This window comes from Ferrigenium straubiae, from assembly GCF_051257895.1.
In the GTDB taxonomy this organism is placed as follows: Bacteria; Pseudomonadota; Gammaproteobacteria; order Burkholderiales; family Gallionellaceae; genus Gallionella; species Gallionella straubiae.
In genome coordinates, this window is the sequence record NZ_CP194331.1 from 1148006 (window position 1) to 1257366 (window position 109361).

118 protein-coding genes, 1 tRNA gene and 2 riboswitches (2 of these 121 running past the window's edge) are annotated in these 109361 nt (G+C 61.9%); of the genes, 74 read left to right on the top strand and 45 right to left on the bottom strand.

Features of this window, described 5'->3' with window-relative positions:
- From ACRRNM_RS05295 to ACRRNM_RS05330, 8 genes are all read left to right on the top strand, one after another.
- Positions 1-622, top strand: the 3' portion of a protein-coding gene (locus ACRRNM_RS05295) for a GNAT family N-acetyltransferase (protein ID WP_435627195.1). Its footprint begins 179 nt before the window's first position; only the last 622 of its 801 coding nucleotides appear in the window; the start codon falls outside the window, past its left edge; it ends in the stop codon at positions 620-622.
- Positions 623-656: 34 nt separating this feature from the next.
- Positions 657-1244 carry a bacteriohemerythrin gene (locus tag ACRRNM_RS05300; protein ID WP_435627196.1) on the top strand — a complete coding sequence of 196 codons (588 nt, stop codon included), beginning with the start codon at positions 657-659 and terminating at the stop codon, positions 1242-1244.
- 134 nt (positions 1245-1378) lie between these two features.
- On the top strand, positions 1379-2062 hold the full coding sequence (gene phoB, locus ACRRNM_RS05305; protein ID WP_435627197.1) for a phosphate regulon transcriptional regulator PhoB: 684 nt from the start codon (positions 1379-1381) through the stop codon (positions 2060-2062).
- 181 nt (positions 2063-2243) lie between these two features.
- Positions 2244-3398, top strand: a complete 1155-nt coding sequence (locus tag ACRRNM_RS05310; protein WP_435627198.1) for a porin — start codon at positions 2244-2246, stop codon at positions 3396-3398.
- 51 nt (positions 3399-3449) lie between these two features.
- Positions 3450-4502, top strand: a complete 1053-nt coding sequence (gene pstS / locus ACRRNM_RS05315; RefSeq protein WP_435627199.1) for a phosphate ABC transporter substrate-binding protein PstS — start codon at positions 3450-3452, stop codon at positions 4500-4502.
- A 160-nt stretch (positions 4503-4662) separates the two neighbouring features.
- Positions 4663-5928, top strand: coding sequence for a hypothetical protein (locus ACRRNM_RS05320; protein ID WP_435627200.1), 1266 nt, complete (start codon positions 4663-4665; stop codon positions 5926-5928).
- A 15-nt stretch (positions 5929-5943) separates the two neighbouring features.
- Entirely contained in the window at positions 5944-6843 is a 900-nt protein-coding gene (locus ACRRNM_RS05325; RefSeq protein ID WP_435627201.1) for a cation diffusion facilitator family transporter, read from the top strand.
- 360 nt (positions 6844-7203) lie between these two features.
- Positions 7204-7761 (top strand): hypothetical protein, encoded by a 558-nt coding sequence (locus tag ACRRNM_RS05330; RefSeq protein ID WP_435627202.1) that lies wholly within the window; start codon positions 7204-7206, stop codon positions 7759-7761.
- Between the two features lie 106 nt (positions 7762-7867).
- Here the strand turns inward: ACRRNM_RS05330 and ACRRNM_RS05335 are convergent, their stop codons facing one another.
- From ACRRNM_RS05335 to ACRRNM_RS05375, 9 genes are read right to left on the bottom strand one after another with little or no spacing between them, the layout of a single operon-like run.
- On the bottom strand, positions 7868-8713 hold the full coding sequence (locus ACRRNM_RS05335; RefSeq protein WP_435627203.1) for a F0F1 ATP synthase subunit gamma: 846 nt from the start codon (positions 8711-8713) through the stop codon (positions 7868-7870).
- On the bottom strand, positions 8697-10205 hold the full coding sequence (locus ACRRNM_RS05340; protein ID WP_435627204.1) for a F0F1 ATP synthase subunit alpha: 1509 nt from the start codon (positions 10203-10205) through the stop codon (positions 8697-8699). The genes ACRRNM_RS05335 and ACRRNM_RS05340 overlap by 17 nt, the downstream gene beginning before the upstream one ends.
- On the bottom strand, positions 10195-10944 hold the full coding sequence (locus tag ACRRNM_RS05345; protein WP_435627205.1) for a F0F1 ATP synthase subunit delta: 750 nt from the start codon (positions 10942-10944) through the stop codon (positions 10195-10197). Before ACRRNM_RS05345 ends, ACRRNM_RS05340 begins: the two co-directional genes overlap by 11 nt.
- A gap of 15 nt (positions 10945-10959) precedes the next feature.
- The gene (locus ACRRNM_RS05350; protein WP_435627206.1) at positions 10960-11226 is read right to left on the bottom strand and encodes a F0F1 ATP synthase subunit C; all 267 of its coding nucleotides are present in this window, start codon (positions 11224-11226) and stop codon (positions 10960-10962) included.
- Positions 11219-11908 (bottom strand): F0F1 ATP synthase subunit A, encoded by a 690-nt coding sequence (locus tag ACRRNM_RS05355; RefSeq protein WP_435627207.1) that lies wholly within the window; start codon positions 11906-11908, stop codon positions 11219-11221. The genes ACRRNM_RS05350 and ACRRNM_RS05355 overlap by 8 nt, the downstream gene beginning before the upstream one ends.
- A complete protein-coding gene (locus ACRRNM_RS05360; RefSeq protein WP_435627208.1) occupies positions 11908-12180 on the bottom strand; it encodes an AtpZ/AtpI family protein in 273 nt (90 codons plus the stop codon). The genes ACRRNM_RS05355 and ACRRNM_RS05360 overlap by 1 nt, the downstream gene beginning before the upstream one ends.
- Positions 12177-12584, bottom strand: a complete 408-nt coding sequence (locus ACRRNM_RS05365; RefSeq protein ID WP_435627209.1) for a F0F1 ATP synthase subunit epsilon — start codon at positions 12582-12584, stop codon at positions 12177-12179. The genes ACRRNM_RS05360 and ACRRNM_RS05365 overlap by 4 nt, the downstream gene beginning before the upstream one ends.
- Positions 12581-13957, bottom strand: coding sequence for a F0F1 ATP synthase subunit beta (gene atpD, locus ACRRNM_RS05370; RefSeq protein ID WP_435628641.1), 1377 nt, complete (start codon positions 13955-13957; stop codon positions 12581-12583). The genes ACRRNM_RS05365 and atpD overlap by 4 nt, the downstream gene beginning before the upstream one ends.
- A gap of 47 nt (positions 13958-14004) precedes the next feature.
- Entirely contained in the window at positions 14005-15531 is a 1527-nt protein-coding gene (locus tag ACRRNM_RS05375) for a CHAD domain-containing protein (RefSeq protein WP_435627210.1), read from the bottom strand.
- 118 nt (positions 15532-15649) lie between these two features.
- Here ACRRNM_RS05375 and ACRRNM_RS05380 point away from each other — a divergent pair, with 118 nt between their 5' ends.
- From ACRRNM_RS05380 to ACRRNM_RS05395, 4 genes are read left to right on the top strand one after another with little or no spacing between them, the layout of a single operon-like run.
- Complete coding sequence (locus ACRRNM_RS05380) at positions 15650-16168, top strand: O-acetyl-ADP-ribose deacetylase (protein ID WP_435627211.1); 519 nt, start codon at positions 15650-15652, stop codon at positions 16166-16168.
- Positions 16152-16937, top strand: a complete 786-nt coding sequence (locus ACRRNM_RS05385; RefSeq protein WP_435627212.1) for an alkaline phytoceramidase — start codon at positions 16152-16154, stop codon at positions 16935-16937. The genes ACRRNM_RS05380 and ACRRNM_RS05385 overlap by 17 nt, the downstream gene beginning before the upstream one ends.
- A gap of 37 nt (positions 16938-16974) precedes the next feature.
- A complete protein-coding gene (locus ACRRNM_RS05390; protein ID WP_435627213.1) occupies positions 16975-17298 on the top strand; it encodes a type II toxin-antitoxin system RelE/ParE family toxin in 324 nt (107 codons plus the stop codon).
- Complete coding sequence (locus ACRRNM_RS05395) at positions 17295-17594, top strand: helix-turn-helix domain-containing protein (protein ID WP_435627214.1); 300 nt, start codon at positions 17295-17297, stop codon at positions 17592-17594. The genes ACRRNM_RS05390 and ACRRNM_RS05395 overlap by 4 nt, the downstream gene beginning before the upstream one ends.
- A 252-nt stretch (positions 17595-17846) precedes the next feature.
- Here the strand turns inward: ACRRNM_RS05395 and ACRRNM_RS05400 are convergent, their stop codons facing one another.
- Positions 17847-19073, bottom strand: coding sequence for an IS256 family transposase (locus tag ACRRNM_RS05400; RefSeq protein WP_435627215.1), 1227 nt, complete (start codon positions 19071-19073; stop codon positions 17847-17849).
- A gap of 345 nt (positions 19074-19418) precedes the next feature.
- Here ACRRNM_RS05400 and ACRRNM_RS05405 point away from each other — a divergent pair, with 345 nt between their 5' ends.
- The 9 genes from ACRRNM_RS05405 (at position 19419) to ACRRNM_RS05445 (ending at position 29173) form a co-directional block, all read left to right on the top strand.
- A complete protein-coding gene (locus ACRRNM_RS05405) occupies positions 19419-21842 on the top strand; it encodes a Lon protease family protein (RefSeq protein ID WP_435627216.1) in 2424 nt (807 codons plus the stop codon).
- 195 nt (positions 21843-22037) lie between these two features.
- Positions 22038-22484, top strand: coding sequence for an REP-associated tyrosine transposase (locus tag ACRRNM_RS05410; RefSeq protein ID WP_435627217.1), 447 nt, complete (start codon positions 22038-22040; stop codon positions 22482-22484).
- A 151-nt stretch (positions 22485-22635) separates the two neighbouring features.
- Complete coding sequence (locus ACRRNM_RS05415) at positions 22636-23085, top strand: universal stress protein (RefSeq protein WP_435627218.1); 450 nt, start codon at positions 22636-22638, stop codon at positions 23083-23085.
- A 52-nt stretch (positions 23086-23137) separates the two neighbouring features.
- Positions 23138-23413: a hypothetical protein gene (locus ACRRNM_RS05420; protein ID WP_435627219.1), complete on the top strand. Its 276-nt coding sequence runs from the start codon at positions 23138-23140 to the stop codon at positions 23411-23413.
- Between the two features lie 64 nt (positions 23414-23477).
- A complete protein-coding gene (locus ACRRNM_RS05425) occupies positions 23478-23609 on the top strand; it encodes a hypothetical protein (protein ID WP_435627220.1) in 132 nt (43 codons plus the stop codon).
- Entirely contained in the window at positions 23597-25069 is a 1473-nt protein-coding gene (locus ACRRNM_RS05430; protein WP_435627221.1) for a RimK family protein, read from the top strand. The genes ACRRNM_RS05425 and ACRRNM_RS05430 overlap by 13 nt, the downstream gene beginning before the upstream one ends.
- Positions 25070-25175: 106 nt before the next feature.
- Positions 25176-27527 (top strand): Tex family protein, encoded by a 2352-nt coding sequence (locus tag ACRRNM_RS05435; RefSeq protein WP_435627222.1) that lies wholly within the window; start codon positions 25176-25178, stop codon positions 27525-27527.
- A 119-nt stretch (positions 27528-27646) separates the two neighbouring features.
- Positions 27647-28531 carry a flagellar brake protein gene (locus ACRRNM_RS05440; protein ID WP_435627223.1) on the top strand — a complete coding sequence of 295 codons (885 nt, stop codon included), beginning with the start codon at positions 27647-27649 and terminating at the stop codon, positions 28529-28531.
- A 141-nt stretch (positions 28532-28672) separates the two neighbouring features.
- Positions 28673-29173 (top strand): hypothetical protein, encoded by a 501-nt coding sequence (locus ACRRNM_RS05445; RefSeq protein WP_435627224.1) that lies wholly within the window; start codon positions 28673-28675, stop codon positions 29171-29173.
- 15 nt (positions 29174-29188) lie between these two features.
- On the opposite strand, the gene ACRRNM_RS05450 is transcribed toward ACRRNM_RS05445, so the two are convergent.
- Together ACRRNM_RS05450 and ACRRNM_RS05455 are read right to left on the bottom strand one after the other, a co-directional pair.
- Complete coding sequence (locus ACRRNM_RS05450) at positions 29189-29401, bottom strand: DUF3820 family protein (RefSeq protein ID WP_435627225.1); 213 nt, start codon at positions 29399-29401, stop codon at positions 29189-29191.
- 28 nt (positions 29402-29429) lie between these two features.
- The gene (locus tag ACRRNM_RS05455) at positions 29430-30335 is read right to left on the bottom strand and encodes a YihY/virulence factor BrkB family protein (RefSeq protein WP_435627226.1); all 906 of its coding nucleotides are present in this window, start codon (positions 30333-30335) and stop codon (positions 29430-29432) included.
- Positions 30336-30653: 318 nt separating this feature from the next.
- On the opposite strand from ACRRNM_RS05455, the gene ACRRNM_RS05460 reads away from it, so the two are divergent.
- On the top strand, positions 30654-31229 hold the full coding sequence (locus ACRRNM_RS05460; protein ID WP_435627227.1) for a Yip1 family protein: 576 nt from the start codon (positions 30654-30656) through the stop codon (positions 31227-31229).
- 103 nt (positions 31230-31332) lie between these two features.
- Here the strand turns inward: ACRRNM_RS05460 and ald are convergent, their stop codons facing one another.
- Positions 31333-32448, bottom strand: coding sequence for an alanine dehydrogenase (ald, locus tag ACRRNM_RS05465; protein ID WP_435627228.1), 1116 nt, complete (start codon positions 32446-32448; stop codon positions 31333-31335).
- Positions 32449-32552: 104 nt separating this feature from the next.
- Positions 32553-32723, bottom strand: coding sequence for a hypothetical protein (locus tag ACRRNM_RS05470; RefSeq protein WP_435627229.1), 171 nt, complete (start codon positions 32721-32723; stop codon positions 32553-32555).
- Between the two features lie 104 nt (positions 32724-32827).
- Between ACRRNM_RS05470 and ACRRNM_RS05475 the strand changes: the two genes are divergently transcribed.
- Positions 32828-34411, top strand: coding sequence for an AAA family ATPase (locus tag ACRRNM_RS05475; RefSeq protein WP_435627230.1), 1584 nt, complete (start codon positions 32828-32830; stop codon positions 34409-34411).
- Positions 34412-34444: 33 nt separating this feature from the next.
- Here ACRRNM_RS05475 and ACRRNM_RS05480 read toward each other — a convergent pair whose 3' ends face one another.
- The 9 genes from ACRRNM_RS05480 to ACRRNM_RS05520 all read right to left on the bottom strand — a co-directional run bounded on the left by ACRRNM_RS05480 (position 34445) and on the right by ACRRNM_RS05520 (position 42690).
- On the bottom strand, positions 34445-35197 hold the full coding sequence (locus ACRRNM_RS05480; RefSeq protein WP_435627231.1) for a cytochrome c1: 753 nt from the start codon (positions 35195-35197) through the stop codon (positions 34445-34447).
- A gap of 17 nt (positions 35198-35214) precedes the next feature.
- The gene (locus ACRRNM_RS05485; protein ID WP_435627232.1) at positions 35215-36453 is read right to left on the bottom strand and encodes a cytochrome b; all 1239 of its coding nucleotides are present in this window, start codon (positions 36451-36453) and stop codon (positions 35215-35217) included.
- Positions 36450-37043: a ubiquinol-cytochrome c reductase iron-sulfur subunit gene (gene petA, locus ACRRNM_RS05490; protein ID WP_435627233.1), complete on the bottom strand. Its 594-nt coding sequence runs from the start codon at positions 37041-37043 to the stop codon at positions 36450-36452. The genes ACRRNM_RS05485 and petA overlap by 4 nt, the downstream gene beginning before the upstream one ends.
- A gap of 210 nt (positions 37044-37253) precedes the next feature.
- Positions 37254-37913, bottom strand: a complete 660-nt coding sequence (locus ACRRNM_RS05495) for a c-type cytochrome domain-containing protein (RefSeq protein WP_435627234.1) — start codon at positions 37911-37913, stop codon at positions 37254-37256.
- Between the two features lie 586 nt (positions 37914-38499).
- Positions 38500-38925 carry a hypothetical protein gene (locus tag ACRRNM_RS05500; protein WP_435627235.1) on the bottom strand — a complete coding sequence of 142 codons (426 nt, stop codon included), beginning with the start codon at positions 38923-38925 and terminating at the stop codon, positions 38500-38502.
- Positions 38926-39180: 255 nt separating this feature from the next.
- Positions 39181-39681 carry a TPM domain-containing protein gene (locus ACRRNM_RS05505; RefSeq protein ID WP_435627236.1) on the bottom strand — a complete coding sequence of 167 codons (501 nt, stop codon included), beginning with the start codon at positions 39679-39681 and terminating at the stop codon, positions 39181-39183.
- A 133-nt stretch (positions 39682-39814) separates the two neighbouring features.
- Positions 39815-40636, bottom strand: coding sequence for a TPM domain-containing protein (locus ACRRNM_RS05510; RefSeq protein ID WP_435627237.1), 822 nt, complete (start codon positions 40634-40636; stop codon positions 39815-39817).
- 230 nt (positions 40637-40866) lie between these two features.
- Positions 40867-41469: a LemA family protein gene (locus tag ACRRNM_RS05515; protein ID WP_435627238.1), complete on the bottom strand. Its 603-nt coding sequence runs from the start codon at positions 41467-41469 to the stop codon at positions 40867-40869.
- Between the two features lie 48 nt (positions 41470-41517).
- On the bottom strand, positions 41518-42690 hold the full coding sequence (locus ACRRNM_RS05520; protein ID WP_435627239.1) for an NAD(P)/FAD-dependent oxidoreductase: 1173 nt from the start codon (positions 42688-42690) through the stop codon (positions 41518-41520).
- Between the two features lie 259 nt (positions 42691-42949).
- Between ACRRNM_RS05520 and ACRRNM_RS05525 the strand changes: the two genes are divergently transcribed.
- Complete coding sequence (locus tag ACRRNM_RS05525) at positions 42950-43633, top strand: DUF1566 domain-containing protein (protein WP_435627240.1); 684 nt, start codon at positions 42950-42952, stop codon at positions 43631-43633.
- Positions 43634-43672: 39 nt separating this feature from the next.
- Here the strand turns inward: ACRRNM_RS05525 and ACRRNM_RS05530 are convergent, their stop codons facing one another.
- Positions 43673-44002: a c-type cytochrome gene (locus ACRRNM_RS05530; RefSeq protein ID WP_435627241.1), complete on the bottom strand. Its 330-nt coding sequence runs from the start codon at positions 44000-44002 to the stop codon at positions 43673-43675.
- A 120-nt stretch (positions 44003-44122) separates the two neighbouring features.
- Between ACRRNM_RS05530 and ACRRNM_RS05535 the strand changes: the two genes are divergently transcribed.
- From ACRRNM_RS05535 to greA, 4 genes are all read left to right on the top strand, one after another.
- A complete protein-coding gene (locus ACRRNM_RS05535; RefSeq protein ID WP_435627242.1) occupies positions 44123-44908 on the top strand; it encodes a zinc-dependent peptidase in 786 nt (261 codons plus the stop codon).
- A gap of 97 nt (positions 44909-45005) precedes the next feature.
- Positions 45006-46133 (top strand): glutamine-hydrolyzing carbamoyl-phosphate synthase small subunit, encoded by a 1128-nt coding sequence (carA, locus tag ACRRNM_RS05540; RefSeq protein ID WP_435627243.1) that lies wholly within the window; start codon positions 45006-45008, stop codon positions 46131-46133.
- Positions 46134-46214: 81 nt separating this feature from the next.
- On the top strand, positions 46215-49433 hold the full coding sequence (gene carB, locus ACRRNM_RS05545; RefSeq protein WP_435627244.1) for a carbamoyl-phosphate synthase large subunit: 3219 nt from the start codon (positions 46215-46217) through the stop codon (positions 49431-49433).
- A gap of 22 nt (positions 49434-49455) precedes the next feature.
- The gene (greA, locus tag ACRRNM_RS05550) at positions 49456-49932 is read left to right on the top strand and encodes a transcription elongation factor GreA (RefSeq protein ID WP_435627245.1); all 477 of its coding nucleotides are present in this window, start codon (positions 49456-49458) and stop codon (positions 49930-49932) included.
- 78 nt (positions 49933-50010) lie between these two features.
- Here greA and ACRRNM_RS05555 read toward each other — a convergent pair whose 3' ends face one another.
- Positions 50011-50364 (bottom strand): YhbY family RNA-binding protein, encoded by a 354-nt coding sequence (locus tag ACRRNM_RS05555; protein ID WP_435627246.1) that lies wholly within the window; start codon positions 50362-50364, stop codon positions 50011-50013.
- A 36-nt stretch (positions 50365-50400) separates the two neighbouring features.
- On the opposite strand from ACRRNM_RS05555, the gene rlmE reads away from it, so the two are divergent.
- The 4 genes from rlmE to glmM all read left to right on the top strand — a co-directional run bounded on the left by rlmE (position 50401) and on the right by glmM (position 55336).
- Positions 50401-51021 carry a 23S rRNA (uridine(2552)-2'-O)-methyltransferase RlmE gene (rlmE, locus tag ACRRNM_RS05560; protein ID WP_435627247.1) on the top strand — a complete coding sequence of 207 codons (621 nt, stop codon included), beginning with the start codon at positions 50401-50403 and terminating at the stop codon, positions 51019-51021.
- A 61-nt stretch (positions 51022-51082) separates the two neighbouring features.
- The gene (ftsH, locus tag ACRRNM_RS05565) at positions 51083-52987 is read left to right on the top strand and encodes an ATP-dependent zinc metalloprotease FtsH (RefSeq protein ID WP_435627248.1); all 1905 of its coding nucleotides are present in this window, start codon (positions 51083-51085) and stop codon (positions 52985-52987) included.
- Positions 52988-53084: 97 nt separating this feature from the next.
- Positions 53085-53903, top strand: coding sequence for a dihydropteroate synthase (gene folP / locus ACRRNM_RS05570; RefSeq protein WP_435627249.1), 819 nt, complete (start codon positions 53085-53087; stop codon positions 53901-53903).
- An 80-nt stretch (positions 53904-53983) separates the two neighbouring features.
- Positions 53984-55336 (top strand): phosphoglucosamine mutase, encoded by a 1353-nt coding sequence (gene glmM, locus ACRRNM_RS05575; RefSeq protein ID WP_435627250.1) that lies wholly within the window; start codon positions 53984-53986, stop codon positions 55334-55336.
- Between the two features lie 633 nt (positions 55337-55969).
- On the opposite strand, the gene gluQRS is transcribed toward glmM, so the two are convergent.
- The 3 genes from gluQRS to clpS are packed head-to-tail and all read right to left on the bottom strand — an operon-like array spanning position 55970 to position 59496.
- The gene (gene gluQRS / locus ACRRNM_RS05580; protein ID WP_435627251.1) at positions 55970-56947 is read right to left on the bottom strand and encodes a tRNA glutamyl-Q(34) synthetase GluQRS; all 978 of its coding nucleotides are present in this window, start codon (positions 56945-56947) and stop codon (positions 55970-55972) included.
- Positions 56934-59186: an ATP-dependent Clp protease ATP-binding subunit ClpA gene (gene clpA / locus ACRRNM_RS05585; protein ID WP_435627252.1), complete on the bottom strand. Its 2253-nt coding sequence runs from the start codon at positions 59184-59186 to the stop codon at positions 56934-56936. The genes gluQRS and clpA overlap by 14 nt, the downstream gene beginning before the upstream one ends.
- A 1-nt stretch (position 59187) precedes the next feature.
- The gene (clpS, locus tag ACRRNM_RS05590; RefSeq protein ID WP_435627253.1) at positions 59188-59496 is read right to left on the bottom strand and encodes an ATP-dependent Clp protease adapter ClpS; all 309 of its coding nucleotides are present in this window, start codon (positions 59494-59496) and stop codon (positions 59188-59190) included.
- A 241-nt stretch (positions 59497-59737) separates the two neighbouring features.
- Here clpS and ACRRNM_RS05595 point away from each other — a divergent pair, with 241 nt between their 5' ends.
- Positions 59738-59941, top strand: coding sequence for a cold-shock protein (locus ACRRNM_RS05595; protein WP_212786456.1), 204 nt, complete (start codon positions 59738-59740; stop codon positions 59939-59941).
- A gap of 134 nt (positions 59942-60075) precedes the next feature.
- Here ACRRNM_RS05595 and ACRRNM_RS05600 read toward each other — a convergent pair whose 3' ends face one another.
- From ACRRNM_RS05600 to ACRRNM_RS05620, 5 genes are all read right to left on the bottom strand, one after another.
- Positions 60076-61002, bottom strand: coding sequence for a hypothetical protein (locus ACRRNM_RS05600; protein WP_435627254.1), 927 nt, complete (start codon positions 61000-61002; stop codon positions 60076-60078).
- 148 nt (positions 61003-61150) lie between these two features.
- Positions 61151-62011, bottom strand: coding sequence for an alpha/beta hydrolase (locus tag ACRRNM_RS05605; RefSeq protein WP_435627255.1), 861 nt, complete (start codon positions 62009-62011; stop codon positions 61151-61153).
- On the bottom strand, positions 62008-62706 hold the full coding sequence (gene dnaQ, locus ACRRNM_RS05610; protein ID WP_435627256.1) for a DNA polymerase III subunit epsilon: 699 nt from the start codon (positions 62704-62706) through the stop codon (positions 62008-62010). The genes ACRRNM_RS05605 and dnaQ overlap by 4 nt, the downstream gene beginning before the upstream one ends.
- Positions 62699-63154: a ribonuclease HI gene (rnhA, locus tag ACRRNM_RS05615; protein ID WP_435627257.1), complete on the bottom strand. Its 456-nt coding sequence runs from the start codon at positions 63152-63154 to the stop codon at positions 62699-62701. Before rnhA ends, dnaQ begins: the two co-directional genes overlap by 8 nt.
- On the bottom strand, positions 63151-63873 hold the full coding sequence (locus ACRRNM_RS05620) for a class I SAM-dependent methyltransferase (protein ID WP_435627258.1): 723 nt from the start codon (positions 63871-63873) through the stop codon (positions 63151-63153). Before ACRRNM_RS05620 ends, rnhA begins: the two co-directional genes overlap by 4 nt.
- Before the next feature lie 52 nt (positions 63874-63925).
- On the opposite strand from ACRRNM_RS05620, the gene gloB reads away from it, so the two are divergent.
- Both gloB and ACRRNM_RS05630 read left to right on the top strand, forming a co-directional pair.
- The gene (gloB, locus tag ACRRNM_RS05625) at positions 63926-64687 is read left to right on the top strand and encodes a hydroxyacylglutathione hydrolase (protein ID WP_435627259.1); all 762 of its coding nucleotides are present in this window, start codon (positions 63926-63928) and stop codon (positions 64685-64687) included.
- A 42-nt stretch (positions 64688-64729) separates the two neighbouring features.
- Positions 64730-64820 (top strand) — tRNA-Ser (locus tag ACRRNM_RS05630).
- Between the two features lie 227 nt (positions 64821-65047).
- Here the strand turns inward: ACRRNM_RS05630 and ACRRNM_RS05635 are convergent.
- The 5 genes from ACRRNM_RS05635 to ACRRNM_RS05655 all read right to left on the bottom strand — a co-directional run bounded on the left by ACRRNM_RS05635 (position 65048) and on the right by ACRRNM_RS05655 (position 68854).
- Positions 65048-65401: a hypothetical protein gene (locus ACRRNM_RS05635; protein ID WP_435627260.1), complete on the bottom strand. Its 354-nt coding sequence runs from the start codon at positions 65399-65401 to the stop codon at positions 65048-65050.
- A 168-nt stretch (positions 65402-65569) separates the two neighbouring features.
- Positions 65570-65968 (bottom strand): bacteriohemerythrin, encoded by a 399-nt coding sequence (locus ACRRNM_RS05640; protein WP_435627261.1) that lies wholly within the window; start codon positions 65966-65968, stop codon positions 65570-65572.
- Between the two features lie 69 nt (positions 65969-66037).
- A complete protein-coding gene (locus tag ACRRNM_RS05645) occupies positions 66038-66445 on the bottom strand; it encodes a response regulator (RefSeq protein ID WP_435627262.1) in 408 nt (135 codons plus the stop codon).
- Positions 66446-66638: 193 nt separating this feature from the next.
- A complete protein-coding gene (locus ACRRNM_RS05650; protein ID WP_435627263.1) occupies positions 66639-67271 on the bottom strand; it encodes a response regulator in 633 nt (210 codons plus the stop codon).
- The gene (locus ACRRNM_RS05655) at positions 67268-68854 is read right to left on the bottom strand and encodes a sensor histidine kinase (protein WP_435627264.1); all 1587 of its coding nucleotides are present in this window, start codon (positions 68852-68854) and stop codon (positions 67268-67270) included. Before ACRRNM_RS05655 ends, ACRRNM_RS05650 begins: the two co-directional genes overlap by 4 nt.
- A gap of 134 nt (positions 68855-68988) precedes the next feature.
- Here ACRRNM_RS05655 and ACRRNM_RS05660 point away from each other — a divergent pair, with 134 nt between their 5' ends.
- The 16 genes from ACRRNM_RS05660 to ACRRNM_RS05735 all read left to right on the top strand — a co-directional run bounded on the left by ACRRNM_RS05660 (position 68989) and on the right by ACRRNM_RS05735 (position 82924).
- Positions 68989-69345, top strand: a complete 357-nt coding sequence (locus tag ACRRNM_RS05660; protein ID WP_435627265.1) for a nucleotide pyrophosphohydrolase — start codon at positions 68989-68991, stop codon at positions 69343-69345.
- Positions 69346-69507: 162 nt separating this feature from the next.
- The gene (rpsT, locus tag ACRRNM_RS05665) at positions 69508-69771 is read left to right on the top strand and encodes a 30S ribosomal protein S20 (protein ID WP_435627266.1); all 264 of its coding nucleotides are present in this window, start codon (positions 69508-69510) and stop codon (positions 69769-69771) included.
- Between the two features lie 140 nt (positions 69772-69911).
- Positions 69912-71084 (top strand): aspartate aminotransferase family protein, encoded by a 1173-nt coding sequence (locus ACRRNM_RS05670; RefSeq protein ID WP_435627267.1) that lies wholly within the window; start codon positions 69912-69914, stop codon positions 71082-71084.
- A gap of 13 nt (positions 71085-71097) precedes the next feature.
- A complete protein-coding gene (gene argF, locus ACRRNM_RS05675; protein WP_435627268.1) occupies positions 71098-72033 on the top strand; it encodes an ornithine carbamoyltransferase in 936 nt (311 codons plus the stop codon).
- Between the two features lie 96 nt (positions 72034-72129).
- A complete protein-coding gene (locus ACRRNM_RS05680; protein WP_435627269.1) occupies positions 72130-73356 on the top strand; it encodes an argininosuccinate synthase in 1227 nt (408 codons plus the stop codon).
- Positions 73357-73367: 11 nt separating this feature from the next.
- Positions 73368-73688 (top strand): pyrimidine/purine nucleoside phosphorylase, encoded by a 321-nt coding sequence (locus ACRRNM_RS05685; protein ID WP_435627270.1) that lies wholly within the window; start codon positions 73368-73370, stop codon positions 73686-73688.
- A gap of 94 nt (positions 73689-73782) precedes the next feature.
- Entirely contained in the window at positions 73783-74271 is a 489-nt protein-coding gene (locus ACRRNM_RS05690; RefSeq protein WP_435627271.1) for a YajQ family cyclic di-GMP-binding protein, read from the top strand.
- Positions 74272-74330: 59 nt separating this feature from the next.
- A complete protein-coding gene (locus tag ACRRNM_RS05695) occupies positions 74331-74873 on the top strand; it encodes a DJ-1 family glyoxalase III (RefSeq protein ID WP_435627272.1) in 543 nt (180 codons plus the stop codon).
- 9 nt (positions 74874-74882) lie between these two features.
- Positions 74883-75680 (top strand): class I SAM-dependent methyltransferase, encoded by a 798-nt coding sequence (locus ACRRNM_RS05700; RefSeq protein WP_435627273.1) that lies wholly within the window; start codon positions 74883-74885, stop codon positions 75678-75680.
- A 119-nt stretch (positions 75681-75799) separates the two neighbouring features.
- Complete coding sequence (locus ACRRNM_RS05705) at positions 75800-76090, top strand: type II toxin-antitoxin system RelE/ParE family toxin (RefSeq protein ID WP_435627274.1); 291 nt, start codon at positions 75800-75802, stop codon at positions 76088-76090.
- A 6-nt stretch (positions 76091-76096) separates the two neighbouring features.
- Positions 76097-76399, top strand: coding sequence for an addiction module antidote protein (locus tag ACRRNM_RS05710; protein WP_435627275.1), 303 nt, complete (start codon positions 76097-76099; stop codon positions 76397-76399).
- Between the two features lie 181 nt (positions 76400-76580).
- Positions 76581-76937 carry a hypothetical protein gene (locus ACRRNM_RS05715; protein WP_435627276.1) on the top strand — a complete coding sequence of 119 codons (357 nt, stop codon included), beginning with the start codon at positions 76581-76583 and terminating at the stop codon, positions 76935-76937.
- Positions 76938-77078: 141 nt separating this feature from the next.
- Positions 77079-77396 (top strand): hypothetical protein, encoded by a 318-nt coding sequence (locus tag ACRRNM_RS05720; RefSeq protein ID WP_435627277.1) that lies wholly within the window; start codon positions 77079-77081, stop codon positions 77394-77396.
- A 4-nt stretch (positions 77397-77400) separates the two neighbouring features.
- Positions 77401-78477, top strand: a complete 1077-nt coding sequence (locus ACRRNM_RS05725; RefSeq protein WP_435627278.1) for a hypothetical protein — start codon at positions 77401-77403, stop codon at positions 78475-78477.
- 329 nt (positions 78478-78806) lie between these two features.
- Positions 78807-80105 carry an MFS transporter gene (locus ACRRNM_RS05730; protein ID WP_435627279.1) on the top strand — a complete coding sequence of 433 codons (1299 nt, stop codon included), beginning with the start codon at positions 78807-78809 and terminating at the stop codon, positions 80103-80105.
- Positions 80102-82924 carry an AMP-binding protein gene (locus tag ACRRNM_RS05735; protein WP_435627280.1) on the top strand — a complete coding sequence of 941 codons (2823 nt, stop codon included), beginning with the start codon at positions 80102-80104 and terminating at the stop codon, positions 82922-82924. The genes ACRRNM_RS05730 and ACRRNM_RS05735 overlap by 4 nt, the downstream gene beginning before the upstream one ends.
- 21 nt (positions 82925-82945) lie before the next feature.
- On the opposite strand, the gene ACRRNM_RS05740 is transcribed toward ACRRNM_RS05735, so the two are convergent.
- From ACRRNM_RS05740 to ACRRNM_RS05755, 4 genes are all read right to left on the bottom strand, one after another.
- Entirely contained in the window at positions 82946-83365 is a 420-nt protein-coding gene (locus ACRRNM_RS05740) for a bacteriohemerythrin (protein WP_435627281.1), read from the bottom strand.
- Between the two features lie 273 nt (positions 83366-83638).
- A riboswitch (cyclic di-GMP riboswitch) is annotated at positions 83639-83723 on the bottom strand.
- A gap of 77 nt (positions 83724-83800) precedes the next feature.
- Entirely contained in the window at positions 83801-84463 is a 663-nt protein-coding gene (locus ACRRNM_RS05745) for an HAD family hydrolase (protein ID WP_435627282.1), read from the bottom strand.
- Between the two features lie 5 nt (positions 84464-84468).
- Positions 84469-85137 carry a DnaA regulatory inactivator Hda gene (gene hda, locus ACRRNM_RS05750; RefSeq protein ID WP_435627283.1) on the bottom strand — a complete coding sequence of 223 codons (669 nt, stop codon included), beginning with the start codon at positions 85135-85137 and terminating at the stop codon, positions 84469-84471.
- On the bottom strand, positions 85134-86192 hold the full coding sequence (locus tag ACRRNM_RS05755; RefSeq protein ID WP_435627284.1) for an AI-2E family transporter: 1059 nt from the start codon (positions 86190-86192) through the stop codon (positions 85134-85136). Before ACRRNM_RS05755 ends, hda begins: the two co-directional genes overlap by 4 nt.
- 60 nt (positions 86193-86252) lie before the next feature.
- Between ACRRNM_RS05755 and purM the strand changes: the two genes are divergently transcribed.
- The 6 genes from purM (at position 86253) to ACRRNM_RS05785 (ending at position 91324) form a co-directional block, all read left to right on the top strand.
- Positions 86253-87293 carry a phosphoribosylformylglycinamidine cyclo-ligase gene (gene purM, locus ACRRNM_RS05760; protein WP_435627285.1) on the top strand — a complete coding sequence of 347 codons (1041 nt, stop codon included), beginning with the start codon at positions 86253-86255 and terminating at the stop codon, positions 87291-87293.
- Between the two features lie 157 nt (positions 87294-87450).
- Positions 87451-88089 (top strand): phosphoribosylglycinamide formyltransferase, encoded by a 639-nt coding sequence (gene purN, locus ACRRNM_RS05765; RefSeq protein WP_435627286.1) that lies wholly within the window; start codon positions 87451-87453, stop codon positions 88087-88089.
- A 2-nt stretch (positions 88090-88091) separates the two neighbouring features.
- Positions 88092-88796: a DUF3108 domain-containing protein gene (locus ACRRNM_RS05770; RefSeq protein WP_435627287.1), complete on the top strand. Its 705-nt coding sequence runs from the start codon at positions 88092-88094 to the stop codon at positions 88794-88796.
- Positions 88793-89785, top strand: coding sequence for a DUF3108 domain-containing protein (locus tag ACRRNM_RS05775; RefSeq protein ID WP_435627288.1), 993 nt, complete (start codon positions 88793-88795; stop codon positions 89783-89785). Before ACRRNM_RS05770 ends, ACRRNM_RS05775 begins: the two co-directional genes overlap by 4 nt.
- A 249-nt stretch (positions 89786-90034) precedes the next feature.
- A complete protein-coding gene (locus tag ACRRNM_RS05780; RefSeq protein ID WP_435627289.1) occupies positions 90035-90712 on the top strand; it encodes an alpha/beta hydrolase in 678 nt (225 codons plus the stop codon).
- A gap of 30 nt (positions 90713-90742) precedes the next feature.
- Positions 90743-91324: a hypothetical protein gene (locus tag ACRRNM_RS05785; protein WP_435627290.1), complete on the top strand. Its 582-nt coding sequence runs from the start codon at positions 90743-90745 to the stop codon at positions 91322-91324.
- Here ACRRNM_RS05785 and ACRRNM_RS05790 read toward each other — a convergent pair.
- Entirely contained in the window at positions 91321-92844 is a 1524-nt protein-coding gene (locus ACRRNM_RS05790) for a hypothetical protein (RefSeq protein ID WP_435627291.1), read from the bottom strand. The two genes, ACRRNM_RS05785 and ACRRNM_RS05790, sit on opposite strands and share 4 nt — an antisense overlap.
- Before the next feature lie 87 nt (positions 92845-92931).
- Between ACRRNM_RS05790 and aat the strand changes: the two genes are divergently transcribed.
- The 13 genes from aat (at position 92932) to ACRRNM_RS05855 (ending at position 103927) form a co-directional block, all read left to right on the top strand.
- Positions 92932-93627 (top strand): leucyl/phenylalanyl-tRNA--protein transferase, encoded by a 696-nt coding sequence (gene aat / locus ACRRNM_RS05795; protein WP_435627292.1) that lies wholly within the window; start codon positions 92932-92934, stop codon positions 93625-93627.
- Positions 93624-94382, top strand: coding sequence for an arginyltransferase (locus ACRRNM_RS05800; protein ID WP_435627293.1), 759 nt, complete (start codon positions 93624-93626; stop codon positions 94380-94382). The genes aat and ACRRNM_RS05800 overlap by 4 nt, the downstream gene beginning before the upstream one ends.
- The gene (locus tag ACRRNM_RS05805) at positions 94379-95260 is read left to right on the top strand and encodes a hypothetical protein (RefSeq protein ID WP_435627294.1); all 882 of its coding nucleotides are present in this window, start codon (positions 94379-94381) and stop codon (positions 95258-95260) included. Before ACRRNM_RS05800 ends, ACRRNM_RS05805 begins: the two co-directional genes overlap by 4 nt.
- A 3-nt stretch (positions 95261-95263) precedes the next feature.
- Complete coding sequence (locus tag ACRRNM_RS05810; RefSeq protein WP_435627295.1) at positions 95264-96280, top strand: quinone-dependent dihydroorotate dehydrogenase; 1017 nt, start codon at positions 95264-95266, stop codon at positions 96278-96280.
- Positions 96281-96373: 93 nt separating this feature from the next.
- Positions 96374-96460: riboswitch (cyclic di-GMP riboswitch) on the top strand.
- 19 nt (positions 96461-96479) lie between these two features.
- Positions 96480-97400, top strand: a complete 921-nt coding sequence (locus ACRRNM_RS05815) for a response regulator (RefSeq protein ID WP_435627296.1) — start codon at positions 96480-96482, stop codon at positions 97398-97400.
- A 126-nt stretch (positions 97401-97526) separates the two neighbouring features.
- Positions 97527-98102: an electron transport complex subunit RsxA gene (rsxA, locus tag ACRRNM_RS05820; protein ID WP_435627297.1), complete on the top strand. Its 576-nt coding sequence runs from the start codon at positions 97527-97529 to the stop codon at positions 98100-98102.
- Between the two features lie 10 nt (positions 98103-98112).
- The gene (gene rsxB, locus ACRRNM_RS05825; RefSeq protein WP_435627298.1) at positions 98113-98658 is read left to right on the top strand and encodes an electron transport complex subunit RsxB; all 546 of its coding nucleotides are present in this window, start codon (positions 98113-98115) and stop codon (positions 98656-98658) included.
- On the top strand, positions 98655-100322 hold the full coding sequence (rsxC, locus tag ACRRNM_RS05830; RefSeq protein WP_435627299.1) for an electron transport complex subunit RsxC: 1668 nt from the start codon (positions 98655-98657) through the stop codon (positions 100320-100322). The genes rsxB and rsxC overlap by 4 nt, the downstream gene beginning before the upstream one ends.
- Positions 100319-101368 carry an RnfABCDGE type electron transport complex subunit D gene (locus tag ACRRNM_RS05835; protein ID WP_435627300.1) on the top strand — a complete coding sequence of 350 codons (1050 nt, stop codon included), beginning with the start codon at positions 100319-100321 and terminating at the stop codon, positions 101366-101368. Before rsxC ends, ACRRNM_RS05835 begins: the two co-directional genes overlap by 4 nt.
- Entirely contained in the window at positions 101365-102012 is a 648-nt protein-coding gene (gene rsxG, locus ACRRNM_RS05840) for an electron transport complex subunit RsxG (protein ID WP_435627301.1), read from the top strand. Before ACRRNM_RS05835 ends, rsxG begins: the two co-directional genes overlap by 4 nt.
- Positions 102009-102719 (top strand): electron transport complex subunit E, encoded by a 711-nt coding sequence (locus tag ACRRNM_RS05845; RefSeq protein ID WP_435627302.1) that lies wholly within the window; start codon positions 102009-102011, stop codon positions 102717-102719. Before rsxG ends, ACRRNM_RS05845 begins: the two co-directional genes overlap by 4 nt.
- Positions 102716-103348, top strand: a complete 633-nt coding sequence (gene nth, locus ACRRNM_RS05850; RefSeq protein ID WP_435627303.1) for an endonuclease III — start codon at positions 102716-102718, stop codon at positions 103346-103348. The genes ACRRNM_RS05845 and nth overlap by 4 nt, the downstream gene beginning before the upstream one ends.
- A gap of 153 nt (positions 103349-103501) precedes the next feature.
- Entirely contained in the window at positions 103502-103927 is a 426-nt protein-coding gene (locus tag ACRRNM_RS05855) for a DUF1841 family protein (RefSeq protein WP_435627304.1), read from the top strand.
- Positions 103928-103975: 48 nt separating this feature from the next.
- On the opposite strand, the gene ACRRNM_RS05860 is transcribed toward ACRRNM_RS05855, so the two are convergent.
- The gene (locus ACRRNM_RS05860; protein WP_435627305.1) at positions 103976-104386 is read right to left on the bottom strand and encodes a DUF2934 domain-containing protein; all 411 of its coding nucleotides are present in this window, start codon (positions 104384-104386) and stop codon (positions 103976-103978) included.
- Positions 104387-104557: 171 nt separating this feature from the next.
- On the opposite strand from ACRRNM_RS05860, the gene ACRRNM_RS05865 reads away from it, so the two are divergent.
- Both ACRRNM_RS05865 and ACRRNM_RS05870 read left to right on the top strand, forming a co-directional pair.
- Complete coding sequence (locus ACRRNM_RS05865) at positions 104558-105634, top strand: calcium:proton antiporter (RefSeq protein ID WP_435627306.1); 1077 nt, start codon at positions 104558-104560, stop codon at positions 105632-105634.
- A 150-nt stretch (positions 105635-105784) separates the two neighbouring features.
- On the top strand, positions 105785-106426 hold the full coding sequence (locus tag ACRRNM_RS05870) for a DUF6448 family protein (RefSeq protein ID WP_435627307.1): 642 nt from the start codon (positions 105785-105787) through the stop codon (positions 106424-106426).
- Positions 106427-106542: 116 nt separating this feature from the next.
- On the opposite strand, the gene ACRRNM_RS05875 is transcribed toward ACRRNM_RS05870, so the two are convergent.
- The gene (locus tag ACRRNM_RS05875; protein WP_435627308.1) at positions 106543-107427 is read right to left on the bottom strand and encodes a hypothetical protein; all 885 of its coding nucleotides are present in this window, start codon (positions 107425-107427) and stop codon (positions 106543-106545) included.
- A gap of 135 nt (positions 107428-107562) precedes the next feature.
- On the opposite strand from ACRRNM_RS05875, the gene ACRRNM_RS05880 reads away from it, so the two are divergent.
- Together ACRRNM_RS05880 and ACRRNM_RS05885 are read left to right on the top strand one after the other, a co-directional pair.
- Positions 107563-108834, top strand: coding sequence for a 2Fe-2S iron-sulfur cluster-binding protein (locus ACRRNM_RS05880; RefSeq protein WP_435627309.1), 1272 nt, complete (start codon positions 107563-107565; stop codon positions 108832-108834).
- Positions 108835-109361 carry the 5' portion of a hypothetical protein gene (locus ACRRNM_RS05885; protein WP_435627310.1) on the top strand. It continues 52 nt past the right edge of the window, so the window shows 527 of its 579 coding nt (coding positions 1-527); it begins with the start codon at positions 108835-108837; its stop codon lies beyond the right edge, outside the window.

The window sequence follows — 109361 nt, forward strand, 5'->3', positions numbered from 1 at the left end:
ATACTGCGACCATCTGCTGGTGCGCGAAAGCGAAAGCAACCGGGTGGTGGGCACCTACCGCATCCTTCCGCCCGACCGGGCACAGAAGATCGGTGGTTACTATTCACAGACCGAGTTCGACCTGATCCGCCTGCTGCATCTCAGCGACCGTATGATCGAAGTGGGGCGCTCCTGTGTGCACCGGGATTATCGCGACGGTGCGACCATCACCCACCTGTGGAGCGGGCTGGCCCAGTACATATCGAGGAACGGCTACGAGTACCTGATTGGCTGCGCCAGCATCGGCATGGCGGATGGCGGCCATGTCGCGGCCAGCGTCTACCGCAAGCTGCACCGCGCCTATGCCGCTCCCATCGAATACAGCGTGTTCCCGCGCAACCCCTTGCCGCTGCATGCACTGAACCAGTATCTCGACGCGCCGATCCCACCGCTGATCAAGGGCTATCTGCAACTCGGCGCCTATATCTGCGGGGAGCCAACCTGGGATGCGGAATTCAATACCGCCGACCTGCTCATCCTGCTGCCGATGTCACGCCTGAGCAGCCGCTATGCGAAACACTTTCTCAAAACATCGGAGCTCTTTCTCAAAATGCAACCCGGCAAACCATACCTGCATGGATAGTATTTTTTCAATCGGATACCCGAAAGGAATGCAGATGCAATTGATCTGGACGAGAAAATTGAGCGTCGGAAATGCAGTCATCGACTCCGAGCACAGGAACCTGATCCGCATGGCCAGGGACGTGATACGTGAGATCAGAAATGGCGATGCCGCGTCCCTGCTGCAGGCGGTTGATCCGCTCGAAAGCTGGCTGCGTATCCATTTCGCAAACGAAGAAAAAATCGCCCGGGCAGTCGGATTTAATTTCGACCGGCACGGCGTAGGGCAACAATACCTGCTGAAGGAATTCCAGCGGATACGGAACGAGTTAGCCGCCAAGAACGTCCTTTGGTCCGGCGGCGCAATAAAGTATTTCTCACGCCATCTGAAAAACTGGTTGATCGACGAGCATATCATCAGGCTGGACATGCGGATGAAGCTGGCCTTGCAACCCTTCGGCTACGGCTTCCTGCCCGGCGGCGAAGATAGCGCAGCCCGCCAGACGCAAAAGAAGGAGGCAGATAAACCGCTTCACGAATTCCACGCCAATTTACCTTCAATGCCGCCCCAAAAAGCGGTTGCGATCCGGAATGCTTTTTTGCTCACGCCACCGGCCATCCCCTTTTGCCTGCCGGAAAAATAGCTTCACTTTCTGCACCTCCTGGAATTGATCGATACAAAATTTTTGTGCACGCCATTCCGGAGGTCCCGGATTCATCTTCCTGTCACAAATTACGCATATATTGGCCATTCCTTTGATGAGAACGGAGGTCGAAAATGAGCGCAACTATTCTGGTGATCGAAGACGAGCCTGGAATCCAGGAGCTTCTGGCATTCAATCTTACCCAGGCCGGGTTCCGCGCATTGCGCGCGGTAGATGCGGAAAGCGCCTGGGAGCAAATTCGCCAAAGCCCGCCAGACTTGATTCTGCTCGACTGGATGCTGCCCAACACCAGCGGCCCGCTGCTCGCCAGGCAATTCCGCAGCGAAGCGGCAACCCGCGACACCCCCATCATCATGCTGACCGCCAAGGGAGAAGAGCACGACAAGATACTCGGGTTCGAATCGGGTGCCGACGATTACATCACCAAGCCGTTCTCGCCGCGCGAGCTCATTGCGCGAATACGCGCCATGTTGCGGCGCCATAATCTGGCGATGACGGACGAATCCATCGCCATAGGCGGACTGGAGCTTTCACCCGTATCGCATCGGGTCAGGGCGGGCGACGCCAGCATCGAACTGGGGCCGACCGAATTCCGTCTGCTGCAATTTTTCATGAACCATGCCGAAAGGGTGTTCAGCCGCTCCCAATTGCTCAACCATGTGTGGGGCACGCAAGCCTATGTCGATGAGCGCACCGTGGATGTGTATATCCGCCGGCTCAGGAAGGCGCTGGAAGTTGCCGGCAAGGACAGCCTGATCCAGACCGTGCGCGGCAGCGGCTACCGCTTTTCGGCGTAAGGCGGAATCATAATTCCCAGTCAGTTCCCCCCCCCGTTCACACCGCCATCAATTCGTAATTGAACAATCCCCAGTAACAAAACATTCACCGATCTTTAACCGGTTTTTCACACCCCCCCTCTAATCTGCCCGTGTCGCATCAAGGCGGCTTTTCTTTTCAAAACTACGGGAGATTTGAGCAATGCAAAAAGCACTTACACAACAGAAGAAACTCATCGTCATCGCACTGGCCGCCGCAACCTTCTCGGCGCCCGCATTGGCCGAAACCGCCAATGTGAGCTTCTACGGCGTGGCCGACCTGTCGTACGACTTCATCAGGAACGGCACTTCCGCAGCCGGCGTCGCCGGGGCAAACAAGACCAATGTGTCGAGCAACGTCTCGCGCGTGGGCCTCAAGGGGGCCGAGGGGCTGGACGGCGGCCTGTCGGTGATCTGGCAGATCGAGCAGCAGATCAACATCGACAACACCACCGAAGCGGGAGGCACCGGCACCTTTGCCACGCGCAACAGCTTCATCGGCCTGAAGAGCGACGGCGCAGGCACCGTGCTGCTGGGCCGCCACGATACGCCCTACAAGCTCGCCACACGCAAGCTGGACCCGTTCGCCGACAGCGTCGCGGACAACCGCGCGCTGATGGGCGGCGTGACCAGCCCCACCACGGTCGATTCCGCCAACACTGCCTTCGACGGCCGCCCGACCAATACCATCCACTACACCACGCCCAAATTGAGCGGCTTCACCGGCATGATCGCCTATGCCAATTTGAGGGAGACCAACACCACGGCCGCGCAACTGAAAGAGAGCCTCACGAGCCTGGCCGCCACGTATGACGCCGCCCCATTCTATGGCTCCCTCGCCTACGAAGACCACAAGCTCGACGTGACCCGCGTCGGAGGCAAGGAATCGGCCTGGAAGGTCGGCTTGGGCTACACGATGATGGATGCGTTCACCCTGGGCTTCGCCTACGAGAAGACCAGCGACAACCTGTGCACCGCCGTGGTGGCCGGCGGCTGCGCCGCGGTCGGTGCGGATCGCTTCGGTCACAACGCCTACTACCTGTCCGGCAATTACAAGATGGGCATGAACGCCGTCAAGTTCGCCTATGGCCGGGCAGGCAAGCTGGCCTCGGCCGCCAACACCGGCGCCAGCCAGTTCAGCCTGGGCTACGACCACGGCCTGAGCAAGCGCACCAAGCTGTACGCGATCTACTCGCGCATCAGCAACAAGACCGGCAGCGACTACGGCTTCAGCCAGACCACCTCGGCGGCAAGCACCGTCAACGGCATCGGGGCTTCCCCGTCCGTGGTTTCGCTCGGCATCAAGCACAGCTTCTAAATACGGCTTACCGGTTTGAAGCATCGGATCGACAAACATTATGGAGAGCATATGAACAGCAGACTCAGGCAACTCATCACCGGCATCGCCACTGCCGCCACTCTCGCCTATGCGGGCGCGAGCCAGGCGGCCGCAACCATCACCGGCGCGGGCGCGACCTTCCCCTTTCCGATTTACTCCAAGTGGGCGGAAGCCTACAAGGCGCAGACCGGCGTCAGCATGAACTACCAATCCATCGGCTCCGGCGGCGGCATCAAGCAGATCACCGCCAAGACCGTGGATTTCGGCGCGTCCGACATGCCGCTGACGCTGGAAAAGCTGGAGAAGGACGGCCTGATGCAGTTCCCGACCGTGATCGGCGGCGTGGTTCCCGTTATCAATGTGGCCGGCGTCAGCTCCGGCGCACTGAAGCTGGATGGCGAGACGCTGGCGAACATCTATCTGGGCAAGATCACCAAGTGGAACGATCCCGCCATCGCCGCGCTGAACAAGGACGTCAAGCTGCCCGATGAGAACATCACCGTCGTGCACCGTTCCGACGGCTCGGGTACCACCTTCATCTTCACCAACTACCTGTCCAAGGCCAGCCCCGAGTGGAAGTCTGCGGTAGGCGAAGGCACGGCGGTCTCCTGGAAGGCCGGCACCGGCGGCAAGGGCAATGAGGGCGTGGCGTCCTACGTGCAGCGCATCAAGGGTTCCATCGGCTACGTGGAATACGCCTACGCGCTGCAAAACAGGATGGCCTCGGTGCAGATGAAAAACCGCGACGGCCAGTTCGTCGCGCCCGGCGAGATTTCCTTCAAGGCTGCCGCCGCAAACGCAAAATGGGAAGCTGCGCCGGGCTTCTACGAAATCCTCACCGACGAGCCCGGCAAGGAAAGCTGGCCGATCAGCGGCGCGACCTTCATCCTGATGCACAAGATGCAGGAAAACCCCGATACCGCGAAGGAAGTCCTGAAATTCTTCGACTGGGCCTACGCCAACGGCGGCAAGCTGGCCGCCGAGCTGGACTATGTGCCGCTGCCGGAAAATGTGCAGAACCTGATCCGCAAGGCATGGAAAAACCAGGTCCGCGACACATCGGGCTCGTCGCTGACGAAATAAACAAGCCGGTTAAGCAATCGAGCAAAGGCAACCTCTCCTGCTCAAGCTGCTTGAGTGTATCCATCTTCCCTGTTGCGGCATCCATCCGGATGCCGTTTTTTTCATCTGAAATTTATTTGCCCGCGGGTATCATGCCGATAAATATCACGGGAAACTTGCGATGATCGGCAAACTCCTGTTTTTCGCGGCCTGCCTGCTCACGCTGCTGCCCGGCGCAGGCCGGGCCGACGACGCATGGATTAAAACCGGCGCCGACGGCCAACCCGAGGTACAGCTTTACTTCTTCTGGTCGCTCACCTGCCCGCACTGCACCGAGGCGCGCCCCTACATCGAGGCGCTCCCCGAGGCGCGCCCCTGGGTGAGGCTGCACAATCTTGAACTCAGCCGCCATCCGGAAAACGTGCGCCGCTACGAGGACATGGCGCGGCAGCTCGGCGAGGACGCGGCAGCCGTCCCGGCGCTGCTGTTCTGCGGCGAGATGCATGTCGGCTGGGACAGCGACGCAACCACCGGCGCGCTAATACGCGAACGCCTCGACGACTGCCGCGCGCGCGCCCTAGACGGGAAGGTGGCGCAGGCGGCACCGGCCGAACCCCTCCGCCTGCCGCTGGTCGGCGCAATCGATCCCGCGAGTCTCTCGCTGCCCGCGCTCACCCTCGTGCTCGCCGGGCTGGATGCCTTCAACCCCTGCGCCTTCTTCGTGCTGCTGTTCCTGCTCTCGATGATGGCGCACCAGAAAAGCCGCGGCCGCATGCTGCTCGTCGGCGGCGTCTTCGTGCTGGTGTCCGGCGTCATGTACTTCGCCTTCATGGCGGCCTGGCTGAACGTCTTCCAGCTCTTCGGCCACCTCGCCTGGGTCACGCTGGCCGCGGGCGTACTCGCCGTCTTCGTCGGCGCGGTGAACGTGAAGGATTTTTTCCGCTTCAAGCAGGGCTTCACCTTATCCATCCCGGAATCGAAAAAGCCCGGCATCTTCCGCCGCACCCGCGCGATCCTCGATGCCGGCAACCTGCCGGCCATGCTCGCCGCCACGATGTTCCTGGCCATCGCCGCGAACTTCTACGAGCTGCTGTGCACGGCGGGCTTCCCGATGGTCTACACGCGCCTGCTCACGCTGGCCGACCTCGCGCCCGCCGCGCGCTACGGCTATCTCGCCGCGTATAATCTGATCTACGTCCTGCCGCTGGCGCTGATCGTCGCAGTGTTCGCCTTCAGCCTCGGCGCGAGAAAGCTCACGGAACGCGAAGGCCGCTTGCTCAAGCTGATGTCCGGCGCGATGATGCTGGAGCTCGGTGTCCTGCTGCTGATCGCGCCGGATTACCTCGGCCGGGTCGGCGTCGCCTTCGGGCTGATGGCAGCAGCGGTCGGAATCACCTGGATCGCCGCGCGGCTAACCAGGGGCCATGACGAAGAAAACAAGAAATGAACAACGAGGAATTTAATGAACACTCACGGCCACTCGCATAGCCATAACTACGACCGCGCCTTCGCCACCGGCATCACGATCAACGTGGTGTTCGTGCTGGTCGAGGCGTATTACGGCTGGCTGACGGATTCGCTCGCGCTGCTCTCCGACGCGAGCCACAACCTGAGCGACGTGCTGGGCCTGCTCATGGCCTGGGGCGGCTTCTACCTCGCGCGGCTGCGTCCCAGCCAGCGGCACACCTACGGCCTGGGGCGCGCGACCATGATGGCGGCGGTGTTCAACGCGCTGGTGCTGCTGGTTGCGACGGGCGGCATCGTCCTGGAAGCCATCGAGAGGTTCGCCAATCCGGTGCCGATCCAGGGCGGCGCCGTCATGGTTGTGGCCGGCATCGGCATCGCGGTCAACGGCTTCACCGCTTGGCTGTTCATGCCGCGCGGCGAACGGCACGACCTCAACCTGCGCGGCGCGTACCTGCACATGGTGGCGGACGCCCTGGTTTCGCTCGGCGTCGTCATCGCCGCCGCGCTGTTCGTCTGGACCGGCTGGACCTGGCTGGACCCGGCGATCAGCCTGGTGATCGCGCTGGTGATCCTGTTCGGCACTTGGGACCTGCTGCACCACTCGCTGCGCCTCTCGCTGGACGGCGTGCCGGCCTCGATCGAACTGGATGAGGTATCGGATTACCTGTCCGGCCTGCCCGGCGTGAAAGCGATCCACGACCTGCATGTCTGGGCGATGAGCACCTCGGAAACCGCCCTGACCGTGCACCTCATCATGCCGGACGGCCAGCCCGGCGACGACTTCCTGTGCCGCATCGCGAATTATCTGCACGACGAATTCGACATCGACCACACCACCATCCAGGTCGAGACGGGCGAGCATCCCTGCGTGCTGTCGGGGCATGCCGCACATTGAAGCAATCAACCTGAAGAAACCGATTAGCCACGGATAGACACGGATTAACACCGATAAAGGAAATCGACTCTGGTACCTTTACGGTATTTTTGGCCGAAGCAATCGAATTAAACTGGGCCCAATGCGCTGGAAGCCGTTGGCAGTGATTTTGAAGGGGACACTGGGATGCAGAGCTGAAACTGTGGCGCATTCCCCGCTCCGCCGTCCGCACCCTCGGGCTTGCCGGCAGAGTGGTGAAACATGCCTAATAATGGAGATGTCGTGTATCCATCTATAGACATGAAACTCCACCTATGGCCACAAATGTCTATAGGTGGGTATTTTTGAAGGTGTATATTTCACGTTAGCACTCAAAAGCAAATGACTGGAGCAGAATACAAAGAAGCTGAACATCCCAAACTGAACGGTGAGGTTTGGATTGACGGCAAACGGATCTATTCTGGATTGACTCCAAGAATTGGGGAGTCAGGCTTACGAATAGATAGATTGAAATATAACAAGACCGCATATTTTGTAGAGCATGAAGGCCCACATTTTGGCTTTACTCTTATAACCACATTCTTATTGACAAGTCTGACTACCGAAGACCTTTCGAAAGGTGCTAGCTTTACATTTTCTGGCCCTTATCTTGGGGGCACAATGATGCGCGGCCATTCCCATGGTGGTATTGGCCCCCTAGTTCGGCACATTACGCATCTCAATTTTTATATTTGCATTCGTCAAGAGCAGTTCTATTTTGAATTTTCCGGGAAGACCGGCGAGCTTTTACCTTGGTCATACAACAATCCAATCCACAGCTATCCGAGAAGCCCTCAGGAATTCAAGGTTTGGTTTTACCTAACAAAAGAATTAATCCCTTCATTAAAAAAACATGAGGGTTTTATTAATGCAATGGCCGGGAAATTAAAGTCATGCTAACCCTACGCTCAAGTTCGCTCCCTCCGGTCGCTGGGACGCCGGCGCGCCCCTTAGCTCCACGTTGGGCGTCTTATAATAAAATCCCTTTGCATGCCGCACACCCTCTCTAACCCGCCCGCTGGCTCACCAGCGCCTCGGCGCTCAGCATGATGATCTCGATCTCCTCGATGATCTCCTCCTGGCGCAGCGCGTTGTAGCGCAGGCGTAGCTTGGCCTCGTCCTTCTCCAGGCGGCGAATTGCGCTGTCCATGTGCTCCAGCCGCTTGCGGTTCTCCGCCATCAGCGAGGCGTAGAACACCTCGTGCAGCACGGCGTAGAGGTACTGCCCGGTGAGCTGCGAGAGGAACTGCGCCGGTTCGAGGTTGAGCAGCGGCGGATGCGAATGGGCCAGTTTCGTTCTGGGCGGCTCCAGCGGCAGCAACTGGCGCAGCCTTGGCGCGCCGCTTTCTTCGTCATGGTACAGCGCGCCGATTCGCCACGCCTCTTCGGGGCGCTGCTGCTGAAGCTCGCCGAGCACCTTGGCCAGCCGCACCAGCGCGGCCTGCACCTCCTCGGCCACGCCGGAGCCTTCGACGAAGGCGGCAATGCGTTCGTCCCCTTGCAGCTTGGCCTCCAGCCTGCGCCCCACCACCACCGGCAGGGTGTCCTCCTGCCGCATGGCGGCATCGAGCGGCGCGAGCAGCGTCTCGTTGAAGTCGCCGCACAGGCCGCGCTCGGAGCCGAACACCAGCAGCAGTTGCCGCGCGCCGCCGGGATGCGCCGCGGTTTCGGGATAGAAGCCGAGGAAGTCCTGCGCGGCCGCCTCGATGCTCGCGACCGCACGGCGCTGCGTGCCGAGGAAGGACTCCAGCCGGCGCGTCTCCAACAGCGCGAGGTTTTTCATCGCGACCATGATGCCGTCGATCTCGTCGAGCGTCGCGAGCCGCTCCCTTACCTCACGCCGCTTGCTCATTCGAAGAGGCCTCCTCTTCGCTCAGCCAGGCGTGCACCAGCTCTTTCCACTGGTCGCGCCCCTCTTCGATGCTCACCCCGGCGCGTTCGACCTTCTGCTGCAGCAGCGCGAGGCGCTGCTTCACCTTCGCCGGCTCGACGCCGTCGAACAGCCCCTCGTTGTAGGCGACGAGCCACGCCATCAGGAACTCGATGGACAGCGGGTTCAGCAGGTCCTGCTTGAGCATCTCGCGCAGCATCTGGCCGCGCCGGATGCGCGCCTCCATGCTGGCCTCCAGCTTCGAGCCGAAACGCGTGAACACCTCCAGTTCGAGAAACTGCAGGAAATCCAGCTTCATGCGCCCCGCTTCCTTCTTGATGCTGGGATGCTGGGCGTTGCCGCCGATGCGCGACACCGAGCGCGTGACATCGATCGCGGGCAGGAAGCCGCGCGCAAACAGGTCGTGGTCGAGGTAAATCTGGCCGTCGGTGATCGAGATCAGGTTGGTCGGGATATAGGACGATATTTCGCCCTGCTCGGTCTCGATGATAGGCAGCGCGGTCATGCTGCCGCCGCCGTGCTTCGGCGAGAGGCGCGTGGAGCGCTCGAGCAGGCGCGCGTGCAGGTAGAAGATGTCCCCGGGATACGCCTCGCGCCCCGGCGGGCGGCGCAGCAGCAGCGAGAGCTCGCGGTAGCTGCGCGCATGGGTGGTGAGATCGTCGTAGACGATCAGCGTGTCGCGCCCCTGCCAGGTCCACGCATCGGCCACGGTGCAGCCGGCGAACGGCGCGAGGTATTTCAGGCCGGGCATCGCCGTGGCTTCCGCGACCACCAGCGTGGTGTAGTCGAGCGCGCCCGCGCGGCGCAGGGTCTCGATGGTATTCACCACGGCGGAGCGCTTCTGGCCGATCAGCACGTAGATGCAATAGACGTTCTTGCCGCGCTGGTTGATCACCGCATCGACGGCGAGCGCGCTCTTGCCGGTGCCGTTGTCACCGACGATCAGTTGCCGCTGCCCCTTGCCGACGGGAATCAGCGTATCGACGATCTTGTTGCCGGTGTAGAGCGGCTGCTCCACGAAGTCGCGCGCGACGATGGGCGGCGAGCGCACGTCGAGCAGGCGGTGCGCATGAGGATTGAGCGGCCCTGCGTCATCGAGCGGCGCGCCGAGCGGGTCGATCACCCTCCCGAGCAGCTCGTCGCCAACCCCGATGCTCAACCGCCGGCCGGTCAGGAAGGCCGAGGTACCCGCGGTCAGCCGCTCGGTCTGGCGCAGCAGGATCGCACCGATGCGGCTGCGAGTCAGGTGGAACACCAGCGCGCTGCTGCCGTCTTCGAGCCGCACGATCTCATCCATGCGCGCCGAAGGCAGCCCGCTGATCCACGCGATACCATCGCCGACCGACACCACCGTACCCTGCTCGGACAGGCGCAGCGCATAGCGATACTTCGCCAGCCACTCGGCCTGCGCGGCGAGCGGGGAAACGGCAGCCGTCGGGACTCTATCCGGCATGACGCAATGCACCGCTGAAGAACTTCAATTCGTCGCGCAGGTTGGCGTGCAGGATCCACGGCCCGATGGCCACGTGGAATCCCGCGAGCAGCTCCGGGTTCTCGCGGTATACGACCGGTAACTCCCGTCCCGCCACGTCGGCCAGCGCGTGCGCGAGTTCGTCCCGCCTCTTTGCATCGAGCGCAAACGCGCTCTGCACCTTGAGTTCCAGTCCGGGCACGGCTGCGGCTTCCGCCACGGCGCGCCTGTCCTCGGGGCGCAGGCTGCGCAAATCCTCCAGCAACAAGGCATACAGCCGCGCCTCCAGCTCCGGCGTGGCCACACGCCCAAGCAGCCTGGCGGAGAATGCCGCGCCCTGCGCGATGCCCTGCTCCTCGACCGCGCGCTGCAAGTCGTGCTGGCGCCGTTCGTCGAGCACGCGCCGCCGTTCGCGCTCCTCGGCAATCGACGCCTCCAGACCGGCCATGAGGCGCTCGCGCTCCGCCGCCAGTTCCTCGCGCAGCCGCGCCTGCGCCGCCTCTTTGTCCTTTTCCCATTGCGCGAGTTCGCGCTCGCAGCGCTGCCTGAGCTCGCCCGCCTCGGCCTCGATGCGCTTCGCGTCGGCCAGCGTCTTCTCGACCCCGGCGCGGCGTTTGGCGATGACATCGAGCACCGGGCGATACAAAAAGCGCTTCAGGATCCAGACCAGGATCAGGAAGTTGGCGATTTCGAGGGCGAAGGTCGTCCAGTCGAATTCCACGGTCGCCCCCGCCGTCTAATGAACCAGATACTGCAGCAGCGGGTTGCGGAACAGGATGATCAGCACGATCACCAGCACGTAGATCGCCAGCGACTCGATCATCGCGAGGCCGATGAACAGCGTGCGCGTGATCGACTTCTCCGCCTCCGGCTGGCGCGCGAGCGCGTCGAGCGCCGAGCCGATCGCGCGCCCCATCGCCAGCGCCGGGAACATCACGCCGAGCGCGATCGCGAGTGCCGCCCCGACCGTGGAAAGCACCGTAAACAATGTCATGTCACTCATCACCATCCCCCTCCTCGTCTCGTTCAAGATTCTGTTGCGACTGCATGGCGCCCGCCACGTAGATCAGCGCCAGCATGCCAAAAATATACGCCTGCACCATCGCCTCGACGATGTGCAGCATCATCAGCGGCACAGGCGCGAGCACTCCCGCGACCAGCAGCACCAGTAGCGCCGCCATTTCCAGGCTCATGATGTTGCCGAACAGGCGCACCGCGAGCGCGGCGGTGCGCGTCACCTCGCTGATGAGGTGGAACGGCAGCAGGATCGGGCTGGGGCTGAGGTAGTGCCGCAGATAGCGCCGCACCCCCTGGCTGCGCGCGCCGAACCAGTGCACCGAGAGGAACACCAGCAGCGCGAGCCCCGAGGTCACCGACAGGTTCCCGGTCGGCCCGTGCAGGCCCGGAATGATGCCGAGCAGGTTTGAGACCAGGATGTAGATCCACAGCGTGCCGATGAACGGCAGCAGCAGCTGCGCGCGCTCCGGTAGCACCGCCTCGATCGCCGCCTCGATGGCCGACACCGCGCCTTCCAGCACGGTCTGCACCGGGCCGGGATCGAGCGCCAGATGCTGCGTTGCGAGCGCGCAGAACAGCCCCAGCGCGGCCATCACGCCCCAGGTCGTCACGACGACCGAGGTGATCGCGAGCGGGCCGATGTGGAACCAGATGGCTGCCTCTTCCATCAGTCATGCTCCCTGACAAAGATGTAGACATTGACGATGCCGAGAACCAGTCCGGCAAACAGCAGCACCATCGTCCATAAGATCGAATAGTCCTCGGCCATGTTGTCCAGCCAGTTGCCGAGGTAGGCGCCGACGATCACCGGCAACACGAACAGCAGTGCCAGCGTACCCATGAACACCGACTGCGCGAGCAGCGTGGAGCGCTCCTTCTCCGCACGCTTCATGCGCTTCACCTGCTTCTCGACCGCCTTGCGCAACTGTTCGTCGTTCATGGTCCGGCTCCGCGCCGCCCCATCTGCCAGAGGCGGCGGAACATTTCCTGTTCGAGGCGATGCAGGCTTTCCCTGATCGTGCGCAATTCCTCCTCTTCCTTGAGCAACTGTTCCAGCAGGCCCTTGCTGATGCGCTGGTAATCCGCATCGTGCAGGAAGCGCCGCGTGCTGATGTAGAGCGCGTTATCCGCAAAATAAAGAATGCCGCGCGGAAAAGCAAGGTAGCGCCAGCCATTGTCCTGCAGCCGGTAGCGCGCCAGGCCGTAGGTCAGCGCGGTCATGGTGCGCGCGTGGCGCGCGCGGATACCGAAGCTGCCGGAGCCATCCTCGCCGACGAAGCTCGCGACGTTCTCGACGCGCTCATACTGCGTCGCGCTCTGCAGGTGCATGACAAAAGTCTTCATGCGGACGCCTCATCCAGCATCGAGCCGCGCATGTAGCAGCGCTCCTCGGGAACGTCGTCGTAGTCGCCGCGCATGAAGGCCTCGCAGTCGATAAGCGTCTGCTCCAGCGGCACCGACACGCCCTTGATGCCGGTGTGCGCCGTCACCACGTGGAACGGCTGGGTCAGGTAGCGCTGCAGCTTGCGCGCGCGCAGCACGGTGCGCTGGTCTTTTTCCGAGAGCGCCTCCAGGCCGAGCATCGCAATGATGTCCTCCAGCTCCTTGTAGCGCGCGAGATGCTCGCGCACTCCTTCGGCGACGCTGTAATGGCGGTCGCCGAGGAAGCTGCGGTCCATCATCTTGCTCGACGAGAGCAGCGGGTCTATCGCCGGGTAGATGCCTTTGGCCGCCTGGCTGCGCGACAGGATCACCATGGTGTCGAGGTGCGACAGGATGGTGCTCACCGCCGGGTCGGTCATGTCGTCCGCCGGCACGTACACCGCCTGCACCGCGGTGATGTCGCCGCTGCGCGTGGAGATGATGCGCTCCTGCAGTTCCGCGACCTCGCTCATCAGCGTCGGCTGGTAACCGACCGTCGCCGGCATGCGCCCGAGCAGGCCGGAGATTTCGCTGCCCGCCTGCACGAAGCGGAACACGTTGTCCATCAGCAGCAGAACCTCCTTGCCCAGCGTGTCGCGCAGGTATTCCGCGTAGGCCACGGCCGACAGGCCGACGCGGAAACGCACGCCGGGCGACTCGTCCATCTGGCCGAACACCATCAGGGTGTGCGGCATCACCCCGGCATCCTGCATCTCGTGCCACAATTCATGCCCTTCGCGAATGCGCTCGCCGACGCCGGCGAACACCGACACGCCCTGGTGCAGGCTGACGATGGCGTGCATGAATTCCATGATCAGCACCGTCTTGCCCACCCCCGCGCCGCCGAACAACCCTGTCTTGCCGCCCTTGACGAAGGGGCACAGGAGGTCGATCACCTTGATGCCGGACTCGAGCACGCCCGCCGCGGGGATGGTATCCGCGAGCGATGCCGGGCGCGCGATGATGTTGCGCAGCTCTTTGGCGGCGAGCGGCGGTCCGCCGTCGAGCGGCGCGCCGAACACGTCGAGCAGTCGGTTCAGGCAATCCGGCGTGACCGGGATGCGCAGCGGCCCGCCGCTGTCGAACACCGGCAGGCCGCGCCGGAGCCCGCCGGTGGGATGCAACGCAATCGCGCGCACGCGGCGCTCGTCGAGGTGACGGTAGACTTCAAAGACATAACGCTCGCGGTCGAGCGCGCAGAACAGCGCCTGGTGCAGCGGCGGCAGGCGCTCGCAGACGATGTCCACCACCGGGCCGTGAACTTCCTCGACCGTGCCTATGGCCTCGCCCGGCATGGGCGGGGTGGCCTGCTCCATCGCTTCCATTTTATGGTCGGCGGAATTCATCGTGCCCTGCCCCAGAATTCTTCCTGCCGCTCGAAATGCCGGATGGCCTTGCGCAGGATGTCGAGCTGGCGGGATAGGCCGTGCGCGATCCAGCCCTTGGCCAGCGCGACCGCCTCCTGATGCGCGGCCAGTTCCGGCAGCACCGCGAGCTCGTCCAGCAGGCGATGCGCCACCGCCACGTCGTTGATCTGGCCGAGCGTATCCTGCACCTCGCTCAATGCGGAAAGAAACGGCCCGGTCTTCTGTTTATCGAAAAACGCGGCGAAGAATTCCGCGCTGTACCTCAGCTTCTTCGCGACGATGCGCAAGGCATGCAGCCGCGCGTCATTGAGGCTGTCGAGCTGCCGGCCGGCCTCCTCGAAGCGTTTGGCCAGCTTGCGCAGGTGGCGCGCGGCGAAATCCGGCAGCGGCGGCGCGGTCGCATCCTGCGGCAACTGCCAATACTCGCCGCTCATCCACAGCGCAAAACGCAGCATCAGCCGCTGCAATTCGCGTGCCTGCTCCGTACCGCGCAGTTCGGCATAACAAGCCGCACGCTGCCGCTCGCTGGCCACGAGCAGCGCCTGCAGGCCCGCATGGCCGGCCATGCGCGCGCACATCGGCCGCATCGTCTCGGCGATGAACACGTCCCATTCGCGGATTCTCCCGAGCGCGACGCACAGCGCCGCGACATCTTGGCTCAATGCGCTCAGCACTTCGTCGGCGCGGAATTTCCCGGCCAGGCGCAGCACGACGCGCAGCCGCCGCAGGGCGACGCGCATCTGGTGCAGGTATTCGGCATCGTCGCTGGTCATCGCACCGCGCAGGTTGCTTTGCAAGTGCAGCAGGCACGACCAGATCAGCGTCTGCAGCGCCTCTGCCAGCGTGGCCGTGCGGGCGAGGCTGGGCGCCGCGCCCTTGACGGGTTTTTCCACATGGTCCGCCAGCAGCCGGTAGCCCTGCTCCGCCTTGCTGACAGATTCGAGTTCGAGCGACGCGATCTCCAGCAGCGCGAGCGCCAGTTCGAACAACTGGCGCGGCTCGCCGGATTTCAGCTCCAGCTCCAATTCGCAGATCGGCGTGCCGTGCTGCTCGGTGCGCACCTCACCGTGATCCATGCAGAGCTCGATCTGCGCACCCTGCCATTCCAGCATGCGGCTGGTGCGCGAAAAATCGGTGACGAACACCGGCTGCAATTTCTTGTGCAGCCGCGGCGGCAGATGTTCTTCCCATTCCGCCGTCTGGGGCGAGGAGAAATCCAGCGCCGCGCGGCTCACCGGGATTTCCCATTCGTCGCGCCGGTGCAGGCCGGCCTGCACCGAACCGCCGCCCTTCAGGGTTTGCAGCCATTGCCGCCCGGCGCGGCGCAGACGCAACGCCATGCCGGATTCGCGCAGTTCGAGCTTGGGGGTGTCGTAATAGATGTTGTAGAGGCGGCGCGTGGCGGGGCGCGCGATTTGATGCTTCCCGAGCAGGGGATGCCGCTTCAGCCTGGCGAGTTGCTCCGGGGCGATGCGCAATTTGAGTTCGGTTTCGACTGCCATGTCTGCCTCAATTGAAGCGCCGAGGCGCTCACTATAACAGGCTGCCGGAAAATACGGATGCTTGTGATGCCGCGAGATAAGGCGTTTAATTTGTGCCCCATCGCCAGAGGAGCCAGCCATGACAACTTTGCTGCGAGCCATCCAGGGCGACATCACCACGCTCAGGGTCGATGCGATCGTCAACGCCGCCAACTCCTCGCTGCTCGGCGGCGGGGGTGTGGACGGCGCGATCCACCGCGCCGCCGGGCCGGAACTGCTGGAGGAATGCCGGATGCTCGGCGGTTGCATGGCGGGCGAAGCGAAGCTCACCAAGGGCTACCGCCTGCCCGCGAAATTCGTGATCCACACGGTCGGCCCGGTGTGGCGCGGCGGCATGCATGGCGAGCCGGAACTGCTGGGTTCCTGCTACCGCAACTCGCTGCGGCTTGCCGCGGAACACGGTGCGCACAGCATCGCCTTTCCCTGCATCAGCACCGGCGTCTACGGCTATCCGGCGGCGCCCGCCGCGCGGGTCGCGGTCGAAACCGTGCGCACCGCACTGCCGCAACTCGGCTCGATCCGCGAGGTGATCTTCTGCTGCTTTTCCGCGGGCGACCTCGCCATCTATCGCAGACTCCTTGATGCCGCACCCGCCTGACCGGAGGACTCTCGGCCTGTGGCTGTTCGTCGCGGCGCTGGCCGTCCTCGCGTGGATGCTGCCGCGCATCCCGCAGCCGCTGCAATACCATGATTTCGCCGACCAACGCGCCTGCTTCGGCGTGCCCAACTGCCTCGACACCGCCTCCAACGCGCTGTTCGTGCTCGCGGGGCTGGCGGGCCTGCATTTCCTGTTCAACAATGCGGGGCGCCGCGCCTTCATCGATCGGCGCGAAGCCATCCCCTACCGGCTGCTGTTCATTGCCGCGATCCTGGTCGGCCTCGGCTCCGGTTACTATCACCTCGCGCCCGACAACGACCGGCTGGTATGGGATCGCGCCGCAATCTCGCTCGCGCTAATGTCCCTGCTCACCGCGATCCTCTGCGAGCGCGTCAGCGTAGCCAACGGGCTGCGCCTGCTGCCGCTCCTGCTCGCCGCCGGCCTGGGCAGCGCGTTCTGGTGGGGCTGGAGCGAGGCGCAGGGCGCAGGCGACCTGCGCGCCTACGGCCTGATGCAGCTCCATCCCATGCTGCTGATCCCGCTGCTGCTGATCCCGCTGCTGCTCAGACTCTACCCGCCGCGCTACAGCGGTGACCGCGACATCCTCGCCGTCATCGCCCTCTACCTCGTCGCCCTGCTGTTCGACCTCGCCGACCGCCAGGTCGCCGCCCTGTCCGGCGTGGTCAGCGGCCACACCGCCAAGCACATCGTCGCCGCGCTGGCGATGTACTGGGTGGTGGTGCGGCTGAGGCGGCGGCGCATTACTTGATCGTTGAATATCATTAACATATTTGTTAATATTTCGCATGAGCTACACCATCATCTACTACAGTGAGGCGCTGCAACAGGAGATCATGTCCTTACCAGCCACCTTGCAGGCACGCTACATCGGGCTGACCGCCAGAATGATGGTGCATGGCGCAAATCTCGGGCAGCCGCATACCGAAGCCTTTGGAGATGGATTGTTCGAGTTGCGTTTGAAAGGAGCCGAAGGCATTGCCCGTGTGTTTTACTGCACGCTGATCGACCGGCAAATCGTCATGCTGCATTGCTTCGTCAAGAAGTCGCAGAAAACGCCGGCCAAGGAGCGCAGAATCGCCGAGAAACGAATGAAGGAGGTAAAGCAATGAAGACCAAAACCATGACCCATGAGCAAATGGTCGCCAAGATGTTGAAAAACCCTGCCGTGCGCGCCGAATATGAGCGGTCGAACCGCGAAGAATTCGCCATCCTGGATGAAATCCTTGCCGCGCGCCGCGAAGCCGGACTGACGCAAGCGCAGATAGCCGAACGCATGGGAACGAAAGCCCCCGCCATCGCGCGCCTGGAAAGCGCCCTGGCCAGCGGCAAGCATTCGCCCAGCCTGAGCACGCTGCGCAAATATGCCGCAGCATTGGGCAAGCGCATAGAGGTGCATCTGGTTTAGACGTAGCTTATGCGGCGACCGCATATCACTTGCAACAGAGCTGGCAGACAAATGACATCCGGCTGAGCAAGGAACCCGAAAACAACCAAAGAAGAAATGCACAATCGGCTTTGTGCCATGGGAAGAAAAGTGATGCTGCCCCTGTTAGTTGTGATCTAGTGGCAGCTTAAAGTCGACTGCCCGATACCGGAATTGGGGACGTCATGAAAGATGCGGTGAGGGTGTCCCGAATTTTGTGTAAACGGGGTTTCTCTACTGTTGCGGCATCCGATCCTCGAACTGGATAGTAAACCGGTTTAGCGCAGCCTTCCAATCCCTGATGGGCATCGTCCATTTCTTGCTGATGTTATTCAGCGCCAGGTAGAACAGTTTCAGTAATGCCTCGTCGCTTGGGAATGAGCCCCGGTTCTTGGTGATCTTGCGCAGGCTCATGTTCACCGACTCGATCGCATTAGTGGTGTAGATCACTCGCCTGATCTCCGGCGGGTAGTCAAAGAACGGGATGATACGCGCCCAGTTGCGCCGCCATGACTGGATGATCGGCGGGTACGCCTCACCCCATTTTTCCTCGAGTTCGGCCAGCCGCAGCCCGGCATCCTCGACGGTGGCGGCGCTATAGATGGCGCGCAAGCCGGTTACGACCTCTTCACGCAACTTCCACGAGACATAGTTCAGGCTGTAGCGCACCAGATGCACGATGCATAACTGCACGTCGGTCTTGGGGAATACGGCCTCGATGGCTTCCGGGAATCCCTTCAAGCTATCGACACAGGCTATGAAGATGTCCTGCACGCCACGGTTCTTCAGTTCGGTCATCACCTGCAACCAGAACTTGGCGCCTTCGGTCTGGGCGATCCAGATGCCCAGCAGCTCCTTCTCGCCGGTCATGTTGATGCCCAACGCCAGGTAGGCCGCCTTGGCGCGGACGGTGCCGGCATCCCTTACCTTTACGTGAATGCAGTCCAGATAGACGATGGGATACAGCGCATCCAGCGGGCGGGATTGCCATGTCTTCACCTCGTCGGTCACGGCATCGGTCACCGAGGAGGTCAGCGTCGGCGACACCTCCGTGCCATACATTTCTTCCAGGTGGGACTGGATCTCGCGCACGGTCATGCCACGGGCGTAGAGCGACAGAATCTTGTCGTCAAATCCAGTCCAGCGGGTCTGGTGCTTGGGGATGAGTTGCGGCTCGAAGCTGCCGTGGCGATCGCGAGGAATCTCGATGGGGAGCTCGCCGAATTCACCCTTGAGTGTCTTTTTGCTTTTGCCGTTGCGGGTGTTGCCCGCAGGATTGGTGACGGCTTCATTCTTGCCGTAACCAAGATGCGCTTCCATCTCGGCATTCAGCGCACGTTCGACCAATGCCTTGGTGAGCTGCTTGAGCAGGCCGTGCTCGCCTATCAGGTCTTCCGGTTTCTTGTAGTCAGCCAGCAGGCTGTCGATCAGTTCTTGCGGTAGTGCTTTCGCTACGGTCATGTCCTCTCCTTGCAAAGTGGCGGCAGTTTCCTGCCAAATGACCGTTTACACAAAAATTCTTACACCCTCAATCCCGAGCCAAGCGAGCCGATTACTATCGAATACTACCCAAGCGGTTAGCCGAACCCCGGTCACGCATCCTTGATGTTCTGAACTCGCTTGGACAGACGGTGCAGGAATCCTGCTAAGGAAGTTCGCACAAGCAGCCGCTCATAGCAATCTAAAACGAAATTGCGATAAAGATAGCCATGCCGTTGACCCTACCCCGCAACGCCTGACACAAGACAGTTGCTATGCGTCGGCATAAGGCGTTTAATCTTGGCCATACAAGAACGCGAAAAAATCATGCCGATCTCGACTCTCACCTCCGCCGAGTTGCGCCTCACCATCGCCCCCGATGCGCTCGGGTTCGCCGACACCTCCGAACTAATCGAACAGCCGCTGCCGTGGATCGGGCAGGAGCGCGCGGAGAAGGCCGCGCGCTTCGGCCTTGGCATGGATCAACCAAACTACAACCTGTTCGTGCTCGGCGAGATCGGCAGCGGCCGCACCTCGCTGCTCAAACAGGCGATGCAGGCCGCGGCCGCGAGCCGCGCGGCGCCGCCCGACCTGTGCTACCTGCACAACTTCGACGCGCCGGAACGGCCGCGCGCACTGCGCCTGCCCGCAGGACAGGGACGATTGCTGCGCCAGTTAATGATGCAGATGACGAAGTCGCTGCTGCTGGAAATCCCGCAGCGCCTCGACGGACAGGAGTTCAAGGCCGAGAGCGAGCACATCGAGAAGTCCTACAAGGATGAGGAGACCAAAGCCTACGCCGAGCTCGACGCCTTCGCCGACGCGCGCAATTTCAACATCCACCGCGAGTCCGGGCGGCTGCTGTTCACGCTGCGCAACAAGGAGGGGCGCGCGCTGACCGAGGACGAGCTGCTCACGCTGCCCAAGGAGCAGCGCGCCGAGATCGCGCAGGCCGAGCAGGAGCTGCGCGCCGAGATCGGCCGCTACTTCGAGAAAACCCGGCCGATGGAGCGCGTGATGAACGAGGCGCTCGCGGCACTGCGCCGCCAGATGGTGAAGCCGCTGCTGGATCACGAACTGCAGGAGATCCGCCTCGGCCTGAAGAAGCAGATCAAGGACTCCGTCAAGCTCGGGGCCTATCTCGACCAGGTGGTGCACGACATCCTCGACAACCTGGACCTGTTCAGGGCCTCCGACGGCGACGAGGACGAACGGCGCGAGGCGCTGAGCACGGTGCTGCCGCGCTACCGCGTGAACCTCGTAGTGGACAACGGCGGCCTGGAAGGCGCGCCGGTGCTTGTCGAGGACAACCCGCTGTTCCGCTCGCTGTTCGGCAGCATCGAGTACCAGACCGAGAACGACGTGCTGGTCACCGACTTCTCGCGCATCCGCGCGGGCAGCCTGCACAAGGCGCACGGCGGCTTCCTGATGCTGCACCTGCGCGACCTGCTCGCCGACGGTCTGGTCTGGGAGAAACTGCGCCGCGTACTGCGTAGCGGCCGCTTGCAGATCGAGGAGCCGGGCATGACCTACACGCCGATCGCGGCGGTCTCGCTCGAACCCGAGGCGGTGGATGTCGATGTGAAGATCGTGCTGATCGGCTCGCGCGAGCTGTATTACGAGTTGCAGGAGGAAGACCCGGAGTTCGCGCGCTGCTTCCGCGTCAAGGTGGACTTCGCCGAGAGCTTCCGCGCCGACGCCGAAACGCGCCGCGCCTCGGCGGTCTTCGTCGCGCACACCTGCCGCAACCTCGGCCTGCCGCATTTTTCCGCGGCCGCGGTGGCGCGCCTGCTGGAAGACCAGCACCGCGAGGCGGACGACCAGTCGCGCCAGAGCGCGGTATTCGCGCTCGCCGAGGCGCTGGTCATGGAAAGCGCCGCGCTGTGCGGCGCACGCGCCGGGCGGCTGGTCGAGGTGGCGGATGTCGAGGCGGCGCTCGCCGCACGCAAGCTGCGCCACGACTACCCCGACCAGCGCCTGCAGGAAGCCGTCGCCGAGGGCGACCTCTTGATCGCGCTGCACGGCGAGAGGGTCGGCCAGCTCAACGGCCTCACCCAGGTCGATCTCGGCGACTACCGCTTCGGTTTCCCGGTGCGCGTCACGGCGCGCACCTTTGCCGGCGAGGACGGCCTGCTCAACATCGAGCACGAGGTGGAAATGTCAGGGCCGATCCACGACAAGGGCGTGCTGATCCTGCAGAACTACCTCTCGGCGCTGTTCGCGCGCAATGCGCCGCTCGCGCTCAACGCTTCCGTCGTGTTCGAGCAGGAGTACAGCGGCGTGGAGGGCGATTCCGCTTCCTGCGCCGAACTCTTCGCGCTCCTCTCGTCGCTCTCCGGCCTGCCACTCAAACAGGGCATCGCGGTGACCGGCGCGGTCAACCAGCATGGCGAGGTGCTGCCCGTGGGCGGGATCAACGAGAAGATTGATGGCTATTTCCGCATCTGCGAAAAGGCCGGCCTGGACGGCAGCCAGGGCGTGCTGATCCCGACCCGCAACCGCCGCCACCTGATGCTGGAGCACAGGATCGCCGAGGCCGTAGCCCAAGGCCTGTTCCATATCTACACCGCGGAGCGTGCCACCGAGGGTATAGAGCTGCTCACCGGCCTGCCCGCGGGCGTCGCAAACGAGGCGGGCAATTATCCGCGCGGCAGCGTGCTGGGCCATGCACAGAAAACCCTCGTAGCCTACCGCCGCGCCTGCCAGGCATCGGAGCGCGCCAAGACCGTGCGCAAGCGCACGCGCGAGTAAGGTTGTAGTGAGTAGTGCACGCTATCTGGAACTTATGCAAAGCACCAGAACGGTATTGCATGTCGGGCTAAAGCCCGACCTACGAGGGTTTGCGCATGAGTACGTCAAGAGCACAACACTACAGTAGGTCGGGCTTCAGCCCGACAAATTCGAAATCCGGAACCAATTTCAATTCGACAACAAACACCAGCCGCCATGCCATACACCGATCTCCGCAAAGGCAGGGTTTCCCAGTCCGGGCTGGCGTATCACATTACCGCCGTCACTCAAAACCGGATGCCCTATTTCGAGGTGCTGGATAATGGGCGCAAGGTGGTCAGGCAATTGATCGCTCTGCAAGACCAGGGTATCGCGGAAACACTTTGCTATGTGCTGATGCCCGATCACCTGCACTGGCTGATGATCCTGAGGAATGGGGCATTACCGGACGTGATGCGTCTTTTGAAGGGGCGCTCCGCACGCGCCATCGGCAGGCCTGTTTGGCAAGCCAATTATCACGATCACGCCGTGCGGAAAGAAGAAGACATGCAAGAGATGGCGCGGTATATCGTTGCTAACCCATTGCGCGCCAAGCTGGTCAGCCGGATAGGCGATTATCCATTATGGGACGCGGTCTGGCTGGAACACACTTTATCGGGCTAGCTTTGCATAGCCATTCGACTAGGCTGCATACAACCGCAGCCAAATCGCTGGTTAAAGCCCGACCTACGGATCGGCTTGTGCAAGAGGGTTCCCCGGCTTCAAAAGAGGTATAGAATCGGCACTCCCGCCCCCAGAGAGGAAAGGAGAAGTGATGGCCACTTATCGACGCATCCTTGTTCCCATCGACGGCAGCGCGACTTCCGGCCGCGCCCTGCAGGAAGCCATCCGGCTGGCGGACGCCCAGACCCGGCTGCGCCTGGCCTATGTCCTCGAGGAAGTTTTCCCGCTCGACACCGAGGGCTATGCCTTCATCGATTACCCCACGCTGCAGGAAGCCGTGAAGCTCACCGGAGAACGCACGCTCGCGCAGGCCGGGGAAAAAGTGCGTCTCGCCGGCATGACGCCCGAGACTGCGCTGATCGAGGCGAAGGGAGAGCGCATTGCAAAGGCAATCGAGGACGAGGCACGGCGCTGGGAGGCCGACCTGATCGTGATCGGCACGCACGGACGCTCCGGCCTGAACCGTCTGCTGCTCGGCAGCGTCGCCGAAGGCGTGGCGCGCAGTGCGGCGGTTCCGGTGCTGCTGGTGCGCGCCGCATGAAAATCGTTTGGCAGGCAACACTCACTGCGCCATTCACTCACTGGAGGTAATCATGGCTATTCCGCAAACCTCACCCGACTACGACCGGACGCGCATCATCGAACGCCCAGACGGTTTCTACTGGCAGGACAAGCTCAGCGACGAGGCATACGGCCCCTTTGCCACGCTGCTCGAAGCGGTACAGGATATGCAAGCCGGTGACGACAGCGCATACGGGGAAGGCGAATCGCTGCAAGAGGCCGAGGCGGAAATCGGCATTTCCGACCAGGTTGACCCGGATACCGGCCAACCTGAGGAAAGATTTCGGCCCCACCTCAGCGACCAGTAGCAGGCGCAGGCCGGGTCCGCGGGAAGGCGCGGACTCGCGAATCCGGACTTATGGAGGTATGCCAGTGCCCATCCATAATGCAGACATCACCGCCGTCTTCGACGGGATCGCCGACCTGCTGGATCGGCCGCCCGCTTGCGGCGCTGCGCAGGCCGCCCAGGCGCACGATGTAAAGGAGGCTTCATGGGCAACCTGATCGTGGTCAACAACCCGCACGACTGGCCGCTCGACATTCCCGGCGTGACCGTCGTGCCGGCGCGCGCCTACCTCACCGACCCGGCTTGGGGTGGCGACCGCACGGCGCGGGTGTTCAACCTGTGCAGGAGCTACCGCTACCAGACGCTCGGCTACTACGTCTCGCTGCTCGCCGAGGCGCGCGGCCACAAACCGCTGCCGCGCACGACCACCATCGAGGATCTGCAATCGCAGAACATGGTGCGGCTGCTCACCGAGGGGCTGGACGACCTGATCCAGAAATCGCTGAAGACTATCAAGTCGGACACTTTCGAACTCAGCATCTACTTCGGCCACAACGCAGCAAGCCGCCACGAGCAACTCAGCCGCCAGCTTTTCAGCCTGCTGCACGCCCCGCTGCTGCGCGCCGAATTCGAGCGCCGCGGCCAGCACTGGCGCATCCGCAGCGTGCGGCCGATCGCCGCGAGCGACATCCCGCCGCAACAGCAGGAATTCGCGATCCGGGCCACCACGGAATATTTCATGGGCCGCAGGCGGCGCACAGCGAGGCACGCCGCGCCGCGCTACAACCTCGCCATCCTGCACGACCCGGCCAACCCCGAGCCTGCCTCCAACGCCAAGGCGCTGCAGAAATTCGAAAAGGCGGCGCAGGCGCTGGGCCTGCACGTGGAATTCATCACCAAAGCGGACTACGGCAGGCTGACCGAATTCGACGCGCTGTTCATCCGCGACACCACCTTCGCCAACCACTACACCCACCGCTTCTCGCGCCGCGCCGCCGCCGAAGGGCTGGTGGTGATCGATGACCCGGATTCCATCCTGAAGTGCAACAACAAGGTCTATCTCGCCGAGATCCTCGCGCGGCACCGCGTCCCCGCACCGAAGACGCTGCTGGTGCACCGCGACAACGTGAACCGGATCGTCCCCGAGCTCGGCCTGCCCTGCGTGCTCAAGCAGCCGGACAGCTCATTCTCGCTAGGTGTGGTGAAGGTGGAAACGGCAGAGGAACTGCCCGCCAAAGTAAACGGCCTGCTCGACAAGTCGGAGCTGATCGTCGCGCAGGAATACCTGCCCACCGAATTCGACTGGCGCGTCGGCATCCTCGACCGGCGGCCGCTGTTCGTCGCGAAATACTTCATGGTGCCCGGCCACTGGCAGATCATCCGGCACGGCGACGACAAGCACGATTTCGTCGAGGGCAAGACGGAGGCGCTGTCGGTCGGCGAGGCGCCGGACCGCGTGGTGAAAATGGCGCTGCGTGCGGCCAAGCTGATCGGCGACGGCTTCTACGGCGTGGACATCAAACAGGTCGGCCGCCGCCTCTACGTCATCGAGGTCAACGACAATCCCAACGTCGATGCCGGCAACGAGGACAGCGTGCTCAAGGACGCGCTGTACCGCGAGGTAATGGGCGTATTCCTCAAGCGCGTCGAAGCGCGCAAGCGCGGGGCGGCGCGATGAGATAATTGCACCTCGCCAGCCGTATCATCTGTCGGATAGAATCCACGCCTTTTTCGGGCAGCCTTAACCGGCCCGCCCTCGATCGTTTCCAACTGCTTCGACTCTCATGCTGCCATCCATCGAACAACGCCTCGCCACCGAAATTTCCGCAAAACCCGCCCAGGTCGCCGCCGCCGTCGCCCTGCTCGACGAGGGCGCGACCGTCCCGTTCATCGCCCGCTACCGCAAGGAAGCGACCGGCGGGCTTGACGACACACAACTGCGCCTGCTTGAAGAGCGCCTGCGCTACCTGCGCGAGCTGGAGGAGCGGCGCGCGACGATCATCGCCTCGATCATCGAACAGAACAAGATGACGCCGGAGCTACTGGACGCGATCAGCCACGCCGAGGACAAGACCCAGCTGGAGGACCTGTACCTGCCCTACAAGCCGAAACGCCGCACCAAGGCGCAGATCGCGCTGGAAGCCGGGTTGGAGCCGCTGGCCGATGCGCTGCTGGCCGACGCTATGCTGAACCCCGAAGAAGAAGCCGCCAAGTACCTGAAGCCTGCCTTCACCTCCGAGCAGGGCGACAACCCCGGCGTGCCGGACACCAAGGCGGCGCTGGAAGGTGCACGCTACATCCTGATGGAACGCTTCGCCGAAGATGCGCCGCTGTTGCAAGACCTGCGCGAATACCTGCAAACGCACGGCGTGGTCGAAGCCAAGGTCATCGAAGGCAAGGAAGAGGCCGCCGCGAAGTATGCCGATTATTTCGACTACCACGAACCGATCTCCGCGATCCCGTCGCACCGTGCGCTGGCGCTGTTTCGCGGACGCCGCGAGGAGATGCTGAACGTATCCCTGCGCCTCGACAGCGAAGCGGAAAAACCCAGATGGGATGCGCCGCTCAACCCCTGCGAGGCGCGCATCGCCCAGCGCTTCGGCATCGTCAACCAGAGCCGCCCCGCCGACAAGTGGCTGGCGGACACGGCGCGCTGGACCTGGCGCGTGAAGAGCTTCCTGCACCTGGAGAACGAGCTGATGGGAAGCTTGCGCGAACGCTCTGAAGCCGAGGCGATCAAGGTATTCGCGCGCAACCTGAAAGACCTGCTGCTCGCCGCCCCTGCCGGGCCACGCGCCACGATGGGGCTGGACCCCGGCATGCGTACCGGTGTGAAGGTGGCCGTCGTGGATGCAACAGGCAAGGTGGTGGACACTGCGGTGATCTACCCGCATCAGCCGCGCAACGATTGGGATGGCTCGCTGCACGCGCTGGCGAAGCTGGCCGAAAAACACCAGGTCGCGCTAATCTCCATCGGCAACGGCACCGCCTCGCGCGAGACCGACAAGCTGGCGCAGGATTTGATCAAGTTGCGCCCGGAACTGAAGCTCACCAGCATCGTGGTCTCGGAAGCGGGTGCGTCGGTGTATTCCGCCTCAGAGTTTGCCTCGCGCGAACTGCCCGACATGGACGTCAGCTTGCGCGGCGCGGTATCCATCGCGCGCCGCCTGCAAGACCCGCTCGCGGAACTGGTGAAGATCGATCCGAAATCCATCGGCGTCGGGCAGTACCAGCACGACGTGGGGCAGTTCCAGCTGGCGCGTTCGCTGGATGCCGTGGTCGAGGACTGCGTCAATGCGGTGGGGGTGGACGTCAACACCGCCTCCGCCCCGTTGCTGGCGCGCGTGTCCGGCCTCTCAAGCAGTGTCGCGCAAAGCATCGTGACCTACCGCGATGCGCACGGCATGTTCACCTCGCGCGCGGCCCTGAAGGAAGTGCCGCGCCTCGGCGACAAGACCTTCGAGCAGGCGGCCGGCTTCCTGCGCGTCATGGGCGGCGACAACCCGCTCGACGCCTCGGCAGTGCATCCCGAATCCTACCCGCTGGTGAAGAAGATCCTTGCCGATATCAAGAAGAGCATCAAGGAAGTAATCGGCGACAGCAAACTGCTCAAGTCGCTCAACCCCGGCAAATATGCCGACGAACAATTCGGCGTGCCCACCATCACAGACATCCTGAGCGAACTGGAAAAGCCGGGACGCGATCCGCGCCCCGAGTTCACCACCGCCACCTTCAGGGAAGGCGTCGAGGAGCTGAAAGACCTCAAGCCGGACATGATCCTCGAAGGCGTGGTCACCAACGTCGCGGCATTCGGTGCGTTTGTCGATATCGGCGTGCATCAGGACGGGCTGGTGCATATCTCGGCGCTCTCCAACTCGTTCGTGAAGGACCCGCATACCGTCGTCAAGGCGGGGCAGGTGGTGAAGGTCAAGGTGCTGGAGGTGGACGAGAAGCGCAAGCGCATCGCGCTGTCGATGCGGCTGACTGACTGCGCCGCTCAGGGGAGCGGCAAGGGTGAGGCACAGCGGGATCGCGCAACCGATGCCAAACGCATGTCGCAGCACAAACGGCAGGAAGAGCGTCAGCCGGCACCGAGTGGCGCGATGGCGGCGGCATTTGCCAAATTCAAGAGATGATCCTGGCAGTTGCGCATTGAGAGGCACAGGCGCGGCGCACCCCGTTGAGCCGTTGCCGGAAGAAAGGTATAGAATATCTCCGAGAACTTCGTACTCACTAACCCGGCGGAAGGAACACCATGAACCTCCAGTCCGTGCCTATCGAAGACATCCCCCTCGGCAAACCCCTGCCGTGGCGGCTCTATGACCGCAACGGTTACATCGTGTTCGCGCGCGGAGAAATGGTAGCGAGCCGCGAGCAACTGGAGCGCCTGCTTGCCGATGGCCTGCTGCGCGACGCCGATGCGAAGCCGCAAGCCTACGAAACGGGCGACTGGACCGAGTTCGGCGAGCCCGCAACGGTCAGGGGCTTCCCGCCCCCCGGCATCAAGCCTCAGGTCGGGGAACACGTGCAGCTCCGCCTGATCGACCCGAAGCCGCAGCCTTACCACTCCGTCCACCTGATCGGCTACATCAGGAACCTCAGCATCGTGGTGACGCGGCCCATGAGCGCCGCCGCCCCCTTCATTCCGGTGGAGGGCAAGCCGGTGGAAGTGCGCATGGTGACCGGCAACAACATCCATGCGTTCCAGTCCTCGATCCAGCGCCTGTGCATCAGCCCCCTCAACTACATGCACCTCGACTTCCCCACCGAGGTGCGCGTGCAAAAGTTGCGCAAATCACCCTGGGTCAAGATGAGCCTCGGCGTCATCGTGACCGATGCACAGGGCGCCCACGAGGCCGCCCGCCTCGTCAACCTCAGCCCGGACGGCGCGCAGTTCCATGCGCCGCCCACGCTCGGCAAGCCCGGCGATGCGTTGCGGGTTTCCTTCCATGTCGCGCTGGACGAACTGAAGACCACCCTGAACCTCGACGCGACCATCCTGCATGCGCAACAGGCTGCGCCGGAGGCGGGAAGCAACCTGCTGGAATACGGCGTCGCCTTCCGCGATGTCACCGCCGAGGATGCGCTCTGGCTGAAGGGGCTGGTCTACCGGCATATCGCCGATGGTTATCTGGCTTAGCAACATCCGTTCGTGGTGAGCCTGTCGAACCACGAACAGCTTCCGGCAAGGCCGCTCACCCTTCGACAAGCTCAGGGCGAACGGCGTAATGAGTCATGTGATATTCATAATCCCCACTGACATCAATGAGGAGGTTAAATCATGATCCGCAACCCGATCGACATCGCCAGCCGCACCAGCCCGGAACTATCCCGGCTCATCGAAAGCATCGTCAACCAGCTCGACTCCGACGAGCCGGTGACGCTCGCCGCGGTCCGCTCGTTCATCGAGCATGATCTGCCCGCCGAGATCAGCGAAAGCGAACACCTGCACCGCTTCGACACGGGCGAATCGCTCGTCGACGAACTGGATGCGCTGATCGACGGCTTCGGGGAGTCGGCCGCGGCCATCGACTTCGTCTCGGCCTTCGCCAGCGAGCCGCTCTCACGGGCGATCGAGGCCGTCGTGGGCGACGAAAACCGCGAAAACCCGCCCACCCTCGCAACGGTCAGGGAAGCGCTGCTCGACGGACTGGCCGCTCGTCTGGTCGGCGACGGCACCCTGGAAGAGGAGGAGGCCGAAATGCTGATGCCGGAGATCGAGGAACTGATTGAACGTTCCGGCAGCGATGCGCTGGCGGAGGAGTTTGTGCGCTACGAGTAGCGCAGCGGCGATGGCTCACCGCTTGCGCAACGGATCGAGCAGCGATGACAGGCCGTTGTGGTCCAGTTCCTGCATCAGCGCAAGCAACCGGCCGATCTCGCCGGGCGGGAAACCCTTGCGCGCAAACCAGTTGAGATACTGGCCGGGCAGATCGGCGATCAGGCGGCCCTTGTATTTGCCGTAAGGCATCGCGCGGGTAACCAGCAATTCCAGGTGTTCGTGGTTCATTTCCATAGCCATTCTAAAGCGTACTGATTCACCTGTCTTTGGCGCGCATGCGCATCTCCAGTGTCGTGGCCTCGCCGACTTCGATATTTTCGTATTCCGCAATCACCTGTGCCCCCAGCAACAGCAGCGCGGCAGCCAGTTCCAGGCTGATCAGCACGACGATAGCTGTGGTCAGAGAACCGTACACCACACTCACTTGCGACAGCGTGCCGAAATACCAGCGCAGCGCGAAGCGGACCACCTCCCACAGCAAGGCCGCCGTGGCGCCGCCGATCAGCGCGTGATGCACCGACAGCCTGCCGACCGGCATGAAGTAATAGATCGCGGAGATGAGCAGGATTTCCCCGATGAGGCCGACGCCGTAGATCATCAAGTGCGAGAAGCCGGTCAGCGACCAGCTATGCCCCAGCAGGGTAATACTCTCGGTACCCATCGCCACCAGATCGGCGATCACGATTGCCCCCACGAACAGCATCGTGCTGATAAAAACGATGTATCCGAAGGGCAGCAGCAGGGAAACGAGGAAGTGCCGCCTGCGCTTCTGCACGCGGTGCCGGAAAATCACCGAAATCGCCCTCTCCAGCACCTTGAAGCCCAGCGAGCTGAAAAGCAGCATCGTGATCAGCAGAACCCAGCCGATCACCGCGCGATGATCGAGGAACGCCTTCAGCTCCCCCACCACCGCCCTGCCTTCACCCGGCGCCATGTATTCCAGCGCCCGGCGCAACGTTGCCAGCAGCACCTCCTGATCGATCACGTGCGACAGCGCGATCACCATGAGGATGAGCAGCGGCACGATGGAAAGCAACGCATAGTAGGCCACAGCGCCCGCAAGCAGCAGGCCCTGGTTCGCCCGGAACGCCTTCAGAACCTGAAGTGCGAAGTCGACGGGGCTTCTCAGGACATGCAGGGTACGCGGGCTGATGAGTTCCATGGGCGGCCGGCAATCAGCAGGCGGCGGGCTTGCAGCCGGAATGCATCGCCGCACATCGACCATGAAAAGGACGAGGCACCATCATTCTCAACATCCGATTCCCTCCGTCCATAAAGAAAGGGGCTTAAAGCACCCGGGCAAAACGGCAGATAAAAATTGAGCTTCGTCCATTTTATCTCACCGCCCTCTTCGCCTATGAATATCTACATAGTTGACCCCATAAAAATTACGTCCCTGCTCCATAGAAGACCCAATTGTCTTTTGCGGCCATAGTGGTATACATATCCGACCGAAACCATCCAGGCAAGGAGGTTTACCATGGCACAGTTCCATTTACCCCATATGCCCCATTGGGCGGCGTGGGATGCATTCACCCACACCCACATGTCGGCGTTGAAGCTGTTTTTGCTCTATGCAGTGCCGCTGTCTCTCGTCCCGCCGGCAATGATCTATTACGCCGGTGTCACGTACCATGCGGGTTTGTTGCCGGAGTTGAGCGTCATGCAGTTGCAGACCATCGGCATCCTGTTCTACCTCTCCGAACTGATGATGACCTTCGTGGTCGCATACGTCATTCAACAGTTGGGCGAGTGGGTGGGTGTAAAACCCGGCTTCGACGATGCCTACAAGCTGACGGTAGTGATACCGACGCCGTTATGGCTCGCGCCGCTGTTCATGTTCATCCCCAGCTTCATGCTCAACCTCACGGCAGGCGCGGCGGCCTTGATCCTCTCCGGCATGCTGATTTTCTACAGCGTACCGTCGATCCTCAAGGTCGAGGAAAAAGGCCACGCCGTACTGCTGTCAGGCTCCATCTTGGCGGCCGGCATGGTGGCGTGGGCCGGGATGATGTATCTGACGCTGCTCTTCTGGAGCTTTGGAGCTTCTTTCTAACCTGTTGCCCTGAACAGGACTAACGGGAAAACGCAGCCTTATCAGGCTGCATGGCGGGGAAGGCGGAAGTCTTCCTCGCTTTCGTTTGCGCTGAAGGCTTGAGTCAATCGACCACGGATTCCGCCGGGTGATACTCCAGCCCGAATGCCTCGGCAACCTTGCGGTGCGTCACCTTGCCGCCGATGATGTTGAGGCCGTTGAGCAGGGCGGGGGATTCCCGGAGCGCCTCGCGCCAGCCCTTGTTCGCCAGTTGCAGTACATAAGGCAGGGTTGCGTTGGTCAGCGCCAGCGTCGAGGTGATGGGCACGCCGCCGGGCATGTTGGCGACGCCGTAGTGGATGACGCCGTCGACGATGAAGGTGGGGTTCTCGTGCGTGGTGGGGTGCATGGTCTCGACGCAGCCGCCCTGATCGATGGAGACATCGACGATCACCGCGCCCTTGCGCATCGTCCTGAGGTCTTCGCGGCGGATCAGCCTGGGCGCGACGGCGCCGGGGATCAGCACCGCGCCGATCACAAGGTCGGCGCCGGCGATCCACTCCAGCAGGTTGTGCCGGTCGGAGAAGATCAGCTGTACGTTCGCGGGCATCACGTCGCTGAGGTAGCGCAGCCGCTCCAGCGATACGTCGAGCAGGGTGACGCTCGCACCGAACCCGGCGGCCATCTTCGCCGCATTCACGCCGACCACGCCGCCGCCGAGGACCACCACCTTCGCGGGCGCCACGCCGGGCACGCCGCCGAGCAGGATGCCGCGACCGCCGTAGAGTTTCTCCAGGTACTTCGCGCCCTCCTGCACCGCCATGCGCCCGGCCACCTCGGACATCGGCGTCAGGAGCGGCAGTTCGCGCGAGGGCAGCTCGACGGTCTCATAGGCGATGCACACCGCACCGGAAGCCAGGTGCGCGCGGGTCAACTGTTCGTTTGCGGCGAAATGGAAGTAGGTGAAGATGGCCTGGCCGGGCCGGATATGCGTCCATTCCGGCTCGATCGGCTCCTTCACCTTCACGATCAGGTCGGACGCCGCCCAGACCGCGTCGGCGTCCGGCGCGATCTGGGCGCCCGCGGCAGCGTATTGCTCGTCTCCGAAGCCGCTGCCCAGCCCCGCGCCCGTTTCGACGATGACGGCATGTCCCGCCGCCACGAGCGCCTCGGCCCCCGCCGGTACCAGCGCGACGCGGTTTTCGTTGGTCTTGATTTCCTTCGGTATGCCTATTTTCATGGATGCCCCTATTCCAAAAAACCACTTGTCCGCAGATTACACAGATTAGCGCAGATTAAACAACCGGCGACAAAAGCGAATTGATAATCTGTTTAATCTGCGGATCAAACTGTTTTTCCTGCCAGCATCTCCCGGTCCACCTGTTTCGCGGACCAGTGCAGCGCGGCTGCGATCACCGCCGCCCGCTCAAAAGCCTCCACCGGCGTTGTGCCAAAACCGCACACGCCGATGTCGGCTTGATGGGGGAAGTGTTCCCAGCGGGCAGTAGCGGTCATGCGTCGACTCTCCTTCCGTGAAAACGGTTTTGATTCTGCTCCCATTTACCCCGCGCGACAACGTGCTAGAGTATGCCGCCTGCAACGCATGAAGGACGCCGCTCATGACGCCTGTACCATCCTCGCCTGAACTGTTGCGCCAGCGGCAACTGGTGGAGGCGCTGCTCGGCTGTTTTCCGCCGCGCTCCAGGATAGAGGAGACGCATATCTCCTGGGTGCTGCTGGCCGGGAACGATGCCTACAAGATCAAGAAATCGGTCGATCTCGGCTTCCTCGATTTCTCCACGCTGGAAAAGCGCCGCTTCTACTGCGACGAGGAGTTGCGCCTCAACCGCCGCCTCGCCCCCGATCTCTACCTCGATGTCGTCGCGATCGGCAGCAGCCCGGAACAGCCGCTGCCAGGCGGCGAGCCCGCCATTGAGTATGCGGTGCACATGCGCCGCTTCCCGCGCTCCGCGATGATGGATCTCCTGCTGGCTGACGGCCAGATCACCCCTTTGCATATCGACCGGCTGGCCGCCATCATCGCGCAATTCCATGCCGCTCTGCCGCCCGCCGCAGCGGACTCGCCGTTCGGCTCGCCCGCTGTGATACAGGAAGCGGTGCTGGAAAATTTTGCGCAGCTCGCGCCGTCGCTCGAAGCCTCCGCCGACCTCGCGATGCTGGAGAAGGTGCGCCTCGCGAGCGCGCTCGAATTCGCTGCCTGCGAGCCGCTGTTCCGGCAGCGCAAGGCGGCCGGCTGCGTGCGCGAGTGCCACGGCGATTTGCACCTCGGCAACATCGTGCTGCTCGACGACATACCCGTGCCTTTCGACGGCATCGAGTTCAGTGAAACGCTGCGCTGGATCGATGTGATCAGCGAAATCGCCTTCACGGCGATGGACCTCATGCAGCGCGGCCGGCCGCAGTTCGCCTGGCGTTTTCTCGACAAATATCTGGAGCAGGCCGGCGACTATGGCGGAGCGGGCGTGCTGCGCTACTACCTCGCCTACCGCGCGATGGTGCGCGCCAAGGTCGCCGCGATCCGCGCCAATCAGGAAGACCCGGCGCAGGCGCAACACGAACTGGCGGCATGCCGCAGCTATCTCGCGCTCGCGCACGACTGCCTCGCGCGCCGCCGCCCCGCGCTGATCATCACGCACGGGTTGCCGGGCTGCGGCAAGAGCACCTTCGCGCAGATTGCGCTGGAACGTTTTGGCGCGATCCGCATCCGCTCGGATGTCGAGCGCAAGCGGCTGTTCGGCCTCGCGGCGCTCGCGGACAGCCGCTCGCAAACCGGCAGCGGCATCTACGGCGAGGAGGCCACGCGCCGCACCTATGAACGCCTGCATGAACTCGCACGCGGCCTGCTCGCCGCAGGATTCCCCGTCATCGTCGATGCCGCATTCCTGCGCCATGCCGAGCGCGAAAATTTTCGTGTGCTTGCGCAGGCAATGGATGCGCCCTTCGTCATTGCCTGCGTACAGGCCGACGAGGCGGTGCTCAAGGATCGGCTGGCGCAACGGCGCAGCCGCGCCGACGACGCCTCGGAGGCCGATGCCACGGTGCTGCAGGTTTTACAGGCCGCGCAGGAGCCGCTGCAGGAGGAGGAAAAAGGCTGCGCCGTGACCTTCGTCAACAACGGCGATGCCGAGGCGCTGGGAATGGCCGGCGAGAGCTGGGCATTGCTCGATGCCCGTCTCGCCTGAGGAACCGCCCGGCATGTTTCGCCGGGCGGCAGGTCAGTGGACGTCCTTCCAGATTTCCTTCTTCAGCGCGCGAAGCAGGACCAGAAGCACAAACAGGAAGCCGAGCACGATATAGCCGAGGTCATAGCGCACCATTTTCGACGGGTCGCTCATGAAGACCAGGTAGTTGGTCAGGTCGGCGATGGCCGCATCGTATGCCGCCTTGCACAGCGAGTTCCCCGCGGTGCACATCGAACCCGGCTCCTGCAGGACCAGCTTCTTTACTTCATGGCCGTTCTTGCTTTCGACGCGCAGCACCTGCCTGCCCTGCAGATCGGCCAGGACGAACGGCATGGCCACGTTGGGGAAAACCGTGTTGTTCCAGCCGCTCGCGCGAGCGGTGTCCACGTAGAAGGTGCGCATGTAGGTATACAGCCAGTCGGCGCTGCGCGAACGCGCAATCACGCTCAGGTCGGGAGGCGGCTCGCCGAAGGCGAGCTTGGCCGAGTTTGCGTCCATCGCGGCCTGCATGGTCGAGCCGAGCTTGACGTCCTCGGGGAGTTCCAGATCCTTCTTGATCTGCTCCTCGGTCATGCCGATGTCCCTGAGGCGGTTGTAGCGCATGTAGGAAGCGCTGTGACAGGCCAGGCATCTCGAGGTGAACAGCTTCGCCCCGCGCTGCAGTGAAGCGGTGTTTTTCAAGTCCACCGGCGCCCTGTCCAGATGAACGCCGGTTTCGCCGGCGATCGCGATTGACGATGCCGCGAGGAGCAGCACCAGAATTCCCAGTTTATTGATAGCTTTCATGTCCGAGCCTTTCCGTTCTATTTGGACGTGATGCGGTCGGGCTCGGGCTTGCACTTGTCGATCCTGGTATACCAGGGCATCAACAGGAAGAACGCAAAGTAAACCGCGGCCAGTATCCGCGAGATCAGGGTGTAGGCCGGGGTGGCGGGCATCAGGCCCAGCCAGCCGAGGCCGACAAAACTGATCACGAACAGGGTCAGGAAAATCTTGTAGATCGGGCCGCGATAGCGGATCGATTTGACCTTGCCCCGGTCCAGCCAGGGCAGGAAGAAGAAGATCACCGTTGCCACGCCCATCGCGACCACGCCCGGAAACTGCGAGCCGAACATCGGCGGCACGGCGCGCAAGATCGCGTAGAACGGAGTGAAGTACCACACCGGCGCGATATGCTCGGGCGTTTTCATCGGGTTGGCCGGAATGAAGTTGTTGTACTCCAGGAAGTAACCCTTCATGTCCGGCGCGAAGAAGACGATGGCGCAGAAAATCATCAGGAAGGCGACCGCCCCGACCCCGTCCTTCACCGTGTAGTAGGGATGGAAGGGGATGCCGTCCAGCGGCTTGCCGTTGTCGTCCTTGTACTTCTTGATTTCGATGCCGTCCGGATTGTTCGAGCCGACCTCGTGCAAGGCCACGATATGGGCAACCACGATCAGCACGATGACCAGCGGGATCGCGATGACGTGCAGCGCGAAGAAGCGGTTCAGCGTGGTATCGGAAACCACATAGTCGCCGCGGATCAGCAGCGCGAGGTCCGGGCCGATGAAGGGCACGGAAGAGAACAGGTTGATGATCACCTGCGCGCCCCAGAAGGACATCTGTCCCCAGGGCAGCAGGTAGCCCATGAACGCCTCGGCCATCAATGCCAGATAGATGACCATGCCGACGATCCACAGCAGCTCGCGCGGCTTGCGGTACGAGCCGTACATCAGGCTGCGGAACATGTGCAGGTAGACCACGACAAAGAACATCGAGGCGCCGGTGGAATGGATGAAGCGCAGCAGCCAGCCCCATTGCACGTCGCGCATGATGTACTCGACGGAGGCGAAGGCGAACAGCGCATCCGGCTTGTAGTTCATGGTCAGGAAAATGCCGCTCACGATCTGGATCACCAGCACCAGTAGCGCCAGCGAGCCGAAGAAGTACCAGAAGTTGAAATTCTTCGGCGCGTAATACTCCGAGACATGCGCCTTGTAGGTCGAGATGAGCGGGAAGCGTTCGTCGATCCAGCCGACCAGTTTCTTCAGGAGGCCCATCATGCCGCCTCCTTTCCGTCGTCGCCGATCAGGAGCCGGCCCTCACCGAGATACTTGTGCGGCGGAACGATCATGTTGCTGGGCGCGGGCACGCCTTTGTACACGCGCGCCGCGAGATCGAAGCGTGAACCGTGGCAGGGGCAGAACCAGCCGCCCGGCCAATCCGCACCGAGATCGCTCGGCGCGACTTCCGGGCGATAGGTCGGGGAGCACCCCAGGTGGGTGCAGACGCCGAGGACGACGAGGTATTCGGGCTTGATGGAACGGTAAGGGTTGTTGCAGTACTCGGGCTGCTGCGGGACGGAAGATTCCGGGTCGACCAGCCTGTCATTGTGCTTTGCGAGCAGGTCGAGCATCTCCGGGGTGCGACGCACGATCCACACCGGCTTGCCCTGCCACTCGACGCTGATCATCATGCCGGGCTCGATGCGGCTCACGTCCACCTCGACCGGCGCGCCGGCCGCCTTGGCGCGTTCGCTCGGCATCAGGCTCAGCACGAACGGCGCGCCGGCGCCCGCTGCCGCAACCCCGCCGGCCGCGGTAGTGGCGGCGATCAAAAGCCGCCGCTTACCGAGATTCACATTGTCAGTCATGTTCCCCTTCCCCCCGCTAAAGCGTTATTGACGATTGCAATCCGGGTCAGCACCGGGCCGGCACAGCGCCAGCGCGGTTGCCCGGAAATTTTTGTAATGGATGATTTACAGAACTGCTTGCCGCATGGCAGAAACCCGGACAAGCAAAACGTTTGGTTTACCGGCACCGGCGGCGAACGCTGCCTCGCTAACGGTTCGCCGCAAGTGAGATCAGTTGTTCCTGGCTCCCTGTTTGACCCACTTCCTCATAATCAGGATGTATTGACGATCGAGCGTACCTTCCGCATTCAAGCCCATCGGCATCTTCAAACCCTTGTTGGTGCCGGTAAGCAGCTTGGTGAAAGTGCTGGCCTCGCTGTTGCCGGGGATGACGACCGGCCCGAACCTCGTGCCCTTCATCAGTCCCTCCCAGGACCTCAGATCCAGGCCGCTTTTCGCATGCCCCCTGCCGCCCGGAGAATGACAGCTCACGCAATAGTCATGCAGGATGGGCTGCACCTCTTCCTTGAAGCTCACTTCCTCGCGCTTCAGCACCTTGATGGCATCATGTGCCGGCGCCAGGGCTGCATCTGCCGGAGCGTGCGCAGTTCCTGCTGCCTTGTCTGCCGATGTCTTTTCTGCCGGCGCCAGCACCTTGCCTGCCGACGCCAGCGCGGTGCCCGCCGGTGCCAGCGGTGCAGCTTCCGCGGACACTGCTTTCGTTTCTTCGGCCGGTGCCGCTTCCGCACCCTTTGCAGGTGCCGGCGTGGCACCCGCCTGAACAGGCGCCGTAGCCCCTGCCGATGCCAGTGTCATGTTTTCCGCCGACACGCCGAATGAAAGGGCTGCCAGAATGATCGCGCCCAGTAATATTCCAGTTCCAGTTTTCATACCGCTCCCTTGGAAAACACACCGCCTGAAAAATCCGGCAAACCGGGAGAGTTGACTGTCTGGACAGACAGCCGCGAGACCAGCAATCCCCTCCCCACTGCATCTTTTTTTATATAAACCGCGCAACCCGCAATCGCGGCAATCGGCTGGAAAGATGCCCGGCAACTCATCCAGTATCTGCCGCAATGTTTCGCTACCATAATTCCAAACCAGCCCTCGTTTCCCTGACGTGGGTCAACCAATTTGTGTTTTTGCTCCGGCCAGGCGAAGCCGGTTTTCACGATGGGTGAGAGGAAGGAATCGCGCCCGTAATCGGCCCGGATACCGATGCTGTTATTTCAAAGGGCTGGTTCGACCGATCGGCAGGAGTAAGGCCAACGAATGCCGCAGGCCTGTGTGGATGAGGAGCAACCTATGGGAAGCGGAGGCGGGGTGGTGCCAATGAGCTGCGAATGACCGATGAGGCAGGAGTGGGAAGCACTGCTGACCTGATGGCGGGTCAGGTCGATAGGAGGGAAACGATTCGGGCTTGGCTCCTTTTCACGCGCGCAAGCGCAGCTTGCGGGCGATCCAGTTGGCCGAAAGGTTAGGCTTCACTTAGAACCCTCGCAATATCTTGGCGTGCCGCCGCGATAAACGCCGTTTTTAACTTGAAGAAATCAGCGACTTCTTTTGCTGGCTGCGCACTATGGCTAGTTATCGCGGAATCAGCTAGTTTCTGTGCAGCATCCACAACGCTATCCGGTGCGACAAGTGAAACCTCAGCGAATTTTCCATTTAGTGAATTCAGGTCAGCAAGTGAAGTTATTTTCTCTTCACGGGCTTGTACTACGAGGCGTTGTGCTTCGACAAGAAACTCTGCATACAACTTCTGGCGAGAAGCAACTTGATCCTTCGCGAGCGCGAGTCGCCACTCGTGATTCTTTACACCACGGCTCGAAAAGTAGTTAATGAGGCCGCCTACGAGAGTGCCGAAAAGAGTGCCTAGGACTGCTATAAGTTCAGTGGGCATTTACGGAATTTTATGTGAATTTAGACAAGAAACACAATGCTACAACTCCAGTTTTTACACCAATTTTTGTTGATTAAATATTAATGCTTTTGATTCCTTCGAGCTGGTTATACTTGCCCAATTGATGTAACTCTACGCGACGAAATGTACCGGGGTCGAATTATTTTCTTCCCCATCGGCGGGCGCAGTTTTCCAACATTCCACCGTGCAGTCAATATGCCGGAATGCCTATATATTCCGGCCTAGCCATGAACCTTACAGCACCACCGGCCGATCCGGCATTTCATTGAGCTTTCCGTCCTGTGCAGGGAAGTGGCGCGCGAGATGTTCGCCCACGGCGCGAATACCGGCGAGCACGCCCGCCTCGAACCGCCCGTCGCGAAACGCCGTTTCCATTTCGCGGCAGATCGTCTCCCAGGTTTCCTGGCCGAGCCTCGCGTGGATGCCGCGGTCGGCGATGATCTCCACGTCGCGGTCCGCGAGCAGCAGGTAGATCAGCACGCCGTTGTTGTGCTCGGTGTCCCAGACGCGCAGTTCGGAAAACACCTCGATGGCGCGCTCCTGCGCCGTCTGTCCCGCGAGCAGCGGCGTGAGGTCGAGCGCGGCCTCGACCGCGAAGCGGATCTGTCCGTCGTGTCTGGCCTCGGTGTCGCGGATGGCGCGCTCGATCGCCTCCAGCGCGCGCGGCGGAAAGGCGCGGCGCACAGAAGCGCGCCCGCTGGATAGATGCTGCATCACTCGCTTTAAATTCTTCATCCTGACTCTCATGTCGAATTGCCGCCCCTGATGGTGAAAACGTGCATCTCGTAGGAGCGCAGCTTGCTGCGCGAATGCAATCGCCCGATAAATCGGGCTCCTACGGGTCACCTGCCACGCCAAGAAGCCCACTTCACCAGCGCCCCGATGCCCCGCCTCCACCGAACCCGCCGCCCCCGCCGCCGAACCCCCCTCCTCCACCGAAGCCGCCGCCAAACCCGCCGTGACCGAATCCGCCGCGGCCATGGCCGCCGAAACCGCGCCCCGCTCCGCCGAACAGCACGAACACGAAGGCCATCAGCCCGACCAGCAGCGCGGCAAACAGCGACGCGGCCACCAGCCAGGCAATCAAGCCCAGCCCGCCGCCCATCAGCGCGGCGGCTGGGAAGCGCCCGAGCAGCGCGCGCAGCATGCCGCCCACGACCACCACCAGGCCGAAGGCAACGAACAGCAGCGACTCGATGTCGTAGCTGCCGCTCGCGGCGGCGCGCTTCGGCGGCGGCAGGGGTTCGCCCTCGATCACCTGCATCATCGCGCCCATGCCTGCATCGATGCCCGCATAGAATTCGCCGCGCCGGAAGAACGGCGTGATGATCTCGGCAACGATGCGCTTTGCCGTGGCGTCGTTGAGCGCGCCTTCGAGGCCGTAGCCCACCTCGATGCGCAGCGCGCGGTCTTCCTTTGCGACGAGCAGCAGCGCGCCGTCATCCACGCCCTTGCGCCCGAGCTTCCAGGTTTCGGCGACGCGGATGCCGTATTGCTCGACGGTCTCCGGCTGGGTGGTGGGGACGATGAGCACGGCAAGCTGCGCGCCTTTCTTCGCCTCGAACGCGGCGAGGCGGGATTCGAGCGCCTGCACCTGCTGCGCGTCCAGCGTGGAAGTGAGGTCGGTGACGCGTGCGCCCAGCGGCGGCACGGCCACTTCGGCCTGCGCCGCGCCGGTGAGCAGCAGCACAAGCAGGACAAGAATCGACTGAAAGAGACCGTATTGCCTTACTCCCCTCTCACATTTATGGGATAACCAGCGACTTAGCTGCGATTTTTGGCAGCTTAGTCGAATGGCTAGTTGTTTCACCCAGAGGGGCTGGGGGAGAGGGAATAAAGAATCTGTTGCAGTTTTCAAGTTTCCACCCTCTCCCTAACCCTCTCCCGCAAGCGGGCGAGGGAATCTTTCGATGGGTTCATTTACTTGGCAGGTGTGGGCTTCGGCGCATCGAAACTGACCGCCGGCGGACGGGAGATTTCCTTCTCGTTCTCCACCGTGAAGTTCGGCTTGACGGCGTAGCCGAACAGCATCGCGGTGAGGTTGCTCGGAAAGGAGCGCACCGCGACGTTGTATTCCTGCACCGCCTTGATGTAGCGGTTGCGCGCCACGGTGATGCGGTTTTCGGTGCCTTCGAGCTGCGCCTGCAGGTCGCGGAAATTCGCGTCGGATTTGAGTTGCGGGTAGTTCTCCGACACCACCAGCAGGCGGCTCAAGGCCGAAGACAGTTCGCCCTGCGCGGCCTGGAATTTCGCAAAGGCCTGTGGGTCGTTGATCAGTGCGGGCGTGGCCTGGATGCTGCCGACCCTCGCGCGCGCCTCGGTGACGCCGAGCAGCACGGTCTGCTCCTGCGCGGCAAAGCCCTTGACCGTGTTCACGAGGTTGGGGATCAAGTCGGCGCGCCGCTGGTACTGATTCAGCACCTCCGACCAGCTCGCCTTGATCTGCTCGTCTGTCGTTTGAAAAGTGTTGTAGCCGCAGCCGCTCAACAGCAGCGCAAGTAAAGCAATCCATAAGGCACGCATCGTCGGTTCCTCCTGATTGAGTGTCAAAAACGCGCGAAAACTATAGCACTAAACGGCCTGCCCGGTGGCATGGCCCGACGCCCACGCCCACTGGAAATTGTAGCCGCCAAGCTGGCCGGTCACGTCCACCACCTCGCCGATGAAATACAGGCCGGGCACGTCGTTGCATTCCATGGTCTTCGACGACAGAGCGCGCGTGTCGATGCCGCCGCAGGTCACTTCGGCCTTGGTGTAGCCCAGCGTGCCGCTTGGGGTGATCTGCCAGTCGTGCAGGGCGGCGGCGATCTGCTTGCGCTGTTTGTCGTTGTACTGCTTGAGCGGCTTGTTCTCGATCCCGGCCAACTGCGCGCACCACGCATCGGCGAAGCTCTTCGGGAACCATTGCGTCAGGTAATTGCTCAGCAATTTCTTGCTGCCCTTCTGCTCGTCCAGCAGGCTTGCCATGTCGCAATCCGGCAGCAGGTCGATGTGCAGCGGCTGGCCGTGCTGCCAATAGGATGAGATTTGCAGGATCGCCGGGCCGCTGAGACCTCTATGGGTCACCAGCATGTTTTCGCGGAACGACTGCTTGCCGAAACTCACCGTAACATCGAGCGAGACGCCGGTCAGGTCGGCGTAGGGCTTCCAGTCGTCCGGCGCGAAGCTCAGCGGCACTAGGCCGGGTTTGAGCTTGGCGATGGGGATGCCGAACTGCTCGGCGACGTGGTAGCCGAACGGGGTTGCGCCGGTCTTGGGGATGGACAGGCCGCCGGTGGCGATTACCAGCGACTTCGCCTCGAAGTCGCCGCGCGAAGTGCTAACGTGGAATTTCTTGTCGCGCTCGATTTTTTCGACTTCGCAGGACATGAAGCGCTTCACGCCCGCCGCATCGCATTCTTCCCTGAGCATCGCGATGATGACTTCGGCTTCGTCGTCGCAGAACAACTGCCCGAGCGTCTTCTCGTGGTAGCCGATGCCGTGTTTTTGCAGCAGCGCGATGAAGTCGCGCGGCGTGTAGCGCGCGAGCGCCGAGCGGCAGAAATCAGGGTTGGCGGAGATGAAATGCTCCGGCCCGCTGTTGAGGTTGGTGAAGTTGCAGTGCCCGCCGCCGGAGATGCGGATCTTCTCCGCGAGCTTTTTGGCATGGTCGAGCAGCGCCACGGAACGCCCGCGCCGTCCGGCCTGCATGGCGCACATCAGACCCGCCGCGCCGGAGCCGATAATAATCACATCTGTTTTCATAGTGTTCTGTTATGCCGAGGAAGGCGCGATTATCCCATGTAGCGGCGAGGTGCACTGCGGAAAACCGACAAGGCCTTCAGCAACCTGCCGATTATTGAAGCCATCACGGCGGCTAACGGCCTTCTTCGAAGAAGGGGAATCCCCCGGCCCATGAAGACAGGGCTCCGAACCGCTTGCCTTGAACAAGCCGCGCAATTCCACGATAATGCCCGCCCTTACCGAACGGCTTATTCCACGCTTTAACTTCCGGGTGTTCCAGATGAAAAAATCGATCCGCAATATGAGTTCTTCTTCCAGCCGCCGCGTGGCGCTGATCCTGCTGTGCTCCATGGCGGTCGCGGGCTGCGAAAAGCCATTCGCCCTCAAGCCGCCCGAATTCGACATGACGCGTATCAACCAGGACGGCAGCGTGAATGACGGCAAGGACTACGCCAAGCAGCCCTGGGTATGCGTGCGGGACAACAAGTCGGGGCTGACTTGGGAAGTGAAAAAAACCGAACCCGGCCTGCACGACATCAACAATACCTACACCTGGTACGACCCGAACCCGGACAGCAACGGCGGCAACGCAGGCAAGGCCAACGGTGGGAAATGCGCCGGCAGCAATTGCGATACCGAGTCTTACGTCAAGGCGGTCAATGCGGAGAAACTCTGCGGCTCTTCCGACTGGTATCTGCCCAGCCGCTATGAGTTGAACACCATCGTAAACCCCGCCGTTTTCTTCCCCGGCCCGACTCTGCCCAAGGATTATTTCCCGGAAACCCAGCCCGGAAAATACTGGACCGACACGACTTTCAAAACCAATCGCGCCGCCGCCTGGGTATGGCGCTTCGATCACGGCAGCGATTACGTCGAGGACAAGTTCGAAGGGCTTAACGTCAGGCTAGCCTACGCCGCCCCGAAAAAACCCGGCGCACCCGCACCACAACCGCCCGCCAAATAGCCTGGAACGCTGCCCCTCCGTCCCATTGCAGAACGGGAATCAGCGGAGGGACAGGATAAACTGCACCAGGGTCTTGATGTCGTCATCGGCCAGCCTCGCATAGGCCGGCATGGCGGCTTTGCCCCATACGCCGCCCTTGCTGCCGTTTTTGATGATCCCGGCCAGACGCTTCGGCGCAGCGGCATCATTGGCGTATTTCCTGCCGATATCCCGCAGCGACGGCCCCAGGATCGGCTTGTCCATGCCATGACAATTGAAGCAGCCCTTCTTCCTGGCCAAGGCCTTGAACGCCGCCGCATCCACCGCCGCCTCCGCCTGCCCGGCGAACATCAGCGCGATCGCCGCGATACCTGCCCACTGTGCCTTCATATTAACCTCCTCGGAATTCAACGCCGGCGTGCTACGCTAACGCCCGCTTCACGATTATTTAAACACAAAAATTGCACAGCGCATGAGAGCCTGTTTCGTTTGTCATTCATTTGAAAGAAGATGGGCTGGAGCCTGAAAAACTGGCGCAGGCGGCGCGCCCTGCGGCATGCGGCGTTGCCGGATGCGGCTTGGTGCGCCGCCGCATCCGGCCTGTCCGTGTTGCGCGGACTTTCGGAAGAAGAACTGGAGCGGCTGCGCGAACTGACCACCCTGTTCTTGAACGAGAAGCAGGTGGTCGCGGCCGGCGGTTTTTCCCTGGACGACGACATGCGGATCAGGATCGTCGCCCAAGCCTGCCTGCCCATCCTCAATCTCGGGCTGGATTACTACGCGGGCTGGGTGTCGGTGATCGTCTATCCCGGCGAGTTCGTACCGGAGCATGAGTTCATGGATGAGGCCGGCGTAGTGCATGTCGTGCGTGACGCGATGATGGGAGAATCCTGGGAGCGCGGGCCGGTGGTGTTGTCCGGCGCCGACGCGCTACACTACGGCGAGCACGACGGCGCCAACGTGGTGATCCACGAATTCGCCCACAAGCTGGACATGCTGAACGGCGCGATGAACGGTTACCCGCCGCTGCACCGGGGGATGTCCTCCGAACAATGGGCGCAGACCTTCGGCGCGGCCTATGCCGACTTCTGCACCAAGGCGGAAAGGGATGAGGAGATGGCGATAGACCCTTACGGCGCCGAAAACCCGGCCGAATTTTTCGCCGTGACCAGTGAGGCATTCTTCGAAACGCCCCATGTCCTGCAACGGGAATACCCGGACGTGTACCGGCAACTCGCGGCCTTCTACCTTCAGGATCCGGTCAGGCGACACCCCGAAACAGGTTCCGGCATTTGATGCCGCCCGCCTGATCCGCTATAATGCGCACAATTCAAAGCGGGATGAACGCACGGTTCGTCCCGCTTCTTTATGTAAACCGCTTTGGGAGCATCCGGTGCCGCAAACAAGTCCTGCCATTCTAGTTTTATCCGATGGGACAGTGTTTCGCGGAACCGCCATCGGCGCCTCCGGCAGCAGCACCGGCGAGGTGGTGTTCAACACCTCGATGACCGGTTACCAGGAAATCCTCACCGACCCCTCCTACTACAAGCAGATCGTCACGCTGACCTATCCGCATATCGGCAACGTCGGCGTGAATACCGAGGACGTGGAGTCACGCCAAGTGTTCGCCAGCGGGCTGGTAATCCGCGACCTTTCGCTGACGGTGAGCAACTGGCGCAACACGCAGTCGCTGCCGGACTACCTCAAGGCCAACAACGTGGTGGCGATCGCCGGGATCGACACGCGCAAGCTGACGCGCATCCTGCGCGAGAAGGGCGCGCAGAACGGCTGCATCGCCACCGGCAACGATGTGGAGGCGGCGCTGGCTGCCGCACGGAGCTTCCCCAGCATGGCGGGAATGGATCTCGCACAGCCGGTGAGCTGCGACAAACCCTATAGCTGGACGCAGCGCGAGTGGGCGCTGGGCGTGGGCTATCCCGAACAGACGCAGTCCAGATTCCACGTAGTGGCCTACGATTTCGGCGTGAAGCGCAACATCCTGCGCAAGCTCGCCGAACGCGGCTGCCGCATCACCGTGGTGCCGGCGAAGACCCCGGCCTCCGAGGTGCTGGCGATGGAGCCGGACGGCGTGTTCCTGTCCAACGGCCCCGGCGACCCCGAGCCGTGCGACTACGCGGTCGACGCAACGCGTGCCTTCATCGACGCGGGCGTGCCGCTGTACGGCATCTGCCTCGGCCACCAGTTGATGGGACTGGCGCTGGGCGCTACGACGGTGAAGATGAAGTTCGGCCACCGCGGCGCAAATCACCCGGTGCAGGACATGCAAAGCAAACGCGTGATGATCACCAGCCAGAACCACGGTTTTGCCGTGGATGCGGCGACGCTGCCGAAGAACGCGCGCGTCACGCATGTCTCGCTGTTCGACGGCACGCTGCAGGGCTTCGAGCTGACCGACAAGCCCGCATTCTGCTTTCAGGGCCACCCCGAGGCGAGCCCCGGGCCGCATGACGTGGATTATTTGTTCGATAAGTTTATTGATTTGATGCAAAAGAGTAGCTAGTCGTTAGACGCTAGTCGCTAGTTGAGATAGCGATCAGCGGTTTAACTAGCGACTAGAGACTAACGTCTAACGACTGAGAAAATGCCAAAACGTAACGACCTAAAATCCATCCTCATCATCGGCGCCGGCCCCATCGTCATCGGGCAGGCGTGCGAGTTCGACTATTCCGGCGCGCAGGCCTGCAAGGCGCTGCGCGAGGAAGGCTATCGCGTCATCCTGGTGAACTCGAACCCGGCCACCATCATGACCGACCCGGAGATGGCGGATGCGACCTACATCGAGCCGATCACTTGGCAGATGGTGGCCAAGATCATCGCGAGGGAAAAACCGGATGCGATCCTGCCGACCATGGGCGGGCAGACTGCGCTGAACTGCGCGCTCGACCTGGCCAAGCATGGCGTGCTGGAAAAATACAATGTCGAGATGATAGGCGCGTCGCGCGAGGCCATCGACAAGGCCGAAGACCGCGAGAAGTTCAAGCAGGCGATGAACAAGATCGGCCTGTCCTCGGCGCGCTCCGCCATCGCGCACAGTATGGAAGAGGCGTTGCAGGTGCAGCAGGCGATGGGCTACCCGACCATCATCCGCCCGTCGTTCACCATGGGCGGCTCGGGCGGCGGCATCGCCTACAACCGCGAGGAATTCGTCGAAATCTGCGAGCGCGGGCTGGAGGCCTCGCCGACGCGCGAGTTGCTGATCGAGGAATCGCTGCTCGGCTGGAAAGAATTCGAGATGGAGGTGGTGCGCGACCGCAACGACAACTGCATCATCATCTGCTCCATCGAGAACCTCGACCCGATGGGCGTGCACACCGGCGACTCGATTACCGTCGCCCCGGCGCAGACGCTCACCGACAAGGAATACCAGATCATGCGCGACGCGAGCCTCGCGGTGCTGCGCGAGATCGGCGTGGACACCGGCGGCTCCAACGTGCAGTTCGCCGTCAACCCGGACGACGGGCGCATGGTGGTGATCGAGATGAACCCGCGCGTGTCGCGCTCTTCCGCGCTGGCCTCCAAGGCGACCGGCTTCCCGATCGCCAAGGTCGCGGCCAAACTGGCCGTGGGCTACACGCTCGACGAGCTGAAGAACGACATTACCGGCGGCGCGACCCCGGCCTCGTTCGAACCGACCATCGACTACGTGGTCACGAAAATTCCCAGATTTGCCTTCGAAAAATTCCCGCAGGCCAACGACCGCCTGACCACGCAGATGAAATCGGTCGGCGAGGTGATGGCGATCGGCCGCACCTTCCAGGAGTCGTTCCAGAAGGCCTTGCGCGGCCTGGAAGTCGGCGTCAACGGACTGGACAGCAAATACACCGACCGCGAAGCGCTGATCGCCGAGCTTGGCAATCCGGGGCCGGATCGTATCTGGGCGGTCGGCGATGCTTTCCGTATGGGCATGAGCGTCGAGGAAGTATTTAACGTCAGCAAGATCGACCCGTGGTTCCTGGTGCAGATTGCCGACATCATCCGTCAGGAAGGCGAGTTGAAAGACCGCATGCTGGAGAGCCTGGATGCCGACCACATGCGCGCCCTGAAGCGCAGCGGTTTCGCCGATGCGCGTCTGGCAAGGCTGCTGGGCACCGACGATGCGGCAGTGCGCGCCTATCGCCACGCGCTGGGCGTGCGCCCGGTGTTCAAGCGCGTCGACACCTGCGCGGCCGAGTTTGCGACCAACACCGCCTACATGTACTCGACCTACGAGGAAGAGTGCGAATCGCAGCCGACCGGCAAGAAAAAGATCATGGTGCTGGGCGGCGGTCCGAACCGCATCGGCCAAGGCATCGAGTTCGACTACTGCTGCGTGCATGCCGCGCTGGCGATGCGCGAGGACGGCTACGAGACCATCATGGTCAACTGCAACCCGGAGACCGTCTCGACCGACTACGATACTTCCGACCGCCTGTACTTCGAGCCGCTGACGCTGGAGGACGTGCTGGAAGTCGTCGCGGTGGAAAAACCGGTCGGCGTGATCGTGCAATACGGCGGCCAGACGCCGCTGAAGCTGGCGCACGGACTGGAAAAGAACGGCGTGCCCATCATCGGCACCTCGGTCGACATGATCGACTGCGCGGAAGACCGCGCGCGCTTCCAGACCATGCTGAAGAAACTGAACCTGAAGCAGCCGCCCAACCGCACCGCGAGCCATGTGGCCGAGGCGGTGGCGGGCGCCGCCGAGATCGGCTATCCGCTGGTGATGCGTCCTTCCAACGTGCTGGGCGGTCGCGGCATGGAGATCATCCATGCGCAGGCCGACCTGGAGCGCTACATGCGCGATGCGGAAGAGCTGGCCAAGACCTGGCCCGAGCGTCTGCCGATTTTGCTCGACCGCTTCCTGAACGACGCGATCGAAGTGGACGTGGATGCGGTGTCCGACGGCCAGCAGGTCATCATCGGCGGCATCATGGAACACATCGAGCAGGCGGGCGTGCACTCCGGCGACTCGGCCTGTTCCCTGCCGCCGTATTCGTTATCCGCCGCGATGCAGGACGAACTGCGCCGCCAGACTGTGGCGATGGCCAAGGAACTCAACGTGATCGGCCTGATGAACGTGCAGTTTGCGATCCAGGGCGACACCGTGTATGTGCTGGAAGTGAATCCGCGCGCTTCGCGCACCGTGCCCTATGTGTCCAAGGCGACCGGCGTGCCGCTGGCAAAAGTCGCGGCGCGCTGCATGGCCGGCCAGACGCTCGCGCAGCAGGGCGTCACGAAGGAAGTCATCCCGCCGTACTACTCGGTCAAGGAGGCGGTGTTCCCGTTCATCAAGTTCCCCGGCGTGGACACCATCCTCGGCCCGGAGATGAAATCCACCGGCGAGGTGATGGGCGTCGGCGAGACCTTCGCCGAGGCGTTCGTAAAGTCGCAACTCGCGGCGAGCGTGAAGCTGCCGAAGGAAGGCAAGATATTCCTCAGCGTGCGCGAGGCGGACAAGCCGGGCGCTGCCGAGGTCGCGCGCTCGCTGGTAGAGCTGGGCTTCACCATCCTCGCGACGCGCGGTACGGCGGCGGTAATCCGCAAGGCCGGCGTCGAAGTGACGGTAGTGAACAAGGTCGCGGAAGGTCGCCCGCACATCGTGGACATGATCAAGAACGGCGAGGTCAGCCTCATCGTCAACACCGTGGACAGCAAGCCCTCCGCAATGCGCGACTCATATTCCATCCGTCATGCCGCCCTGCAGGGGCGGATAACCTATTACACCACGCTGGCCGGCGCACGTGCTGCCTGCGTGGGAATGCAGCATCTGGCCGAGTTGCAGGTGTATGACCTGCAGGCGCTGCAACAGCGTCTGCTTTAACGAAACATGAGGAAGCACAGGCATGAGTAAAATCCCATTGACTCTCGTCGGCGCGGAATTGCTGCGCCAGGAACTGCACCGCCTCAAGGCGGTAGAACGCCCGGCGGTGATCAACGCCATCTCCGAGGCGCGCGCGCAGGGCGACTTGTCTGAAAACGCCGAATACGACGCCGCCAAGGAGCGTCAGGGGTTCGTCGAGGGGCGCATCGTCGAACTGGAAGCGAAGCTGGGCAGCGCGCAGATCATCGACCCGAAGACCATCAGCGCCGGCGGGCGTTGCGTGTTCGGCTCAACCGTGGTGCTGGAAGACGTCAACAACGGCGATGTCGTCACCTACCAGATCGTCGGCGACGACGAGGCCAATATCCGTGAGCGCAAGATTTCCATCAGTTCGCCGATCGCGCGCGCGCTGATCGGCAAGATGAGCGGCGACATCGCCGAAGTGCAGGCGCCGGGCGGGGTGCGGGAATACGAAGTGGTGGACGTACAGTATATTTGATGTAGGGTGGGCACGCTTTTTGTGCCCACGCGTGAATCAGCACCGCGTGGGCAGATGAACCCTGCCCACCCTACCTGCTCAGGTACGGCTACCGAGCTGCTTCTTGGTCAGCGGTTTCTTGCCCTTGTGGCGCGGCGCTTTCCTGATTTCCGGCAACTGCGCCTCCGGGTTGGACTGGTAGACCACCAGGATCTTGCCGATATGCTGCACCGGGGCGGCGTTCAGTTTGGTGCAGATTTCCGCGAGGATGGCTTCGCGCTGCGGCCGTTCCGCCATGACCCGGATCTTGATGAGCTCGTGGATTTTCAGGCTCGCAGCGATCTCCTTCAGCACCGCTTCGGTCAAACCGGCATTGCCTATCATCACCGTCGGATTCAAGGCGTGGGCGCGACCTTTCAGGGCAAGGCGTTCGGATACGGTAAGGGATAGCATAATGACCTTTTTTGAACAGGGCATGGATTTTAAACGATGAAGCCGTCCAAAACCAGCAAACAATGGATGCGCGAGCATATCAACGACCCTTTCGTGCAGCTTGCGCAGAAGGAAGGCCGCCGCTCGCGCGCCGCCTACAAGCTGCTGGAGATCGATGCCAAGGACCACCTGCTCAAGCCCGGCATGGTCGTGGTGGATCTCGGCGCGACGCCGGGCGGCTGGTCGCAGGTGGCGGCAAGCAAGGTCGGGCGTAGCGGCAAGGTCATCGCGCTGGACCTGCTGCCGCTCGACCCGCTGGCCGGGGTGGAGTTCATCCAGGGAGATTTCCGCGACGCTGCCGTGCTGGAGCAACTGGAAGATTTGCTGCAAGGCAAACCGGTTGGTCTTGTGATTTGCGACATGTCCCCCAATATATGCGGTGTCGCATCGGCCGATCAGGCGCGCGCCATGCATCTTGCGGAACTGGCGATGGAATTCGCGCTCGAACACCTGAAACCCGGCGGCAGCTTCCTCGTCAAGGTGTTCCAGGGCGCGGGGTTCGAGGATTTCCACCGCCTGATGCGCAGCCGTTTCGCCAAGGTGGCCACGCGCAAACCCAAGGCGTCGCGCGACCGGAGCAGCGAGTTGTATCTGCTGGCTACCGGAAAGCTTGAGTAATCGTATAATACATAGTCTAATGACCCGGCTTGGCAATCGCGGTGCCGCTTAAGGAGCTATCTTGAACAACATGTTTAAAAGCATTGCAATCTGGCTGGTCGTCGCCCTGGTGCTGATGACCGTCTTCAACCAATTCAACAGCCGCCAGACGCCGGCCTCGCCGTCGCAGCTCGACTATTCCCAATTCCTCGAGGAAGTGAAGCAGGGACATATCACCAAGGTGACCATCGAGGGTCGCACCCTGAAGGCGACCACCGCCGACGGCAGCCGCATCACCAGCTATGCACCGAGCGACCTGTGGATGGTCTCCGACCTGCTCAAGAATGGCGTGAAAATCGAAGCCAAGCCCGAGGAAGAGCCCTCTTTCCTGATGAATATTTTCGTGTCGTGGTTCCCGATGATCCTGCTGATCGGCGTGTGGATCTTCTTCATGCGCCAGATGCAGGGCGGCGGCAAGGGCGGCGCATTTTCGTTCGGCAAGAGCAAGGCGCGCCTGCTCGACGAAAACAAGGAACGCGTGACCTTCGCCGACGTGGCGGGCTGCGACGAGGCCAAGGAGGAGGTTTCCGAGCTGGTGGATTTCCTGCGCGACCCGACCAAATTCCAGAATCTGGGCGGGCGCATTCCGCGCGGTGTGCTGCTGGTGGGTAGCCCGGGTACCGGCAAGACGCTGCTCGCGAAGGCGATCGCCGGCGAAGCCAAGGTACCGTTCTTCTCGATCTCCGGCTCCGACTTCGTGGAAATGTTTGTCGGCGTCGGCGCCGCGCGCGTGCGCGACATGTTCGAGCAGGCCAAGAAACATTCGCCGTGCATCGTGTTCATCGATGAAATCGACGCGGTCGGCCGCCAGCGCGGCGCGGGCCTCGGCGGCGGCAACGACGAGCGCGAGCAGACACTCAATGCGCTGCTGGTGGAAATGGATGGCTTCGAGGGCGCTTCCGGCGTGATCGTAATCGCCGCGACCAACCGCCCCGACGTGCTCGACCCAGCGCTGCTGCGCCCCGGCCGTTTCGACCGTCAGGTGGTCGTGCCACTGCCCGACATCCGCGGCCGCGAGCAGATCCTCATGGTGCACATGCGCAAGGTGCCGGTTGCTTCCGACGTCAAGGCCGACATCCTGGCGCGCGGCACACCGGGCATGTCCGGCGCCGACCTCGCCAATCTCGTGAACGAGGCCGCGCTGTTTGCGGCGCGCCGCAACAAGCGCTTCGTCGACATGGAGGACTTCGAGTCCGCCAAGGACAAGATCATGATGGGCGCGGAACGCCGCTCGATGGTGATGCCCGAGGAAGAACGCAAGAACACCGCATACCACGAGTCCGGCCATGCGGTGGTCGCCAGGCTGCTGCCCAAGACCGATCCGGTGCACAAGGTCACCATCATCCCGCGCGGCCGCGCGCTCGGCCTGACCATGCAGCTGCCCGCCGAAGACCGCTACAGCATGGACAAGGAGCGCATCCTGTCCACCATCGCGGTACTGTTCGGCGGACGCATCGCCGAGGAAATCTTCATGCACCAGATGACCACCGGCGCCTCCAACGACTTCGAACGCGCCACCGACATGGCGCGCAAGATGGTCACCCAGTGGGGCATGTCCGAGGCGCTGGGCACGATGGTGTATGCCGAGAACGAAGGCGAGGTGTTCCTGGGACGTTCGGTGACCACGCACAAGAATATCTCCGAAGCCACGATGCAGCAGGTGGATGCCGAGATACGCCGCATCATCGATCAGCAGTACGGGCTGGCTCGCCGCCTGATCGAGGAAAACAGCGACAAGCTCGAAACCATGGCCAAGGCCCTGCTGGAATGGGAAACCATCGACGCCGACCAGGTGAACGACATCATGGCCGGCAACCCGCCGCGCCCGCCCAAGCCCAGCCAGAGCGCCCAGACGCCGCAACCGCCACAGGACTCCGCACCGACCGCACCGGCCACCACGCCTACGCAGCCTGCGCAGGAAACCTGAAAGACCGTGAAATGTGAAAAGTGAAACGGGAAAGGTAAAAACAGCAGGGCTCTACGTTTCACATTTCACATTTCACATTTCACGTTTCACCTTTCACATGCTTCATTGCGGCCCCTTCCAACTCGACCTCTCCCGCCCTCTCGTCATGGGCATCGTCAACGTCACGCCCGATTCGTTCTCCGACGGCGGGCAGCATCTGCAACGTGAAACCGCAATCGCCCATGCGCGGCAACTCATTGAAGACGGCGCGGACATCCTCGACATCGGCGGCGAATCCACCCGGCCCGGCGCACAGCCGGTCACCCTGCAGGAGGAACTGGATCGCGTGCTGCCGGTCATCGGGGGGCTCAGCGGCATCCCGGTACCGATCTCGATCGACACCTGCAAGCCCGAGGTGATGCGCGCGGCGCTCGCCGCCGGGGCGAACATGGTCAACGACATCGACGCGCTGCAGGATGCAACCGCAATGCAGATTGTCGCAGCGAGCGACGCGGCAATCTGCCTCATGCACAAGCAGGGCGCCCCGCAGACCATGCAACGGCAACCGCATTACGAGGACGCCGTCGCTGAGGTCACGGATTTCCTGCACGGACGCATCGCCGCCGCCGAAGCTGCCGGGATCGCGAAAGAGCGCATCGTCATCGATCCGGGCTTTGGCTTTGGCAAGGCGCTGGCGCATAATCTCGACCTGCTGCGAAACCTCGACAGGCTGCACGAACTGGGCGTGCCGGTGCTGGCCGGAATGTCGCGCAAGGCTATGCTCGGCGCGATCACCGGGCAGGATGTGGACCACCGCATGGCGGCGAGCGTGGCGGCAGCGCTGATCGCGGTGCAGCGCGGAGCATCCATCGTGCGCGTGCACGACGTGCGCGAAACGGTGGATGCGCTTAAAATCTGGAATGCAGTTAATCCGTAGGAGCGCAATTTATTGCGCGAACAATTCGTTCTGACCGATCGCGCAATGAATTGCGCTCCTACAACGTTCAAGGTGTTCTTATGAGCAGAAAATATTTCGGAACTGACGGCGTGCGCGGGCGCGTGGGTGTGCATCCCATCACGCCGCAATTCGTGATGCACCTGGGCTATGCGGCGGGCAAGGTACTGGCCAGCGCCGAGCATACGCAGGGCGAGCGCCCCGGCGTGCTGATCGGCAAGGACACGCGCATCTCCGGCTACATGCTGGAATCGGCGCTCGAAGCCGGGCTGATCGCGGCGGGCATCGACGTGTACCTCGCTGGCCCCGTGCCGACACCGGCGGTCGCCTACCTGACCCGCGCGTTGCGCCTGCAGGCGGGTGTCGTGATCTCCGCCTCGCACAATCCCTTCGATGACAACGGCATCAAGTTCTTCTCCGGTCGCGGCGCAAAGCTGCCCGACGAAACCGAGCGCGCCATCGAAGCGGAACTGGATCACCCGATGCAGACCAACCCTTCGGAGAACCTCGGTAAGGCCAGGCGCCTCGACGACGCGGCCGGCCGCTACATCGAATTCTGCAAGAGCACCTTCCCCTGCGAAATGAACCTGCGCGGCCTCAAGATCGTCGTGGACAGCGCGCACGGCGCGGCCTACCACATCGCGCGCCACGTATTCCACGAGCTCGGCGCGGAAGTCATCGCCATCGGCGCCGAACCTGACGGCAAGAACATCAACGACGGCTACGGCGCGACCAAGCCCGCCAACCTGCAAGCGACCGTGGTCCAACACAAGGCCGACCTCGGCATCGCGCTGGACGGCGACGGTGATCGCCTGATCATGACGGACGGCACCGGGAAACTCTACGACGGCGACCAGTTGCTGTATGTCATCGCCAGGCACCGCCAGGCGCAAGGCAAAATGCAAGGCGGCGTGATCGGCACGCTGATGACCAACCTCGCCTTCGAGCACGCCATGCAGAAGCTCGGCATCCCCTTCCAACGCGCCAAGGTCGGCGACCGCTACGTGATGGAACTGCTGCAACAGAACAACTGGCAACTCGGCGGCGAGAACTCCGGCCACATCATCTGCCTCGACAAGCACAGCACCGGCGACGGCATCGTCTCTGCGCTGCAGGTGCTGCACGCGCTGCGCGCCACCAACCAGACACTCGTGCAGGCCGCACATGACCTCGCGATGTACCCGCAGGTGCTCATCAACGTCAAGGTTACCGGCAAGGCGGCCGCGCTGCTGGAGCAGCAGGCGGTCAAAGCCGCAGTCGCCGATGCCGAACGCGAACTCAACGGCAAGGGACGCGTGCTGCTGCGGCCCTCGGGCACCGAGCCGTTGTTGCGGGTGATGGTGGAGGGGGAGGATGGGGAGTTGGTTAAGCGGTGTGCGGAGGGGATTGCGGGAGTGGTGAGGGACGCGGCTTAGCGAATAGCTCATGCTTAGGGGCATGATTACCAAAAAGCCAGAAGGCTAAGCTGAAGATAGCGCCGCTTAATATAAACCAACCATAAAAATTTGCTGAATATTTGCATCGATTACAAATTTTTTTCATTCGTGGTGCTGGTAAAGAATTCAAAACAAATTGCGCCACTCTATTGATACGACCTAATTCCTTAATATCTTTAATTCTCCCGCAACTAGCGCAACAGAACTTATCAAACAAGTCATCGGGCAGCCATTTCCCACAGTTTGGGCAGTGTTCTGTATAGAGAATTGAATACCAGTTTTCGTCGGCCTCAGTGATTTTGTGTTTGCATGCTGGGCAGTGATAGACCTTCAAATCGTTTAAACTGTCTGCACACCTATTAACTTCGCTGGATTTGGGAGAGGAATTTCTTGAGGCAAGAAAAGTAGCTCCCAACAGCAAGAAAACTACAAATAATGCTGTAATCCAAACAGTCATCACTTATGAAATCCCCAATTTATTGAGCAGCATCGTAGCATGGTAACTACGGCTATGAATATGACTTGGGGTCGTAGGTCGGGTTAGCGTAGCGTAACCCGACACCCATTCCGCATCTTGTCTGGTTACGCCCGATGGGCTAACCGACCTACCGATCATGCTGTCGCGGAAAATTGCCGACATCCATTCATCCTCTCCGGCTGCCAATGCTCCACCGCCCATGCCAGCACCTCCCCCACCCTCCCCTCCCGCAATTCTGCGGGCGGTTGCTGGCGCAGGAATTCCAGCACGGCAAGCAGCGTCGCGACCGCAGCGTCGGTGGCAATGGCAGGTGCGAGGGTCTGCTTGCTGAGCTTCTCGCCCTGTGCGTTCACCGCGATGGGCAGGTGCATGTAATGCGGCGCAGGAAAACCGAGCAGATGTTGCAGATATATCTGGCGCGGGGTGGAGTGCAGGAGGTCGGCACCGCGCACCACGTGGGTGATACCCTGGAACGCATCGTCCACGACCACCGCAAGCTGGTAGGCGAATAGGCCGTCGGCGCGCTTCACGACGAAGTCTCCGATCTCGGTTTCGAGGTGCTGGGCGATATGGCCTTGCAGGGCGTCGTCGAATTCGATTATTGAGCTGTTCGGACTGAGCCTGTCGAAGTGGCCCTCACGCCCTTCGACAAGCTCAGGGCGAACGGAGGGAAAATTGTCGGTGCGCACCCGCCATGCGGGCGTGCTCCTCTCGTGCGACAAGCCATTGCGGCAAGCCCCCGGATAGACGAAGCCGTCGATGCCGTGTAGCGCAGAGTCAGCGATTTCCTTACGCGTGCAGCAGCAGGGATAGGCTGCGCCGCTTTCCTTCAATCGTTGCAGCGCTTCTTCGTAGACAGGAGTGCGCCAGCTCTGGTAGATGATCTCCCCGTCCCAGTGCAGGCCGAAGGCTTCGAGGGTGCGCAAGATGCCATCCGCCGCGCCCGGCACGCAGCGCGGCGTGTCGAGGTCTTCCATGCGCACCAGCCAGGTGCCGTGATGTTTTTTTGCGTCGAGATAGCTGCCGACCGCGGCAGCGAGGGAGCCGAAATGCAGGGGGCCGGTCGGAGAGGGGGCGAAGCGCCCCCTATAGGCTGGGTCAGGCAGTGACAACTTCGTCAGCAAACTCCAGCTCGACCTTTCCGTTCTTCACGTCCACGGTGACCTTGCCGCCGTTCGCAAGTTTGCCGAACAGCAGTTCGTCGGCGAGTGCGCTGCGGATGGTGTCCTGGATGAGGCGCGCCATCGGGCGGGCGCCCATCTTCGGGTCGAAGCCGTGCTCGGCGAGGTAATCCTTGAGCGCGTCGGTGAACACGACCTCCACCTTCTTCTCGTGCAGCTGCTCCTCGAGCTGCATGAGGAATTTGTCCACCACGCGCAGGATGACCTCCCTGTCCAGCGGCGCAAAGGAAATGGTGGCGTCGAGGCGGTTGCGGAATTCCGGCGTGAACAGGCGCTTGATGTCGGCCATCTCGTCGCCCGCCGTCTCGGTCTTGGCAAAGCCGATCTGCACCTTGTTCAGCGCCTCCGCGCCCGCGTTGGTGGTCATGATGATCACCACGTTGCGGAAATCGGCCTTGCGGCCGTTGTTATCGGTCAGTGTGCCGTGATCCATCACCTGCAGCAGGATGTTGTAGATGTCCGGGTGCGCCTTCTCGATTTCGTCGAGCAGCAGCACGGCGTGCGGCTGCTTGCTGATCGCTTCGGTGAGCAGGCCGCCCTGGTCGAAGCCGACATAGCCGGGCGGCGCGCCGATCAGGCGCGACACGGCATGGCGCTCCATGTATTCAGACATGTCGAAGCGGTGCAGCGGCATGCCCATGCAGTAGGCGAGCTGGCGCGCGACTTCGGTCTTGCCGACGCCGGTCGGGCCGGAGAACAGGAAGCTGCCGATCGGCTTCTGCGGGTTGCCGAGGCCGCTGCGCGACATCTTGATCGCGGTCGCGAGCGCGTCGATGGCCTTGTTCTGGCCGAACACCACCGCCTTGAGGTCGCGGTCGAGGTTCTTCAGCGCGTTGCGGTCGTCGTGCGATACGGTGCGCGCCGGGATGCGCGCGATCTTGGAGATGATCTCCTCGATCTCGTGCTTGCCGATGGTCTTCTTCTGTTTCGATTTCGGCAGGATGCGCTGCGCTGCGCCCGCCTCATCCAGTACGTCGATGGCCTTGTCCGGCAGGTGGCGGTCGTTGATGAAGCGCGCGGAAAGCTCCGCCGCGCTGGTCAGCGCCGCCGCGCTGTATTTGACGCTGTGGTGCTCCTCGAAGCGCGAACGCAGGCCGCGCAGGATCGCGATGGTCTGCTCTACCGAAGGCTCCGGCACGTCGATCTTCTGGAAGCGCCGCGACAAGGCGTGATCCTTCTCGAAGATGCCGCGGTATTCCTGGTAGGTGGTCGCACCGATGCACTTGAGTTGCCCGCTCGACAGCGCCGGCTTGAGCAGGTTGGAGGCATCCATCGTGCCGCCGGAAGCCGCTCCCGCGCCGATCAGGGTATGGATTTCGTCGATGAACAGGACTGCGTTGGGCATGCTGCTCAATTCCTTCAGCACCGCTTTGAGGCGCTGCTCGAAGTCGCCGCGGTACTTGGTGCCCGCCAGGAGCGCGCCCATGTCCAGGGAGTAGACATGCGCATCCTTGAGGATTTCCGGCACGTCCTCCTCGACGATGCGCCGCGCGAGGCCCTCGGCGATCGCCGTCTTGCCGACACCTGCCTCGCCCACCAGCAGCGGATTGTTCTTGCGGCGGCGGCATAGTGTCTGGATCACGCGCTCCAGCTCGAGGTCGCGTCCGATGAGCGGATCGATCTTGCCGGCCAGCGCCTGGGCGTTGAGGTCCAGCGTGTAATTCTTCAGCACGCCCTCTTCGCCGGCCTGCTGCTCGGTCTCCGTCTCGCCCTGCGGCTGGGCGGTGCTGCTGGCCTCGCTCTTGCCGACGCCGTGCACGATGTAATTCACCACGTCGAGGCGGTTGACGCCGCGCTCCGTGAGGAAATGCACCGCATGGGAATCCTTCTCGCCGAACAGCGCGGCGAGGATGTTCGCGCCCGATACTTCTTTCTTCTGGGTGGATTGCACGTGCAGTATGGCGCGCTGGATGACGCGCTGAAAGCCGACGGTGGGCTGTGTATCCACCTCGTCCTCGCCCGGCACGACAGGCGTGTGCTTGCCGATGAACGCCGTGACAACCTGGCGCAGCTCCTCGATGTCGACGTTGCAGGAGCGCAATACCTGCGCGGCGGAAGCGTTGTCCAGCATGGCGAGCAGCAGGTGCTCGACCGTGATGAGCTCGTGGCGCTTCTGCCGTGCTTCGACAAAGGCCATGTGCAAACTGACTTCCAACTCTTGCGCAATCATCTTAAATTCCCTCCATACCGCATCGTAGTGGATGCCCGTGCTGTTTCGCAAATGCCGATACCTGGGCAACCTTGGTTTCGGCGACATCCAGCGAGTACACCCCGCACACCGCCGAACCTTCGTTGTGGACTTTGAGCATGGTTTGCAGCGCGCGTTCACGGTTCATTGCAAAAAAGCGCTGCAACACCTCAATCACAAAGTCCATCGTGGTGTAGTCGTCATTAAACAAAATCACCTTATACATGCGCGGCGGCCTTGTTTTGGCGCGTTCCGGCACAAGCACCGAGCTGTTTTGCTGTTTAATCGCCATAGATCCCAGTGACCATTCTGACACTCTCTTCGGACACTATACTTGATGATTAACGGTGCTTTTTCAAGCCTAATCGGAAAATATTTAATAAACCCTCTTGACGGTATCGACGAAACAAGAGTAAAAAGCGCGCTGGTGTTTGATTCAAAGTATCTGCAGTACTGGTTTTGCCGTGTGCGATCTTATGACTCAAACAGTTTCGCGGGGGAGCTTCCCCGCTTTTTTGTAAGGAAGTAAACACATGGCAACTGGTACAGTAAAATGGTTCAACGATGCAAAAGGTTTTGGTTTTATCACTCCCGATGACGGCAGCGAGGATTTGTTCGCACACTTCTCCGCCATCAACATGAGCGGATTCAAGTCACTCAAGGAAGGCCAGAAGGTCAGCTTTGAAGTGGTGCAAGGACCCAAAGGCAAGCAAGCCTCCAATATTCAAGCCGCCTAACCAGCGGTTTTTTGTTGCAATAGATATGTTGCAATGAATGAAGCCCGGCACGTAAGCGCCGGGCTCTTTTATTTGCGGGTTGGCGCTGCATTTGCCTACTCCAACCGGCACTGCCCGGTTAACGGAAAATCCCCTCATCCCTGCGCAATCAGGGCTTCCGTCTTCTCCACGATCCCGCCGCGCTTCAGCATGGAAAGATACTTCGTCTCATTGAGCGCTGTCACCTTGTCCAGGTAGGCGATGTTCTTCTCGGTGGACTCCAGGTAGTAGTTGTTCTCCACCCCAAACCTGTCCTTGAAATGGAATGCCAGCCTGGCATGGATGCCACCCAGCTCACCGTCAAGCTTTTGCCGGGTGACTTCATAGAAATTCCGGGTCTTGCGCAGCAGGTCGTGGATGTTCTGGAAGCTCCCGAAATGCGCTTCCTCGAATTCCAGATACAGGAACAGCAGCTTCTCCAGATAGGTGCGGTCGGCCATTTGCCCCGTCAAATCGGCGGTGCTGACGATTTGCCCGAGCAAGCGAGTGCGCTCGTCGGGAAAATGAATTTTGGATATAGACAAGGCCGGGTCGGTACAGAGAATGATAAATTTCAGACGGGTTGCCAGCTCGGGCGGCAGGTGCCGGTCGGCAACATAGCGCTGCATGAATTCAATGCCCCGGTTCACATGGCTTTGCGTGTATTGCGCACCGGTGCCCGATTCTTCGCCTTCCCGTTGCGCGTAGCCGATATCGTGCATCAGGGCAGCCATCATGATCAGGGTCATTTCGTCGTCGGCCAGCCGGGTATCCGAAAGATGCACGCCATGCATCAGCCGCACGGCGCACAGGAAGACATCCAGCGTGTGGTGCAGGTCGTGGTATAGCGTTCGGATGGGGCAATAGCCGGGGTATTCGCCGCGGAACAGGCGCACCACGTCATCGAAAGCGGCACGTGCAACGGAGAAATCGTATGCGGGGCTGATGCGCCTAACGATCCCGGCTGCCCTGGACCAGACCTCTTCCGGGTTGCCGTTGGCAAAAAGATTGTTGATCTCGGCAGAGGTCGGGGTATTTTCCATGATTATTATTCAGTACAGAAAGTGGTTAAGTTCGTTTCCCGCTGCTGTTAATCCTGCAAATCAAGACACCAGAACAAGCCGTCCCTTCTCCAGCTAGCCACCATGATATTCGGGCGGCGCAGCAAAGATCAACCCATCCCCTTTATCGTCAATGCGCGTAGCGCCTGATGAAAGCCAACACCGCATCGCGATACTCGACCCCGCCCACCGCGCCGTTGTTGCTGTGCTCGCCGCCCTCGATCAGCACGAGCGTCTTGGGTTGCGGCGCAGCCTCGAACAATTGTTTGGCCATGCCGGCCGGCACTTTCTGGTCCCAGGTGCCGTGTATCAGCAGCAGCGGGACTTTCAGTTGCGCAATCTTCTGCAGCGACTCGAAGCGCTGGTTCAGCAACAGGCCGATCGGCAACAAACCATGCTTCAACTCGCCCATCGCCCGCATCGAGGTAAAGGTGCTTTCGGCAATCAGCCCTGCCGCCTCGGGATGCCGCACCGCCAAGTTGATGGCGACCGCACCGCCCAGCGAATGGCCGTAGATGAAGGCCTGCTGAGGCTTCACGCCGCGCTGCCCGAGCAGGTATTGCCAGGCGGCCTCGGCATCCTCATAGACCTTGGCCTCGCTGGGTTTGCCGCCCGTGCTCTTGCCGTAGCCGCGATAGTCCACCAGCAGCAGGTTGCAGCCCAGCGCGCGGAAGCGCAACGCATTTTCCAGGTTGTAGCCGATGTTGCGGAAATTACCGTGCAGGTACAACACGGTAGGCGCATTGTTTTGATTCTGCTCCGCCGGAATCCACCAGGCGTACAACTCGCCGCGCTCCGCGCCGTTGCCGGAAGGGATGCGCAACTCCTCGAAGGTCACGCCAAGCCGCGCCGGAGTGGTCTGCAACACCGCATCCGGTTCAAAGATGCTATCCAGCTGGGTATCCCATATGTCGTAGACGCGTGCCGACGCGTAGGCCACGAGCAGCAACGCAACCAGTGCGCCGATGCGGCGCATGGCCTGTTTACTCATGCTTTTTCCAGCTGCAGCCAGAGGCAGTTGCTTTTGCTCGCCTTGTCGATGTCGGCAAGCTGCTGCGCGTGCTCGGCCAATTCTTCCGCACTGGCTTGCAGCACGCGCAATGCGGGGCGTGACGCATCGGTGCTCAACAACGCGGGCTGGCGCATCGGCTGCACTTCCACCTCGCCGAGCAGGCTCTTCTGCCCGCGCGTCATGGCGAAATACACCTCAGCCAGCAGTTCGGTATCCAGCAGCGCGCCGTGCAGGGTGCGATGCGCATTGTCGATCTCGTAGCGGCTGCACAACGCGTCCAGGCTGTTCTTCTTGCCAGGATGCATCTCGCGCGCGAGCTTCAGCGTATCCGTCACCCCGTTCGGCAGCGGCGGCAGGCCGAGCAGTTCCAGCTCATGATTGAGAAAACCGATATCGAACGGCGCGTTGTGGATAATCAGTTCCGCCCCCTCGATGAACTCCAGGAAACCGGCGACGATATCGGCGAACTTCGCCTCATTCTGCAGGCGCTCATAGGTCAGTCCATGCACCGCCGCCGCCCCCGCATCGATCTCGCGCTCGGGATTGAGATAACGGTGAAAGCGGCGCAGCGACACCTTGCGCCCGTCCAGCTCGATCGCCGCCAGCTCGATGACGCGATGCCCCTGCCTGGGGTCCAGCCCGGTAGTTTCCGTATCCAGCACGATCTTACGCATTGCCTTGCTCCTGTATCAGTTCCACGCCGCGGTTCGCCAGCTCGTCTGCACGCTCGTTGCCGTCGTGTCCGGCGTGCCCCTTGACCCACACCCATTCGATGTCGTGCTGCGCCGCAAGTGCGTCCAGCCTGCGCCACAGGTCCTCGTTCTTCACCGGCTTCTTGTCCGCCGTCTTCCAGCCGCGCTGCTTCCAGCCATGTATCCAGGCACTGATGCCCTGCTGCACATATTTGGAATCGGTGTGCAGGCGCACATGGCAATGGCGCTTCAATGCCTCCAGCGCCGAGATTGCCGCAAGCAGTTCCATGCGGTTGTTGGTGGTATGCGCCTCGCCGCCGAACAGCTCGCGCTCCTTGCCCTTGCTGCACAGCAGCGCACCCCATCCGCCCACGCCGGGGTTGCCCTTGCATGCGCCGTCGGTAAATATTTCAACTACATCTTTATTCATTGCGGATCGGTCCCGTTGCGCTGCGTAATCTTGTTGTTCAATTTGGGCGCGACCGGCAGCAGCTTGCTCACCAGCCTCTCGTTCCACTGCGGCTTGATCAGCCGCATCCCGGGCACACGCTTGACCGCGTGCAGAAAGTACACCCCGCCGCTCACCGCCCACCAGCGGTCGCCCGCCTTTTCCATGAAGGCATAGCGCTCCAGCCATTTGGCCTTGCGAAACGGCGGCGCGTAGGCGGCGAAACGCCCGCCCGCCACCTCGAAGCCGAGCAACGCCAGCCAGTCCTTCATGCGCGTCAATGAGATGAAATGGCCGTTCCACGGATAGCCTTGCTTGCAGCCGAGCGCGCGGCGCAAGCCCCAGAGGCTGCGCGGATTGAAACCGCTGATGACGAGGCTGCCCTCCGGCATCAGCACCCGCTCCACCTCGCGCAGGATCTGGTGCGGATTCTCGGAAAACTCAAGGACATGCGGGATCAGCACCAGATCCAGGCTGGCGCTATCGAAAGGCAGTTCGGCACAGCACAGGCGCACCGAATTTCCCGGCTGGTTGCCCGCGCTGAAGCGCAGCGGCATCCGGTTTCTGCGCAGGAAATCGTACTCGGGCAAGCCGAGCTGCAGCGCGTTGTAACCGAAGATATCGCTTACCGTGCGGTCGAAATACGCCTGCTCGCGCGCCAGCACATAGCCGCCCTGCTCGGTGGCGAACCACTCGCTCAAACTTCGCGCGGTTAACTTACAATTCGGCATCGTCCATTTTCCAATTTGTCCCATGCCCGACATCACCGCCATCCCCGCCCTGCGGGACAACTATATCTGGGCTATTCACGATAACCGGCATGCCGCCGTGGTCGATCCCGGTGAGGCCGCACCGGTGCTGGCGTTCCTCGATGCGCACAGCCTGCGGCTAAGCGCCATCCTGTGCACCCACCGCCACGCCGACCATACCGGCGGTATCGCAAAATTGCGTGAAGTATACAACGTGCCGGTGTACGGGCGGCGGCATCCCGGCAACCCGTATATCACCCATGACCTGCGCGAGGGCGGCCGGCTCAAACTCGACCCGCCCGGCATCTCATTCGACATCCTCGAAATCCCCGGCCACCTCGACGACCACCTCGCTTTCGTCGCGCCCGGCATCCTGTTTTGCGGCGATACGCTGTTCGGCGCGGGCTGCGGCAGGAACTTCGAGGGCACACCCGCGCAACTGTTCCACTCCCTGCAACGCCTCGCTGCGCTGCCGGACGACACCGATGTCTATTGCGCGCATGAATACACAGAAGCCAACCTGCGGTTCGCACTGGCCTGCGAACCGCACAACCCGGATATCCGGCGGCGCGTCGAAGAGGTCGAGCAACTGCGCACCGCCAACCTGCCCACCGTCCCCTCCAGCATCGCACTGGAAAAAGCCACCAATCCCTTCCTGCGCTGCACCCGGCCGGAACTGATCCGCACGCTGCAGCGGCACGGCCTCGCAGACAGCAGCGAACTCGGCGTGTTTACTGCCTTGCGGGAGTGGCGCAACCACTTTTAGATTGCGGCAGCAGGCGTTCTGGTTTATCCTGCGCGCCCTTTCGGAGAGGTGGATGAGCGGTTTAAGTCGCACGCCTGGAAAGCGTGTTTGGGTTAATAGCCCAACGGGGGTTCGAATCCCCCCCTCTCCGCCAAATACAAAGCCGTCTCTTGTGGGCGGCTTTTTATTTGGTTGAGATGGAAGTGTGGACGAAACCTCGTGGGTTCGACCAGCGAGCACCGCTCGCGCAGGATGCCCGCAGGGCAGTCCCGAATGAAATGAGGGATGAGGCTTTCGCGGGGGCAACGCGAAAGCCGAACACCCCCCCCTCTCCGCCAAATACAAATTGCCCCTTGTGGGCAGTTTTTCTTTGTACGCAACCTAGAAAGAGTAAATCGCGTAAGCCCTGCGGATAAAGATGAGCGAGGCGAGCGCCAGCGGCAGGAACAACGATCCCAATACCACGGCCACCAGCAGCGCCCAGCCGAGTTGCCTCAGCGCGCCTTCCCGACAGGTCTCCCCGTCTACCCGTATGCCGTAGATATGGGCACTGCAAATGAGCAGCTCCATTTCCTTCCCCGTTTCCATGCGGTCGAGCAGGCAGCGGGCGGCGCGTATGCCCTGGAGGCGCTGCCCGCCTATTTCGATGACGGACGCCCTGAAGGTATCGCCCGACCAGACCCCATCGCCGACCACGGTCAGCCTGCCCTTTACAATCGCCTGACTCCATATCATTTTGCTTCAACTCCAGACCAGTTTCGGATACACCATATATTTTGCAGTGCGCCCCCGCCTGCTTATTGTAGCAATGCGCCATCGCGCTGAGGCAGAGGCACCTTTCCGCCAAGCAAAAAAAACCGCCTTGCGGCGGTTAAGGGGAGGAGAGCCGGGCTTGCCCGACTCTCAACCGGGTTTGAAATCATAGGGGCGGGTTTGCAGCGCCGGTTTCATCAGCATGTCTTCGCCGCTGATATGCCCGACCAGCCACTCCCTCAGGAATTGCGGATAATGGTCCATGACGTACTCGGACCATGCGCCGCCCGTAGTATCCAGCTCGTCTCCGGTATGCTGCAGTTCTCTCTGCAAATGCTGATGCTCCAGTTTGTGCTGATCGAAAGGAACATCAATCGCCTGCGCAAACTTTGCCTCATTCGCAAAGTGGACATGCGCGCAATCTTTGAGCAGCCTGAATGACCGCAACAGGGCGGCGCTGTCCTTTGTTTCAATCGCATATTCGATGCTGTTGACTATGCCGATCAGGTTTTTGTGTTCGGAATCGAGCGTCGCATTTCCGACGCTCATCTTCCTTGTCCAGATTAAAGCCATCATGTCACCTTGAAATTTGGTTCCGTGAAGTTATTGCGGCAAACTTCAACATCCGGGCATCGGCAAGGCTTCCAACCCACCGTCCCGGCGGCCGGGATATACCCATTGCCACAAAGCTGCACGAACCCGCGTGAGCTGGAAAGCCTTGTCAAAAAAATAGTCCGCTCCGGCGCGCTTGCAGCGATCGGAATAAAACTCGTCGGTGCAGCCGGTCAACACCACGACTTTGATGCCGGGGTGGCGTTTCTTGATGCATTCCAGCATGCTGATACCCGTCCCGTTCCTCAGGCTGATGTCGAGAATCACGAAATCGGGCAGCAACGTACCGATGCGTTCGATTGCCTCCGCCACGCCCGCCGCTTGGCCAATCACTGTGACGCCGGGAATATCGGACAGGATGGATCGGAGGTTTTTGAGCATGATCGCCGCATCCTCGACAATAAACACATTCATCGTTCGCCCCCTGCACCCGAAAAAACTGGGACGCATGATGCCCGCACGCACGCGGAAAGCGCATCGGCGTTTATCCGTCTATGGCGTAGGTGGTATGACGACTCCTGAGTCAGCGTTTGTCTGACAGCATCCGCGCAAGGGACGCAGTGGTGGCATCGGCAGGATAGATCATCCCGCGCGGCGGTAGAGACGGCTACTCCATGAGGTGTTTTTCGACGGCGTAGCGCATCAGTTCGGCGTTGTTGCGCAGTTGCATTTTTTCCAGGATGCGGCTGCGGTAGGTGCTGACTGTCTTCACGCTCAGGGCCAGGGCACCGGCGATTTCCGTGACCGTTCTGGCCGATGCGAGCAGCAGGAAAATCTGGAATTCGCGGTCCGACAGGGTTTCGTGCGGAAGCCTCCCATCCCGCGCGCCGAATTCGTTGGCGAGCATCTCGGCCACCGCCGGGCTGATGTACTTCTTGCCGGCCGCCACGCGGCGCACCGCCTCCATCACGACCTCCGGCGCGCTCTCCTTGGTCAGGTAGCCAGCCGCGCCTGCCTTGATCAGGCGCACGGCATACTGGTCTTCCGGGTAGATGCTGAGAATCAGGATCGGCAATTTCGGCTTTTCCTCATGAAGCCGCTTGAGCACGTCGATGCCGCTCAAACCGGGCATGGCAATATCGAGCAGCACCACGTCGCACTGGTTGGCGCGAATCCAGCGCAGCGCATCCGTGCCGTTGGTGTGTTCCGCCACGATTTCCATCTCGAGGCTCTCGTCCAGGATTTTCTTCAGCCCCTGGCGCACGATAGCGTGGTCGTCTGCGATCACGATGCGGATCATGTTTTTTCCTCTTTTTGATGATTGGCGGAGAGCGGCAAGGTCACCGCCACCTTGAGCCCGCCTTCGGGCCGGTTGTCGAACCTGATCTTGCCGCCTAGTTGCCCGACGCGCTCGAACATGCCGCGGATGCCGTAGGAATGCGGGGCAATGACATGCCCTCCCGGCATGCCACAGCCATTGTCCCTGATCTTCAGCATGACTTCTGTATCATCATGGTAGAAAACAACCTCCACCCTGGATGCGCCGGAATGCCGCAAAACGTTGGTCAACGCCTCCTGGAAGATGCGGAACAGCGCAATCGAGCGCTGCTTGTCCAGATCGCCCTTGTCCCCGATGCAGTTTACCCGGCAGACAATGCCGGTGCGTTTCTGGAATTGCGCGGCCTGCCATTCTATCGCCGCCAACAGGCCGAGATCGTCGAGGATGGTCGGGCGCAGTTCGGTAATGATGCGCCGCGTGGCGCCTACCGCATTATCGAGCAGCAGCGACATCGACTCGATGCGCTCCCGGAGCGGCTCCGACTCATTGCCTGCAGTCAGCCCGCGCGCCAGCCAGTAAATCTCCATTTTGATGGCCGTCAGCGTGCCGCCCAGATCGTCGTGAATTTCGCGTGCGATGCCGGCCTTCTCCTCCTCGCGCACGTATTGCAAGTGCGCGGAAAGGTCACGCAACTGGCGTTCCGCCAGCCTGCGCTCGGCGAAATGAGTCGCCAGCGCCATGCCGACGACGGACAGGATCGCCATGTATAGCCAGTAGTTGGTCAGTTGGGTTGCGGCGATATCATTGGCGAAAAAGCCGGTTCCATAATGCGCGCCCAGCAAGGCCTGTATAGACACCATCACCAGAGCGGCCACCGTTCCCCAGGTACCCAGGCGCACCGCCACCCAGGTGATGAACAGGAACATCACGTAGCCTTTGGCCACCAGGCCGATGCTGTCATGGAACCAGTCCAGGAAAACGGCCTGCCCGGCCAGGAACGTCAGCCCGAGCAGCAATGCGGCCACATGCACCCGTTGCATCTCCAGCCAGTCGTTTTTTTCAAGCCGCCAGACCAGAAACAGCGGGGCAATCAGGATGATGCCGAGCGCATCGCCCATCCACCAGTGAACCAGCCCCAGCAAAAAAGCTCCGGGCGCCAACAACCCGGAAGCCAGCAAGGCTGCGACCCCGACCAGGGCGCCGATGCCGCTGCCGGTGCCCCCAAGCACGACCAGCCGGAGGTAATCGCGCAACGAACGCAGGCGCGAATCGAACCTGCCGTCGCGCGTAATCAGCCAGGCCCCCAGAAGCGCCCCCAGCGTATTGCCCAGCGCAATGCCGGCAGCCGCCCCCAAAGGGTTGCCCGATATTAAGTTGACCAGGAATGCCCCGAGGAATATGCCCCAGGCATACCGCTTTCCGCCGATCAGCAGCACGACCAGAGCCCAGCCGCAGGCAGGCTCCAGAATGCGGATAGGGATGGGGCTTCCGAAATAGAAATTGGTAAGATGGGCAAGCAGCGCGTAGAGCGCCGCCGCGCCAAGCAGCTTCAGCAAATCAATCCAGCGGTGTTGGCTGTCTGAATGTAGCTCCTCGGTTTTCATGGGGTCAGGCGGTCATGCACCAGTTGAATCCGTTTTCATGAATCGGTAAGGCATACTTTGGCCGCGCATATTGCCGCGCCACGGTGCGTATTACAATAGCCGGCAATCATTTTCCGATTTTACGGGACCGCACCATGCAAAACCGATCCAACCTGACGATGTTGCGCGACAGGCTGCGCACCTTTGCCGCCGAACGCGACTGGGAACAGTTCCATTCGCCCAAAAACCTCAGCATGGCACTGATGGTGGAGGCCGCCGAACTGATGGAACATTTCCAGTGGCTGACCGAGGCGCAGTCGGCCGAACTACCCGCCGAAGACCGGCAGGCGGTCGGCGAGGAACTGGCCGATATCCTGTTGTACCTCGTGCGCCTGTCGGACCGGCTGGGCGTCGATTTGCATGAGGCCGCGCTGCACAAGCTGGAGAAGAATGCGGTGAAGTATCCGGCGGAACAGGTGCGCGGCAGCGCGAAGAAGCGCCCGGCCCGCTGAGGCGCAGCCTCTCCGCTTGCGATGGACGCTCCCCCGCCGATTTACCCCGCCATTCCGGGTTCGGCCCCCTAAGCGCCTGTCCCCGCAAAAAAATTTGCAAAAGCCTGTTTTAGCCACTAGAATGCGCGCCTTTCCGTTGTACCGAATTCTCTAGGAGTAGTCATGGCAAATAGCGCACAAGCCCGCAAGCGTGCACGTCAGGCAGTTAAACAGAATGCTCATAACAGCAGTCTGCGCTCGGAATTGCGCACTGCGATCAAGAAGGTTGTGAAGGCTATCGAAGCCGGCGACAAGGCTGCCGCGCAGGCCGTCTACAAGGATTCCGTGAGCACCGTGGACAGCATCGCCGACAAGAAGATCATCCACAAGAACAAGGCCGCCCGACACAAGAGCCGTCTTTCTGCGGCCATAAAGGCGATGGCATAAACGCCGCTTCGTTCTGATTTATCCCGACGAGCCGGCAGCAATGCCGGCTTGTTTGCTTTGTAGGGTCGTTTGGCTCAATATACGCCCTTCGTGAATGCTGAACGGCGGATGAATCCGCCGTCTTGTTTTTAGAGGTCTGTATGTCGCATGTGATGAACACTTACGCCCGGCTCCCCCTCGCCTTTTCGCATGGCGAAGGCGCGTGGCTGTGGGACACCGAAGGCAGGCGCTATCTGGACGCGCTGTCCGGCATCGCCGTGAACACGCTGGGGCACGCGCATCCACGCTTCACCGCCGCGCTGAACGAACAGATCGGCAAGCTGATCCACTGTTCCAATATCTACCAGGTGCGCGAGCAGGAGCTGCTCGCCGACAAGCTGTGCGGCCTGTCGGGCATGCAGGAAGTGTTCTTCTGCAACTCCGGCTGCGAGGCTAACGAAGCCGCGATCAAGCTGGCGCGCATGTATGGACACAAGCGGGACATCGAATCCCCCGTGATCATCGTGATGGAGAAGGCCTTCCACGGACGGACGCTGGCGACCCTTTCCGCTACCGGCAACCGCAAGGTGCAGGCGGGCTTCGAACCGCTGGTCAGCGGCTTCGTGCGCGTGCCCTACAACGATATTGAGGCGATCCGCCAGGTTGCGCAGCACAACAGCAACGTGGTTGCGGTGCTGGTCGAACCGATCCAGGGCGAAGGCGGCCTCCGTGCGCTGGACATCCATAACCTGCAGCAATTGCGGCAGATTTGCGACGAGCATGACTGGCTGCTGATGCTGGACGAAGTGCAATGCGGCATGGGCCGCACCGGCAAATGGTTCGCCTTCCAGCATGCCGGTATCCTGCCGGACGTGATGACGCTGGCCAAGGGGCTGGCTTCCGGCGTGCCGATCGGCGCGTGCCTCGCCGCGGGCAAGGCGGCCGGCACCTTCCAGCCGGGCAACCACGGCTCGACGTTCGGCGGCAACCCGCTGGCCTGCACGGCAGGGCTGACCACGCTGAACATCATCGAGCAGGACAAGCTGCTGGCGCATGCCGAGAGCCTCGGCCAGTTCATCCACGACGGGCTTGCGACTGCATTGAAGGACGTAAAAGGCGTCAGGAAAATCCGCGGGCAGGGGTTGATGCTCGGCATCGAGCTCGACAAGCCGTGCGGCGACCTCGTCAAGCTGGCGCTCGCCAGGGGGCTGCTGACCAACGTCACCGCCGACAACGTGATCCGCCTGCTGCCGGCGCTGGTGATGACCAGGGATGAGGCGCAGCAGATGCTCGACATCCTCTGCCCGCTGATCAAAGAATTCCTGCAATCCTGAACGGCGGCCCGCCATGCCAGCGACTAAATCACCGATCAAACACTTCTTGCAGTTCAAGGACTTCACCCGCGAGGAGTTCGAGTACCTGTTCGAGCGCACGCGCATCATCAAGGAGCGCTTCAAGCGCTACGAAAAGTACTGGCCGCTGGAAGACCGCACCCTGGTGATGATCTTCGAGAAGGCCAGCACGCGCACGCGCCTGTCGTTCGAGGCCGGCATGCACCAGCTCGGCGGCTCGGCGATCTACCTCAACACGCGCGACTCGCAACTCGGGCGCGGCGAGCCGGTGGAAGACGCCGGGCAGGTGATCTCGCGCATGAGCGACATCGTGATGATCCGCACCTTCGAGCAGGACATCATCGAGCGCTTTGCGGCCAACTCGCGCGTACCGGTGATCAACGGCCTGACCAACGAATACCACCCCTGCCAGGTGCTCGCCGACATCTACACCTGGATCGAGCAGCGCGGCTCTATCCGCGGCAAGACCGTGGCGTGGATCGGCGACTCGAACAACATGTGCAACACCTGGCTGCAGGCCGCCGAGGTGCTGGACTTCAACGTGCATGTCTCGACCCCGCCCGGCTATGAAGTCGAGCCGGAGCGCGCCGGGCTCTACGGCACCGACCACTTCGAGGAATTCGCCGATCCGATGGAAGCCGCGCGCGGCGCCGACCTCGTGACCACCGATGTGTGGACCTCGATGGGCTGGGAAGCAGAGAACGATGAGCGCCTGAAGGACTTCGCCGACTGGCAGGTGGACGCCGACATGATGCGCGTCGCCGCGCAGGACGCGCTGTTCATGCACTGCCTGCCCGCACACCGCGGCGAGGAAGTTGCGGCGGAAGTCATCGACGGCCCGCAGAGCGTGGTGTGGGACGAAGCTGAGAATAGACTGCATGTGCAGAAGGCGCTGATGGAATATCTACTGTTGGGCAAGATAAACAGTTAAATATGTAGGGTGGATAAGGCATTCAGTGCCGCGTCCACCGTCTGAATTGGTGGATGCGCTACGCTTATCCACCCTACGATGGAGAAACAAAAGAGCATGAGTGAAATCAAAAAAGCCGTCCTTGCCTACTCCGGCGGACTCGACACCTCGGTCATCCTCAAGTGGCTGCAAGACACCTATCAATGCGAAGTGGCGACCTTCACTGCCGACCTCGGTCAGGGCGAAGAGCTCGAACCCGCGCGCGCCAAGGCGCTGAAGATGGGCATCAAGCCGGAAAACATCTTCATCGACGACCTGCGCGAGGAATTCGTGCGCGACTTCGTGTTCCCGATGTTCCGCGCCAACACCATCTACGAGGGCGAATACCTGCTCGGCACTTCCATCGCGCGCCCGCTGATCGCCAAGCGCCTGATCGAGATCGCGAACAAGACCGGCGCGCAGGCCATCTCGCACGGCGCGACCGGCAAGGGCAACGACCAGGTGCGTTTCGAACTCGGCGCCTACGCGCTCAACCCGAATATCAGGATCATCGCGCCGTGGCGCGAGTGGGACCTGCTCTCGCGCGAGAAGCTCATGGCCTACGCCGAGAAGGCCGGCATCCCCATCGACATGAAGCACAAGCAGGGCGGCTCGCCCTACTCGATGGACGCGAACCTGCTGCACATCTCCTTCGAAGGCCGCCATCTGGAAGACCCCGCCGCCGAAGCCGAAGAGTCCATGTGGCGCTGGACCGTATCGCCGGAGAAGGCGCCGGATGCCGCCGAGTACCTGGATATCGAATTCGCCAACGGCGACATCGTCGCGCTGAACGGCAACCCCATGACACCCGCAGAGGTATTGCGCAATCTGAACACACTCGGCGGCAAGCACGGCATCGGTCGCCTCGACCTCGTGGAAAACCGCTACGTCGGCATGAAGTCGCGCGGCTGCTACGAGACCCCCGGCGGCACCATCATGCTCAAGGCGCACCGCGCCATCGAGTCGATCACGCTGGACCGCGAAGTCGCGCACCTCAAGGATGACCTGATGCCGCGCTACGCGAGCATGATCTACAACGGCTACTGGTGGAGTCCGGAGCGCAAGGCGCTGCAGACCCTGATCGACCACACCCAGCAGAGCGTGAACGGCTGGGTGCGCGTCAAGCTGTACAAGGGCAACGTGATCGTCGTCGGGCGCGACTCGAAGACCGACTCGCTGTTCGATTCGAGCATCGCCACTTTTGAAGACGACAAGGGCGCCTACGACCAGAAGGACGCGGCCGGTTTCATCAAGCTCAACGCGCTGCGCATGCGCATCGCGGCCAACCTGAAAAATCGCAAATAAGAGGAATCAACATGTCTGAGAGAATCGACAACGTCTCGGTTGGCAAGAAGGCCAACGTATTCTTCGACGGCAAGTGCGTGTCGCACTCGGTGTATTTCCCCGACGGCTCGCGCAAGACCGTCGGCGTGATCCTGCCGGGCGCGCAGCTTACCTTCAACGTCGGCGCGCCCGAACTCATGGAGATCACCGCCGGCGAATGCTCGGTGAAGATCGCCGGCGAGCCTGCGTTCAAGACCTATGCCGCCGGCAGCTCCTTCCGCGTCGCGGAGAACGGCAGCTTTGAAATCCATACCGGCGTGAGCACGGTGGATTACGTTTGTTCGTTTGGTTGAAACACACCCTCTCCCGCGCTAACGCGCACCCCTCTCCCGCAAGCGGGAGAGGGGCTGGGGGAGAGGGAACGCACGCTACAAGGAGTAAAAAACCATGCCATCTTTCGACATCGTTTCCGAAGTAGAAAAGACCGAGGTCAAGAACGCGGTCGAGCAAACCAACAAGGAAGTCGGCACGCGCTTCGACTTCAAGGGCTCGGACGCGCGCGTCGAGCAGGCCGAGCTCAAGCTCACCGTATGTGCCGACAACGAATTCCAGCTCGATCAGGTGCAGGACATCCTGAACGGCAAGCTGGCCAAGCGCGGCGTGGACATCAAGTGCCTGGAGATCAGCGACAAGATCGAAAAGGTCAGTGGCAACAAGGTGAAGCGCTCCTGCGAAGTGAAAGTCGGCGTGGAGATCGAGCTGGCGAAGAAGATCGTCAAGCTGCTCAAGGACAGCAAGATGAAGGTGCAGGCCAGTATCCAGGGCGACACCGTGCGCGTCACCGGCAAGAACCGCGACGACCTGCAAGCCGCCATCGCCTTCGTCAGGAAATCGATCACCGACTTCCCCTTGCAGTACCAGAATTTCCGCGACTGATATTTTCCCTACAGGACAATCGGACTGGATGATTGGTTGATTTTCCAAAGGAGACTGCCATGCCCAAAGTTCTCGTCATGCTCGCGCAAGGCTGCGAGGAAATCGAAGCCGTCACCACCATCGATATCCTGCGCCGCGCCGGCATCGAAGTGACCAGCGCGGGGCTGGACGACCTGCCGGTGCTCGCGAGCCGCGGCGTGATGCTGCTCGCGGATACCACGCTCGACCTCGCGCAGCATCAGGATTTCGACATGATCGTGTTGCCCGGCGGCCAGCCCGGCACCGACAACCTCAGGGCCGGCAAGCGCCTCACCGCGCTGCTGCAACAGATGGCGCGCCAGGACAAATATCTCGCCGCGATCTGTGCTGCACCCTCGGTGCTCGCCGCCGCCGGACTGCTCGACGGGCGCAAGGCTGCCTGCTACCCGACCTGCCTCGACGACTACCCCAATGTGAACCTGCAAAGCGCCGCCGTCGTGGAAGACGGCAAGATCATCACCTCGCGCGGCCCCGGCACGGCAATGGATTTCGCGCTGACCCTGGTGGAGCGGCTGGCCGGCAAGGCCAAGCGGGATGAAGTCGAAGCTGCACTCGTCCGCTGAATCGTCTCCTTGTTCAAGAAACTCCCGCCCGCCGTCGCCGCAGCGCTGCTGCAAATCACGGCATTCGCACTGACCCTGCTTGGCGTCCACCTTTTTGACCTGCAACCCTCTCCACTCGCTTTGGCATTGCTGTGCGGCGCCTACGCCGCGACCCTCGGCCGCCTCGCCGGGCTGGCGGGCTGGTGGCTGCCGATCCAGTTCGCCTTCGCCCCGGCACTGGTGCTGGTGCTCGCGCTCGACATCCCGCCCGATTATTTCCTCGCCGCCTTCCTCATCCTGCTCGCGGTGTACGGGAGCACCTTCCGCACCCAGGTGCCGCTCTATCTCTCCAGCGACAAGGTGTGGCACGCGCTGGAATCCTTCCTCCCCTCTCCCGCGAGCGGGAGAGGAGCCGGGGGAGAGGGGAATGGTGATGGCAAACCAAATTTCCACTTCATCGATCTCGGCTCCGGCCTCGGCGGCGTGCTGACCCACCTCGCGCGCGTGCGCCCGGACGGGCGCTACACCGGCGTCGAATCCGCCCCGCTGCCCTGCCTCGCAAGCTGGCTGCGCATCCGCCTCGGCGGCCATCGCAACTGCAAAGTACACTGGGGCAGCCTGTGGAACTGCGACCTTTCTCAATATGACGTGGTGTACGCCTACCTCTCGCCCGTGCCGATGGAGCGCCTGTGGCAGAAGGCACGCACCGAGATGCGCCCCGGCAGCGTGTTCGTCAGCAGCACCTTCGCCGTGCCGGAGCAGACCCCGCACGAGACCGTGCAGGTGGACGACCTGCACCGCTCCACGCTGCTGGTGTGGCGCATGTAACCAAACACCCATTGCCGCACCCACGTTCCGAATCCCCATTGACGACAGTCTCATTGAGTACATTCTCAACTCCACCCCTTCACATTGACACGGCGTAGCCGGTGGGCTACAGTTACCCCATGATCGAAATTCGTAAAACCGAAAAGTATGCTCAGTGGCTCGATGGTCTCCGTAACATTAACGCGCGTGCGCGCATTCAAGCTCGAATCGAGCGTTTGGCAACTGGAAATGCCGGAGACGTTAAGCCAGTGGGCGAAGGAGTCTCAGAACTGAGAATCGATTATGGTCCGGGCTACCGGGTTTATTTCACAAAGCGTGGGCGGGAGTTGGTGATCCTGCTGGCCGGGGGTGACAAAAGCACTCAAGCTGCCGACATCAAAGCTGCATTGCGCCTCGCACACAACCTTTAGGAGCACATGATGACCAAAACCATTACTACTCGTTACGATATTGCCGAACATCTTCGCACTCCCGAAGAGATGGCGGCCTACCTGGAGGCGTGCCTTGAGGAGGCCGATGGCGATGCGGCATTCATTGCCAAGGCGCTGGGAGATATTGCTCGCGCCAAAGGTATGACCCAAGTGGCTCGCGATGCGGGTTTATCTCGTGAAAGCCTTTACAAGGCGCTCTCCGGGGAGCGCAGCCCGGATTTCGACACCATCCTCAAGGTCGTTGGTGCGTTGGGTCTGAAGCTGCATGCCGAAGCAGCGCATGGCTGATTCCAATGTCCACGGCGCTAGGCCGAATTATCTAGGCATTTCGGCATATTGTTCGGGAAGGGAGAATCGCGTAAGGTGCCGGGCAATATTTTTCTCGATAGTTCTTGAAAGTGCCTTTCCCGGCATTTTTTAGGGTGTCTATTTCATGTTATGCCCAAAACAACACAGGTGAGCTATAGCCATGACGCAAACAATTAATATCGAATGCATATCGCCAGAAGACGCCAGTGTGTTGAGAGGGGCGCTAAGTCTGCTTGTGGGCGTTGACGTTGAACCCGAGTTGATGCTCAAAGCCGGCCCGCGAGATTACAAAAAAGTTGTTTCATTCATTGCTATTGCGGCAGCTATCACTGCTTGCGCAGCAGCTATCGTTGCCGAGCTTTCTGCGCTCGGATACAAAAATATTTCCATCAATGGCAAGGTTGTCATGCTTTCGGTATTTTCTATTGAAGGCGCGCTTAATGCCACTAATGGCAAAGAAGCAGGCAACACAAAAAATAATGGCAACAGCAATGCCAATGGGGTCAATCGTGATTAAAAAGTTAATTTGTATTGTGTCTATTTTTCGCAATCAGCATAACCCTGCGCTCAAAAGGGGCGCGGGGAACGGCATGGCTTTTCAATCAGAGCTTGGGAGCGCCGCGCCCCTTAGCTCCACGCTGGGCATACAAGGAATCCTATGACACACTACAAAACTTTTGAGTATCAGTTTGATGATGGCACAAAAACAACCGCATGCGCGGTGGTTGCCGCTCACAACATGGGGAAAGGGATATTAATAGAGTTTGCATCGCCGAAAAACTCGACCATGAGAAAAATAAAATTTGTAGCTGACGCAAGAGCCCCGAACTCGCTCGCACTCGCAAGCAGCCTGAGTAACGAAAAATTCGTTGCGTATGCCATCCAGAAATTTCTAGCCGAAAAATGGGGAGATCGCTTATCTAGGGTTAATGTTGCTTCAGAAACGATTCACATCGAATCCATTGTATTGGAGTAACAAGATGATCCGATACCCTCTTATATCAATTTCAATTATTGCAGTTGCCGTGGCCGTAGCAGCATGTACAAAAGCTGACGATACGCAAAAGACTGCCAACAGCAATGCTCCCACGCCCGTTTCATCAACAGTTGAACTGAAAACAGAGAAACCACTTGATCCCTTGTTTGCCGACGCCAAGTCATGTTTGAAGGAATGTATTGGCCAACTTCCGAATTACGACAGCCCAGATACAGAGTTTGCGATTCCAAGAAAATTTAGCGACTTCCTGAAAGGAACAGATTATGGACAGGATCGCTTCCTTAACTTACTTGAGCAAATGCCTCCAGACTTCATGAAATTTGGCGTCATTGGCCCAGATGAACACCCTGGACTAGAAATGTCGGGCTGGATTTCGCACCGGCTAGAACGCAATGGTACCCCAATCTATATCTACACTCATGTTGGACTTCCAGAGGGAGTTCCCCTACGGCGAAGAGCAGGTAGCTTAATCGTTGCTGTCAATCCAAAAACGAAGGAAATGGCCACAGTGTTCAATGGTGAACAAGATTTGAGCCATTATATTTTTGTCGGAAGCTCGAATCTTCTTTCGTTCATAGTTGCATATATTTCTGCCTCTGAGGCGGAAACTGAGAAAGCCTATAAGATCAGCAGCACGCAGCAAACTGAAATTCTAGTATTCCCGATCCCCAATGATCGGATTGTTGACGTCGAACGTCGCCTTATCTATCTGAATTCAATTTACAGAAACGGTGAAATTACAGGGGCATACTCTGCCTATAATGCCGGAGAGGCGCTACGAAAAGTGCCCCATGAAAAACAGTGGTGGGTCGCAAATAGCTCATTCACCGAATGCTTTGAAAGCGGTGGGCCTGCTGCAAAGCTTGATGAGTTCGAGGGCTTCACCGACAAGCCACGTACACAGGATTACCGTAATTCAAGCGGCAACCTCGCCAAGGTTGAAGTCATTAATGCGACTGGCAGTGGACAAGAAACTGTATGGACCTACTACAAAGAAAAATCCCAGTGTGAAGCTGAGCAAGTCAACGCAACAAAATCACTCGCAGACAGATACCGATAGTTGGTCGTAACAGTAGACTGGGACATCCTTACAACTCGGGATTAAAGACACCGGAGTCAAATTGTTTTTTGCAGAAGGAAGTATGTAAATTCCATCCGGCAGATAGCTTTGCATAGCCATCTGACTAAGTGATCAAACAACGCTCGCCAAGTCATTGGTTAACGCTACGTTAATCCGCCCTACATCCTGCCAGCCTTCCCCCGGCGAAGGTGCAACAGCGAAGCCAGCGCCCCCGACAGGACGCCCGCCTTATCCTTACCACCTCGGGGCAATAGCCAGCGCCCCGCATCGGGACTACAATCCGCCCAACCTCCCGACAGGAGCAAGCCATGCCGCGCCACCTTGCCTCCGATGTCCCCCTTCGCGAAGCCTGGGCCTGGGCGATGTACGACTTCGCCAATTCCGGCTACACCACCATCGTCATCACCGCGATCTTCAATGCCTATTTCGTCGCGGTGGTGGCGCAGGATGCGCCCTGGGCGACGCTCGCCTGGACGCTGTCGCTCGCGGCTTCCTACGCACTCATCATGCTGACCGCGCCGCTGCTGGGCGCGTATGCCGACGCCTATGCCGCGAAGAAGCGCCTGCTTCTCGTCACCACGGCTGGCTGCGTGCTGTTCACCGCCGCGCTCGCCTTCGCCGGGCCGGGCGGGCTGTGGCTCGCGATTTCGCTGATCGTGCTCTCCAACTTTTTCTACGGCAGCGGCGAGAACCTGATCGCCGCCTTCCTGCCGGAGCTCGCGCGCGAGGACGCCATCGGCAGCGTCTCGGGCTGGGGCTGGAGCCTCGGCTACGTAGGCGGGCTGGTGAGCCTCGGCGCCTGCCTCGCCTACGTGAGCTGGGCGCAGGCGCGCGGCGAGACTGCCGCCGACTTCGTGCCCGTCACCATGCTGATCACGGCGGCGCTGTTCGCCGCGGCGAGCCTGCCGACCTTCCTGATCCTGAGAGAGCGCGCGCAACCCCAGCCGCACCTCGCGGGAAAGAACATGGCGCAGGAAGCTTTCGCGCGGCTCGCGCACACCGTGCGCCATGCGGCCCACTACCGCGATCTGCGGCGCTTCCTCGCCTGCACGGTGTTCTACCAGGCGGGCATCCAGGCGGTGGTCACGCTCGCCGCGATCTACGCGCAGCAGGTGATGCACTTCACCACGCAGCAGACGCTGATGCTGATCTTCGTAGTCAACATCACCGCCGCGCTCGGCGCCTTCGCCTTCGGCCACCTGCAGGACCGCATCGGCCACGTGCAGGCGATCGCATTGACGCTGCTCGGCTGGCTGGTCATGGTGGGAATGGCCTGGGCGGCGGAAGGGCCTGAATTATTCTGGGCGGCGGCCAACCTCGCGGGCCTATGTATGGGCGCGAGCCAGTCGGCGGGGCGCGCGCTGGTGGGGCTGTTCTCCCCGGCCACGCGCCGCGCGGAATTCTTCGGCCTGTGGGGGCTGGCGGTGAAGCTCTCCGCGATTCTCGGCCCCGTGACCTACGGGCTGGTGAGCTGGCTCACGCAGGGCGACCACCGCCTCGCGATCCTGATCACCGGCAGCTACTTCCTGGTCGGGCTGCTGATCCTCGCGGGGGTGGATGCCAAACGCGGCTGCAACGCGGCGCTGGAGCAGGGAGAACGGACTTGAACGAACCAAGAGAACTATCCACAGACACGTCCGGCGCGCTGCTGGAGACCGTGCGCCGCCTCGTCGCCGAGACGCACACCCGCTCCTGGGGGAAGGTTGCGGTCACGCTGGACAGCTCCCTCGAGAAAGACCTCGGGCTGGATAGCCTCGGGCGCGTGGAGCTGCTGATGCGCGTCGAGCGCGCGTTCGGCGTCACCCTCCCCGAGCACCTGCTCGCCAGCGCCGAGACGCCGCGCGACCTGCTGGGGGCGGTGCTGGCCGCCTCCCCCGCGATGCCCGCAACGCCCATGCCGCGCGGCGCGGCGCCGGAGCGCGTGGAGTCCGAGCCCTCCGCCGCGCTCACGCTGACCGAGATGCTCGACTGGCATGTGCGCGCCCACCCGGAGCGCACCCACATCGTCCTGCTCGACGAGGCGGGCGGGGAAACGCCGGTCAGCTACGCCGAACTTCAGGAGGGCGCGGCGCAGGTCGCCGCCGGCCTGCTGGAGCGAGGCCTGCAGCCCGGCCAGTCAGTGTCCATCATGCTGCCGACCGGGCGCGACTACTTCCGCTGCTTCTTCGGCGTGCTGCTCGCGGGCGGCGTACCCGTGCCGATCTACCCGCCGACGCGCCCCTCGCAGATCGAGGACCACCTGCGCCGCCACGCGGGCATCCTCTCCAACGCGCTCGCCGCGATGCTGGTCACGGTGCCGGAGGCCAAGGCCGTGGCGCGCCTGCTGCAGGCGCAGGTGGAGACGCTGCGCGCGGTGCTCACCGTGGAGGAGCTCACGCACTCGGGCAAGGCGCCGGGCTATGCGCTCCAGCCGGGACAGATCGCGCTCTTGCAATACACCTCGGGCAGCACCGCGAGCCCCAAGGGCGTCGCCCTCACCCACGCCAACCTGCTCGCCAACATCCGCGCGATGGGACAGGCGGCGGAGGTCGGCTCCACCGACGTGTTCGTGAGCTGGCTGCCGCTCTACCACGACATGGGGCTGATCGGCGCGTGGCTCGGCAGCCTCTATCACGCCATGCCGTTCGCGGTGATGTCGCCGCTCTCCTTCCTCGCGCGCCCCGAGCGCTGGCTGTGGGCGATGCACAAGCACCGCGGCACGTTCTCGGCCTCGCCCAACTTCGGCTACGAGCTTTGCCTGCGCAAGATTCCCGACGAGGCGATCGAGGGGCTGGACCTCTCGGGCTGGCGCTGGGCGTTCAACGGCGCGGAGCCGGTCAGCCCGGATACCCTGGAAAATTTCGCGCGGCGCTTCGAGCGCTACGGCCTGCGCCGCGAGGCGCTCGCGCCGGTGTACGGGCTCGCGGAATGCTCGGTGGGACTCGCCTTCCCGCCGCCGATGCGCGGGCCGCTGGTCGACCGCATCAGCCGCGAGCGCTTCGCGCGCTCCGGCCGCGCCGAGCCCGCAACGGATGAGAAGGACGCGTTGCGCTTCGTCGCCTGCGGCCGCCCGCTGCCCGGCCACCAGATCCGCGTCGTCGATGCCACGGGGCGCGAGGTCGCCGAGCGCGTCGAAGGGCGGCTGGAATTCAAGGGCCCTTCCGCGACCGCAGGCTACTTCCGCAACCCGGAGCAGAACCGCCTGCTGTTCCGCGATGGCTGGCTCGATTCCGGCGACTACGCCTATTTCGCCGAGGGCGACGTCTACCTCACCGGCCGCGCGAAAGACATCGTGATCCGCGCGGGGCGCAACATCTATCCCCACGAACTGGAGGAGGCCGTGGGCAACCTCCCCGGCGTGCGCCGCGGCTGTGTGGCGGTGTTCGGCAGCCCCGACCCAGTGAGCGGCACCGAGCGGCTGGTGGTGATGGCCGAGACGCGCGAGGCCGAAAAGCAAAAACGCGAGGAGCTACGCGGCCGCATCAACGCGCTGACCCTCGACATGCTGGGCACGCCCGCAGACGACATCGTGCTCGCCCCGCTGCACGGCGTGCTCAAGACCTCCAGCGGCAAGATCCGCCGCGCGGCCTGCCACGAGCTCTACGAACAGGGCGCGGCGCCCGAGCGCGCGGTGTGGTGGCAGGTGATGCGGGTCGCGTGGGCCGGGCTGCTGCCCGAGCTGCGCCGCGCGGGCCGCGTGGCGGCCGACCTGCTCTACGCGGGCTGGGTGTGGTCGCTGTTCTGGCTGCTCGCGCCGCTGACCTGGCTCGCGGCCGCGCTGCTGCCGCGCCCCGCCTGGGGCTGGGCGGCGAGCCGCGCGAGCGCGCGCCTCTATGCGCGCCTCACGGGCACGCCGCTCGCGGTGCAGGGGCTGGAGAATCTGCCTGCCACGCCCTGCGTGCTCGCGGCCAACCACGCGAGCTACCTCGACGGCATCGTGATGGTCGCGGCGCTGCCGATTGAGGGCAGGCAGTATGGTTTCGTCGCGAAGAAGGAGCTGCTCGACAAGTTCGTTCCGCGCACCTACCTGCAGCACATCGGCACAAACTTCGTCGAGCGTTTCGATCCGCAGCAGGGCGCGGCGGACGTGCAGGTGGTCGCGGCCTCGCTGCGCGCGGGGCGCTGCCCGGTGTTCTTCCCGGAGGGAACCTTCGACCGCAACCCCGGCCTGCTGCCGTTCCGCATGGGCGCCTTCGTGGTGGCCGCCGAGGCGGACGTGCCGGTCGTGCCGGTCGTGATCCGCGGCACGCGCTCCATGCTGCGCGCCGACCACTGGTTCCCGCGCCGCGGCGCCATCTCGGTCACTATCGGCGCACCCGTCGCACCGGACGGCAACGACTGGACCGCGGCGATCCGCCTGCGCGACGCGGTGCGCGCGGAAATCCTGGGCTTATGCGGGGAACCCGACCTCGTGCGGGGGGAGAAGCCGCCGGTTCAGGCGCGGTGAAGGCTCGATGGGATAGTTCCGTCAACCGCAGAAGTTGTATTCATGCTCCTTCAGCACCGGCTTCATCAACATGTCTTCCCTGACAATATGGCCGGTTATCCAGTCGCACAGGTATTGGTAGCACTGTTTCGCGATCCGGTCGGACCACATGCCGCTCAGCGCATTCAATTTGTCCTTCATGCGACGGAATTCATCCAGCAGATTCTCATGCACCGATTCGATCCTGGTGGAGTCCAGGCCCACCGCCGCTGCTATCCTTTTCTCGTTCTTGAAATGAGCGCGCAGCCAGTACTCGATCTGCTCGAGCTCGTGCGACAGGGACGAGCCGTCCTTTGCCCTGATGGTCGCATCCAGGCTGATCACCATAACGATCAGATTTCTATGTTCCGAGTCGATGACGGCGTTGCCGACGCTCAATTCGTTAGACCACACTAATGCCATTGCTTGCCTCAAAAGTTCAGTTTCCACGATAGCCGCCGGCTGAAAAACCGCGCCGGGCGGGCGCATTGTGCAATTACGGAGATGTGGAATCAGTGAAACCCGGAGGGCTTCGGATTTTCCCCTGTCGCGATTCGCGACTCCGGGAATTGATCGGGATGGAATCTGCCGGACAGGCCGCCCCCGGCGGAGCGTTTTGAATGGACTTCAAAGGAAGGCTGGACTTCTGACATGACTTCTCCTTATCGATAAGCAGAGCAACAGCCAGAATCATTTTTTGGCGGCCCCGCTATCGTAGGTTTTACCCCTTAGATCGGAAACTTTGCGTCCCTGCCTTTCGGCAGGTTTGCCTTTTTCAAATGTGCCGCCAAAAATCCGGCGGCACGAGGATGCGAATCTTACTTAAGTCATAATTTTGCGCAAGGGAAAAATTGTAATTTAGCACAAGCTTATGATTTGCCAGCCATGCCGCTCGGCATGGGCGCGCAACGTGGCGTCGGGATTGGCCGCGACGGGGTGTTTCACCTTCTGCAGAAGCGGCAGGTCGTTGAGCGAATCGCTGTAGAAGGTGCTATCGGCGAAGCTGTCCAGCGTCCAGCCGCGCTCTCTCAGCCAGTTTTCCAGCCGCGTGATCTTGCCCTCGCGGAAGCACGGCACATCCGCCACACCGCCGGTGAATTCGCCGCCCTTGTGCTCCGGCTCGGTCGCGATCAGGTGCTCGACGCCGAACTCGCGCGCGATCGGTGCGGTGACGAAGCTGTTGGTCGCGGTGATGATGACGCACAGGTCCCCCGCCGTGCGATGGCGCTGCACCAGTTCACGCGACTGCGGGGTGATCATCGGCAGCACGCTCTCGCGCATGAATTGCTTGTGCCACTCGTCCAGCGTCTTGCGCGAATGGCGCGACAGCGGCTTGAGCTGGAAATCCAGGAACTCGTGGATGTCCAGCGTCCCGGCCTTGTATTGCTCGTAGAAGGCGAGGTTCTTCACCTCGAACAGTTCGCGGTCGAGCACGCCGATGCGGATGAGGAACTGCGACCACTCGAAATCGCTGTCGCCGTTGAGCAGGGTGTTGTCCAGATCGAATAAAGCCAGATTCACTTCAGTTACCTTTTACCTTTCAGTTCCTGTTGCAGGATTTCTTTGAGCAGCGGCACCGACGGCGCGCGGTGCAGGCGCAGCGAATGCTCGTCCAGCGCGTCCAGCGCCGCCATCAGGCTGGGCAGGTCGCGGCGGCCGTGGCGCAGCAGATATTGCGTGACCTCCGGCGGCAGCGCGAAGCCGCGCGACTGCGCGTGCTGCGCCAGCGCCTGCGCCTTTTCCTCGTCGCTCAGGCCGTGCACCTGGTACACCAGCCCCCAGCCGAGGCGGGTGCGCAGGTCGTCGCGAAGCGCCAGATGCAGCGGCGCCTGTGTGCCGCTGACCAGCAGCATGCCGCCGCTGTCGCGCATGCGGTTGTAGAGATCGAACAGTTCGATCTGCGCGGCGGCGTCGAGGCGCTCGACATCGTCCACCGCGACCACCTCTGTGGGCTGCGGGACACTGCCCTGCGCATAGACCGCGCTGCGCTGCGCCTCCAGTGCTGCGCTTACACAGGCGCGCAGCAAGTGGCTCTTGCCGCTGCCGGCCTCACCCCAGAGATAGAAACTCCGCTCGCTGCTGCTGCCCGCCAGGGCATGGCGCAGCACCGAAAGCAATTCGAGGTTGCGCCCCGCGACGAAGTTGGCCAGGGTCGGTTGCGAATCGGGGGTAATGTCGAGCAGCAGTTGGCTCACGGTTTGTTGTACATGTTACTTGTGAGATACCACGCCCTGCCGTGGCGCAGCGCAACCAGCAGGATTGCGGACAGCGGCAGCGCAAGCAGCAGGCCGAAGAAGCCGAACACCTGGCCGAAGGCGAGCAGCGCGAAGATCACCGCGAGTGGATGCAGGCCGATGCGGTCGCCGACCAGCCACGGCGTGACCACCATGCCTTCGAGCAACTGCCCGGCGCCGAACGCCGCCCATACCCACAGCACGCCGCCGAAGCTCGTGAACTGCATCGCCGCCGCGAGCGTCGCGAGCGACAGGCCGAGGATCATGCCGAGATAGGGTACGAACACCAGCACCCCGGCGAGGATGCCGATAGGCAAGGCGAACTCCAGTCCGGCCAGCCACAGCGCCACGACGTAAAACAAACTCATCAGCAGCATCACGGCAATCTGCCCGCGCAGGAACTCCGCGAGCACGCCGTCCACTTCGGCGGCGATCTCCGCCACCTTGGCGTGCCAGTGGCGCGGGACCAGTTCGTCCAGTTGCGCGACCAGCGCATCCCAGTCGCGCAGCAGGTAGAACATCGCCACCGGAATCAGCAGCAGGTTGACCAGCGCGCCGGCAATCGCACCGCCGCTGCTGCCGATCCACGGCAGCACTTTCCCCGCAACCCCGCCCGCGCCCTGCCAGTGGCTGAGCAGCAGGTTCTTCAGCGCCTGTGCGTCCCATTCGAGGCTCACGCCAAACCATTGCTGCAACTGCGGCAGCAGCTTCGTGCGCGCAGCCTCGATCCAGTCCGGGACGCGCGTCACGAACAGGCTGATTTCCTTTTCCAACAGTGGCAGCATGATGACGAGCAGCAGGCCGGACAGCAGCAGCAAGCCGCCCATCACCAGCGCCACAGCCAGCGTGCGCGGCACTTTGCGGGCGGCGAGGCGCTGCACCAGCGGGTTGCAGATGTAGGCGAGGATGCCCGCCGCGACGAACGGCGTGAGGATCGGGCTGAGCAGATACAGCAGCACGGCGGCAACGGCAGCAAAGATCAGCCATTGCGCGGCGGCGAAGCGAGGCAGGGTCATTTCGGGTAAAATTCGCGGGAAATTTGCGGCACTTTACCTTCTAGAAAGCGAGAACTCAACTTGAGCCAGACCAGTTCACTGTCCTACCGCGATGCCGGCGTCGATATCGACGCGGGCGACCGCCTCGTCGAAAACATCAAGCCGTTCGCCAAACGCACCATGCGCCCCGAAGTTCTCTGCGGCATTGGCGGCTTCGGCGGGCTGGTAGAAATTTCCAAAAAGTACAAGGAACCCGTGCTGGTGTCCGGTACCGACGGCGTCGGCACCAAGCTGAAGCTGGCGTTCGAGCTGAACCGCCACGACACGGTCGGCATCGACCTGGTCGGCATGAGCGTCAACGATATTCTGGTGCAGGGCGCGGAGCCGCTGTTCTTCCTCGACTACTTCGCCTGCGGCAAGCTCGACGTGGAGGCCGCCACCGAGGTCATCAAGGGCATCGCCTCCGGCTGCGAACAGGCCGGCTGCGCGCTGATCGGCGGCGAGACCGCCGAGATGCCCGGCATGTACCCGGCCGGCGAATACGACCTCGCGGGCTTCGCGGTCGGCGTGGTGGAAAAATCGAAGATCATCACCGGCCAGAACATCAAGGCGGGCGACGCGGTCATCGGCCTCGCATCGAACGGCGCGCACTCCAACGGCTACTCGCTGGTGCGCAAGATCATCGAGCGCAGCAGACCCAACCTCAACGCGAAGTTCGACGGCGAGCGCACCTTGGCCGACTGCATCATGGCGCCGACGCGCATCTACGTGAAGCCGCTGCTGGCGCTGATGCAGTCCGTGACGGTCAAGGGCATGGCGCATATCACCGGCGGCGGCCTGCTGGAGAACGTGCCGCGCGTGCTGCCGGAAAACGTTGTCGCGCAACTGAACGGCAAGGCCTGGCATACGCCCAAACTGTTCGACTGGCTGCGCGAGATGGGCAACGTCGCGCCGCAGGAAATGTACCGCACCTTCAACTGCGGCATCGGCATGGTGGTGATCGTGGACGGCAAGGATGCTGACGCGGCAGTCGCACAACTCAACGCGGCCGGCGAACGTGCCACTGTGATCGGCGCGATCCGCGCGAGGAACGGCGACGAGCACCAGACGCAGGTCAGCTAATAGATAAACCGTTCGCCCTGAGCTTATCGAAGGGTTCACTACGAACGGATTAATTCAGCTAGGGTTGTAGGTCGGGTTTTAACCCGACATGTCGGGCTGAAGCCCGACCTACGCTCAAATGAATTATTCGGGTTAATTCAGAGAGTCGCAGGCAAACATGAAGTCCATCGTCATCCTCATCTCCGGCCGCGGCAGCAACATGCAGGCGCTGCTCGAAGCGAAGCTGCCCTGCCGCATCGCGGCGGTGATCAGCAACCGCGCCGATGCCGGCGGACTGCAGGTCGCACAGGCGCACGGCATTCCGACCGCCGTCATCGGGCACCGCGACTACCCGGACCGCGAGAGCTTCGATGCCGCGCTGGCCGGGCTCATCGACACCTTCCACCCGGATTTCGTGGTGCTCGCGGGTTTCATGCGCATCCTCACGGCGGGCTTCGTGGCGCGCTATCACGGCAGGCTGGTCAACATTCATCCCTCGCTGCTGCCCGCCTACGGCGGCCTCGATACGCATGCGCGCGCCTTGCACGACGGCGTGCGCATCCACGGCTGCACGGTGCATTTCGTCACCCCCGATCTCGACCACGGCCCGATCATCATCCAGGCCGCCGTGCCGGTGCTGGGCGGCGACACCGAGCAGGCGCTCGCGGCGCGGGTACTGGATGAAGAGCACCGCATCTACCCGCAGGCCGTCCGCTGGCTGTGCGCGGGCCGGGTTGAACTGGGCGATGACGGGCGGGTCAGATTGCGAAGTCACCAGCAATCCGGTTTTGCGTTGATCTCACCCAGCCTGGAGTAATCATGAAATCGTATCTGCAAGCTCTCGCATGGCTCATGCTGTGCACTGCCACAACCGCCCTGGCTGCCCCGCCGGACAGCGTGCAGGCCACCTACGACGTTTCCAAGAGCGGCTTGCAGGTCGAAGTCAAAGAGACCTATACGCGCGACCGTGATCGCTACACGCTGTCCAGCGTCTGGACGCCGGTCGGCCTGCTGGCGATACTCAAGCCGGAAAAAATCCTCATCGACAGCAGCGGCCTGATCGGCAAACAGGGGCTGCAACCGCTGCTTCTCAATCACCGGCGCGAACTCGACGAGAGCAAGAACAGCCGCGCCGAGTTCGACTGGAACAGCAAACGCCTCGCGCTCATCACCCCGGGGCAACGCAAGGTGGTCGCGCTGCCCGACGGCACGCAGGATCGCCTGAGCGCGATGTACCAGTTCATGTTCCTGCCGTTGCAGGATGCCGATACGCTGGATTTTTCGATGACCAACGGCAGCAAGCTGGATCACTACCATTACGTCATCACGCGCGACCAGACGACCAGGGTTCCGGCCGGAGAATTCAGGACCCTCTATCTCGACAGCCAGGCCAAGCCGGGCGAGAGCCGCACCGAAATCTGGCTGGCCACGCAGTACCATAACCTGCCGTGCAAAATAATCATCACCGAGGCCAACGGCGACCAATTCACCCAGGTATTGAGCAAGCTGACCCTCAAGCCGTGATCGCATTGCCGCGCACTTCGACCGGAAGAATCGCCCTGGCCATAGCGCTGTCGGCATTGGCTCACGCCATCGCGCTGTTCGCGCCGCTGGTCAAGTTGCCGCCCGCCCAGGCGCCGCTGCCGCCGCTCATCGCCAAGCTGGAGCCGCTGCCCAAGATCGCCGCAAAGCCCGCACCAAGGAAACCCAAGCCCAAACCACGGCCTTCCCCGCCTGCGCCCGCGGAGTCTGCCGACCAGCCGGCCGAAAGCGTTGCGACGGAAGAACCGCAAATCGATGCCGAGCCGCAGCCGCCGGCGGCCGAGGAACCGGCCAAGGCAGCGGAGGAAACTAGGCCCGCACATCCGCTCCCCAAACACGCGCAACTCACTTTCACCGCCTATAAGGGCGCGGATTTCGCAGTCGGCGAAATGCGCCACCGCCTGGAAATCGGCGACGGCAAGAGCTACACCCTGCAGGTCGGCATGAACACCACCGGCCTCGCAAGCCTCTTCAAGAGCTACGAGTCAAACCAGCAGAGCAGCGGCACCCTGACGGCCCAGGGACTGCGCCCCGCCAAATACAGCGAGACAAGAAACTCCTCGAAGGGCAAGGAGGCATTCGAAGCCACCTTCCTCTGGGAAGAAAAAGTACTGTCCTTCTCGAACGGCAACAGCATGCCGCTGCCCGATCAGGCCCAGGACATCGTCAGCTTCCTCTACCAGCTCTCGCAGCTGCCCTTGGACAAGGGCGCGCTACCGATATACATCAGCAACGGCAAGAAGCTGGAACGCTACGAGCTCTCCATCGGCGAAGAGGAGATGATCCAGACCGGCATCGGCCGGCTGCGCGCGCTGCCGCTGCGCAAGAGCCGCCTGCAGGGCGAGGAAGGGCTGGACGTCTGGCTGGGGCTGGAATACCGCCTCTTGCCGGTGAAAATCCGCATGCTCGACCGCATGGGGCAGATTGCCGGCGAGATGGTCGTCTCGGATATCCGCGTGGCGGACGAGTGAAAAACCGTTCTGGGATAACCAGCGACTGAGCTTTGCCACCCTGGTCGATTGGCTGGCTCGGATATTTCATGAGGCATTCGATGTAGAAGCCCGGCTTGGGGCGATTTGACCGAAAACCTTATCGCGCAAACAAGTTGCGCTCCTACGTTTCATCCGGCATTTATTCCGGCTGCAATACCAATTGGATTTTGCGCAAGATTCGCCCTGCGATACACTGCGAACCATTCCAAGTCTTCTTGAACAACGGACATGACTTCCATCCTTCCGCATATCGCGCTCGATTCCGGCAGACAGCCGCAGCACAGCATCATCTGGCTGCACGGCCTGGGCGCGGACGGCCAGGACTTCGTGCCCGTCGCCGGCGAACTGGACCTGCCCGTTCCCATCCACTACATCTTTCCGCACGCTCCGCAGCGCCCGGTGACCATCAACGGCGGGTTCGTGATGCGCGCCTGGTACGACATCGCCCATCCGCGCATCGACGCGCGGCAGGACGAGGAGGGCATCTACGCTTCGCAGGCCGCGGTCGAGGCGCTGATCGCGAAGGAAGTGGCGCGCGGCATCGCGCCGGGCAACATCTTCCTGGCCGGATTCTCCCAGGGCGGCGCGATCGCGCTGCACACCGCGCTGCGCCAAGAGGTCCCAGTAGGCGGCGTGCTGGTGCTCTCCAGCTACCTGCCGCTGGCCGAGAGCCTGGCCGGTGAAGCCTCGGCAAACGCCCAGCAGACTCCCATCTTCATGGCGCACGGGCGCAACGACCCGGTCGTGCCCTATGCGCTCGGAGCCGCATCGAGGGACCAGCTGCAGGAACTGGGCTACTCGGTGGAATGGCACGAATACGGCATGCAGCATTCGGTGTGCGAAGAGGAACTGCGCGACATCGAGTTCTGGCTGGCCAGAAAGCTCCATCACGGGGTAAACCACTGACTTCCACAGCTCCACAGACAAGGAGAGAACATGCACTTACATGCCAGCCGTTTGAATATTCTCGCTGCAATTTCCGCCGTGATGTTTTTTTTCGGGATCGCCGGGTCGGCCCTCGCGGCCTCCAAGGAAGAGCAGCGCAACGAAATCCGCAAGATGCGCAGCGAAACGCTGGCGCGGCTCTATAAGGTGCATCCCGCCGCCAAGGCGGACATCCAGAGGGCGGCCGGCTATGCGGTGTTCAGCAACGTCGGCGTCAACCTGATCTTCCTCTCCGCCGCGGGCGGCTCCGGCGTGGCGCACAACAACCAGAGCGGCAAGGATATCTACATGAAGATGATCTCTGGCGGACTGGGGATTGGCCTCGGCGTGAAAGACTTCCGCGGCGTCTTCGTGTTCTCGAACCAGAAGGTTTTCAAGCAGTTCGTCGAGAGCGGCTGGGAAGCCAGCGCCCAAGCGGATGCCGCCGCCAAGTCCGGTGAAAAGGGAGGTGCCGCGGCGGGTGCGATCACCGTCGCCCCCGGCGTCGACCTCTACCAGCTCACCGAAACCGGGCTCGCGCTGCAGGCGACGATACAGGGCACCAAGTACTACAAGAACGACGATTTAAACTAGACGGCCAACTCCTGCTCGATGACGCGGAAGCTCGCCAGATCGTAATCAAAACCTTTTTCCTGCAACCGGTGAGGGATCAGCAGATAGCTCTTCCCATTCAACCTGGTCTGCAGGCTGCGGTGCGCGGAGAAGGCGCCCGCTTTCATCAGCAACCGCGCCTCGCCGGATGGCTCGCCCGCTTTTGCCTGCAGCCACAATGCGGGCTGCCCGTCCTCGAACCCGCCGCCCCCGCCGCTCTGGCTCAGGTTCACGCCGGCAATCTGGTTGGCCAGCATTTCCGCTCCCGCATGCAGCCGGCTCGCCTCGTCGCGCATCAGGCGGCGCACCACCGCCACGCCCCAGTGCGGCACCCCTTCGGGTTGCACGCCGAGCAGGCTGCCGATGCGAATACCGTCCGCGCCTTGCACGGGCAGAATGGTGCGAAAACCGCTCGCGCTAATGTCCTCGACGTCCCAATACGCCGGCAACTCATTGCTGAAGTTCAACGCGATATCGGTGCGCTCGATCATCCCGTCGAAGCCGCTCACCACGTTCAGGCCGACCTTGATGCTGCGCCGCGCGCTGCGCCGCGACGGCGGTGCGGTCAGGTAATTCAACAGATACTGCACGGCCTCGCGTACCGGCTCCGCATCGTATGCGCCGCCCAGGTTGAGGCTATCCGGGACGACACCCTTTTCCAGAGTCTTGACCAGCGACGCAAACTCCGGCTGCATCTTCGCCATGCCGACGAAGCGCATGGAGGGCTGCACCGCAGCACCCACCTTGAAATGCACCGGCGCCGCCGGACGATCCAGGTCGAAGCTGAACAGGCTGTTCGCATCCTGCTGCGCGCCGATCTCGATGCGGGCGCAATACTGCCCGACGATGCGCTCGGTGAGGTGCACATACAGCGGCCTCAGGGTGCTGACCCCGCAGCCATGCCAGCCGAGCAGCCGCCCCACTTCGCCTTTCACCGTAGTCTCACCGCCTCCCGGATAGAGTACCAGCGGCGTTTCCAGGTATTGCTGCTGCTCGGCATGGCGGTAGAGCTGTGCAAGATTGTTCCAGACCGTCTTATCGACCGGGCCGTAGCGCGTGCAGGTATATTTCAATTGCCCGGCCAGGGCATGCACCGCGCGCGCCACCAGCAGCGGCAGCTGCGCCTTGAGCGCGGCGGCCCCCTTGTCGCCGCCGCAATAGCGGCCGAACACCGCACAATAGGCCCTGGCGGCATGGCGATAATAATTGTCCAGCGCCAGCCACAGGCGGTTCTCCTGGAATTTGTTCAACTCCTGCGGCGTGAAATAGTCGCGCACCAGTTTCCGCGCATGCGGCCGGGCAGCTTCGTCGAGCAGGCACAGGACGACGAACTGGTGATCCAGCCTGAGATCGGCGCCGTCCGCGACCGATTCGATCCACTCACCCAGTTCCGTAAGCGATTTGTATGCGTCATTCTTCGGCAAGTCGTCCACGAGCGCCTGCGCGGACTTGATGTCCGCCATGGGATGATCGTTTTTTTTGCCGAATATGCCTGACAACATTTTTCACCTCGCAAGCCAACAGTCTTAACCCGTGGCAATATAACCGCAAAATACCCGCATTGAATATATGCCAATATGCCTGAGCCGATGATTCCGTGGTTGACCGTTGATGCGCCGTTCCCGCCGCTCGAGCGCGCACTGCGCTCGCCCAACGGCCTGCTCGCCGCGGGCGGCGACCTGTCCGCGCCGCGCCTGCTGGAGGCCTACCGGCACGGCATCTTCCCGTGGTTCAGCCCCGGCGAACCGATCCTGTGGTGGAGCCCCGACCCGCGCATGGTGCTGATTCCGGACGAAATCAGGATCTCCCGCTCGTTCGCCAAGGTGCTGCGCAATGCCGCCTACGAGGTGCGCTGCGACACCGCCTTCGAAGAGGTGATGCGCGCTTGCGCCGCGCCGCGCAGTGGTCAGGGCGGTACATGGATCAGCGAAGACATGATCGCAGCGTATCGCGCGCTGCACGAGTTGGGCTACGCGCACTCGGTGGAGACCTGGATGGACGGCAGGCTGACCGGAGGGTTATACGGTATTGCCATCGGGCAGATGTTCTATGGAGAATCCATGTTCAGCCGCGCCAGCAACGCCTCCAAGATCGCGCTGACCCACCTGGCGCGGCAGCTCGAACGCTGGCAGTTCGGCATGATCGATTGCCAGATGAACACCGCTCACCTCGCCTCGCTCGGCGCGCGCGAGATTCCGCGCGGCGAATTTATCGCGCGGCTGCGGGAATTGATAAACTGCGAACCTGTCAAACGCTGGCAATTCGATGCCGACCTCTTCACATGAGTTTATTGAACGACATTCCACTATCTGCGCTGCACTTCTACACGACAGCGCCCTATCCGTGCAGCTACCTGCCCGGAATTGAAGCGCGCTCGCAGGTTGCCACGCCCACCTTCCTGATCAATACGCCGGTCTATTCGGAGCTGGTGCAGCATGGCTTCTGGCGCAGCGGAACCTACACCTACCGCCCGCAATGCGAAGGCTGCAGCGCCTGCGTGCCGCTGCGCATCCCGGTCAAACAGTTCGCGCCCAACCGCTCGCAGCGGCGCGCCTGGGCGCAACATGCGCACCTCGATGCCAGCCTGCACCGCCTGCAGGACCGCCCGGAGTATTACGAGCTGTACCAGCGCTACCAGCGCGCGCGCCACCCGGACGGCGGCATGGACAACGACGACCGCGACTCGTACCGGGATTTCCTGCTGCAAAGCCACGTCGATACGCTGCTGGTGGAGTTCCGCGAGCCCTTCGACAAAACCCGTGACAGGGAGGGCGCGCTGCGCATGGTCAGCGTGATCGACCTGCTCAGCGACGGCCTGTCCTCGGTGTACACCTTCTACGAACCTGATCTGCCGCGCGCGCGCTTCGGGGTCTACAACGTGCTGTGGCAGATCGAACTGTGCCGCAAGCTCGACCTGGATTTCGTCTATCTCGGCTACTGGATCAAGCACAGCCGCAAGATGTCCTACAAGACCGGCTACCAGCCCGCCGAGGGGCTGATAGCCGGGACATGGCAAGCGCTCGGCAAGGAGCCGGCTTGAAGACGCGCCTGGGCGTTTTCATCGCCGCCCTGTTGCTGTTGCCGCTCGCCGGCCTCCTGTTGAGCGGACATGAATGGTATGAGCTCCCTGTTGGCGAGCGACTCGCCGAAGGCAGCATTGCAGCCATCCCCGTAACAGCCCTCCTGCTGCTGGGCTACGCGCTGCTCGTCAATTTCTTCGTCAAAATACGCACCGGCAACAGCCCGTTCGGCATGCAGCACAATTACTATCTGGCCATGGCCGCGGCGGGCGCCGTGCTGGGCTGGCTGATCGTTTACCTCAACCTGTTTGTCGCAAGCTGGCTGAGCGGGCCGGATCATTCGCTCCTGCAGATCATGCTCTGCACCGCCCTTTTTGCGCTGCTGGCACCCGCCGTCCTCATCACGCGCGCCCTGCTCGGCTCGTTCACCGGCCTGCTCAAGCGCCTCGCGCGCGGCCCCGCCCTGCCCGCGCCCGCCCCCGAAACGCTGGCCTTCACCCTGTTGCCGCTTGCGATGCTGGGACTGCTGGGCGGCGCGGCATGGCCCGCGCAACTCTCCTGGCTGCTGTGGGCAGCGCCGCTGTTGCTGCTGGTTGCACTGCAATTGCTGTGGCACGAGAGCACGATCTTCTCCAGCCTGACATCCGGCGACTGGGGGCGCGTAGCCTGCGCCGTGCTCGCCGGCCTGATCGTCGGCAACCTCGCCGCGATGAGCCATCGGGTGGCGGGCGGCGATCTCGCGGTCAGCCCACTGTTCGCGCAGGCCGGCTATGCCCTGTTCGGCCTGCTGTGCCTGCAGCTCGGCGACATCATCGCGGAGAACTGGCGCGGCAAGAAGCGCAGCGACCTGTTCAAGAAGAAAAAATTTTCCATCCCCATCGTCGTGAAGAAGAACTGACCCATGTACCCACTGCTGCGCCCCCTGCTGTTCCGGCTTGACCCGGAGACCGCCCATAACCTGACACTAAGCGGACTCAGAACCGCGCATGCTCTCGGCCTGAGCGGCCTCATCGCGAAGCGCCCCCCCGACGATCCGCGCACCGTGATGGGGCTGACCTTCCCCAACCCCGTCGGCCTCGCCGCCGGGCTCGACAAGAACGGCGAGTGCATAGCCGGGCTCGCGGCGCTCGGCTTCGGCTTCATCGAGATCGGCACCGTGACCCCGCTGCCGCAGCCCGGCAACCCCCGGCCGCGCCTGTTCCGCCTGCCCGGAGCGCAGGGCATCATAAACCGCATGGGCTTCAACAACGAAGGCGTGGATGCGCTGATCGAGAATGTGCAGTGCGCAAAATGCAAGGGTATCCTCGGTATCAACATCGGCAAGAACGCTGCCACGCCGATCGAGAAGGCGGCAGACGACTACCTGATCTGTCTGCGCAAGGTGTACGCGCACGCGAGCTACGTCACCGTCAACATCTCCTCGCCCAACACGAAGAACCTGCGCCAGTTGCAGGGCGGCGACGAACTCGACGCGCTGCTCGCGCAACTAAGGGCGGAACAACTGAAGCTCGCCGAAACACACGGCAAATACACGCCGCTCGCGGTGAAGATTGCCCCCGACCTCGACGCGGAACAGGTTAAACAGATCGCCGCGCTGCTCGTCAAACACCGCATCGACGGCGTGATCGCGACCAACACCACGCTGTCGCGCGAGGGCGTGGAAAACCTGCCGCACTGCAACGAGACCGGCGGACTCTCCGGCGCCCCGGTGCGCGAAAAATCCACCGCCGTGATCCGCCAGCTTGCCGCCGAACTGCAAGGCGCGCTGCCCATCATCGGCGCGGGCGGCATCCTGAGCGGCGCGAACGCCGCGGAGAAGATCGAGGCGGGAGCCTCATTGGTACAGCTCTACAGCGGCCTGATCTATCGCGGTCCGGCGCTGGTCGGCGAATGCTGCGCCGCCCTCCGCGCCCTGTAATTCGAGGCTGAGCCGGAAGCACCTGTCTCCGGCATTCATCCTCGACAAATTTGATACACTTTTTTTGCATGATCTGCTAGAGTGGCAGCACAAGGTTGTAAAGGGCAAACCCGACCGAAAGGCGGGGACGCAAAACCACCGGTCTGACTGGCTATGCCATATGACAGCGGGGTCGCCAAACCGATGAAGTTTTCCTTCTTTGCGTTTAGCACGCGTCCTTCCTCATCTGCCCCACAGCCTTTTCATAAACCGATTGATCCGGCATTGCCGCGCGCAGCCTGTTTCGTACCGGATCGGACACGATGAAAGGAGCAATACCATGTTACTTTCCAATGCGCTAATCGTTGATACTTCGCAAGCCACGCGGGATTACGTCCGGAAGATTCTTCATCGGGATTTGGGATGCAAGGAAATCCACGAAGCCAAGGATGCAGACGATGCAGTTCGAGTACTGAAGTCCGGGCGCGTCATCAACTGGATTTTCAGCTCATTGGAAATGCCCGGTCTGTCCCCGCGCGATCTTCTTGGAATCATCCGCAACAGCCCGCATAGCATGCGCACCCGCTTCGTGCTGATGTCATCCAGCGTCGAGCCCGTTGCCCGGGAAATCGCCCTCCGGGAGGGCGCCGCCGATTACCTGTGCAAGCCCTTTGCCCCCGACCAGTTGGTTGGCATGGTGCACCGCCTCAAAGGCCTGATGGAACGGCGTCGCGCCGAGAGGCTCAAGACCGCCCTGCCTTGTGAAATCAACATCGGCTTCGATTCATTTCACGACTACGGGGCGGAACTGGCCGATATCTCGATGACCGGCTGCCGGGTGAAGACTTCGCAAGTCAAACCTGGCAGCGGGTATGTCGATGACTTTGCCACCGTTACCCTGCCGCTGGAAAATGACTCTCCATTCCATTTCCAGGCAAGAATAAAGCGGGTGGAATTCAGCAAATCCTGCACCGACCCATTGCGCAATACCGAGGTGGCGGTTGAGTTCGTTAATGTCCCTCCACCACTCAAGGAAAAACTCGAATCGTTTATCGCTTCCTGCAGGGAAAAATTCTGCGCCCAAATGGCAAAAGTAGCCGACCACGCATCAGCGCCGCCACTACCCTCAGGCAGCCACTGAAAATCCCCCCTCTCATCGGCGCCCCGCTTCTTGCGGGGCGTTGTTTTTTGGAAACCTCTGAACGCGAACGATTGAAGCGGCATTTGAATCGGGAGATAATCCGCCCCTGATTCCACAGGTGCGAATATGACCGAATATCTGCTCATCCTGGTTGGCGCGGTGTTCGTGAACAACATCGTGATGGTCAAGATTCTCGGCCTCTGCCCCTTCATGGGGGTATCCCGGAAGCTGGAGACTTCGCTCGGCATGGGTCTGGCCACCACCTTCGTGCTGACCGTGGCCTCGGGCGCCAGCTACCTCATCAACGAATACCTGCTCGGGCCGGAGCTCTCCTACCTGACCACGCTGTCGTTTATCGTGGTGATCGCGGGCATCGTGCAGTTCACCGAGATGGTGATCCAGAAGACCAGCCCGATGCTGCACCAGGTGCTCGGCATCTACCTGCCGCTCATCACCACCAACTGCGCGGTGCTGGGCATCCCGCTGCTCAACGTGCAGGCGAACCACAACTTCATGGAATCCGTCTTCTTCGGCATGGGCGGCGCGCTGGGCTTCACGCTGGTGATGGTGCTGTTCGCCGGGATGCGCGAGCGCATGGAAGGTGCGGACGTGCCGGGCATCTTCAAGGGCTCGGCAATCGCGATGGTCACGGCGGGGCTGATGAGCCTGTCGTTCATGGGGTTTTCGGGGTTCATCAAATAATGGGGGCCAAATGCTAAACGCCCTGCTCGTCATGGCGGCCATCGCCCTCGCGCTCGGCGCGGTGCTGGGCTACTCCGCGATCCGGTTCCGCGTCGAGGGCAACCCGCTGGTGGACAAGATCGATGCGATCCTGCCGCAGACGCAGTGCGGACAATGCGGCTATCCCGGCTGCCGTCCCTACGCCGAGGCGATTGCCGCCGGGGAAGACATCAACAAGTGCCCACCCGGCGGCGAGGACGGCATCCGCAAGCTTGCCGACCTGCTCGGCGTGGAATTCAAGCCCTTCGGCAGCGGCACGGTGCTCAAGCCGAAGGCGGTCGCCTTCATCGACGAGAACCTCTGCATCGGCTGCACGCTGTGTTTCCAGGCCTGCCCGGTGGATGCCATCGCGGGTGCGGCGAAGCAGATGCACACCATCATCGCCTCCGAGTGCACCGGCTGCGAACTGTGCGTCGAGCCCTGCCCGGTGGACTGCATCAGCATGGTGCCGATCAGGGAGAGCATCGCGACCTGGAAGCGGCAGCATCCGGTTTACATGATGGCGGCGACGAAATGAGGACGCTCTTCAAGTTCAACGGCGGCATCCACCCGCCGCAAAACAAGGAGCAATCGACGCAGCAGGGCATCGCGCACGCGCCGCTGCCTGCGAGGCTCGTCGTCCCGTTCCGCCAGCATGCGGGCGAGGCCGCGCGGCCGGTGGTGCGCGCCGGCGATCATGTGCTCAAGGGCCAGCTCATCGGCATGCCGGAGGGCTTCGTCTCGAGCGCGGTGCACGCCCCGACTTCGGGCACGATCGCCGCGATCGACATGCAGCCCGTCGCGCATCCTTCGGGCCTGCCGGACCTGTGCGCGACGCTGATCCCGGACGGCAGGGAGGAGTGGATTCCGCATGAGCCCGTCGACTACCGCAACTGCGACCCTGCCGAGTTGCGCCGTCAGTTGCGCATGGCCGGCCTCGTGGGGCTGGGCGGCGCGGTGTTCCCGAGCGACCTCAAGCTGCGCCCGCTGCGCGGCCACCCGAACAAAGACATCGGCACGCTGATCCTGAACGGCGCGGAGTGCGAGCCCTGGATCACCTGCGACGACATGCTGATACGCGAGCGCGCCGCAGAGATCGTGCAGGGCGCGGAGATGCTGCGCCACATGCTGGAGGCCGGCGAGGTGCTGATCGGCATCGAGGACAACAAGCCGCTGGCGATCGCCGCGATGCGGCAGGCGGTCGCTGACAGCGGCCTGCCCTTCGAGGTCATCGCCATCCCGACGATCTATCCGGGCGGCAGCGCGAAGCAACTGATCCGCGTGCTCACCGGGCTGGAGGTGCCGTCCGGCAAGCTGCCCACCGACATCGGCGTGCAATGTTTCAACATCGCAACCTGCCACGGCGTCTACCGCGCCCTCGCGCACGGCGAGCCGTTGCTGTCGCGCATCGTCACGATCACCGGCAACGTGCGCGCGGCGCGCAACTACGAGGTGCTGTTCGGCACGCCGGTCGCCGATCTGGTCGCGCTCGGCGAGGCGTTGCCGGACACCGACCGCTACATCATGGGCGGGCCGATGATGGGCCAACCCCTGGCCTCGATCGACATCCCGCTGACCAAGGCGAGCAACTGCATCATCGCCGCGTCGGAAAAGCTCTTCCCGCCCGCGCCGCCCGCGCTGCCCTGCATCCGCTGCACGCGCTGCGCGCAGGCCTGCCCCGCTGATCTGCAGCCGATGGACCTGTTCTGGTTCTCGCAGGCGCGCGAGTTCGGCAAGGCGCAGCAATTCAGCCTGTTCGACTGCATCGAGTGCGGCGCATGCAGCTACGTCTGCCCCAGCCACATCCCGCTGGTGCAGTATTTCCAGTTCGCCAAGAGCGAGATCCGCGCGCGCGAACAGGAGAAGCAAGCCGCCGACCACGCGCGCGAACGCCACGAGTTCCGCGAGCACCGCTTCGAGCGCGAGAAGCGCGAAAAAGCCGAGAGGCTGGCCGCGCGTGAGCAGGCCTCGAAGGGACAGGCCGCCGGACAAACCTCCGCCGCGGCCAGCGAAGCCGACGACGTGATGCAGAAAATCCAGGCGGCGATGCAGCGCGCGCGGGAGCAGGCTGCCGCAAGCCAGCCGAAGAACACCGGCCATCTCACCGCGCAGCAGCAGGCGGAAATCGATGAGATCGAGGCGCGCCGCGCGAAAGTCCGCGAGATGGCACCGCCCCCCGCCGGGCACAAGGAGGAACAATGAGCGCGTTATTCGCCCCCTTCATCAGCAAGCCGGACACCGTCTCCGCGATCATGCTCCGGGTGCTGCTCGCGCTCATTCCGGGCATCGCGCTCTACGTCTGGCATTTCGGCCCCGCGATCCTGGTCTCGATCGCGCTCGCGAGCCTTACCGCACTCGGCATCGAGGCGCTGATGCTCAGGCTGCGCAACCGTCCCGTGAAACCGTTCCTTTCCGACAACAGCGCCCTGCTCACCGGCTGGCTGCTCGCGCTCTCGATCCCGCCGCTCGCACCCTGGTGGCTGGTGGTGGTCGGCACGGCCTTCGCGATCGCCATCGCCAAGCATCTTTACGGCGGGCTCGGCAACAACCCGTTCAACCCGGCGATGGTCGGCTATGCGGTGCTGATCGTCTCGTTCCCGGCGCAAATGACGCACTGGGTCGCGCCGCACGGCCTGGGGGCGGCCGAGCTCGGCTTCCTCGAACAGATTAGGTACATGTTCGCCGAGGCGCTGCCGCCCAACATGGCGCTCGACGCACTCACGATGGCCACGCCGCTCGACACGCTGAAGACCCGTCTGCTCCTCGGCGAACCGGTCGCGCAGATATTCCAGATGCCCGTCTACGGGCGGTTTGGCGGACAGGGCGGCGAAATGGTGGCGCTGGGATTCCTGCTCGGCGGCCTCTACCTCATCGCCGCGCGCATCATCACCTGGCATGTCCCGGTCGCCTTCCTCGGCACGCTGTTCGCCGTCGCCGGCCTCTTCCATCTGGCCGATCCCGCCCGCTACGCCGCGCCGCTGTTCCACTGGTTCTCCGGCGCGGCGATACTGGGCGCGTTCTTCATCCTCACCGACCCGATCACCTCGCCGACCACGACCAAGGGCAAGCTGATCTTCGCCGCGGGCGCGGGACTGCTGACCTATTTGATCCGCGCCATCGGCAGCTTCCCGGACGGCGTCGCGTTCGCGACCCTGCTGATGAATCTCTGCGTGCCGCTGATCACGCTGTACACGCAGCCGCCCGTTTTTGGCAAAAAAGATAAAGCCGGCAAGAAGGGAAAGCCATGATAACCGGAGCCAGAGCCACCCTGCGCACCGCGCTGAACCTGCTGTTCTTCACGCTGATCGGCACGGCCATGCTGGCCTGGACCTTTGAGCTCACGCACGAGGCCATCGCGCGCAGCGTAGAGAAGGAGAAGCTGAAACTGATCGCGCAGATCGCGCCGCCCGCGGCCTACGACAACGACATCATGAAGGACACTCTGCAACTCGCGGAGGACAAGTTGCTCGGCGGGACGAGCATCGTCTATCGCGGCCGGCTCAACGGCCAGCCCTCCATCGCGGTGCTGCAGGCCGTCGCGCCGGACGGCTACAGCGGCAGGATCAACCTGATCATCGCAATCCGCAGCGACGGCAGGATAAGCGGCGTGCGCGTGGTGTCGCATCGGGAGACGCCGGGGCTCGGCGATTACATCGAGATCGGCCGGAGCAACTGGATCACCGGCTTCAACGACGCCTCACTGGAAAACCGCAAGGATGGGGAATGGAAGGTCAGGAAGGACGGCGGCTCGTTCGACTACCGGGCCGGTGCCACCATCACGCCGCGCGCGATCGTGAAAGCGGTGCACAAGGCCTTGCAGTATTACGCGCAGCACCGTGACGAACTGTTCGCGGAGCCCCCTCCCGGACCCGGCAAGGAGAACAAAAAATGACCGCCCCGACATCCAAGGAAATTTTCCACAACGGCCTGTGGAAGCAGAACCCCGGCGTCGCGCAACTGCTCGGCCTGTGCCCCCTGCTCGCGATCAGCAACTCGGTGGTGAATGCGCTCGGCCTGGGGCTGGCCACCACGCTGGTGATGACCCTGTCGGGCAGCGGCGTAGCCGCAATCCGCGAATTCATCCCCAACGAGACGCGCATCCCGGTGTACATCCTGCTGATTGCCGTGCTGGTAACCATCGTGCAATTCCTGATGAATGCCTATGTGTATCCCCTGTACCTGGTGCTGGGCATCTTCATTCCGTTGATTGTCACCAACTGCATCGTGCTCGCGCGCGCCGAAGCGTTCGCCTCGAAGAACGGCGTGTTCGCCTCCGCGCTGGACGGCATCGCGATGGGCCTCGGGCTGACGGCGGTGCTGGTCACGCTGGGCGGCATCCGCGAAGTCTTCGGGCACGGCACGCTACTGGGGGGAATTGAACTGGTATTCGGTGAGGCGGCGAAATCCCTGGTGATCACCGTGGTGCCGGATTACCACGGCTTCCTGCTCGCGATCCTGCCGCCCGGCGCATTCATCGCGCTCGGCCTGCTGATTGCGCTGAAAAACTGGCTGAACCTGCGCGCCGAACGCAAGGTGCACGGCGCGAATGCGACCGTTACGCCGACTGAAGGCGGTTGCAGCCCGGCGGGCCACCGATGAACGCCGCCGGACGCCGCGAGATATTCACGCGCTTCCGCGCCGCCAATCCACACCCGAAAACCGAGCTGGAATATTCCACGCCGTTCGAGTTGCTGGTCGCGGTGCTGCTCTCGGCGCAGGCCACCGACGTCAGCGTCAATGCCGCCACGCGGCAACTGTTCCCAGTCGCCAATACACCACAGGCGCTGCTAAAACTCGGCGAGGAAAAGCTGCGCGAACATATCCAGCGCATCGGCCTGTACCAGACCAAGGCCAAGCACCTCATGCAGACCTGCCGCATACTCGTGGAAAAACACGGCGGCATCGTGCCGCAGACGCGCAGGGAGCTGGAAGCCCTGCCCGGCGTGGGGCACAAGACCGCGAGCGTGATCCTCAACGCCGCCTTCGGTGAGCCCACCATCGCGGTGGACACGCATGTGTTCCGCGTCGCCAACCGCACCGGCTTAGCGCCCGGCAAGAACGTGCTCGAGGTTGAAAACAAACTGCTCAAGACCGTGCCGGACGAATTCAGGCACGACGCGCACCACTGGCTGATTCTGCACGGACGTTACACCTGCCAGGCGCGCAAGCCGAAATGCGGCGTGTGCCTCATTAACGACCTGTGCGAATATGAGGACAAGGTATTTTAAAAATCAGTCACCATGAAGACACGAAGTGCATGAAGGAAAACAAGTAAATAGTTTCATGTTCACCCAAAGCCTTTCATGTAAAGCCGGCCTTGGCACATAAAATCTTCGTGACCTTCGTGTCTTCGCGGTGAATCATCTTTCAGGAGCAATCTAATGCTGTTCAATCCCACGCGCGACGAAGCGCGCAATTTTCTGTTCGAGTCCTGGCGCAAGCGCTGTACCAGCGAGTTGCTCACGCCGCTCGAAGACCTCGCCGCGCAGCTCATCGCCAGGCACCCCGAATACCACGCCATGCTGGAAGAACCGGAACGCCATCAGGACAAGGACTACCTGCCGGAGAGCGGTGCGGAAAACCCGTTCCTGCACCTGATGATGCACCTCACCATCGAGGAGCAGATTTCCATCGACCAGCCAGCGGGAATCCGCGCGCAGTTCGTGCGGCTGACGCACAAGTTCGAGTCGGAGCACGATGCGCAGCACCGCATGATGGAATGCCTCGGGGAGATGATCTGGCAGGCGCAACGCAACCGCACCCAGCCGGATGCGGCAATCTACATCGACTGTCTGGGGAAACAGTGAACGGAGGCAGGAAAGACGGCGGGCGCGGAACCGCACCCGCCCTGCATCCTATCGGCCCAGCCTGCCCGCAATCTCCAGCTCGGCTGCCGCCCAGTATTCTGTCGGGCAGCCGCTAAACCCGTTGCGTTCCGCAATGAAGTAAGCAGCGGTCTGCACCATGCGGTAACGCTCTTCGGGAGTAGGTTGCATCACGGTTTTTTTCGCAGCCGGCCTGGCGCTGCTCGCCACGGCTTTTTGCGCCGGAGCTTTCTTTGCGGCGGCAGGTGTTACTGCTTTTCTCTCTGCCGGGATTCTGGTGGTTTTCGGTTTTGCGGTTGCAGGCGCAGTTTTTTTCGCTGCAGCCTTCTGGGGCGCCATCACTGACGCCGCCTTGACGGGTCTCGATTTACCGGCAGTCGCGCCGGTAGCCCTGCTGACAGCCGCTTTTTTCACGGCCGGTTTTGCCTTTCGTTCTGCCATGATGCAACCTCCCTGACGATGAAGTTAACATTCATAAAGCTTACCGAACGGGCATGGTAGTAATAAAAACCTTACCAGTCAATAAGTTCTACAAATACCGCTTACCCAGATTGACGCTCTTTCTCCGAGGGGTTAGGGTTCGCAACCTCCATTTTTTTCGCACGTAAATCCATGAAGTATCTCAAATCCGAATTCCCGATTGCCATCGCCCTGGCCGTGCTGCTGCTGGGCTTCTCGCTTGAACACGCCGCCGTGGAACATGGCGGCACGATGCTGTGGGGCCTGCTACTGGTGATCCTCACCGCGATCATCGGCGTCGCGTTCCGCATCGCCCACCACGCCGAGGTGCTCGCGATGCGCCTCGGCGAGCCGTACGGCACGCTGATCCTCACCCTCGCCGCGGTGTCGGTCGAGGTGGTGATCCTGATCGTGCTGCTGCAGGGCGCACCCAACCCGACGCTCGCGCGCGACACGGTGTTCGCCGCCGTGATGTTCGACATCAACGGCATCCTCGGCCTCGCGGCCATCGTCGGCGGCCTGAAACACGGCAGCACCAAATACAACATCTCCTCGGCCAACTCCTTCATCGCGATGCTGCTGGTCGCCATCGGCGTCGGCATGTTCATCCCGGATTTCGTGCCGGAACATCAATGGCGGATTTACTCGGTCTTCTCCATCGGCATCATGGCGATCATGTACCTGGCCTTTCTGCGCCTGCAGACCGTGGAGCACCGCAACTTTTTCGAATACAGCGCCGGCGAGGAGGAAGAAGCCCACGACCTCGCGCACAGCCCGAACAGCCTGCATGTCGCGGTGATGCTCGGCGCGATCGTGCTGGTCGGCGTGCTCTCGGAAGTGTTGTCGGTGCTGCTGGATGCCGGGCTGGCCGGCAGCAGCCTGCCGAAGGCGATCCCGGCGGTGCTGGTGGCGCTGATCTCCGCCAGCCCGGAAATCCTCACTGCGCTCCGGGCGGCGCAGAACAACCGCATGCAGACCACCGTCAACATCGCGCTGGGCGCTTCGCTCGCCACGGTGCTGCTGACCCTGCCGGTGATCGAAGCCATCGCGCTGCTCACCGGCGAGCGCATCGAGATGGCGCTCACGCCGGTTCAGGCCGGCATGCTGCTGCTGACCTTCCTCACCGTGATGAACAACCTGCACGACGGCGAAACCAACGCCATCGAGGGCATCAGCCATTTCGCGCTGTTCGCGGCATTTATTGCGCTGGTGATGATGGGGCTGATCTAGCGGGCCGCCAGCTGCCTATCTGGCCTAAAGAAAACCGGCCGCACACAGGGAACCAATCTGCGCAAGTGCAGTCTTCTATACGCCGCGTGAATCATGCGGTTACATGAAGCGCACATTACACTTGAACCAATAAACCAAAGGGTATTCACAATGAAAAGCACCAAAAAATCTCCAAAAAATATCGCGGCTATTTTTTCAATTAGCTGCGGGCTACTCCTTGCAGGAAATGCACTGGCGCACTGCGACACACCCAATGGCCCGGTCATTCCGGAAGCAAAAGTTGCTCTGGAAAAAGGTGACATAACACCCATACTGAAATGGGTTAAGAAAGAAAACGAAGCGGAGATCAAATCTGCATTTGCGAAAACGATCGCGGTTCGCGGCAAAAGCAAAGAAGCAAGAGAATTAGCCGATCAATACTTCCTCGAAACACTCGTGCGTGTGCATCGCGCCGGCGAGGGAGCCCCGTATAGCGGCATCAAGGATGAAGCTATTGATCCGATCATCGTGATGGCCGACAAAGCTCTCGCCAATGGTTCCGCCGACGAAATGGCCAGAATGATCAGCAACCACATGACTAAGTCCATCAAAGATAAATTTGCGCGCGTACTGGAAGCAAGCAAGAACAAGGACAAAAGTATCGAGGCAGGCCGGGAGTTTGTGGAAGCCTACGTAACCTATGTGCATTATGTCGAAGGCGTGCATGCCGTTATCGCATCCTCCGGCAACCACGCTCATGCCGCACCCGCACCTGCTCCCGCTTCGGTTGCGGACGCACATAAAAATCATTGAGGCTTTACCAAAAAACCGTAATCAGATATACGGTGCAAACCATTCAACATGTCCGCCATGCGCGATGCGCATAGCGGACGGAATCGCGCAAAATGGTGGCTGCACCGTTCCTGCTGTTAACCAGCCACTTGGCAACCATCTTGGTTACCAAGTGGCACCGCTAGTGACTGCCTCGGCGGCGGCGAAGCTTCGACGCTGGCGATTTGTGCAAGCCGGCTCGCCGCTTCTTCAAGCGGTTTAAGGGATACGTCCTCTGCTGAATAGCGCTCGTAGTAGCCGAATGGATTATCAAGATCCCTGATTAACATCAGAAGATAAATCATCAGGTATGAGATCACGCCCACGAAAAACAGCGACTCATAAAGTGGCTCAATTTTGGACAATACAAGCCCTATGCAAAGAAGAATGGTGATGAGGTCGGCGAGCAAGTAGCCTGAGGAAACGAAAGACGTTTCCCGAATGGTGTGAGTACGTATAAGGGTGCGCCGGAGATTGCTTTGCTCCTGCTTCAAACGAGCCACGAGAGTTGCTTGAGACCATTGCTCTATCGCCGCGAGCTGAGGAGTTAACTCGTTCACATGCTCTAGCAATTCTGCTGTACGGTGTTTCTTGTGGAACCAGCTCAGAATATCCCGGCTCAATTGCGACAGGAGAATCAGACATGGGCCAACATTAGCTTCAGGGTTTGCCATCCGGACACCGCGCACTTCTTGGGCCAGATTCTCCAGGCATGCACTCAACTCACCGGGGATTCGCTCGCTTTCCTTGAAATCCGATAGGACACCGCTCAAAAGAAATCCCATCAAGAAGACGTTGGCAGCCACAATTCCCGAGAATAACGGATTGATGGAGATAACCTCCCATCCAAGGAAGTGGGTAATGAGTTTCGCACCTATTACCACGGCAACAAAAGCGCTTACCTGAAGCAGGAGACGATATCGGTTATTGGTATTCATGCGGTCTTTCGTTTGATTTTTCTGGTCAGTGTGGATTATCGTCATGCCTATTGCCAACTGCGCAGAAATTCCACTTTATCAGCGCTATCGTTATCTTTGCAGTCAATCTAGTGACTATCCTTTTCAAGGCAAGTTTCGAGTTATGGGAATCCATATGGTTCCGTGCTAGCATCAGCTAATATGACCTCGCTCTCTTTATTACTCTGGATTGTGTCGGCAATCGCGCTGCAACTGGCGATTTTTCTCGGCATCAGCTTCTGGTGTCATTGGCTGAATTTTCATGCCTTGCGCAGCCGCGCGGAGAATCCGGATTTTCCGGTGCAGCAAAATGAGCCGGGGGATACGAAAGAGGTTGCCGTTGCCGCCTGGACTGGTTTCCGGACGTTCCGGGTCGAGCGCAAGGTCGTCGAGAATGACGTGCAGTCGATCTGCTCGTTTTATCTGAAGCCGGAAGACGGGCAGCCGTTGCCGCCATTCCTGCCGGGGCAGTTCCTGACCTTTCGTCTCGACATGCCGGCGGCATCAGGAAGCGCCGAACAGCTTGTGCGTTGCTATTCCCTGTCTGATACGCCGCGCCCCGATTGCTACCGCGTTTCGATCAAGCGGGTACCACCTCCTGCGGGCGGCCACTTTCCGCCGGGGCGCTCATCCACATATTTTCACAATCTGGTGGCGGCGGGCAGCCTGTTGCAGGTGCGCGCGCCCGCCGGGCATTTTCATATCGATCGCAGCGATGCCCCGGTGGTGTTGATCGCCGGCGGCATCGGCATCACGCCGATGCTGAGCATGCTGAACTGGTGTCTGGCCGAGCAGCCGGGGCGCGAAGTCTGGTTGTTCTACGGCGTGCGCAATGGCCGCGAACCGGTGATGAGAGCGCATCTCGAAGCGCTGGCGGCGGCACACCCGAATTTCCATTTGCGGCTGTGTTTCAGCGACCCGCTGCCGGAAGATGCGGCAGGACGCGATTATCAGCACCGGGGGCGCGTCGATGTGGGTCTGTTGCGCATGCAATTGCCGCTCAGGCCTTACCATTTCTATATTTGTGGCCCCACCCCGATGCTGGAAAGCCTCGTGCCCGCGCTCGAAGATTGGGGGGTGCCGGATGCGCGCATCCACTTCGAGGCCTTCGGTCCGTCGTCCATCAAGCGTAGGCAACCTTCAACGGTTGCCGCGCCGCAAGCCGGGGCGATGGCTACCGAAATCGTGGTGACCTTCGCCAAATCCGGCAAGCAGTTTCCGTGGCAAACTACCGCCGGCAACCTGCTCGAATTTGCCGAGTCGCATGGCATTGCCGTCGATTCCGGATGCCGCGCCGGAAGTTGCGGCACATGCCAGACGGCGATCCGCGCGGGCGAGGTGGCCTACCGCCAGCCGCCGGATTACGATCCCGAACCCGGCACCTGCCTGCTTTGCTCTTGCACGCCGAAAACAGACGTGACTCTGGAGATATAGATGATAAGCCCGCTCTGGCGCCAACATATCCTCCCGTTCGCCTTTCTGGTCGGCCTGCTGGCGGCGGTCACGCTGGCCGGCGACTATCTGCTGCACCGGTTGAACCTGGTGTGGGTCGGCCGCTATCTGGGCATACCGGGCACGCTCCTGATCATCGCCTCGCTGATCTATTCGCTGCGCAAACGCAAATACATCAAGGCGGGTAATCCCAAGAGACTGCTGACCCTGCATGAATTCGGCACCTGGATCGGCGCGTCTCTCGTGCTGATCCACGCAGGCATCCATTTCAACGCCATCCTTCCCTGGCTGGCCACGGTGGCCATGGGGGTGAACGCGGTGAGCGGCATGGTCGGCAAGCTGCTGCTGGATCGCTCGCGCCGCCATGTGCAGGGGCAGCGCGAACACTTCCAGTTGCGCGGCATGCCGCGCCCCGACGTGGAGCAGGCGATGTTCTGGGACGCGGTTACGCTCGATGCCATGAACAAGTGGCGGAAAGTTCACATCCCGATCTTCATCGTTTTCGCGGT

Excerpts from the sequence above, each read along its gene's own strand:
- ACRRNM_RS05405 (WP_435627216.1), top strand. The coding sequence starts at position 19,419 with ATGCCGATCTCGACTCTCACCTCCGCCGAGTTGCGCCTCACCATCGCC.
- ACRRNM_RS05395 (WP_435627214.1), top strand. The coding sequence starts at position 17,295 with ATGAAGACCAAAACCATGACCCATGAGCAAATGGTCGCCAAGATGTTG.
- clpA (WP_435627252.1), bottom strand. The coding sequence starts at position 59,186 with ATGATTGCGCAAGAGTTGGAAGTCAGTTTGCACATGGCCTTTGTCGAA.
- ACRRNM_RS05380 (WP_435627211.1), top strand. The coding sequence starts at position 15,650 with ATGACAACTTTGCTGCGAGCCATCCAGGGCGACATCACCACGCTCAGG.
- purN (WP_435627286.1), top strand. The coding sequence starts at position 87,451 with ATGAAGTCCATCGTCATCCTCATCTCCGGCCGCGGCAGCAACATGCAG.
- ACRRNM_RS05650 (WP_435627263.1), bottom strand. The coding sequence starts at position 67,271 with ATGATCCGCATCGTGATCGCAGACGACCACGCTATCGTGCGCCAGGGG.
- ACRRNM_RS05515 (WP_435627238.1), bottom strand. The coding sequence starts at position 41,469 with ATGCGTGCCTTATGGATTGCTTTACTTGCGCTGCTGTTGAGCGGCTGC.
- ACRRNM_RS05870 (WP_435627307.1), top strand. The coding sequence starts at position 105,785 with ATGAAAAGCACCAAAAAATCTCCAAAAAATATCGCGGCTATTTTTTCA.
- ACRRNM_RS05790 (WP_435627291.1), bottom strand. The coding sequence starts at position 92,844 with ATGTTGTCAGGCATATTCGGCAAAAAAAACGATCATCCCATGGCGGAC.
- ACRRNM_RS05330 (WP_435627202.1), top strand. The coding sequence starts at position 7,204 with ATGACTGGAGCAGAATACAAAGAAGCTGAACATCCCAAACTGAACGGT.
- petA (WP_435627233.1), bottom strand. The coding sequence starts at position 37,043 with ATGACTGACAATGTGAATCTCGGTAAGCGGCGGCTTTTGATCGCCGCC.
- ACRRNM_RS05685 (WP_435627270.1), top strand. The coding sequence starts at position 73,368 with ATGTCTGAGAGAATCGACAACGTCTCGGTTGGCAAGAAGGCCAACGTA.
- rpsT (WP_435627266.1), top strand. The coding sequence starts at position 69,508 with ATGGCAAATAGCGCACAAGCCCGCAAGCGTGCACGTCAGGCAGTTAAA.
- gloB (WP_435627259.1), top strand. The coding sequence starts at position 63,926 with ATGCCCGACATCACCGCCATCCCCGCCCTGCGGGACAACTATATCTGG.
- ACRRNM_RS05695 (WP_435627272.1), top strand. The coding sequence starts at position 74,331 with ATGCCCAAAGTTCTCGTCATGCTCGCGCAAGGCTGCGAGGAAATCGAA.
- rsxA (WP_435627297.1), top strand. The coding sequence starts at position 97,527 with ATGACCGAATATCTGCTCATCCTGGTTGGCGCGGTGTTCGTGAACAAC.
- rlmE (WP_435627247.1), top strand. The coding sequence starts at position 50,401 with ATGAAGCCGTCCAAAACCAGCAAACAATGGATGCGCGAGCATATCAAC.
- ACRRNM_RS05855 (WP_435627304.1), top strand. The coding sequence starts at position 103,502 with ATGCTGTTCAATCCCACGCGCGACGAAGCGCGCAATTTTCTGTTCGAG.
- ACRRNM_RS05355 (WP_435627207.1), bottom strand. The coding sequence starts at position 11,908 with ATGGAAGAGGCAGCCATCTGGTTCCACATCGGCCCGCTCGCGATCACC.
- aat (WP_435627292.1), top strand. The coding sequence starts at position 92,932 with ATGATTCCGTGGTTGACCGTTGATGCGCCGTTCCCGCCGCTCGAGCGC.
- ACRRNM_RS05320 (WP_435627200.1), top strand. The coding sequence starts at position 4,663 with ATGATCGGCAAACTCCTGTTTTTCGCGGCCTGCCTGCTCACGCTGCTG.
- ACRRNM_RS05710 (WP_435627275.1), top strand. The coding sequence starts at position 76,097 with ATGATGACCAAAACCATTACTACTCGTTACGATATTGCCGAACATCTT.
- ACRRNM_RS05535 (WP_435627242.1), top strand. The coding sequence starts at position 44,123 with ATGGGCTGGAGCCTGAAAAACTGGCGCAGGCGGCGCGCCCTGCGGCAT.
- ACRRNM_RS05340 (WP_435627204.1), bottom strand. The coding sequence starts at position 10,205 with ATGCCGGATAGAGTCCCGACGGCTGCCGTTTCCCCGCTCGCCGCGCAG.
- ACRRNM_RS05640 (WP_435627261.1), bottom strand. The coding sequence starts at position 65,968 with ATGAGCGTCGGAAATGCGACGCTCGATTCCGAACACAAAAACCTGATC.
- ACRRNM_RS05730 (WP_435627279.1), top strand. The coding sequence starts at position 78,807 with ATGCCGCGCCACCTTGCCTCCGATGTCCCCCTTCGCGAAGCCTGGGCC.
- ACRRNM_RS05845 (WP_435627302.1), top strand. The coding sequence starts at position 102,009 with ATGACCGCCCCGACATCCAAGGAAATTTTCCACAACGGCCTGTGGAAG.
- ACRRNM_RS05480 (WP_435627231.1), bottom strand. The coding sequence starts at position 35,197 with ATGAAAGCTATCAATAAACTGGGAATTCTGGTGCTGCTCCTCGCGGCA.
- ACRRNM_RS05420 (WP_435627219.1), top strand. The coding sequence starts at position 23,138 with ATGGCTATTCCGCAAACCTCACCCGACTACGACCGGACGCGCATCATC.
- ACRRNM_RS05800 (WP_435627293.1), top strand. The coding sequence starts at position 93,624 with ATGAGTTTATTGAACGACATTCCACTATCTGCGCTGCACTTCTACACG.
- ACRRNM_RS05865 (WP_435627306.1), top strand. The coding sequence starts at position 104,558 with ATGAAGTATCTCAAATCCGAATTCCCGATTGCCATCGCCCTGGCCGTG.
- ACRRNM_RS05680 (WP_435627269.1), top strand. The coding sequence starts at position 72,130 with ATGAGTGAAATCAAAAAAGCCGTCCTTGCCTACTCCGGCGGACTCGAC.
- ACRRNM_RS05520 (WP_435627239.1), bottom strand. The coding sequence starts at position 42,690 with ATGAAAACAGATGTGATTATTATCGGCTCCGGCGCGGCGGGTCTGATG.
- ACRRNM_RS05645 (WP_435627262.1), bottom strand. The coding sequence starts at position 66,445 with ATGAATGTGTTTATTGTCGAGGATGCGGCGATCATGCTCAAAAACCTC.
- ACRRNM_RS05595 (WP_212786456.1), top strand. The coding sequence starts at position 59,738 with ATGGCAACTGGTACAGTAAAATGGTTCAACGATGCAAAAGGTTTTGGT.
- ACRRNM_RS05635 (WP_435627260.1), bottom strand. The coding sequence starts at position 65,401 with ATGATATGGAGTCAGGCGATTGTAAAGGGCAGGCTGACCGTGGTCGGC.
- ACRRNM_RS05455 (WP_435627226.1), bottom strand. The coding sequence starts at position 30,335 with ATGGAACTCATCAGCCCGCGTACCCTGCATGTCCTGAGAAGCCCCGTC.
- rsxG (WP_435627301.1), top strand. The coding sequence starts at position 101,365 with ATGATAACCGGAGCCAGAGCCACCCTGCGCACCGCGCTGAACCTGCTG.
- ACRRNM_RS05495 (WP_435627234.1), bottom strand. The coding sequence starts at position 37,913 with ATGAAAACTGGAACTGGAATATTACTGGGCGCGATCATTCTGGCAGCC.
- ACRRNM_RS05360 (WP_435627208.1), bottom strand. The coding sequence starts at position 12,180 with ATGAACGACGAACAGTTGCGCAAGGCGGTCGAGAAGCAGGTGAAGCGC.
- ACRRNM_RS05810 (WP_435627295.1), top strand. The coding sequence starts at position 95,264 with ATGTACCCACTGCTGCGCCCCCTGCTGTTCCGGCTTGACCCGGAGACC.
- ACRRNM_RS05705 (WP_435627274.1), top strand. The coding sequence starts at position 75,800 with ATGATCGAAATTCGTAAAACCGAAAAGTATGCTCAGTGGCTCGATGGT.
- ACRRNM_RS05780 (WP_435627289.1), top strand. The coding sequence starts at position 90,035 with ATGACTTCCATCCTTCCGCATATCGCGCTCGATTCCGGCAGACAGCCG.
- carB (WP_435627244.1), top strand. The coding sequence starts at position 46,215 with ATGCCAAAACGTAACGACCTAAAATCCATCCTCATCATCGGCGCCGGC.
- ACRRNM_RS05375 (WP_435627210.1), bottom strand. The coding sequence starts at position 15,531 with ATGGCAGTCGAAACCGAACTCAAATTGCGCATCGCCCCGGAGCAACTC.
- ACRRNM_RS05385 (WP_435627212.1), top strand. The coding sequence starts at position 16,152 with ATGCCGCACCCGCCTGACCGGAGGACTCTCGGCCTGTGGCTGTTCGTC.
- pstS (WP_435627199.1), top strand. The coding sequence starts at position 3,450 with ATGAACAGCAGACTCAGGCAACTCATCACCGGCATCGCCACTGCCGCC.
- rsxC (WP_435627299.1), top strand. The coding sequence starts at position 98,655 with ATGAGGACGCTCTTCAAGTTCAACGGCGGCATCCACCCGCCGCAAAAC.
- ACRRNM_RS05335 (WP_435627203.1), bottom strand. The coding sequence starts at position 8,713 with ATGAGCAAGCGGCGTGAGGTAAGGGAGCGGCTCGCGACGCTCGACGAG.
- ACRRNM_RS05740 (WP_435627281.1), bottom strand. The coding sequence starts at position 83,365 with ATGGCATTAGTGTGGTCTAACGAATTGAGCGTCGGCAACGCCGTCATC.
- greA (WP_435627245.1), top strand. The coding sequence starts at position 49,456 with ATGAGTAAAATCCCATTGACTCTCGTCGGCGCGGAATTGCTGCGCCAG.
- clpS (WP_435627253.1), bottom strand. The coding sequence starts at position 59,496 with ATGGCGATTAAACAGCAAAACAGCTCGGTGCTTGTGCCGGAACGCGCC.
- ACRRNM_RS05440 (WP_435627223.1), top strand. The coding sequence starts at position 27,647 with ATGAACCTCCAGTCCGTGCCTATCGAAGACATCCCCCTCGGCAAACCC.
- ACRRNM_RS05770 (WP_435627287.1), top strand. The coding sequence starts at position 88,092 with ATGAAATCGTATCTGCAAGCTCTCGCATGGCTCATGCTGTGCACTGCC.
- glmM (WP_435627250.1), top strand. The coding sequence starts at position 53,984 with ATGAGCAGAAAATATTTCGGAACTGACGGCGTGCGCGGGCGCGTGGGT.
- argF (WP_435627268.1), top strand. The coding sequence starts at position 71,098 with ATGCCAGCGACTAAATCACCGATCAAACACTTCTTGCAGTTCAAGGAC.
- ACRRNM_RS05530 (WP_435627241.1), bottom strand. The coding sequence starts at position 44,002 with ATGAAGGCACAGTGGGCAGGTATCGCGGCGATCGCGCTGATGTTCGCC.
- ACRRNM_RS05410 (WP_435627217.1), top strand. The coding sequence starts at position 22,038 with ATGCCATACACCGATCTCCGCAAAGGCAGGGTTTCCCAGTCCGGGCTG.
- ACRRNM_RS05600 (WP_435627254.1), bottom strand. The coding sequence starts at position 61,002 with ATGGAAAATACCCCGACCTCTGCCGAGATCAACAATCTTTTTGCCAAC.
- rsxB (WP_435627298.1), top strand. The coding sequence starts at position 98,113 with ATGCTAAACGCCCTGCTCGTCATGGCGGCCATCGCCCTCGCGCTCGGC.
- ACRRNM_RS05445 (WP_435627224.1), top strand. The coding sequence starts at position 28,673 with ATGATCCGCAACCCGATCGACATCGCCAGCCGCACCAGCCCGGAACTA.
- folP (WP_435627249.1), top strand. The coding sequence starts at position 53,085 with ATGCTTCATTGCGGCCCCTTCCAACTCGACCTCTCCCGCCCTCTCGTC.
- ACRRNM_RS05755 (WP_435627284.1), bottom strand. The coding sequence starts at position 86,192 with ATGACCCTGCCTCGCTTCGCCGCCGCGCAATGGCTGATCTTTGCTGCC.
- ACRRNM_RS05785 (WP_435627290.1), top strand. The coding sequence starts at position 90,743 with ATGCACTTACATGCCAGCCGTTTGAATATTCTCGCTGCAATTTCCGCC.
- ACRRNM_RS05325 (WP_435627201.1), top strand. The coding sequence starts at position 5,944 with ATGAACACTCACGGCCACTCGCATAGCCATAACTACGACCGCGCCTTC.
- dnaQ (WP_435627256.1), bottom strand. The coding sequence starts at position 62,706 with ATGCGTAAGATCGTGCTGGATACGGAAACTACCGGGCTGGACCCCAGG.
- ACRRNM_RS05860 (WP_435627305.1), bottom strand. The coding sequence starts at position 104,386 with ATGGCAGAACGAAAGGCAAAACCGGCCGTGAAAAAAGCGGCTGTCAGC.
- phoB (WP_435627197.1), top strand. The coding sequence starts at position 1,379 with ATGAGCGCAACTATTCTGGTGATCGAAGACGAGCCTGGAATCCAGGAG.
- ACRRNM_RS05300 (WP_435627196.1), top strand. The coding sequence starts at position 657 with ATGCAATTGATCTGGACGAGAAAATTGAGCGTCGGAAATGCAGTCATC.
- ACRRNM_RS05400 (WP_435627215.1), bottom strand. The coding sequence starts at position 19,073 with ATGACCGTAGCGAAAGCACTACCGCAAGAACTGATCGACAGCCTGCTG.
- ACRRNM_RS05835 (WP_435627300.1), top strand. The coding sequence starts at position 100,319 with ATGAGCGCGTTATTCGCCCCCTTCATCAGCAAGCCGGACACCGTCTCC.
- ACRRNM_RS05450 (WP_435627225.1), bottom strand. The coding sequence starts at position 29,401 with ATGAACCACGAACACCTGGAATTGCTGGTTACCCGCGCGATGCCTTAC.
- ACRRNM_RS05485 (WP_435627232.1), bottom strand. The coding sequence starts at position 36,453 with ATGATGGGCCTCCTGAAGAAACTGGTCGGCTGGATCGACGAACGCTTC.
- ACRRNM_RS05350 (WP_435627206.1), bottom strand. The coding sequence starts at position 11,226 with ATGAGTGACATGACATTGTTTACGGTGCTTTCCACGGTCGGGGCGGCA.
- ACRRNM_RS05655 (WP_435627264.1), bottom strand. The coding sequence starts at position 68,854 with ATGAAAACCGAGGAGCTACATTCAGACAGCCAACACCGCTGGATTGAT.
- ACRRNM_RS05660 (WP_435627265.1), top strand. The coding sequence starts at position 68,989 with ATGCAAAACCGATCCAACCTGACGATGTTGCGCGACAGGCTGCGCACC.
- ACRRNM_RS05690 (WP_435627271.1), top strand. The coding sequence starts at position 73,783 with ATGCCATCTTTCGACATCGTTTCCGAAGTAGAAAAGACCGAGGTCAAG.
- ACRRNM_RS05415 (WP_435627218.1), top strand. The coding sequence starts at position 22,636 with ATGGCCACTTATCGACGCATCCTTGTTCCCATCGACGGCAGCGCGACT.
- ACRRNM_RS05390 (WP_435627213.1), top strand. The coding sequence starts at position 16,975 with ATGAGCTACACCATCATCTACTACAGTGAGGCGCTGCAACAGGAGATC.
- ACRRNM_RS05430 (WP_435627221.1), top strand. The coding sequence starts at position 23,597 with ATGGGCAACCTGATCGTGGTCAACAACCCGCACGACTGGCCGCTCGAC.
- ACRRNM_RS05725 (WP_435627278.1), top strand. The coding sequence starts at position 77,401 with ATGATCCGATACCCTCTTATATCAATTTCAATTATTGCAGTTGCCGTG.
- ACRRNM_RS05435 (WP_435627222.1), top strand. The coding sequence starts at position 25,176 with ATGCTGCCATCCATCGAACAACGCCTCGCCACCGAAATTTCCGCAAAA.
- ACRRNM_RS05720 (WP_435627277.1), top strand. The coding sequence starts at position 77,079 with ATGACACACTACAAAACTTTTGAGTATCAGTTTGATGATGGCACAAAA.
- ACRRNM_RS05310 (WP_435627198.1), top strand. The coding sequence starts at position 2,244 with ATGCAAAAAGCACTTACACAACAGAAGAAACTCATCGTCATCGCACTG.
- ACRRNM_RS05475 (WP_435627230.1), top strand. The coding sequence starts at position 32,828 with ATGACGCCTGTACCATCCTCGCCTGAACTGTTGCGCCAGCGGCAACTG.
- ald (WP_435627228.1), bottom strand. The coding sequence starts at position 32,448 with ATGAAAATAGGCATACCGAAGGAAATCAAGACCAACGAAAACCGCGTC.
- rnhA (WP_435627257.1), bottom strand. The coding sequence starts at position 63,154 with ATGAATAAAGATGTAGTTGAAATATTTACCGACGGCGCATGCAAGGGC.
- ACRRNM_RS05365 (WP_435627209.1), bottom strand. The coding sequence starts at position 12,584 with ATGAAGACTTTTGTCATGCACCTGCAGAGCGCGACGCAGTATGAGCGC.
- ACRRNM_RS05880 (WP_435627309.1), top strand. The coding sequence starts at position 107,563 with ATGACCTCGCTCTCTTTATTACTCTGGATTGTGTCGGCAATCGCGCTG.
- ACRRNM_RS05500 (WP_435627235.1), bottom strand. The coding sequence starts at position 38,925 with ATGCCCACTGAACTTATAGCAGTCCTAGGCACTCTTTTCGGCACTCTC.
- ACRRNM_RS05525 (WP_435627240.1), top strand. The coding sequence starts at position 42,950 with ATGAAAAAATCGATCCGCAATATGAGTTCTTCTTCCAGCCGCCGCGTG.
- ACRRNM_RS05555 (WP_435627246.1), bottom strand. The coding sequence starts at position 50,364 with ATGCTATCCCTTACCGTATCCGAACGCCTTGCCCTGAAAGGTCGCGCC.
- ACRRNM_RS05670 (WP_435627267.1), top strand. The coding sequence starts at position 69,912 with ATGTCGCATGTGATGAACACTTACGCCCGGCTCCCCCTCGCCTTTTCG.
- ACRRNM_RS05505 (WP_435627236.1), bottom strand. The coding sequence starts at position 39,681 with ATGAAGAATTTAAAGCGAGTGATGCAGCATCTATCCAGCGGGCGCGCT.
- ACRRNM_RS05875 (WP_435627308.1), bottom strand. The coding sequence starts at position 107,427 with ATGACGATAATCCACACTGACCAGAAAAATCAAACGAAAGACCGCATG.
- ACRRNM_RS05460 (WP_435627227.1), top strand. The coding sequence starts at position 30,654 with ATGGCACAGTTCCATTTACCCCATATGCCCCATTGGGCGGCGTGGGAT.
- nth (WP_435627303.1), top strand. The coding sequence starts at position 102,716 with ATGAACGCCGCCGGACGCCGCGAGATATTCACGCGCTTCCGCGCCGCC.
- ACRRNM_RS05470 (WP_435627229.1), bottom strand. The coding sequence starts at position 32,723 with ATGACCGCTACTGCCCGCTGGGAACACTTCCCCCATCAAGCCGACATC.
- ACRRNM_RS05715 (WP_435627276.1), top strand. The coding sequence starts at position 76,581 with ATGACGCAAACAATTAATATCGAATGCATATCGCCAGAAGACGCCAGT.
- atpD (WP_435628641.1), bottom strand. The coding sequence starts at position 13,957 with ATGCCGGGCGAGGCCATAGGCACGGTCGAGGAAGTTCACGGCCCGGTG.
- ACRRNM_RS05605 (WP_435627255.1), bottom strand. The coding sequence starts at position 62,011 with ATGAGTAAACAGGCCATGCGCCGCATCGGCGCACTGGTTGCGTTGCTG.